Here is a 115,343-nt window from a genome sequence, read left to right as displayed (position 1 = left end):
GCATTGCTTTCCATTCTCCACTGAGTGTTTGCGGCATAATATGTTCAATAGTGGCATCCTTCTTTTTCATGTCAATAGCTACGTCATTGTATTCACCATGCACAGAATTCTCCAACCTTTCAAAGAGGAAAATTTGGAACGGCTTAAGCATGTGATAGGCATCTCGGGTCTTTATTGATTCCACAAACTGTACATCTCTTGGCAACTGATAGTTGCCATCACGACGCATAATGTGAAAAGTCAATATATCTGAATAAGAATAATCAAGTTCAATATTAGCAGAGGCATATTCTTCAAGACTTTTCAGTACATCCTTATGCAAAGCACAGAACACCTGTGTAAGTGCATTGCCAGGCATATTGCATACAATACGTCTTGCCAAATAGTTTTCCACCAAGTCAATCACTTTGTACATTTCTGCTTCTGAAAGTTCATTAGTAGAGGCATACTTCAAAAATTGAATGAAGAATACATTGGCCACGTCTGTTTCGATATTGCAGATATGACGCATTTTCTCAGAAAGTTTGGCGGTGAAGAGTTTTGCCTCCACCACTTGCTGATAGTAATGTGCATAGTCCAACATTTCAATCAATTCTTCTTTACGGTCATGCCCTTCCATGTACTTCTTCCATTCGTAATAAATATTAGACAAACGAACAGGGCGTTGCAGCTGTTGCTTGATGGTGAGATAATCGCGCAAAAATCTTGTTGGTTGGCTTTCTGTTGCAAGTTCTATCTTTTGCCAATAGTTCTTGAAACACTCCAGTTGCTCTTCTGGTGTCAAGGACATCAGAAGATAATTGCGTATCTTGTCTGCCTCTGTAAGAGCCAATCCAGTAGAGTTAAGACTTTCAAAAATGAGCTGTGCATCATCATCTTTGTCCAATTCTATTGAAATGATTTGCAAGCGTTCGATGGCATCAAGCAATTGGTCAAATGACAATAATTGTGGTCTTCTCGTCAACTTCTCATAGAAATGGTGATAATTGCGAGTAATCTTAGACTCTTCATTAAAGGAACCCTCACCATTAAAAATCTTGTCGTAGGCAATTCGGTCATTCTCAATAGGTACTAATTTAATTTTACGTTCGGCGTTACAGAACTTAGCATTCAAGAAAACCTCATAAGCTTCTTCAACTCTCTTCTTATCACTTATTTCTATAGCATCATCTTTCACTGCCTTTATTCCAGCCAAAAGAAGAAGTGAAATGGTGGTCAAACGTTGCTGTCCATCTATTACCAACCTATTGTAGCTATTATTATCGGCAGACGATGTGACGATAGAACCAAAGAAATGAGAATATCTGTTTAAGCGACTTAGTTTTACCAAGTCGCTAAGCAGCTGATCGCAATTGTCTATCAACCAATCGTAATTACGCTGATAGACAGGAATTACAAATTGGATTTTATTGCCTTCTATAAATTCATATAATGGTTTTGCATAACCTTTCATACTTAGTTCCTTTCGTTTTTATTCAACCAATCCCAATTCTTTCAAATAACCTTCAATTTCTTTGTCAAGGTCGGCACGCTTGGCTTCCAGATCCTTGATTTCCTTCATCACGGCATGGATGTCAATAGGTTCTTCCTCCTCGAAAGTATCAACATAACGAGGAATATTGAGGTTGTAGTCGTTTTCGGCAATCTCCTCCAAGGTGGCAAGGTGGCTGTATTTCTCAATCTCCTTGCGATCACGGTAGGTGTCAACAATCTTCTGAATATGCTGTGGGCGGAGCTTGTTCTGTGTCTTTATCTTCTCAAAATCCTTGCTGGCATCAATGAAGAGAATACTGTCGTCTTCCTTACGGCATTTCTTAAACACCAGAATACAGGTAGGGATGCTTGTTCCATAGAAGATGTTGGCAGGCAGACCGATGATAGCATCCACATAGTTTTTCTTCTCAATGAGGAAGCGACGGATTACCCCCTCAGCATTTCCACGGAAGAGAACACCATGAGGAGCAACGCAAGCCATAGTTCCACCCTCGTTTAAGTGATAAAGCATGTGGAGGATGAACGCATAATCAGCTGTCTTGCGTGGAGCAAGCCGTCCTGCCTTGCTGAAACGGTCATCATTGTTGAACTTATCAGCAGCACTCCACTCAGCAGAGAACGGAGGGTTGGCAACAACGGCATCAAACTGAGTGTCACCAAAGGCATCGGCTTCGAGTGTGTCGCCATTCTCAATACGGAAGTTGCTGAATTTGATGCCATGAAGGAGCATATTCATGCGGGCAAGATTGTAGGTAGTGGGATTCTTCTCCTGTCCGAATATCTCATTAGCATGTCCTATACTTGCTGCACGGAGCAGCAAAGAGCCGCTACCGCAGGTTGGATCATAAACATTGCGAAGGCGTGCATGGCCGAGGGTTACAATTTCAGCCAAGATACGGCTAACTTCCTGCGGAGTGTAAAACTCACCGGCTTTCTTTCCTGCACCGGCAGCAAACTGGCTAATCATATACTCATAAGCATCGCCAAGAATATCAATCTCTTGTGAAGCCTCTACGCCAAAATCTATGTCATCGAGGGCAAGAAGTACATTACTGACCAATGTATTTTTATCATCGGCTGTCTTTCCCAATTTAGGTGAGGCGAGGTCTATGTCTGAGAACAAACCGCCAAAGTCCTCCTCACTGTCTTGTCCCAGAGTACTATCTTCAATACGCTTCAAAGAACGCTCAAGTATCGGCAGGATATTTTCTTTCTTTTTAATACTCTCAATAACGGATGAGAACAAGAAGTTAGGTTCTATGAAATAGCCAATATTTTCGATACATTCGGTCTTTACGCTCTCTTGTAGCTCTTCTATATCGGTATCTTTTTCCATTGACCATAGTTCTTTGAAGGAGATTTCATCGTCCACTAATGCGTTATTGGCATATTTTTCGATTTTCTCCGATAAATACTTGTAGAAGATAAACCCAAGGGTGAAATACATAAAGTCGCTTGCCGACATATTGCCACGCAGTTTGTTAGCAACTTCCCAAAGTTGGTCACGGAGTTTCTGTTGTAATTCTTCGCTCATATTATTGTTATTTCTTATTTTCTATTATTAAAATATCTCTCAATGCCACTTTGTATGATTGGGATTTTGTTATGTTATCAAATGGAAATTCTGACTTGCTGTGTATATGTGAAACATCAATTATACAATTCCATGAAGAAAATGTAGGTGCTTCTTCACTGGGGTCTAAGCATAAGATTTTCATAATTGCACCATTCTTATCACAAAATTCGTAGCCAACAGCAAGCATGGCGTGAGCTCCATCAGTAAACACAGTTGATATTATAACCGGTTTGTCCTCATCAAGCGTATCTGCAATGAGACCAATAAGTTTCTCCTTGTCTCGTGGGTTTCTCCTTCTGACTCTTATCCCGAAACTTTGCTCGTTAATTTCTTTTCTAAGAGTTGAATAGGAATAGCCAGACCTTACCATTCCTTGCTCATCAAGAAAATGGCTTAAAAATTTTCCTTTGGGTGTTCTTCTGTCAGGCTTGTTGAATATCTCCAAGTCTTCCTCGGTGACAGCACCAATGCACAATAGCGCCATAGACAAGGAATAAACAGCGCAAGCCCCATCCATATGTCCTTGACGTCTATGTAATATAACATATTTACCATTTGCATCCTTGACAAGTACACCTTTAGGACTTATCCGTATTGAATCTATTACTTTTATTGAACTCATATATGTTTTTAATTATTCCCAGCTGAATGTTCGTATGATAGACTTCAAGCGGTCAAGTATCCTTGTCAATGTTTTGCGTTTTTTTATTAATCCTAAATGCTTTTCTTTCAACGCCTCTTGTATAATTTCTGGTTGTTCCTTTTGCAAGTAGTCATATTCAGACAAGTAATGATTGAGAACAGATACATCCAAACCCTCTTCTTTTGCAAGTTTATCTACTGCGTTGTTCCGCTCAGTCGTGATGTAATTGTTCAATCGTTCTTCAAGGTCGCTTGTTCCGTCAAACTTCTGTTTGCGTGCCATAAAGTTATCTCGGTCATCATCTACGTTCTGCTGTATAAAGCCATCAATCAGTTTTGCCTTGTTACGTAACTCAGCATCTTTAATCATCGTATCAATAATATACGTACGTTTTTCCTTATAATCTGCGCTGTAAGGATTAAGATCAGCGATCAGTTCAAGTATGTAAGTTACATTGATAATATCACTATGCAACAATTCTAAACAGAAATCAATATCATCAATACCTGACTCTGTTGGAGTTTCCGTAGACTCTGTATCTTCTTCAGGCGTTTGATTTTCTTCTGAAGGCTTACAGCCACCGGCAAATGTATCGTAAATATCAAGGTATTTGCTTCGGAAGTCCATAAATTGCTGCTCTGTCATACCAAGATCTGCAGCATCTTCTTCAAATTCATCGTAAACCTGAATCTCTGCATGTTTCTTAATGACATCACGGAATGCGAGGATAAACTGCTTTTTATCTTTCTCACTCTGCAACAAATCTATGCTGCTGGGAGTTGGGTATTGTTCTAAGAAGTTTGTCGTAAGTTCCTGATAATTCTTCTTGACTTCATTAAAAGGCGGACGGACAATATCTTCAAGATTATTGCTGTTACTGAAAAGCTTGATAGAAGCATCCACATTGCTTTTCAAATCACGGAAGCAAACAATCTTGCCAAAACGTTTCTTTTCATTCAAAACACGGTTTGTACGACTGAATGCTTGTAATAATCCATGATAGTCCATATTCTTATCCACATAGAGTGTATTGAGTTTCTTGCTGTCAAAGCCCGTTAGGAACATGCCGACTACCAGACAGAGGTCAAGTGGCTTCATGTCTGTTTTCTTTTTCTTCATACGAAGATTGATGTCGTCATAATATGCACGGAAGTTTTCTGTAGTGAAACTTGTACCGAACATATCATTATAATCATCCATAATAGCCTGTAACTCATCTGCCTCGCCCGTACTTTCACTCACATAGCTACCAGTATTCATACCTGTAAGGGCGTCGTCCTGACTGCTGTTAGATGCGTATGTAAACACGGCTCCTATTCTTATTTTGGGATTAAGACTCTTGAATATTTTATAATATCGAATGAGTGTTGACACAGACTGTACGGCAAACAAAGCATCAAACTCGCCATCAAATGTTGATTTATTGAAATTATTAAGGATAAATTTGGCAATTTCCGTCATACGGTTTTGGTTAGCATTGTCTACATCGGCATTGCCATGATAATATTCTACGAGGAAACCAAGTACATTTTCATCAGCAATAGCATCCTTTATCAGATACTTGTGGAGGCAATTGCCGAAGATTTCCTTTGTTGTATGACCATCCACAGCATTCTCAACGAAGATAGGTGTACCTGTAAATCCGAATATCTGTGTATTATCGAAAAACCTGACGATATTCTTATGGCAATCTCCGAAATGACTGCGATGACACTCATCAAAAATCATCACGATACGAGTATGACGGATTTCTTCAATCCGCCTGCTATACCACTGCTTACTTACAGCAGCATTGAGCTTCTGGATGGTGGTGATGATAATTTTGGAATTACCATGAAGGCGCTTCACAAGTTCATCTGTGTTATCGGTACTGTCAACAGCACCTGGCTCAAATGCCTCATATTCGGACTGCGTCTGTGTGTCAAGGTCGTGCCTGTCAACAACAAACATAACCTTGTCCACATCGTCTAATTCGGCTACAAGCTGGGCAGCCTTAAATGAAGTCAGCGTTTTTCCCGCACCAGTTGTATGCCATATATAGCCATTGTTATTGGAATTTTTCACACGGTCAAGTATCTTCTCGACGGCATAGAACTGGTAAGGACGCAATACCATTAGGCATTTATCTCCTTCGTGCAGTACGATATACTTGCCTATTATCTTGCCTAACGTGCATTTATCAAAGAAGCTGGTGGCGAACTTTTCCAATTCATTGAAAGGTACATTAGCAGCATCTGTCCAATTGAATGTGAATTTGTAGCCGCTGTTGGGATTATTGGCAAAATAGCGTGTGTTCACTCCATTGGAAATCACAAACAATTGAATATAGTCGAACAGTCCGTGGAAGGAAGTTTTATGATAACGTTGTATCTGGTTGTAAGCCTGTTTCAGCTCTACCCCTCTGCGCTTTAGCTCTATCTGAACCAAAGGTAAACCATTTATTAGTATCGTCACGTCATAACGACACTTCTTTCTTCCTTCAGCAGTAATCTGATGGGAAACCTGAAACTCGTTCTGACACCAGTGGGTGCGGTTCAGGAATTCCACCCACAGGCGTTCTCCATTATCCAGTTCAAGTGGAAAGAGGTCACGGAGTTTCTTTGCCTTTTCAAAACGTGTGCCACCCTCAAGATAAATCAAGATTTTCTCAAATTCGGCTTCAGTAAACTCCGTACGCCCAATCTCTTCCAGTCTCTTCCTGTTATGTTTCTCAAGTTGACTTTTGAAATTTGTCCGTAGATTTTTCTCTTCTTCAATCTGTACATATTCATAGTTCATTTGCTGAAGAGTAGCAATAAGTCCGTTCTCAAGGGCCGCTTCACTTTGTACTGGCATATTTATTATTCTTTAGTTATTATTTGTTTAGCATATAAGGTTATTCTTCGGTTGACCTAAGTAAATCTCTCACATCAACCTTTAGCGCCTTGGCGATTTCAAGAAGATTCTCAAGGAACGGCTGCACTTTATTGGAACACCACCGTGAAACGGTATTCTCTGTACGACCTATTTCATTCGCCAGCCATTTGCCAGCCAATTGTTTTTCTGCCAAAACAGCTTTAATCCTATATATCGCCTTTTTCTGTTGATTTATCATTGTATATTGCAGAATGCGTAAGTACAAAGATACACTCTTAAGGTTGTTTCTCCAAACATATTTAAAAGTAATTGTTTTTTCCGTATAAAATTCTTGTTTTAGAATTGTATTTCATCGGAAAATGATAGTCTTTGAATTATAAGATTAAGTGTTCTTTGAGACAATGCAGAATCAAGAATGGGAAAGAAACTTGCTCGTTTCCATTTTGTGCCCCATTTATTCTTTATCCATTCTTATTTTGTTGATTATCTGAGAGATACAATATTCTTGAATCTTTTGCGGGCAAAGACTGCGTCTTTACGCATAAATAACTACGATAACTCAAACAGATTAAACTTAAATTGGTCATTAGACCACAATATGTAGATTCTTACGATAGTATTGTGTGGTATTGTTTCTTAACATCTTTTCTTTTTGAAAAAGATTATAACTTGTTTTGGTAGTATGATTTTTTTAAATAACTTTGCAATACTATTTTTAATTATCTAAACATATGTGGTAAACCTTTTCACTTGAAAGTTCTGAAGAACTGTAAATTTTATTATGAAGAATTTATCGAAAATGATATTTAGCTGTCGGCGCATCAAATGGCTTGGGCTTTGTATTTTCTTCTTGTTATCTCTTCAATCTTGTGATATTGGATTTACTCTTCCGTTAGATAACAATAAGTTTAGCCACGATATTCATTTATCAGAGAATCGTATGGTGAAGGTCAGCAGTATGTACTTCGGTGGCTGGTATTACCTTCTCTTTACTTTAAAAGGAGAATATGTAATGAATCCCGACTCCTTACGCTTGGACTTTTATGATAAGAATATAAAGGTAGGTAAATCTTTTCCGTTCTCTGGCACCAATACATATAAAACTAATCATACGCATGTAAAGAATAAAATCATTTCAGTTCAATTACGTTATGAACGCCAAGACAAAGGCAACGAAGATTCATTAGCCTTATTTGTTCTGCCCTCAGATTTCATTATGTGTAATGACAAAAGGGTGCTCACTGATTCGTTGAGAATAGTATTAAGGAAGGTAAAGAGAAAATAGCTGTTTTGGTAACTCAGTCTGGCTTATTGTGTAATAGATTCAGATTATCACTCCCTATTGCTGAAGAGCCCAACTTATGGGAATGATATTGCGTATTGCCTCAAGTCACATTGTGGGGTAAGGGGATATTGTAGGCAAAAGTGGGTGCTTCAAGTTCAAATTATCTGCAAATTCAGTAATGAGAGGATGTGTACACGCAAGAAGGACGTTGAAAGGCTTAGTTGCGGATTTGAGGCTATACTATATTAAAGTTTCATCTTCACCCCTATCTCTGCCACCTTCGCAGCATCATAATCGGCCTTGATGCGAGCATAATCTCTGCCGCCATACGAGCTTGGAACAAGATAATAGAGCTCTCCATACTTGTCCGGCACCACATCGATATATAATATCTCTCCTGTCAGCAGGCGCATCATGGGCAGATGGTCGTATCTGAAGCGTACCTCCATCACTCGACAGTTATACTGACGTGCCTCCTCCCAAAGGTCAAACATGCTCAGATCCGTCGTAAAGTAGGCCTCGTCAATACCGCAAAACAAGTGGAATTTGCCCGCAATCAGGGTGAAGACTACGCCTTTGAACTTATTGTTTTTATACGCCTCGTAAGAATCATTATACGCAAAAGGCAGGTGAGCGTAAGAGGAAAGTGCCTCTAAATACTCCGCCTCGCTGATGCGTTGGCAGTCTTGAAAAGTATCGTACAGTCGTTCCACAGCCATCGCCTCATCTTCATGGTACACACTTTTTGCCACACCCTCTTCTTCTCTGAAATCGTGCACCACCTGTCCACCTCTAAGATAGGCATATTCTGGCCAATCATAGCCATGAATGAGCAAATACGAGTCCAACAGATGCAGATCCCGACGTATGATAATCTCGTGAAGTATATCTTGCATTGGCTTCAACGCTTTCACGGCGTGGGCTACCGGCCCGCAAGCCTCTATCTTGAGCATCAGGCTGCTCTCTGACAACGCATGCGCCGTCTCAAAACCATAGTCTTGCCACAGACACCTCCATACCTCTGCGAGCCTTCTCTCTATCTCTTCCTGCTCCGTCTGCCAGTTGCTGCGACACAGCGGAATCACCACCGAGAAGCGCATCTGCTCTCCGCTTCCCGTGAGCAATCCTACCTCCGTCAGCTCATAGGCGTACACCATCGAGTCTTCAAAAGCAAGCACTCTATTCTGCCCTGCGGCAATCTCCTGATGCGTCAGTGCCTCTATGGCTGTGGAAAAATTGTCTTCCCGTTCGATGCGATAGCTCTCGGTCGGTGCTTCCTCGCTCGCTGGCAATGCATCCGTGCCGTCCTCCGCCTTATCTGCCGACGTCTCCATCTCCAGCACGTCACGCTTCTCGGCCCGCTTCTTGGTGTAATGCTCTGCCCAGATGAGCGCCCCGCCGATGAGCAGACCTATTACTGTCGGCCCCTTACCACCATCGGCAACGACCCCTAAGACCAATGCTCCGATTGCTGTCAAGACAATAGCAATGAGCAGCCATTGAAGTATAGAGTTGATAAAATGATGGTTCATATATGGTTTACCTTACCTTAATTCCGCAGCATAAACTCTTGTGAGAACTCCAAGTGCCTGAGAAACAAAGTTCTCAAAACACTTGGATATGTCAGAAATTTCACCTATCTTGATGCTGCAAACATAACAAGTAAGCAAAAATCTGACATGGCAAAGGTAGCAAATAAAAACATGAATATCACTTCTTTCGGTGGAATTTATCACATTATGGACGTTTTTTCAAAGTTGGGCTTTGAAAAACTTACCGAATCTGTATTGGGTAAACGTGGAAGTAGCGGCAAAGCATTCAGCCATGGAAGTAATTTCGGCTCTCTCTTCTTCAGTTACCTTTGTGGTGGAGAATGCCTTGAGGACATCAATGTGCTTATAGGACAGTTCAAGCAGAGACCTGATACGCTATTACTCGGTGCCGACACTGTGGGGCGCGGACTAAAGGGACTTGCCGAGAAAAGTATTGTCTATAAGAGCGAAACCTCCGACAAGTCGTATAGTTTCAACACGGCACAGAAGTTGAATACCTTACTTTTACGAATGATACGGAGGATGAGGCTTATAAAGGTGGGTAGTCATGTTGACTTGGACTTTGATCATCAGTTTATTCCTGCCCACAAGTTCGATGCAAAGTATTCTTACAAACAGGATTTTGGCTACTTCCCTGGTTGGGCTTCCATTGGGGGCATTATCGTTGGAGGTGAGAATCGTGATGGAAACACCAATGTGAAATTTCATCAGGAAGACACGCTTCGTCGCATTAAGGACCGGGTAATCTCAGAACTTGGTGTGACAATAGAGCGTTTCCGTGCCGACTGTGGGTCGTTCTCAAAGGAAATTATCCAAACCGTAGAGCAACGCTGTAACACATTCTATATACGTGCTGCCAACTGTGGCACTCGTTATGAAGAGTTCCGCCAACTGAAAGAATGGAAGAGCGTTGAGGTTGGTTATGAAAAATGCGATGTCACATCCGTCAACATGGACAACCTCATTGAAGGAAAGTCATACAGGGTTGTCGTACAGCGAAGTCCTTTAAGAGACAAGGATGGTAAGAAACAGACGGATATGTTCGGAGTGATATACACATATCGCTGTATCCTTACCAATGACTGGGTGTCAACCGAGAAAGACATCATTACATTTTACAATAAACGTGGAGAGAGTGAAAAGAACTTCGACATACAGAACAATGACTTCGGCTGGGCACATCTGCCCTTTTCCTTTATGGCTGAGAACATGGTGTTCATGATGGTTACCGCCATGCTGAAGAACTTCTATCTCCTCCGTCGTATCAGCGAAAAGGTTAAGCCATTGAAAAAGACAAGCAGATTGAAAGCCTTTATCCTGCATTTTGTCAGTGTGCCAGCAAAATGGGTGCGAACTGGAAGGCAGAACGTTCTGAACCTATATACAAATAAAACATACTACTCCGAAGTCTTCCTTGAATAAACAGCATTTCTTTGTGGTTTTTCATACCTCCCCATTGGTTTGGGTGGGGATTTTATGCCTATGCAAGAACCAAGAACTCCGGAAAATTCCAAAATCAATGGATAAATCCCAAAATGTCACTTCAATATATAAAAGTACCTCACAAGGAATAATGCTGCGGAATTGAGGTGGCATAAAAAGGTAGGGCTTAGGACAAACAAGGTTTTATGGCGAGATTACTACCTGCAATGAAATGGAAGTGTGAAGATTGTCGTCTAAACGGTTTGCCCCCTCGACCTTTTTTATCCGTAGAAACCCAGAACTATCTTTACCACTGACAACGAACAACCATTCCCGACATGATACACAGGCATAAGTGGAGGATGTGCAGGGAGAGAAGCTGGGCGAAAACAAAAAACAATAGAATACACAGAAAACAAAAGAGCCGCCCCAACGGACGGTTCATATGATCAAATTGAATATGGTATGAGATGTTTGTGAAAAAGAAGAAATGTACAAAAAAGGTTATACATTTGCCTAGCATTCAAAGGCAATAGCCTTATCGTCCATACCTTGAATGTGTTCGACACCTTGGATACTATGATATTTATCCATAGTATAGTTTAATAAAATTCTTTTTCTTCTTATCATCATACCCTTGTTCAATAAAGGCAGACGCATCTAACACCTTAAGTTCAAAATCTGCTCCTATCTTTATAATGTTTGCCTTTGTTATCGCTTTTCTTTTCGTCGCATTTTGTGTGCATTTAAATATTTCTGGTATTTTTCCTGTTCTATCTTCATATTCCTTTCGACACACTGGTAATAAGGATGCTACTTCGTCATCTATTGCTAATGATGAAATCAATTCATTTGTATTAATTTCGGAACCATCATCTTGCAACATTTGTGTAATTTTTCGAGACACCTTCGCTAATTTCAAGGATTTTTCAGGCTGTTCTTTACTTACCTTTTGTACTATAAAAGAGCAAAAGTTCGCTATGTTTTCTGTATATTGAAAATCGGTGATAATATCCTTAACATATAGGAAGTTATTCGACCAATATCTACCATCCTGACGAATAGTTGATGTTTCCACAATTGAAATCAAATAACCTTCATCTGACTTGGTGTTAAAAATCAAACAACCCTTATCCAAATGTTTTGTACTCAAGCCTAACTGCGGCTTTATTGAATATTCGCCATTCTCATAGGATACAGTTAGGAAACTATCTTTAGCTTCTGTTTTGAGAAGCATGAGCGCATCAACAGTTTCATTATTAAGAATGCAACCGTCAATGTAGATTACATAAAACTCACCATTAGCTATATTAGGGTGTATGCTTTGGTTATAAAGGTGTATAGCAAGATTGTTAGATTGCTTAACTATATCATCTTTATTTTCAAATATCTTGTGTACAAATCTATAAGACAGATTCATGTCTAAAGACTCTATTGAATCGAATTGTCTAAAAACATCAAACTTGAATGTGTTTTTTACCAATGTTGAAATAAAATCAGAAGCAAATGACATATCATCTGCTTTAGAAGCAAATGCTACACCTTCTTCCTTTAACTTATTGCCTACTTTTTGTACTGTGGCTATTGTAGGGACTCCTAATTTTAAGTTTACCATTATTCGTAGATATATTTAGGAATTAAGCCTCCTTGATCAATTTTAGAGAACTTTGCTGTAGTATGGAAATACTCTAAATCCTTCCAATATGATTCATCCGCATGCTCAATTAATATCATCTGAAAACTCCTTTTTTGGTTTCCAATAATCTCTTCCATAAATTCGTTGAGCAGACGAAAAGCTTTCATAAGTTGTTTCTTATCGTCATTATTTAGCATACTCTTATCTGCATAATAAGGCATACTTGGCTGATCAATAAAAAGAAACGAACCAACCTGTTTGGACTTATGGTAGATTATAGACTCATGCAACCCCAAAAAGAAACACAAATGCAGGAACATATAGTTTGATTTACTGCCGATATTTCTAACAGGATATTCTTCTCCATTTTTTAATAAAGAGACTCTTCTTTCATCATTATCATAACGCATAGTAGAATCTGGATAAGAATCTACTATGCCATTGCTTGAGTGAAAATATTTATTTATATAACTATTCAATTCCTCTTTTACATCATGGGGCAATAAAGACATATTCTTCAGCTCTATCTTCAAAGACTCAATTAAAGAAATCATATTTTGCTCTGTACTTACCTGATAAGTATCCTCTTTTGGTCTTTTCAAATTTTCTAATCGGTATTTAAGACCTATTGCCCGTTCTAGCCATGTGGGATTTGCTATGGTTTTACGAAGATTCGTTAATTGCTTCAGTTCACGCTCACATGCCTTGAGTTTTTCCTTTAATTCTTCGTGCCTTTTAGCAAAATCATGAGGTAATTGGGGCTTCTCCTTTCTGGACTCCTTGATTTGTACTAGTTGCTTCTCTAACAAATTAAGAAGTTCGAGAGTTTCAGGAGAAATTATAACTTCATCTATGTGCTCCTTTATAAAGGTAATAGGACGCAAACTATCTTGAATCTTTTTTCCTGAGGACTTTTGCTTCTGCATTTCAGCTAGTAAAGAATTATAGATACTTAATTTATTATTTAATTCATACCTCTCTTTTTTAAGCAATTCCAATTTCTTTGTATCCTCATCATTTTTTATAAGCTTATTATAGGCAGCTAAAGCTTCTTTGATATAATGTAACATTTCATGTGTATTCTCACGAACAAAAAAATTATCTGCAGGAATAAGGTTGAGACTTACGGCGTCATCATAAATAGAAGTGAGACTATCTTTATATTTTGTCGCATTTTCTTGAGCTATTTGATGTTTTTTCTGATATTGCTCTAAATCCTTTATAGCTTTTTCAATTTTTGCTGTTATCGCCTTTGCATCATGATATTGAATACCATTAACAAGCTCTAATGCATAATCAAGGAAAACATCATAACTACGATTAATAAAAAATGCCGTATCAAAATAAGTGTTTGCTGATGAAATAATATCCTCTGTTAGATAATTAAATGGCAAAAAATGCCTGAAAGTCATATTGCACTTCCGATTACCAACTTTAGTTTCATGCTGAGGAACATAAAACATCCTTGTTAGAATTGTTCTCATCTCACCCACAGAGTGAGTTTGTATGTATGGCATAGGATATTCCTCTTGCTCCTTCCAATACACAGCTTGCGTACCTTGTCCTGAATGAGGTGCCTTCCTCATAAGGATGTAGCTTCTTTCTTCAAGAAATATATTCATTCCATAGTATTCAACATTTTCATTGATAATATTCTCAACTATGGTGGGATTATCTGACAATAGGAGGTAATCAATAATATCAAGTATAGAAGACTTACCTGTGGAAGAATCTCCTGTAATAACATTAATTTTATTTGGTTCGAACGAGTAGGTTATCGATCTTTCTGTATTCTCTCTAAACCCCTTGAACCACAACTTTATGCTAGCAATATATAGATTCATAAGTGTACATTCAATTTGTTATAAATTACTTTGGAAGATAAGTTACTACACATATCCAATAAAGCATGAGAATCTTTAATGATTCTGTCTAATCGCTTAGAACGTAAATTCTCATCAGGAAAGGAATAATCAATTAATTGCACAACACCGTCTGAGATATCGATAACCTTACTTTGCTTGAGAATTACCATAGCATTTATGAAATATGGTCCAAAAGAAGCTAATTTACGAGAAATTAATCCTTGGTTACTAATCAAATCAGAAAGTTCTTCAAAATTCTGGGACTTACGGATAATCGCCCCCAACTGATTATCTATTAGCAAAGTAACCATGATATAAGATATTGGCATATCCATATTCCTTCTTCTGAGAAGATGAACAATACATGCCATAATTAATGCTTCATTATTGTAAACTCTGTTCATTACTTCTTGAATTTATTTTTCCAATCACGATGCCAACCTATCAATGGTAAATCTGGAATTATTTCTGTTGCAGAATTGGAATAATAATAAATACATCCTTCACTTAAAAAATTTCCTAAAGGTGTATCTGCCAATAAAAATTCACACTGTCTCATTGAATCGACTGTATTGCATCCAGCCTCGCACAATTCATTACATGTTGCTTCTGATTTTATTCGACGATGATTAGAATGGTAATAAGTACGCCATTTTGCATATACATCTTCTGTTAACCTTTTTACATCTTCATGTATTATATCATTATTATTCCAATGTTCTTGAAGATTATTGTTAAAAAATAACCAGTTTTTTGTCAGATCAGCTATTCTGTCTAAATCATCATCTTTTGTGTCGTCAATAGAAATCAGCTGCTTTATAAATAGAAAATCACGAAAGTCTCCACTTAAACTATCAAGACTATAGTCGAACCTAAAATTAAGCTTCTTACGACCAATATCAAGTATGCTTTGATATCGTTCTGTGAAAATAGAACCGTTATATGATACTGGGGTTCTATTAATAATATTATCTATAGAATCATCTTTTAATGATGTCATAAGCTGATTATATACCCAATCAATACGATTGCGATTTAAACCAAAGCGATTAATCATGATTCTTTTTATATATTCTTTCAAGACATCAGAAGTTTTCGAAATAGAGATTCGAGAACAAAACTCCTTCAGATAATCCTTTTTGAGTAGATCACGGATTATTTGTGAAACATTTAAGTGATTATTTACCGATTTATTAGATTCTATTTTGCTCTTTTCTGTTCTTTCAGATTCTTTTATAGTAACAAAGGCTGATTTTAAATCCTCGACCGAATGAGTATTATGAAAAGCTTCAATTGCTTCAACAAATTTATTTTTGGAGATTGCTTTATTTGTTATCAATTGAAACTTTGTATTCTTTAAAATATCTGGTTGTTCTTCAATAAACTTCATCCAAATGGAAATAGTTTTCCACAAATCAGTATCTCGATTGCTTAAATTAATCGTTTCTCCTTTTGAACTTTTACGGACACTATGTTTTATTTGATATAGGGTTATACCCTCTTCCGTTTGTGTATCAACATCATCATGCAACTCAAAGCTAACAGTTGCAGCATCATCGTTTTCTTTTAATAGCCTTAATACAAAGTAATTCCACTGATATTCAAAGGCTGCAAAAATATCAGCAGCCGAACGTTTGCTTTGCTCTTTAGATGGTGTTATTACGCTCATATGAATTCAATTACAATAATATCAATTACTATCAGTTTTTATTCTTTGTTGCCACCGTTAATAAGTTGGCGAGGGTCTACGTTCAAAAGTTCTGCAATTCTAACAAGCATATCAAGCGAGGGTTGCATCTTGTTGGAGCACCATCGCGAAACGGTTGCTTCATTTTTACCAACTTGTTCCGCTAGCCATTTTCCTGTTTTACCATTCTCAACTAACACAACTTTTAGCCTATTGATTTTTTAAGATTCTATACGTTTTGATTTGTCCTTCAATTACAATAACTTAACTTATCTTGCAAAGTTAGTGATAATATATGGAAAAAACCGCATTGATTCTCAGAAAAATACAGTATAGCATTTGTTGTCCCAATGATTTTCGCTCATCCAGCTCCGAAACTATCTTTTCTGAAGCAAACAACACATAATTTCTATCTAATGAAGGATATGCAGGGAGAGAAACAGGGCGAGAACAAAAACGCAGTCTTCGGAGACTGCATTTCATCTAAAGAATAGAATACACGGAAAACAAAAAGCCACCCCAATGTATGTTACGAAAATAATTTGGAGAAGATTCTTTTTTTCTCACGATATACCCTTATCTTTGCAATAAACAAAGTGGTTCTTTGAATTGGCAAAACAAGGTAAAGTATAGAAGCTCACTGGTTTCCTTATCGTTACCATCCCTTATTGATAATCAAACTAATCTATTGGTTATTTGATATTTACGAATTTATCTATACCTTGCCATGTAGAAAGTTAGATTCTTTTTTATGCCACAAAGGTCGGCAATTTCTTTCAAATATGAGTTGATACGCTGGTTGCTCAACATAGGAAAGACTTCCCCCCTTTTCTATTGATGTCGTAGTACTTTCTTATAATGGCAAGTGGAATGTCCAGTAACATGACGTTTTCATCTACGCTTGTCTTGTATCTCTTGGTGATAAGCCATTGTCTGTCTTCTACAGTAACAATTTTATCGTATGTAAGATTATATACGTCAATGTAGGCTAATCCCGTGAAGCAGGAAAAAATAAAAATATTCTTTACTAACTCCAGCCGTTCTATGTCAAAGTGCTTCTTCATAATACGGAGTACCTCTTCTTCTGTGAGGTAGCCACGATCTACTAATTCATAGCGCAGCTTGTGATTCGCAAATGGATCATGCATGATAAGTCCTCTGTTCCTCGCATAGTTCACGACCTTTTTCAGGTTTCTCAATTTCTTGGTGGTTGTGTTATGCACACCACCTACAACAGATGTAAGGTATAATTCGAAGTCCTGAACAACGGCACTTGTCAGTTCTGTCAGTCCAATATCCTTGCGATGATACTTTGCTTGTAGGAAATCCTGAAAGTTCTGCCTCACCACCTTATACTTATAAAAAGTACCCTTTGTTAATGTCTTACCAACTTGTTGTGTGATGGAGTCTATATACTTGTCAAAGACTGGCAGAAAAGTGGTATATTCTTTGTTTGTACCAAGGAATACTGACCTGATAAGGTCTATGGAAAGTTCCTCTGATGTTTCATATTTCCTGTAAATCTGCATCAGTGTTGTTGTCAGTGCATCTATAGAAGCATTAATGGAGAGTGCTTCTGCTGTTCTGCCAATCATTCTGCTGGTTTTGTTACTCCACTTGGATTTATCCACAAAAATTTTAGTGGATCCAAGATTCGCCTTTTCGCCACCGAGATATATTCGGAGCATTACAGGTGATTTTCCTTCTTTGTTCTCATAGTTGGAACGTAGGTAGTAGGATACCTTGAAAGTTGTTTTCATAACGCATCATTTTAGTGTAGCTTTTTGGCTACAAAGTTCGACATAAGTTCTTGAAAACGAAAGTTTTGCATGCCGTCAATTTAATAGTCATTTTCCATTCATTGCTACATTTTTTTGAGAGCCTGCTTTTGTGTAGCAATTTCTGTAGCAGAAAATGACCGAATGATGACTATCAAAAGGTATAGTTTGGCAGTCAAACGGATATGGATAAAAAACAAAAAATCGCTGTAAAACCTTGATTTTACAGCGATTATCCTTGTTTTGAAGGCTAAAATGACGTGTTGTTTGACATCCTTTTGAAACCTATTTGTGGACCAGCCTGGGCTTGAACCAGGGACCTCCAGATTATGAGTCTGTTAAAGTGAGATTTTGTGATTTTTTATGATTTTACTTAAGCCGCTCTATTTGCTTTATATTCAGCAAATTACTAACTTTGCTCCAAAATCGTGATAGCCCATGATCTGGCATTTAAACACCAATAGTGTTCGCATGGTGTTCGCAAAGTGTTCGCAGAATTAGGGCTTTCGTCTAACAGATTCGAGTTATGAAGGTCTTGAAAACATCTATTAATTGCAACCGTGTAGGGTACTGCTCCATCAAGTTGGTACAGGATAAGCGCACCAACAAAAAGACGGATGAGTATCCTGTGTCAGTGTGCTTCACAATAGAACGGAAACGGTACTATTACAATGTGCCGGAGATACCATATCAAACAGAGAAATACTTTAACGAGGTGTGTAGCGTAGCAAGTGCTCGTAGCCAGCTAATGTCCGTCAAGAAAGCTTGGGAAAAGATACTAGATGGCTACCGGGAAAAGATAGTGCGAATTAGCAAGACGCAGACACTAACGCTTGACCTCATCAAGCTCAGTATATCAGGAGCCGGTACAACAGCTTATCACGATCTATCGTTTGTTGGCATTTGGGAAGGGCTGATTGCTTCACTCAAAAAGCAGGATCGTGTGGGAACGGCTGAGAACTACCAGTGGGCTCTCAACTCGTTCAACAAGATTGTGGGGCAGATAAAAGGTTTCATGGTGGATAGAAGTGTGATTGAAAAATGGAATCAAGGCATGAAAGAGGGTGTGATGCAAGACGGAAAACTCATTGGCAAGATAGCTGATGCTACACGAGGTATGTATCTTCGCACATGCCGTGTGGTATGGAATGAGTGCATCCGGCAAGGCTACCTGCCCGAGGATCGCTATCCTTTCTCGAATAAGGATAAGTCGCTTATCTCCATTCCGAGAGGGAAGAGACGACAGCAGTCTTATCTCAATGTTGATGAAATGACCGAATTGTATCAGGTGTTCATAGAGAAGCGTTATCCTGACAACTGGGATAAGGCATACAAGCAGCGTGCCCATGATTCACTTGGGCTATTCTTAGCACAATACTTGTGCAATGGATTCAACCTGGCTGACGCTGGACGACTGCAATACAACAATGTCTATTTTGCCGAGGGTGGAAAGGCTTTTGAATTCCTTCGCAAGAAAACATCGGCCCGGAGTAACAGCATGTCTCAGGTGATTGTACCTATCATTCAGCCATTACAGGTTATCCTTGAAGAGATAGCCGCTAAGCCCAAGAAAGATTCCTATGTCTTTCCGCAGCTATTTCATGGCATTGAGGATGAAACCATCCGCAGAAAGCTCACCGTGCAGGAGAACTCGAACATCAAAGACCGATTGAATAGGATCTGTCAGGAAGTGCTACATTGGGATAAACTTCCCTCTGGTACATGGGCACGCCATTCCTTTGCTACCAATCTGAAGCTGGCAGGAGTGGAAGAGCAATATATTTCTGAGAGTATGGGGCATTCCATTGGTAATGACATCACAGCGGGCTACCAAGACCAATACCCATTGGAGATACGTTTTCGCAACAATGCCAAGTTGCTCAAAGTGGAGGAACCGAAGGAGAATCCCATCGATATTGATAGTCTTTCGCCCGAACAGATGAAAGAGCTATTGAAGAAGATGATGGGACAATAACCTTTAGTCGCTTTTGAATGTTAATCCTATTGGTGGGTATATACTGTGGAACTATTCCTTAAAAATCACATGGTGAAACAAGATTTGGGTAATTTTGGTGCAATACTAATAACATTTTTATTATATTTGCACCAAAACTACCCGACATGACATTGCAAAAGTGGATAGAAGATAGAGCCATTCATGGATTCCCCACGTTCTCGATAGACGATGTGAGGGCGGCAGGTATATATTCTTCTGAACAGATTCTTTACAACGAACTCTCCAGACTTTGTGCAAACAATACGATAGCCAATGTATATCAAGGCTTTTATGTCATTGTACCCACTCAATATATTTTGCGAGGATCCATTCCCGCTACTTATTATATAGACCAGTTGATGACAGGCCTTGGCAAGCCCTACTATGTTTGTATGCTTAGTGCTGCTGAGCTGCTTGGCGCCGCCCATCAACGCCCCCAGCAGTTCTCAATAATGACTACGTTCCCAAAACGCAGGATTGTTTCTGCTCGTAACGTGACCATTGACTGGTTCTATAGAGATAAACTGCCAGAAGATAGTCTAATTACAAAGAACACAGAGACGGGAACCATCCAAATCTCCAACGCCCTCTTGACGGCTGCTGACCTCGTACAATACCAACAACATGTCGGAGGATTGTCTCGCGTCGCAACGATACTTGAAGAACTATCGGAACAGATTGACATCAGAAGACAATTCGCCCCACTTGTTCCCTATGTTAAGAAGGTCGTGTGGCAGCGACTTGGTTATTTACTTGAAAATATTATAGAAGAGAAGGCTTTGGCTGACGACCTGTACGAACAACTGCGCTCGACAACAGGTTATCTGAATTATCTCCCATTAAGTACATCGGCAGCAGATAATCCGTCAAACAGGGACAGTCGATGGAAGATAAACATTAACGTACAAATAGAAACTGACGATATATGATTAACAGAACAGCTATACAACAGTGGAGCGAACATGCTCCGTGGATAGACAATGCCCAGATAGAGCAAGACCTTATTATTTGTCGTGCTTTAGTTTCCATCTTTAGCGATGAGTTCTTGGCATCGCAGCTGGCATTTCGAGGTGGTACGGCATTGCATAAGCTATATTTGTCACCCCAGCCACGATATAGCGAGGACATAGACTTGGTTCAGATCAATCCCGGACCTATCAAGTCCATCATGTATCGTCTTGGAGAAGTTCTGGACTGGCTACCAGACAGAGTTACCAAACAGAAACGGTATAACAACACGATGTTATTCCGTATAGAATCGGAAATACCGCCGACGATACAGATACGCTTAAAGGTAGAAATCAACTGCTTCGAGCATTTCAATGTTCTTGGTTTGACAAAGTTCCCATTCAGAGTGGAAAACTCATGGTTCACTGGGGAAGCCAATATTACGACCTATCATTTTGAGGAACTGTTGGGCACAAAGCTCCGTGCACTATATCAACGCAAGAAAGGCCGTGACCTCTTTGACCTTTATATTGCCCTGCAACGTAGGGAAGTAGATGTTGAAAAAGTCATGCAATGCTACAAGAAATACATGGAATTTGTGGTTGGAAAGGCTCCTTCATACAAGCAGTTTGTCAACAATATGCAGGAGAAAATGCATGACGCTGAGTTTACTGGTGATATGCAATCGCTTTTGCGTCCAGGCATAACCTTCAATGCAAATGATGCCTACCCACTTGTCTATGAGACTTTCATAGATAAGATGGAAGGGAAAAGAGAATGAGTAGTGAATTACAATAAATCTATAGACTGTGAAGACTATGGGCAAAAAGCGACTAAGTGAGTTTAAGAAGAAATTGCGTGAAGCATATTTGCAGGACCCTCAAGGGTACGACCAATGGAAAGCTTGCCTATACCAAGAGCCTGATGGGTTCTTGCAGAACTGTACACGCAATTTTGAATTGTTGAAGAGTTGTATTCCTAAGGAACTTTCGCATTGCATTGAAAAAGGAAATTTCTTGAAATTTATCTGGTACGTCATAAAATGGTTTCGTTCGAACACTTATCGACAAGAATTTCAAAATCAAATCCTTGAAAACATAAAACAAAGCATGACCTTGGGACAAGGGCAGACGTTCTATATGTATCATTGGATGCTCAATGAAAATGGAGACACGGAACTCTCTCGACTGCTCAGCGAAAAGCTAAACAAACAGGTATTTGGCGAATATGCGATTCCTGTTACCCAAATCATGTTCTCTAATGTAGTCCGTGTAAGCATAGAACAGAATATCACCCCTAAGACAAACTGGAAAAAGGAACTTCCGAACTATCATGACACAGATATACGCAATGCCATCAAAGGAACTCTTGCTAGAATACCCAGCGCGAACCATGGACGGAATATTGAAAACTATGATTTGGGAGAACTCTTGATTGGCAATAAGCAAGCCTTGTTGGAACTGATTGAGGATTGGGTCTCTCATCGCAAAAGCGATACCGAATTGGGCTGTGTACTTTATGCGTTAATGAAAGCTGATTGTATATCGAAGTCGTGCAAATATACCCCATTTCATCGTGCTTTGCAGGGAGAATTCCCTGATGCAAATATTGGTGAAGCAGATTGCCCAAGAGATTTGTTTGGAATCCTCCTGCGCTTTGGCTTTAAGGAAATCAATAAGCGTCAAAGAAACAAGTTAGAAGCTGCTTATAATCATTATTACAACTTGTTCAAGCAGGTCAACTCCTAGCAAATAGTTAAGAAAACACCCCGAAAGTGTCGGATTAAATTGGACTTCGATTTAATCCGACACTTTATTTTTTGCTCTCCACTCCTTTTTCCCCAATTTTGCAGCGGTCATCACGACGATGAACCGAGCATCAATGACACTCATTGTTCATCAAGTGTCGTGACGCAAAATGAAGTATTCACAATCTAAAAAGTACAATTATGGATAGTAAAAATCGTATGGCAGACCAGTTGCTTAGCAAGCCCGTCTGCATGATGGACGGAGGAGAACTTGCCACGCTCATTAAAGAGATTATTGACAACAAGCGCAGCTCATTTGACAGTCAGCCCCAGCCGCGCTATGTGTATGGTGTAGCTGGCATCGCTCAAATCTTTGGGTGTAGCATTCCAACTGCAAGTCGTATCAAACGTAGTGGTAAGATTGACGCTGCCATCACGCAGGTGGGACGGAAGATTGTAGTTGATTCCGACCTTGCTCTACAACTGATCCAAGACGGCGACTTTCACGAGTAGTAAGAAAGGAGGTAAACATGGCTGAATCTCTATCCGTCAATTTTAGTGCTTTGATGGAATTGCTTACTTCGTCAGCCCCGTCCAAGGCATGTCCTACAGCCAAGGAGGACACGCCTTCGGTAGAAAATGCGATGGAGCGAGAAAAGCAGAGGGTTTTACAGGCTCCTTTGAACAAATCACCAACAGCGCCAGATGCTACCTTCCCTGTAGATGCCTTTCCCAAGAAGATAGCAGAGATAGCCGAATCCTTTGTAGAGAACGAAGGCTTCAACATGGATTTCCTTTGTGCCAGTATGCTCACGGTGTTTGCCACAGCTATGGGCAATCTGTGGGAAGTGCGATTTTCCGCTACGTTCCATCTATCACCTATTATATATATGGTGATCATCGGTCCACCCAGTTGTGGTAAGACACCACCACTTCGACAGGTCGAGAAGCCCTTGCAGGAGCTAGACATGGAATCGGATGAAGCCTATCGCAGAGCCAGGGATGAGTATGACCGCATTTCCAACATGACCACACAGAAACGGGAACAGCAACATTTGGAATTGCCTAAACCACCTCACCATCAAGAACTGCTGGTCATCAACACCACCATTGAGCAGCTCTTTGGCATCCTCTCGCACAATCCGCATGGTGTTCTGATGTTCGTCAATGAACTCAATGCACTAGTGAGCAACATGAACCGCTATGGCAAAGGTTCCGATGAAGCCTACTGGTTGGAGTTCTTCGATGGTAACCAAGTGAAGTATGAGCGCAAGAGCAATGATGAGTACATCAGCATCCTGCATCCCTATGTATCCATCATCGGTGGTACACAGCCTGGACTATTGCCTAAGATGTTTGGAGGAGAGCGTGCTAACAGCGGCTTTACCAGTCGATTTCTCAAAGTATTTCCCAAAATCACCTCAATGCCCCGATGGAAACATGGCGACATGCCACAAGTGTATATTGACGAGTGGGATCGTATCATACGACAGGTAGCCACCATGGATCACGCGCTTGACATCAATGGTGAAATCATACCTCGCTCACTGGAGTTTTCAAAGAAGGCCAAGAATATCCTCTATGATTGGGAAGAACATATCGCTCAGAAATGGAATGAGGCAGACGACTATATGCAGGGCGTGTGCGGCAAACTCAAAACTTACGTCATTCGCTTCTGCCTGATCCTTCATGTCATGCGGATGGTATGCAGAGAAACTTCTTCTGAAGAGATAGACGAACTAAGCGCCCATGCAGCGTGTAGATTGGCTGATTATTTCCTCATGATGGACCAGCGTGTAAACAACCTTATCAGTAAGAGACCCGTGGACGAAGTACACCAACTGTTTTTTGACAAGTTGCCGAAGAGCTTCACGACTGCCGAGGCAATCTCACTTGGCCAGCTGCTCGACCTCTCAGACAGGACGGTGAAGCGTTTCCTTAAAGATGGTGTAGGTATCTATCTCGTGAAGAACAGACGGGGCATTTACACGAAGAAGGATGAGTAAAACAACGTGGCACTAATGACACTTGGCACTTTCTTGCACGAAAAAGCAGTGATTTGACCCATCCGAAGTGCCAAAGGACAAAAGTGCCACACATAAATGAAGGAGAAGCGATATGGAACAACAACGATTTATCTTACATAAATATAAGGGCCCGGCTACCCGACATGAGTGTCCGCAGTGTCATGACAGGCGCAGCTTCACCCGATACATTGATACGGAAGGGAAGATAACCTTTCCTGATAATGTGGGGCGTTGCGACCATGAGAGCCGATGTGGGTACCACTATACGCCCAAGCAGTATTTTCATAACAATCCTGAGACAAAGAAGAAACTGAAGGAAGGGAGTGATTGGACGGGAGTGCAAGACTATTATCAACCCATGATGCAGCCCAAACCTGAACAACCAGTCAATCCACCTTGCTATTTCCCTTTGGATCTCATGCGCAAGTCGGAGAAATGCTATGAGCAGAACAATCTATTCCTCTATCTCGCTAAGACCTTCGGAAAGGAGAATGCCCTTGCGTTGGCACATCGTTATCATCTGGGTACTTCCAAACATTGGAACGGTGCATGCGTGTATTGGCAGGTGGATAGCAACGGGAATGTTCACGAAGGAAAGATCATGTACTATGATAAGGAAACGGGGCATCGCTCTCATGAGTTCTGTCATCATCCCACATGGTTGCATACCCTGATGAAGATAGACAAGGAACATATCCGGCAATGTTTCATTGGTGAGCATCTTCTGGCAGAAAATCCAGATAAGCTTATCGCTATCGTGGAGAGTGAGAAGACCGCCATCATCGCCTCGTTCTATCTCCCACAATATGTATGGCTTGCCTCAGGTGGTAAGGATGGCATGTTCTCACAGGCTGATTTGAGTATCTTCCGAGGTAGACAGGTAATACTTTTCCCTGACCTGGGCATGCTAGACAACTGGCGACTAAAGGCGGCAAAGTGGATGGCACAAGGCATTGACGTGAGTGTGTACAGCTTTCTGGAGCAGCAGGCCTCCGTGGAGGACAAAGCAAGAGGATTGGATCTGGCCGATTACCTCTTGCAACAGGAGCCAAGGCAATTCCTGCTTGATCTTCTCATCAAAAGGAACCTGAACATTAAGAATTTGGTAGATAAACTGCATTTGGAGTTGGTAATGGATTAGGGGAATAACGGCAAGTTTATGTTTTTGCCCCACAAAAACCACTTGCCGTTCATCCCGTTGGTCTACTTTCCAGAAATGAATAACCTCTTAAAACAGAATAAGAATGAAGAACATAAAACAAGGCGGTCGCCCGAAGAAGGAGTTGGCCGAAGTATTGAAGTACAAAGTACATGCACGATTGGCGACACCAGAGTATTACCGATTGAAGAGCCTTGCCGCACAGAGTGGACTCTCGCAGAGTGACCTCATGCGCCAGCTCATCAGTCAAGGAAAAGTCGTGCCACGCTTTACCATCGAGCAGGTGGATTACATCCGTAAGCTCATCGGCATGGCAAACAACCTCAACCAGTTGGCACACGAAGCGCATATCCACGGCACCGATCCACTGGCTACGCATTGTGAGATAACAGCAACAGAAGTAATGAACCTTATCAAATACATCAAGAAATGATAGTGAAGATTACAAAACGGGACAATGCCAAACGCATTGTCGATTACGATCTCAACGACGAGAAGCAAGCCAAGCTCATTGCAGCCAAAGGCATCTGTACCATCAATCACGATACGATGGCACAAAGTCTGAATGTGAATCATCTATTACACCCGGAATTAACGAAGTATGTTGGTCATATCTCCCTCTCGTTTGCCGTACAGGACAACGACCGCATGACCGACCAATATATGGCGGACATTGCCAAGGAGTATCTGGAGAAGATGGGGATTACCAACACACCTTTCATGATAACCCGCCACTTCGACCACGACTATTCTCACTGTCACATCGCCTTTAGCCGGATTGATAACGATGGCGAAGTGATCTCCGACAAGTTCGACTTCAAGCGAAGTGTGGACGTTTGTAGGGAACTCACCCTCGCCCATGGGCTTTACATGGCAAAGGGTAAGGAACAGGTAAAGGAGGAACGGCTGCGGGAGTCAGCCAAGACCAAATACCAGTTGTATCATATACTCATGCGTGAGCTGGAGCGGTGCCGACATTGGGAGCAGCTGATTGAAGCACTCAACAAGGAGGGAATAACGGTGGAGTTCAAGACCAAGGGCAACACCGACGAGGTGCAGGGTGTCATCTTCACCAAAGGCAAATACCGATTCAATGGATCGAAGATTGACCGCAGCCTAAGTTTCTCCAAGATTACTGCCCGACTGAGAGCCAACCTGTACGCTTACAATCGGCACCGATTTAATTATCAGCAGGAATCCCACCGGGCAACCATCCGACTTCCAACAGGCAACGTACTCCGTATCCCTAATGCGGCAATGCACGCTTCCGTCAACCACAACCCAGCCGACAACCGAAACGGCAAGCGGTGGGAGGATATGACCGAAATGGAGAAACAAGCAGTTTCAAAGGGATATAGTATCTAATCATTCAAGTTTAATCAACTAAAATCATTTTATCATGTCAGAAAAGACATTAACAGAAGGGTCGTTTTTTCAAGCCCATGAAGAGACCAAGAAAACTTTGGCACTGCTGAGCCAAAAGTTGGAAAAGCTGGAGCAGTTGGCTGCGCAAGTTCAGAATCGACAACCCGACAAAAGTAATGAACCGGGTAACCATGCGGTAGCTTCTGACAAGGAAGCCGCGGCAAAAGAAGCAAAGAAGCGCAAACAGCAGGAAGAATACATGCACCAATTTTGGGAGAAAATGGCTCAAACCATGAACAATGCCCTCCAGCCTATTACCAAACAGCTTACAGATCTACAAACCAAGTTTGTCGAGGCAGCCAAGCCCCGTGAGATAATCAAGCACTACCGGGTGCAATGGGTGGAATCACGTGGCGTACTCACCATCATCGCCCTTGTCTTGTTTCTCTTCTCTGCTATCTGTTGGGGATTTACAGTCCAGTATCAAGCGCAGGAGAACATTGCCTATCGCAACATCTTCCGTGTCGCTCGCGCCTATCATGGAGCCAGTGCCAACGATCTGCAATTCCTCCGCACCGTCTTCTTGGAACAGGGACATGACAAGGAACGCACCCAGCTCCTCGACCATGCCGACCGTTACGAAGCACAGTGGAATGCCTTGCAGGACAGTTTGATACGGGTGCGGGAAAATAGCAAGATAAAATAAGTTTTTCTTTAATTCTTTATTCTAAAAGCCATACCGCCCCATAATGGAGGGTTGGGTGTGGCTTTTGTTGGGATTTAAGATTATCTTACCTTCATAACTCCTAAGTAATTTGCTTAGGAAGCAAAAATATGGATATTTACGAAGTTTTTATCGCATTAAGGAAAATAACTATTTGCACTTTTTCAAAATATCTTCTATCAAAAAATCAAGATGGACACCAGAAGTGAAAGCAGTTTTTGATATATTAGCTCTGTAGTCACTAAGTCTAATTCGTTTGCCGGTCACATCTTTTTCGGCATTGAGAACTGGTTCTATTATTTCTCGCAACTCTTCACCGATATTTAAATGCACCTTTGTTTGCTCAATGATTTCTTTTTCATGCTCTTCAACGTATTCAATTGAAGAATCTGCAGGGATATTGACCTTTTCTGAATCCGACAAATCAACACAGCAAAGAGCATAGCAATAAGGATTGCTTGCTGCCATTCTTATCTGGTTTGTGCTCATATGCGCATAATTATCATAGTCAAAATTCCATTTAGCCTTCACTTCAACATAATACACATTCTTGCCATTATAACTGATAATCATGTCCTGACCATTTTGTATGTCATCGACACTCAATTCATCATCAACATGTTTACGCGTTTGTACCTCCAACAATTCATTTCCTAATCTCTTGCGTATACTGTCCTCTATAGTTTTTCCTATCCGATAGCAGAAGTTGAACGTACTCTTACGCTCGTCGTCAAGCTCTTTCTGACGCTCCATATGGCTGATAAGCGAAGGTAAAGCACCATTAATATTAAAGTTAGCAAGTCGGAGAATGTCCTTGTCTTCCAAATCCATAAGTGAGAATATGCCTTTCTGGACATCGCCACTCGCCATCTCAAAAGTGTATTTAGCCTTATTATCATCAATGCTACCAAACCAATCATCCCAGCCCTCTCCGTTGTCTAAGTTCAGAATAATTTTACGGATAATTACTTCCTTGGTTTTATCCTTATCACAGTCGCCATTGTTTACACCCTTCATGTAATTTACCAACTCTGTTTGGATGCTTGGTGCTATGTCTTTTGGCGTTTGGGTAGCATAATCGTCATACAGGTTTTCAAAATCAGTATCAATCCACTTCTCGTGAAGATCTTGTCCTATAATGATATTATAAAAATAAGCTAGTTCTGGAATAATGCCGTCGTTTTTTAAAAGTTCTTTTTTTACACACAAGTAGCCCTTCTGACAAGGTATAACACCATAAGAATCGAGTTTTTCCTTTCTATTGTTATCATTGCTCTTTGCATATTCCGTTAAGAGTTTCAGAAGAAAAGACTTATTAACTTTTACCCAATCCTCATTTTCCTTGCTTATCTGATACAAAGTATAATCAAGGAGCAGAAAGAATGCAGTGTTATAAAAATCTTCCTCTTTCTCCTCTAGTTTTTGCATGTGGCTCTTGCGGAATGTTTTATTATAGTAAGCGGGTAGTACTGCCATTATCCTGCCTCTGAAATTAGCGAACTCCTCTTGAGAAGAAGCTGAGCAGAAATTAATCAAAGCAGTTACTTGTTCATCCGTTAAAGGATTTTTTCGCACTAGTGTATTTGTTCTCCACTTATTCATCGTTACAAGAATATCATCATGCAATGCACTCGGTGTATATTCCGTATACTCCGCAAGCGAGAGATAAGCCTGATCAAGAATCTTTGCAGCAGCGTCACCCATAAGTGGAGATATCAGCTGATACATATCATCAGTCATAAAGTCAGCATGCACTAGACTATTTCGTAGGCATAAATTACCGGCGCGGTTTGGTATAAGTGCATATTTATCATATAAACACTCATTACCGCTATCTTTCAAGAACTGTAGGAACTCCAGCAAATCATCCGATTTGTCTTTAATTGCCCTACAAACATCATCCAGTGTCACATAGAAACCACCTACTTCTTTACAATTCCAAGTATCAACCAATTCTGACCATTTGATGAGATCCGTTGTTGGCAATAGATATTCTTCGCCATTGCTGTCCTTAATGTATGAAGCGAATTTAGCCAACGTACTTTCATAGAGTTTTCTTTTTTCTTCATTAAGATTGGCATAGAAATCATGATGCAAGAGACGCACCCTCCTATCAGTTATACTTTTCCTACCCTCTGCTGTGGGAATTACTTTCCAGTTTTTGACTTGCTCGTTCCATGTCGTTTGCATATCGTGGTAGAATCTCTTTTGCTCTTCATCCTCGGTTTCTTTAATGAAATTTACTTTGCACAAATCACGACTTATAGTACTATCCTTTCCTTCTATCTGATAGTAGGCAAACAGTGCTTGCATCATGGATTTCAGTACACTTTCGTTTTTTTCTCCTGCTTCCTTTTTGGCGGGAACATCCTCAGGAAGTTGAATGTTATTTCGCTTTTCCACAGGATAGAATTTTTTGGAGTGGAAGATAAAGTTCACTCCAAAATCCTCTGTTCCCAGCAATGGGAACCAGAGAAATAATGAAGGAACCTTCTCAACATCGCCACAGATTGTTGGGAAAGGAGGTATGATCACTACATCTTCTTTGTCCCTCGATACAAGATAGTAGCAGTGATAAGGGGCAGGTGTTTGCTTTGGAGAAAGCATATCCATACGATTCACTACAACCTCAACCTCATGCCATCCTGCCTCTCCAAAAGGTTCATCTTTAACAGGGGTATCCAACTTGCAAAATACATAATGTTCCTTCCTGTGATTATCGCAAACTTCAAACTTTTTTATTCGTTCATTGATAACTAGAACAAACGGCATCAGCTCTGCCACGTTTTTGATTTGATCCGAGACGGATTCAACCAATTCTGGTGTTAGTTTATATCTGAATGTAGATGGAATATGACCTTCGCATTCCTCTGTCGATTTCCACATGTCTTTCACTTGAATCAGCTCTCGGTTCATCTCCTTATAGGCTTCAAGAGAGTCCGTGTTGCTTCTATCTAAGACTATGTGCATTCTGATATATTTATCTACTTTCGCCCTGCTCGTGTGCACTTCGTAAGGACCACAGACATCCACCACACGATTAAAAGCGTGAGTCGTCATGAAGCCAGTGCCGTACTGGCCTGCCAAATCTTGAGCAGGATTATCCTTCGAACTATTCTGTTTTACCAAAGCTGACAGTGAAGAATGAGAAAAGGGCTTGCCATAGTGCAGGAATACAAGACTATCTTCATTAAGTTCTACCCTAATTCGACAGTCTTCGCTCATATCACGCGCATTCTGTACAAGTTCCCAAAGTGCTCTTTCACCACTGCTTATTGTAAGATTCTCAATACCATGTCTTACCTTCTTGCAGTAACCTACAATGTTATAATACTCGTCTTCTATGGTCTGATACTGTCCAGCATCTGAGCATCCTAGGTCTCTTTTATAAAAATAGTCCTCTAATTGTTGTTCCGTCATAGCTGTCGATGTTTTGCTTATGACACAGTTGAAATGACATCCTCATCTTCTGCATCAAGTTTGTCGTCAGTTGCAAATAACGGAGTAAGCCAATCGCTGTCGGGACGGCAAACTAATCGTGCGCATCTATATGCCCAACTTAATCTATATATGGTTTCTCCTTGAAAGCGACCACTTTCTCCTTTAGTAACTACTAGTGCAGCAAATGGTTTGAGGACTGCCCTTTCCTTTCCATGGAATTTTTGGGCTGCTCTTGTGCACAATGGCAAAAACCATCCAACTCTCTTGTTATTTGGATCATAATATGGAATAGCTGTTTTGTAATTCCATTGGCACCTTTTCACAGATTCACCTATTGTCTGTTTTAAAAGTGTTTGAAGAAAGAGGTTATTTGTGGAGTCCTTTGGAAGTAAATCACATATTCTTTTATCGTATTGATCTGGTGTCTCATCAGTTTTCCATTCGGCATCATCTCTTAAAACTTGTCTCAACCATTCGATAGGCAAGCGAGATGGATGTTCTCTGATAATATGATCTCTATCTATAGATAAATTATTCTCATTTGGTTGGCATAGCAAATTACCTTCTTTGAAATACGTAGCTGGTTTAGGCATGTCAGATATATTACGCCCCATCTCTTTGCCTAAATCCTCCCCATTTATACAGAATGACCTAAACATCCATCTGTTATTAACATCTTTACGTGTCATATAGCAAAAAATGGGCTCATAGCGATAGTCAACAAGACCTGTATTCCAGCAAGCATATAAATTATCTTTTGATTTTGATATTTTATTTTCGTATTTTACACGGGTATAAGTATAGCACAAATAATTATCAAGAAGTTTATTTGTTCTATTGTTTTCATCCCAATTTTCGTCTAGAGCCATCGTTCGCAACTTATTAACATTAGACGGGAAACTATTTTTATCTGGATCAAAATATATGTCGTCAATCATCTCGTATCTGGAAATATTGTGTATTCTTACGCAATGATTGGTAGGATTAAATTGTAATTTATACTTGAAGGTAAACTCTGCTGGTTTACCTTTCCATCCTACTTCTTTCATTAACCTAACAATACTTACCCAACCTTCCGTACTATTAGCTAATTTTTTATATGCTTTACGCACCTCGTGTGGCTTTAGATCGCCATTAAGAGAAGTCCCAGATATGTGGCTCGTATTTGAGACAGCTGAAGCTGAAGTAGAAGCGGGTGATTTCTCTGAATCTATGCTATTGCTTTCTCTATACATATACGGCACACCCTTAAAATAAATAGAAATGCCATCAAGTGATTTAATTAAATCAGTCAATTTATCGTGACCATAATCTTGTCGCCAATCTATATTTTTAGATTCTAGGAATTTTGGAATTTGAGCTAAAGAAACACATGGGTAATTACATTCTTCAAATTCCTTGAATTTGCCACATGCAACTTTATCATCGTAGAAATTAATCACGATTGCTGCTAAATCCTTTAAGTCTTTCATATACTTTCGCTGTTTTTTAAGAATTGATTTTTGCTCAACTAATAGTGCTATAGAATTAACTCTTAGTAGTTCTGAGATTCTTGCAAGCGCATTCAGTGTGAACGTGTCTTGATCTAATGGCAAAGTTACTAAAATTATTTGAGCTAAGAGACATTACACTATAATTTTGCATGTATATTTCTGAAAGTTTATCTTTGCACCAATTCATATTCGCGCTGTTTTATAGTGTCAAGTGTCAAAAGTGCCACAAATTTATCCTAGCGTAATTCTTGTTTGTGAACACCCCAACCCCATTTTGCGAACACAGAAGCCATAATCCAATAAAATAATCAATAAAGATAGTTGCTTTGCGAAAGTCTCCGTGTTCGCATGGTGTTCGCAGATAAAGAAAAAGGAGTTGCAAATTTCTTCGTAACTCCTTGATTTTTAATGTGGACCAGCCTGGGCTTGAACCAGGGACCTCCAGATTATGAGTCTGTTGCTCTAACCAACTGAGCTACAAGTCCGAGATGTGGTTGATACGGGTGCAAAGGTAATGAAATAAATGGAAATAGGAGAATGGAGAAGAAAGAAAATGACAGTTTTAACACATTTTGAGAAGTAGTGAAGTGCGTTTGTGGTGGTTTCTAAGTAACTTTGCAAGGGGCTTTGTTAAGGAGAGTGAGGAGTGAGAGGAGCGAAAGAGAGGTAAGACAATAGTGCTGTTGAGGAGGATTGTTTGAAGAGATGGAAGAGGGGAGAAGGAGGACAGATAACTGTTGGAAGGATGGTAAATAGTGTATAAGGAAATTGGAAACGATATATATAAAACAAGGAGAGAAGGTTGAGATAGGAGAGCTGGTAGCTACTATCGGCTTCTTTGATGGTGTGCATCGTGGGCATCAGTATTTGATAAGGAATGTGGTTGATGAGGCGCATCGGGTAGGGATGGTGTCGGCTGTGATAACGTTTGATGAGCATCCTCGGCAAGTGTTGAAAGCATCATTAGGGAAAGAAGACGATGTGAATAGCCGACCAGAATTGCTATCATCGCTTGATGAGAAACTGCTGTTATTATCAAAGACAGGCATTGATAAAGTCATCGTGTTACACTTTGATGTCGCATTGGCAGACTTATCTGCATGCGAGTTTATGGAGGACGTCTTACGCAATCAACTGAATGTACGGAAGCTGCTCATAGGTTACGACAATCGTTTCGGGCATAATCGTTCGGAGGGATTCGATGATTATAAGCGATACGGCGAGCAGTTAGGAATAGAGGTCATACACAATAATGCCTACCTTCCCGATGGTGATAAGATTAGTTCCTCACAGATAAGGACGTATATAAAAGAAGGTGATATCGTGCGTGCCAATCACTGTTTAGGTTACGATTACACCATCTCTAGCAAGATTGTGAGCGGCTTTCAGAATGGTCACAAGCTAGGTTTTCCCACTGCCAACCTCGATATCAACGCTTGCCAACAGCTCCTACCTATGCGTGGCGTATATGCTGTCATGGTTCAATTAGACCATTCCCTCGTGTGGAAGCGTGGGATGATGAATATCGGCAAACGCCCCACATTCGATGGAACAAAAGAAACTTTAGAAGTAAACATCTTCAATTTCGAGGGCAATCTCTATGGGCAAGATGTCTCTATCCGATTCATCAGTAAGATACGAGATGAGCGTAAGTTCGATTCTCTTGAAGCCCTATCCCAACAGCTCGAACAAGACAAACATACCATCAACGCACTCTTTGATAGGCGTCATCCGATGGTTGATAACATTGTAGAACAATAATAAACAAGGAAGAATATGAAGTCAAGAGAATTATGGACAGCCGTTCTTTATATCATATTATTCGTAGCACTCTTCATTGTGTTGCAAGTTATTGCATTAGTAATTACCAATCTTATAGTCTCATTCATTCATGGAACTCCCTTCTTAACCACAATGAATGGTGTCAAAGATGGTACTTCGATAGCTCTCTCAGCAGTGATTAGTAGTTTGTTAACCCTCCTCCTCTTCACTCGTACAAAGTGGGCACCAGTATCTAACCTCTATCTCAAGTCACGTCCGTGGGGCGTTCTCCTTTGGGCAGCTTTGCTCGCTTTAGGTTCTATTCTCCCGATGGAGTTTATAGCAGAGAAGATTAATCTCTCCATGCCCGAGCAAACGGAAGCAATGTTCCAAAGCATTATGAAGACATCATGGGGATATATCGCCTTAGGTATCATGGCACCATTGGCAGAGGAGGTAGTCTTTCGCGGTGGTGTACTCCGTGTACTCCTGAATGCAACGGGCAGTAAGAGTCACTGGATAGCTATCATCCTCTCGGCTCTCGTCTTTGGTTTCATCCACTTCAACCTGGCGCAGGGCGTCCACGCCTTCTTGCTCGGTTTGGTACTTGGATGGATGTATTATCGCACAAAGAGTATTCTGCCAGGGCTTATGTTGCATTGGATGAACAACACAGTAGCCTATGTGATGTTCCATTTAATGCCACAGATGAGCGACGGAAAGCTCATCGACTTCTTCCATGGAAGTGAGCGAATGATGTATGGCGGACTGTTTTTTTCGCTTTGCATACTCATCCCGTCCATCTTCCAATTAGCCCTTCGGATGAAGAAGGCATAACGACGAACCTTCTTATTCCGCAATGATAAGGGTGCATCAAATGTCCGTTAGGATTATTGATGCACCCCTTTTTTAGTCCTGTTACCTATGACCTCTTTCAGTCTCAGCCCATGAAACTCATTGTATCATACGTCTGAAACACAGCGTCTCACGTACGTGATACACACAGTCTCACGCCTTTGAGACACACAGTTTCAGTACATGAAACCCACAGTTTCAATACATGGAACGCAGGGTTTCAGTATATGGAACGCACAGTCTCAGTCTTGGGTAATGCTGCTGAGACTTACATGTTGTCACACTCTTCGCCCTCATGTACAGGAATCTTAGCGTCCTTTGTAGTCTTCACAGCCTTATAACCGAACTTCTCGAAAGCCTTTTGCAACTTCGCTTCATCCGTTTTCTTGGCATCATAAGTGATATAAACTTTCTGCTCTTCGGTGCTTGTCTTGATCTCTTTCACGCCTTTTTCAAAGCGGAGATTCCCCTTTACTTTGTTCTCGCAGTTGGCGCAGTGCATTTGAGGAGTCGTAGTGAAAATAACAGTCTTGAGCTCTTTTGCTGATGCAATCATGGCTACCATGAGAAGCACCAAAGTGATGATTGACTTTTTCATAATCTTATATTTTATATTTAGTAATTGATATGTTTGACACTTATTGTAGTCGCTTTCCTAAGTTAAGACGTAAGCCCACGTATGCCATCGCACCTTGGATAGGACCATAGACCATCGTTGGTTCGAAGGTGTTCGACCATGGATTGTCATATCCGATGATAGGGTTCTTCTGCTTGAAGTTGGTTAGGTTCTCGCCACCAACATAGACTGAGAAGTGGCGGAAGTGGCGTGTTATCTGTGCATTCACTTGCCCGTAAGCCTTGTAGGTGCGCTCCCATGATAGGTTGCCTGTCACTGGTGAGGTGTAAGGTTCGGGCATTCGTCCACCGCCATTGAGTGCTAATGTAGCATCGAACTGCCACAAACCTAGAGGCGTCTTATAGCTTGCGGTGAGCAAAGCCTTGTATCTGCTTTGCAGCGGTTTCCACATCAGTCGATTGTTGTAAGTCGCTTTGACGAGGTTATAACGATAAGCGGCTGTGAGGTCGAGCCCTTTGAATAACTCATAAGAGGCATCCACCTGGAAGGTGTGTGAGAAACTTTTGCCATTGAGATTGGTGATGTGCAGCTCCTGTGGGTTGGTATCGTAATCAACAAGCGTTTGTGAGATGAAGTGCGTGTAATAATATTCCGTATTCAACTTGAGTAACTTGTTGTTGATAGGGAAGGTGAAGCTTAGGCTTGCCCCATAGTTCCATGCAGCCTCCTGCTTGAGGTTGTCTATGATAAGGCGGCGTCCTGATGCCATGAGGAAATTGTTTTCAGCCAAAGCGTGAGGGCTTCGATAGCCCTTACCAGCCGATAGACGCATTGTAAGGAAGCTCGCTGGAACCCACTTCAGATGGAATCTTGGCGTGAAGAAGGTGCCATATATATTACTATGGTCAATGCGTAAGCCCGCCATAGCGATGAGTTTACCATTCAAGTTATAGGTGTATTGCGCATAAGCACCAGGTGTTGTCTCACTCTCAATGCCCCTCGTCATCGGATAGAGGTTACCATAGTCAGATGGGTTATAGCCTGTTGGGAGCGTCAGTCGCTGGTGCAGATAGTCGTGATTGAGGCTCAATCCAGCCGATAGATTATGCTCTGGTGTGAAGTTCGTCTCGAATATCAATGAGGCATAAGCATTCTTTTCGTTGACGAAGTATTGCTTAATACCATATTGCGCATCCTGCTTGTGCATGGAAACGTTACCCATTAAGGCGATGTTCGTGCCGTGCTCCGGATTGAGAATAAGAGCGTGCTTCATGTAAGCCTCATAGCGGTCAGTTGCGATGTTGATGCGATAAGGTGTAGTCATAGCTGGCATTAAGGATGCGTGATGACTAACCTGTCCGCTCATTCTATCCTCTTTTAATAGTGACAAACCAGCGTGGAGCATGTAGTTGCCCGTCTTCCAGTACCATCGGTTCTGTAGGTTATATTGTCTCACTTGAGGGTCGTCTTGGAATCCATCCCCATTACCATCATGCCTACTCCAATTATTCTCGAAGTGTGCAAGAAGTTCCGTACTAAGGTTCTTGTTACCATTGATATGAATGTTACCATCCGCATTGGCTTCGAACTTCCCCATAGTACTTCCGTATAGATTAACGCTCATGCCCGTTTCATCCTCTGGTTTGATGTATTCGACGTTAATCTGTCCAGTCATGGCCTCATAGCCGTTCTTCACTGAAGAGTTACCCTTGCTCACCTGCATACTCTTCATCCAGTTGCCTGGGACATAGCCCAATCCGTAAGGTAGGGCAGCACCGCGAAAGTTAGGGAGGTTCTCTGTTAGCATTTGAACATAGGTGCCACTCAATCCGAGTAACTTCACTTGTTTTGCTCCAGTAGTGGCATCCGAGTAGTTGACATCTACTGAAGGGTTATTGACGAAACTCTCCCCAAGGTTGCAGCATGCAGCTTTGAAGAGTTCATCACGTAGAATATCCTTTCCGTTGATAGCGCCCGCCAACGTGCGCACAGTCGCTGCCCTTGCTGTTACCGTCACGTTTGAAAGCGTTTGTTCTTTCAGTGTTGCAGTTGTGTCAATTGGGGTTGTTGTGGTGGAATCAATGGCCGTCTGTTGTGCGAAAGCCGTTGGAGTAAAGAGCAGCGCAAGCCCTGCAAGTTGTATTTTCTTATTCATATAAAGTCTTTAAAATGATAGTTTGAAATGAATCGTATGGCATTCTGTGTTGTCTGATGAGCCATACAATAATCCTTCGAGCCAACGAGAGAAACGTAGATGCATGATGGATAAGCCCATCAAGACATCCTCTTGGTGCCTAATAGTGCCTCGTTAAAGCTCTGATACGCCGAGTGTATCCCTTATTGAAAGGGATTCAGAGAGACTTTATATCAAATAAGAAGTGTGGTAAGAAAGCGTAGATATTGCCTAGGCGGACTATGCCAAAGCAATGACAGCACTTTCTCTGGAGCCTTTGTCAATGTGGGCAAAGGCAATAACGAGCAACTTGTAACTAGTTGCGGGAGTAGAGATATTTGGATAGGATGCATCTTCTGTATAGAAGATTGTGCAGTATTTGTGGCAGACAAGCTCTTTACTTGCAGTTTCATGCAGTGCTTATTAGCCTCTTTCTTGCAATGTCCATCCCTCATGTTATCGGCTACAGACACATTACCAGTATGCTCACAAACCATTGTCAGCACACCAGAACCAATCCAAACAATCATCAGTGATAGTAGGAGGGAAAGTGTTATATTTACCGATTTTCTCATCTTTTGCGGGGCAAAGTTAGGTATTTATTAGTAACTTTGCAACGTTTTTAAAGGTTATTTAGATGTTTCGTTCGTTTTTTAACAGGCGTTTTTACAAGAGTGCAAGTTTTATTCTCGTAGTCTTCTTATTGTCATCTATTTCCGAGCGTAACCTCTCGTTGACAAGAAGACATATACAAAGATGTGCCGTAGATGTTACTGAAAAGTCTTATTATCAGTTGGACGTTGATGGTAAACCTGCAGCTTATTTCTCCAATTATACCGACTCCACCTTTGTAGAGGGTAGTCTGCCAGGTGACTCTATACGCTCACGTATGTCCGTAACAGAGGGCTATTGGGTGAATAAACTACCCATTTTGCCTTCTAGCTTTGGGCGTATAGCTGTGATAAGGCGTCATTATCCTTCCACAATTATCAATCTGAAGGATCAGAAGTTGCGTCAGGTATTGATGTACGCATTGATGAAGATGGATATAAAGTTAGTGGGTTTACAGTCCAAACGCAATGAAACTGCCTATTATTTGCGTGTTCATAGTGTGCAAGACTATGGTTATAACAAGATTGCCGATTATCATACAGCGGTGGTTCATCAGATAGATTCATTGCAAAGGATTATACACGTTTTGCAAGATATAAAACCTACTGCACGTCTTCGAATCCGTCAAGTGAATCAATACACAGCACGTGTATGGTATAAGCCAGGCGAGATAATGGTTTGTAATCGCTTGAATGATGAGTCAAACCGATGGGCTCTTTGCTTGCAGACATCCGATTGTATGACTCCTTGGATGATCTCTTCACGCTTCGGCAGAGAGCGAGGAATGCAAGAGAGTTTGCGTAACTTCAAGGCTTATTCGCATCCTGTTCTTGGCTTTCCAGCAGGAGCTTTGATTGATTCTGCAGGTTATTACGTTGGCGAGCAACGAGGAGGAAAGGCTGAGGGGTATGGTCAGTATTATGGTAATGATGGTAGTTTTTATGATGGGCATTGGCAGGATGGCAAGCGAAATGGCTTTGGTATCAATGTTGCACCACATGACTTTCTGAAGGTGGGGGAGTGGAAGAACAATGTATTTAAGGGCGAGCGTCTCACTTACAACGCTGACCGTATCTATGGCATAGACCTTTCTAAACATCAACATGAGAAGGGGGAGCAGCGTTACAGCATAGCTTGGAGCAAGTTAAGAATCACCCATCTCGGTACATTAAGTAGTAAGAAGGTGGAAGGGATAGTTGACTATCCTGTCTCATTCGCCTATGTTAAGGCAACTGAAGGGCGAACTTTACTCAACAACTATTACTATTCTGATTACTTGGCAGCCCGTCAGCAGGGGATCAGAGTGGGCTCTTATCATTTCTTCTCAACCTTGTCTTCGGGCTATATGCAGGCTAACTTCTTCTTAAAGAAAGCTCGATTCCGGAAAGGCGACCTACCCCCTGTGCTCGACGTAGAGCCTACTGATGCGCAAATTCATGCTATGGGAGGTGCAGAAGTGCTGTTCAAACAAGTGAGGATATGGATGTCTATGGTATTTAAACATACGGGGCATCGCCCTATACTCTATATCAGTCAGTCGTTTGCCAATCGTTATATGCCCTTAGCCCCCGACCTTGGTGATAACTATCTCGTGTGGATTGCGCGTTATGGAGAGTATAAACCTAACTTCAAGTTAGCTTACTGGCAGCTTAGTCCTGATGGTAAGGTGCGTGGTATTCATGGTGATGTTGATATCAACGTGTTCAATGGGTATAGCAATCAATACGAAGACTTCTTAAAGAGACATTGCTTTTGAATGTCGCTTTAAGAAGTTATAAATAATTGTGTGATACGATTCTAATGCGCCTTAGAGAGTAATCTCTCCAGAGCCAAAGCAGCGGTGGTGCTGCTCATCATATATGACACAGAACTGTCCGGGGGCAACTCCATGAATACTCTCTGTAGAATGGATGAGGCACTTCCCCTCGCTTAGTTGCTCCACAGTAGCCGTATGATACTCTGGTGTATGGCGTATCTTGAAAGTCACCTTAGCGGGTAGTTCTGTGATACCTTCGGTTAGGAAGTGGAAATCATGCAGTGGGAAGTCCTTCTTATAAGCTGTTGCTGGATCATAACCATGGCTTACATAGAGAATATTCTGCGCCACATCCTTCTTAACAACGAACCAAGGACCACCGCCAAGACCTAATCCTTTGCGTTGTCCGATGGTGTGGAACCATAGTCCACGGTGCTCACCAATCTTCTTACCAGTCTCTAATTCGATGATGTCACCCATCTGCTCTCCCAGATAACGACGTACATACTCATTGTAATCAATGTTGCCAAGGAAGCAGATACCCTGTGAGTCTTTCCTACGAGCATTGATTAAGTGCTCCTGTTCGGCAATTTCTCTCACCTCATTCTTCGCATAATGCCCTATAGGGAATATCGCTTTCTTTAGTTGCCAATCGTATATTTGTGCTAAGAAGTCGGTCTGATCTTTTACAGGGTCAGGACTTGTTGTAAGCCATTTACGCCCATCAATCCATTCAGTCTGCGCATAATGCCCCGTTGCAATTAGGTCATAATCATGTCCCATCTTCGCATCGAAGGCACCAAACTTTATGAGTCTGTTGCACATCACATCAGGGTTTGGAGTGAAACCAGCCTTTACCTTTTCCATAGTATAGCTCGTTACCTGATCCCAATACTCCTTATGACAATCGATGACCTGCAACTTGCAGCCATAACGATGCGCCACGGCAGTAGCCATCTCCAAGTCTTCTTCTGAGTTGCAATCCCATTCCTCCTTCTCTTCTGGTCCTATCTTAATATAGAAACAATCGGGGTGTAAGCCCAGTCGAGCAAACTCATACACGACGACCGAGCTATCTACACCGCCAGAGAGAAGCACTGCGATGCGTTTGTCTTTTATCTCCTGAATATCCATTCTATAATCCTTTCCTATCTAAAATACCATCAGGCTTGTACCTGTTCTTCGGTTATCTTCTTACGATGCGATACCTTCATGCGATCAAAACCAACGCCATACACACCATTAACAGCCCCTTGCGAAACGAATGCGTTAGGGTCTATTTCATCAATGAGTTGGTAGATGGCACGTGCTTCCGAACGCCTTGCTATGATGAAGAGCATCTTCAACTCCTTACCCGTATAGAACCCTTGTGCATTGATGATGGTACATCCACGTGGCACATCGTTATTGACTGCTGTTCCTATCTCTGCCCAGTGCTCTGATATAACAAAGAACTGAACGGAACCTCGCATACCATTAATCATGTAATCAACAACGTATGTCATGACAAAGAGAACGATGTATCCATAGATTACTTTCTCCCAGTTGTTCAATACGAGATAACTTGAGCTAATGATGCAAAGGTCGCATGCCAAGATGACACGACCTAGTGAGATGTCACGGTACTTATGTATCATTGCAGCCACAACATCCGATCCGCCAGAGCTTGCATTGTACTGTAATGCGATGGCAACACCAGCTCCTAATAGTACACCTCCTACTACACAGGCAAGGAAAGGTTGGTCGGCAAAGAGTGCATGACCTGCGAACACCTGTCTAAAGAACGATGTAAAGATGGCAAAGGTGACCACTGCAAAGATAGTTCTAATGCAGAACTTCCATCCAAGAATCCTCAAAGCAATAAAGAGTAAGATACCATTAATTGCCAAGTAGGTATATTGAACGGGAATGTCCAAACCCCATTGGATAACAGAGGCAATACCCGCAATGCCACCAATTGTAATCTTGTGAGGTAAGAGGAAGGCGCACCATCCAAAACTACCAAGCAACATTGCAAAAGCAATCACTAAGAACTCCCATACGTCTCTTAGCTTGTTTTTTCTTTTTCTGACCATGTGTTTATCGATAAATAGTATTTTGCAAAGATAGTGAAAATATAATGAAAATCAAGTTGCAGGATGTTTTTTTCATCTCTATGAGATGTTCTTTCTCTTGCAAGAGAGTTTTTTCTCCAATCAAAGTAACGCCCTTTTCATTGTGACGAAAGCCTTTCCTCATAGCAAGAAGAGCCTCTCTTTGCGTGAAAGAAAGGCTCTTCTGTTTATTAGTTGGTATTCTCTTTGATTTGTGATTATTGCTTGTTTCGTTTGTTGAAGAGGCGGAATAACTCTCCAATCCATAGAACGATAGAGGTTGAAGTGACGATGATCAACCAATCAGAAAGGCTAAGGGGAGTAACGTTGAACATCCTTCCACCGCATTGCACAATGATGATCTGACCCACAAATATCAACAAGGCTATAACCCCAAAACCCTTACAACCTTTCAAGTGGAAGGCACTGCGTCCTGTTGCAAAGGCTCGCGCATTAAACATGTTCCAGAACTGTATCATCACAAAGAGTGTGAAGAAGATGCTCAACTCATGGTCAGTTAGTCCTTGATTTCCCATATTCTTCCATGTAAGGAAGTCGGTCATTGATTGAATAGGAGCATGTTCCAGCATATAAAGCAATGTGAGTAGGATTACAAAAAACAAACATCCAACACTGATAATGAGCCTTGTCATTGCTGGATTAATAATGAATGACTTGCGGTTGCGAGGCTTGTCACGCATGACATCTTTCGATGGTGGGAGGGATGCGAGAGCCATTGCTGCGAAGGTATCCATAATGAGGTTGACCCATAACATTTGAGTTACTGTCAGTGGACTCTGCGTCCCCATCAATGCACCTGCTAGAACGATAAGGCAGGCAGCAACGTTTACTGTCATCTGAAAAAGGATAAATCTCTGAATGTTCTGATAGAGTGATCGCCCCCACATTACCGCACGACCGATAGAACGGAAGGAGTTATCAATGATGGTGATGTCGGATGCTTCTTTCGCTACATTCGTTCCATCTCCCATTGATAAGCCCACGTGTGCCGCTTTGAGAGCTGGTGCATCGTTTGTACCATCACCCGTAACAGCTACGACTTGGTGCTGGGCTTGCAAGGCTTCAACCAATCGCTTCTTATCCATTGGGCGTGCGCGGGCTATGATCTTTAGACTGTTTACACGTTTAGAAAGTTCTTCGTCGCTTAGAGCTTCAAACTCCGAACCTGTTATCACACAGTTGTCACAATCCTTCTCAGTCCATAGTCCCACCTGTCGACCTATCTCTTTTGCTGTTCCAGGAGTATCGCCTGTGACAATCTTAACATCTATTCCAGCATCAAGACATTCCCGAACAGCAGCAGGAACCTCCTTACGAACAGGGTCAGAGATGGCTACGATACCTTGGAAAGTTAACCCTTTCCCTGTTTGTTTAATGGTATCGAGGAGGGTTGGAATTACCCCCTCGTGTAAGTTGTCATCGTCGATGAGCATACAAGCAAAGCCTAATGTGCGCATAGCTTGGTTCTGCCAAGTTAACAACTGGTTGCTAATTTCATCCCACGAACGATTCCCCATGATAGAAGAACAATAGTTACGGATGATGTCAGTTGCACCTTTTATATATAAGATGGTCTTCCCTGGAAGTTGAGCAGAGCGCACCAAAGTTCCCATGCACTTGCGTTCTGTTGAGAAAGGAAGTTCGTCTATAACCTCAGCCTCTGTGCGCAACTGACGATAATCATAGCCCTGATCATTTAACCAAAGTAGGAGTGCACCTTCTGTTGGGTTGCCTAAGGCGGTTGGGTGATGGGCATCAGTGAAATCGAGAGACGCTGTTGAGTTCACAGCAATAGCCTCTCTTGCTAGCGCCCTGTGCTCTTCAGTCTCCCTGTCAATAGCCATTTCACTCACACGCATTTGATTCTGCGTTAGCGTTCCGGTCTTATCTGTACAAATGACAGTCGTTGCTCCCATTGTTTCGCAAGCGTGCATCTTGCGCACAAGATTATTTGTTTTTAGCATACGACGCATTGAATAAGCCAAAGAAAGCGTTACTGCCATAGGTAATCCTTCGGGAACAGCAACGACGATAAGCGTCACGCAAATCATAATTGAGTCTAGGAGATATTGCAGGAAGTGTACCCAATCGAAGGAGAAGTTCGAAAAGAACATGATAATGCGGGCAATGAGAATGAGGGCGGCAATGGTGTAGCTAGCCCAAGTAATAAGTTTGCCCAATCGTTCTAATTGCTCGGTAAGAGGTGTCTTAACGCTGTTGTCAATCTGAGAAGCTACGAAAACCTTACCATTTTCGGTGTTATCTCCAATCTTCTCAACACGGAATAAACCATGACCTTCCATCACCTTCGTTCCACGAAGGACATAGTTTGTTGGGAATGTTGCGTCTTTATAGAAATCAGCTTCGTGTGTACTCTTATGACAGATAGGCTCTCCTGTGAGAGAAGACTCGTCTATATTGAGTGAGATAGCTTGTAGTAACGTTCCATCTGCAGGCACTTCAGAGCCCGTGTTGAGCCTAACAATATCGCCAACAACCACTTCTCGCTTTGTTATTTGGGTGGTGTTGCCATTGCGAATGACCTCCACTGGCTCTTCGTCATTGACTTGGTTGAGAACAGAAAAGGCTTTGTTCGCTTTCTCTTCGAAGAAGAATGCCATGCCAGTAGCCAATAGTATGGCGATAAAAATGCCTACTGGCTCGAAAAACACCTCTGTTCCTTCATGCAAACCATAGTATTCATAGAAAGAGATAGCGATAGAGAGAACGCCAGCAACAAGTAGGATGATAATCAGAGGATCCTCAAATTTCGTTATAAAACGCTTCCACATAGGCTCTTTCGCAGGTGGTGTGAGGAGGTTTTCACCGTACTTCTGCCTACTTGCTAACACCTCTTGATCATTAAGCCCGTTAATTATCTTCTTCTCTTTCATAATGTCTTTGTGTATGAGACAACGGCGACAAAAGGGAACATGTTTGCCTTTTAGCTGTTGTACTTGGGCTGCAAAGATACAAAGAAAAAATGATATTCGGCGACAGAAGGGAACATGTTTACAATCAAGTGGAAGTTCCCTTGATTGTAAATAATCAGATAGTAGTATTCTTGTTTATAGTATTTTAGATGTGAGGAATTAGTGGGGGAGGGGCTTGGTATTATCTTTTATGGAGGAACTTGTTCAAATCCTTTAGTATAAATTATGGTCAAAAAAAGAAAGAGAAAGGTTACATATATGGAAACTAATGCTTATCTTTGTAGCAGACAATCAATAACATGGAACGAGAAGCAAGATTTAAGATAGCCTATATGCAGGATGCAATAGACTTCTTAACCCTCTTACCACAGAAAGCAAGGGTCAAAGTGGTATACAATATAGGTAAGAGTATGTTCGTACTCGACAATAGTTTGTTTAAAAAACTGGGTAATACAGATATATGGGAGTTCCGAACTCTATATGATGGGATGGCTTATCGCCTGTTTGCTTTTTGGGATACAGATGCAGAGACATTGGTTGTTGCTACGCATGGCATTACAAAGAAAACGCAAAAGACACCTTTAAAAGAAATAAAGAAGGCTGAGGAAAAGCGAAAAGAATATTTTAATAATAAGCGAAGAAAATAATGGGACAGGAGAAGTTATATACACATGAGGATATGCTTGACACTGTTTTGGGCAAGCAAGGGACTGTTTTGCGTGATGAATACGAGTCTGATATGAACTCGTTCCTTATGGGAGAAGCCATAAAGAAAGCTCGTAAGTCACGGCATTTAACACAAGAGCAGTTAGGAGAACTTATGGGTGTTAAGAAAGCGCAAGTATCACGTATTGAAGGAGGACGTAATCTTACATTCACTACTATCGCTCGTGCCTTTAAAGCAATGGGAATTAGTGCATCCTTTGAAGCGCAGGGAATCGGTCGTATAGCATTGTGGTAAAGATGGTATTATACTATTGTTAAAATTGAAGGAAATTATTTTTGCTGTCATTCCTGTCATCTTTTCACAGTATATAAGGTGTTAGTAATCAATGATATAGTGTAGATGTTAAAACTGACAGCAAATGATTTTAAAACTTAATTAGGGGTTTTATGTAATATAAATGAACAGATTTTGTATTACTAAGATGGTTAAGAATACCTTTCATAAGCTGGACTTACGAACATAAGTCTACCCTTCACGGAAAAAGTCGAGTGCTTCCTTAATGTCTTCCTCCGTGATGGTCTGATCGATGCGGATGTCTCCAATACCACCAAGGAGCGTCACATTGATTTCATTACCATGATTCTTTTTATCGTGGTGCATGAGTTCTATAAGCTCAGGATAGTCGTTACAGGTGATAGGAAGACTTCCATAATACGCTCGAATGAAGTTTACTGTTTGGCGCATGCGCTCTGTAGGGAAGTCTGTTTGTGTCGTTGCAAGATACAGTTCAGCAATCAGTCCGAAGGCGACAGCGTATCCATGCAAGACAGGTTGGCGCTTCATTGCCCATGACTCGAACGCATGTCCAAAGGTGTGACCGAGGTTTAAGGCTTTACGAATACCCTTTTCGTGTGGATCTTCTGTAACTATACGTTCCTTAATGCGTACACTCTTATCCAGCATAGAGGCTAGTTGACGAAGATTAGGTTGTGCTAGATTGAAGTTGATGAGCTCTGCCCACATCGTATCATCAGCTATCAAACCATGTTTGAGCATCTCAGCATAACCGCTGCGGATATTTTCTTCATCAAGTGTTCGGAGCCAATTGGTATCAAGCAATACAAATTCAGCATCATTAAAGACTCCTATCTCGTTCTTTAACCCACCAAAGTTGATACCCGTTTTACCTCCAACGCTGGCATCCACCATGGCAAGTAAGGTTGTTGGAACATTGATGAAGTTAATTCCCCGTTTGTAGGTTGAAGCTGCAAAACCACCTAAGTCGGTCACCATACCACCTCCAAGGTTGATGAGCAGACTGTGGCGTGTGGCTTTCCCTTGCTGTAATGATTCCCATACATGGACGAGTGTGTCAAGATTCTTACGTCTGTCAGTTGCACCAATAATAATTGTTTGGGCATCTTTCAGACATAAATAATCCTTGACAAGAGACCAACAGAGTTTGTTAGTAGTCTCGTCTACGAGAACAAAGATTCTATCATGTTCACATTCAGCAATGGCTTTTGCCAAGTCTGTCTGTAATTGTTTTGATATGATGATACGCTGTTTCATAAACTATCTCTTTACTTCCAATCCGTATAAAAGCTTGTCCTATCTGTGCAAGTCATTGCATATTAATAGATTGCTTGAAGTCGTTTGTAAGATAATTTGCTATTCGGAAGTAAGGTACGAACACTTCTATTTCGTCTCCTTGATAAGTAAATTGTATACAATCTGGGCATACGAAAGTTAGTCCCTTATCTCCAACAATGATTTTATCAGGCATCTTGGAGAGTAGGTTGTATTCCTCATTTTGAACCTTCATAATCCTCTTTATTTCTTTATTTAGAACTTGTACGAGCTGGAGACTATGTGGGTTTTTAAGGATGTCTTTCTTTCGAAGTATCTTTTGTACACGCTTGTCATAGGTGATACCTTGGGTTGTGAACGACACAGACGCACCTGTCCCTCCACCCAAGCTAAGCATGCGCTTCAATATGAATTGGACGAAATTAGGATTATTACTCTTCACTCTTTTTAATGTAATCTCTTCTCCTGGATCGTATGGACCGCACTCATCTGATATTCCCAGCCCCCAATACTCTGCCATAGCTGATTGTATATCAGGACATGATTTACCAAATATGAGAATCATTAGATGGTCTTGTAAGATAGGTAATTGTGTGACGCCATTGAGGTAGACTGGCCATTGCAGGTCAAGACTCTTGTGCCCTACATTATAAGTGGGGTCATCCTGTCCTTCGTCAGTTCCGCATTCTGTATTTAGATGGTAACGTTCCGTCTTCTTGTAAGTAACAAATCGGTCAGGTTGTGCTACCACTTTTTCGGGAGTACTTTTATCAACCAAAACGATAGAAGCCGCACTATCATTTGTAGGGTTGTTATCCACTTTCTTCGTTGTATTATTGCATGAAGATAAGACAAAGGAAATTAATATACCTGTGAAGAATACTTTATGCCTCATACTCCTTTATGTTTAATTGTATTGTATTTAATTGTTATTAGTTAAATTTACTATCAACTGCAATGTTACAAAAAATAATTGTAAATGTCTTATATAAGCTGTTAAAAGTGAAGATTAAGGCTAAACTTCTTATATGTTAAACCATCATATAAATCAGTTAATGAGATAGTTTTATGGTAAAAAGATTATTCTTGTTTGTATTCTTGTTGTTTAGTAGCATCACACTACTTGCACAGAATAGAACGATAACAGGCTCTCTTTTTGATGGAGAAGTGAAGGAGAAAGTTCCTTTTGCAGTTGTCCAGCTGTTGAAGATGGATAGCACCTATGTTGTTGGAGCTACCTCCGATGAAGGTGGTAATTTCAAAGTGACAGCTCCAACGAATGGCAGGTTTATTCTGAAAGCATCCTATGTTGGTTATAAAACGATCTTTCAGAATGTTACGATTGCTAATGATCAAGATGTTGCTATAGGGCAACTCGATTTTCAAGTGGATACGCACACGTTGAAAGAAGTTAAGGTTGTTGCAAGTGCACCAAAGGTAGTTGTGAAGGCTGATACCTTTCAATACAATGCGTCGGCATTCCGTGTTACAGAGGGATCGACTATTGAAGCCTTAGTAAAAAAGCTACCAGGAGCAGAAGTGTCGGACGATGGTACAATAAAGATTAATGGTAAAGAGGTAAAGAAAATACTCATTAATGGTAAGGAGTTCATGACTGGTGATACTAAAACAGCACTCAAGAACCTCCCTACCTCTATAATAGATAAGATTAAAGCATACGACCAGAAGAGTGATTTGAGTCGTGTGACGGGGATTGATGATGGCAACGAGTCGACAGTATTGGACTTTGGTGTTAAGGCTGGAATGAACAAAGGTTTCTTCTCAAATATTGACCTTGGAATAGGAACCAAGCATCGTTATTCAGAGAAAGCAATGGCAGCTTATTTCAATGATAAGTTTCGAATGATGGGCTTCTTGTCTGCTAATAATGTCAACGATATGGGCTTTGGTGGTGGTCCTCGTGGCGGATGGGGTGGCATACGTCAAGGATTGAATGCTACAAAGATGGTTGGTTTGAATATGAACTATGATAATGGTAAGACCTTACAATGGGATGGTAGTGTACGTTGGAATCATTCTGATGGTGACTTGAACACCCGTGTATCAATAGAGAACTTCGTTGCGTCACAAGGTTCATACGCCAATCGTCGCTCGCAGGAATATACTCGTGAGAACTCTTGGGATGGTCGTTTCCGTTTGGAGTGGAAACCTGACTCTATGTGGAATATCATGTTCCGACCTAATATCCGACTATCAAAGAGTGATGGGCAGGTTGTTAGTAAGTCGGCAGCTTACAATACCGACCCATACGAGAGTGTGGATGATCCATTGTCGGCAACAGCTATTGCACAGTTAGAAGCACAAGGTGTAATGGTGAACAATCAGCATAATACAACCATTTCTTATGGTGATAACAATGCTTTGGGAGCTATGATCCAAGTGAATCGTCGCTTGAGTCAGAACGGACGAAACGTTACCCTGCGTGTGGATGGCGATTATAGTGATTCAGATTCGAAGACTTTCTCTACACAAGACTTACAATACTTTCAGTTGAGAGATGCGCTGGGAAATTATAAAACCTATCGTGCTTATCGTTATAACCTTATGCCAACAAAGAGCTGGGATTACGCTTTGCAGGCTACTTATAGCGAACCACTTGCACGGAAGACATACTTACAATTCAGTTACCAGTTCAAATATGGCTTCTCAAAGAGCGATCGTGATACTTATGATTTCTCCTCATTACCATCTGGAACATTCGGTAGTTTGAAGCCAGCTTATCGATCATGGGATAATTATCTATGTTTATTGACGAATCCTTTGGCAAGTTATTTAGACTCTAATTTAAGCCGTTATTCAGAGTATCGAACCTATACTCACGATATGCAAGTGATGTTGCGAATGTTACATACAAAGTGGAAAATGAATGTCGGAATGAAGTTACAACCACAACATTCCACCTATATGCAGGATTATTTAGGTGTGCATGTTGATAATAAACGATCAGTGGTGAACTGGAGTCCAACGTTCGATTTCCGCTATAAATTCAATGCACAAAGCAATCTGCGTATCAATTATAATGGCGCGGTCTCGCAACCATCTATGACGCAGTTACTTGATATTGTCGATAATACTGATCCACAGAATATATCGAAAGGTAACCCTAATTTGAAGCCAGCCTTTACTAATAAGTTCCGCTTGTTCTACAATGCCTTTAGGCAAAAACATGCGCAATCAGTGATGACTTTTGCGGACTTCTCTACTACACGTAACGCCATTGGAAACAGTGTTACGTATGATGGAACGACTGGAGCTCGTACAGTACAACCAGTCAATGTGAATGGTAATTGGGATGCAAATGCAGCTGTGATGTTTAATACAAGTATTGATTCTGCAGGTGTATGGAATGTTAATACGTTCACACGAGGCAGTTTCAATCGTTACGCTAGTTATTTACAACAGAATGTAACAAGTGCTGTTGAGAAGAATATCACTAAGTCTCTGACACTTGGCGAACGCTTATCAGCTAGTTATCGCACTTCTTGGCTAGAACTAGCATTGGATGGTTCGGTTGATTACACACACTCTAAGAATAATCTCCAAAGCCTCAATAACTTGAGTACATGGCAATTCTCTTATGGTGGAAGTCTTATCTTCTCCTTGCCTTGGAACATGAGTTTATCTACTGATTTGCATCAGAATAGCCGTCGAGGATATAATGATGCGGCACTAAATACGAATGAGTTGTTGTGGAATGCACAGCTTTCTCAGAGTTTGTTAGCGGGTAATGCTTTGACATTGAGCTTACAGTTCTATGACATTTTACATCAACAAAGCAATCTCTCACGCACTATCAGTGCTGTAAACAGAACCGACACGGAATATAATAGTATAAATAGTTACATCATGTTCCGTGCTACTTATCGATTGAATCTATTTGGTGGCAAGAATGCTCCAAAGCCCAAGGATCGTGGTTTCGGACGCCCTAATTCCAATATGCCACCACCTCCTCCAGGTGGTGGAGCAATGGGTGGTGGTCGCCCACCAATGGGTGGTCCTGGTGGTTTCTAAGTAGATAAAAGGAACAAGAGACTCTTTCACTACTATATTACTTTAGACATAATGACAGAGAGACATATTCTTTTAATGACATATCCTTTGAATCACCTTTATTATATTGTAAACACCTGATAGGCACTCTATCCAACCACCAATAAATCCTCCCCATAACTCCTTAGCAAACAGTACTATTTACTCCCCTCTCCATTCGGAGAGGGGTTGGGGGTGAGGCTGGTTGGGTCGATTGTTGAGGCTTTTTTCCCTATTTCATTTGCCTAGTTAATTATTTCTTCTTACCTTTGCGCCCAGTTAAACGAAAATTAACTTGCTATAACGCATAATGAGAGTTACAAACCAGTTTATTTCAACCCTTAATGTTTGCACCCTATATAATAAAGGTGTAAGTCGTGTTGTTATGCCTGTTGCTTGCAATGCGAACAATGCTAGAGAGGTGCTGAAGAAAGAAAATAAAGAAAAGATGTTAAATTATTTGGATATTCCAAATAATTGTGTACTCTCTCTCTCTCTCTCTCTCTCTCTCTCATAGTACTATAACTCTCTATTTCTTAACGGTTTACGTGCTTACGCAATGCGTGGCACGTTATAGCGTATCGACAAAGGACTTACTGATAGTTTCCTTTGTCGTTTGTTGTTTTTGTCTTATCAATAGTTTTTTCTCATATACTCTGGTTGGAACCATGTTGACAAGCGTGGGCAACGTGCCGTTTGTGTCCTTGCCCCTGCAAGTCAATGTGGTTTCCTAATTCCCCATTACGTAATTTGAGTGAACTAACGTAATTAATAAATTAACTAGTTATTAAGCTTATGAAAAAAATTAGAAAGACCGTGCGACAACTTTATGTTTGTCCTACAATCGATGTCGTCAGTGTGGCATCCGAGGGCAGCCTCCTTGCTGGTAGTCCTCTTGTTCGTCCCGGTGGCGGTGGTACTCCTCCTGGTGGCATCAAAGTCATTGATCCAACCGAAGAAGATGGTGGCGATGATGATGAGCTAGAGGGTTAACAAGTGAATAAGTGGACGAGTAAACGAGTTGCGAGTAAACAAGTTGCTTGTCCAAGAATCAAAACAAACAGTATTAATTCCTCATTCTCCTTAGTATGGTTTTATAACCAGCAACCTTTTAAAGGTTATCACACTATCTACTCCCCTCTCCACTCGGAGAGGGGGTGGGGGTGAGGCCGGTCGGAGATGAGGCTTTTTTTCTTTTATTAATTAATGAACAAACTATTCTTTTACGCCTGCTCGGCACTCTTAGCCAGCGGCGCAGCGTTGACGGCCGTATCGTGTGCCGACGACGATTTGGATAATAACGGCGGTACGAACGGCAATGGTGCCGTTGTCCGTTTTAGTGTAAACGATGTGCAGGAGGGAGCTATCTCTCGTGGAGTTGTGACACGCGGTGCCATCACTCCCGGCTTGGGTAGCAGCGACCTCGCCGGCGGTAAGCTCACAGCCCATAGCAATCGCAACATTGATGTGTGCTTGATCGAAACCACTGTCGAGGGTGTCAATCCCGTTAAGGCAGATGCCCACACACGTGCAGAAATCATCAAGACCTCTACCCTTGGTGACTTCTCCGCCTCTGGTATTCGTGGCACCTCGGCTTCAACCATCCTCACTACTCCAGAGTGGTTCCATGCCAAGAAGACCAAGAGCAATGGTGAACTCTATTCACCCATCTATTGGGCATTCTCACAACCCTTTGCTCGCTTCTTTGCTGTCTCTCCTAACACAGAGAGCTACTCAAAGATGACTATCAACAACACTGCTGCCAGCGGTAGCCCCAGCGTTGAGTTTGAGGTCGATACTGATGTAAAGAAAGAGGTCGACCTAATGACCGCCTGCTCTGGCGATGTACAGTATGCCACAAAGAACGTGCAACCAGTCACCAGCCTCGACTTCCGCCACACCCTTACGGGTATTCGCTTTGCCGTTGGTCAAAACCTCTCTTGGAACAAGACCATCGATAAGGTAGAGTTACGAAACGTATTGCTCAAGAGCAAGTATGTGCTCTCAAAGCAATTCAATGGCACAGGAGCAGCATGGGATCACACAGGATATAGCATGCGTGGCAATGCCGTACTCTCTGGTGTCAGCGTTAGCACCAGTGCGAGCCCTAACACCACTATCATGGGTAATGCAGGCGATAACTACACGTTCTATATGATTCCGCAGCAGCTCACAGGTCTTGTCACTGCTTACGTGCATTGCACCGATGGAACCACTATCACCGTACCTTTAAAGGGTGAATGGAAAGCAGGTACAACCCGTACTTATAAGCTAAGCCAGACCAACTCTACTTGGACTTACACGCTTGAGGGCACTGACCCTACACGTGCTGCCAACTATGATGAGACCACCTCACAAGCTTACAGCATTAAGAGTTTCCGTGAAGATCCTGCCACACATGTTCAGCAGGCAGTGGCTTGGAAGGTTGTTGGTTACGATGCCAATGGCGATGGAACCTTCTCTATGACAGAGAAGCCGGCTTGGTTGACCAGCCTTAGCAAGACAGAGGGCGCTGGTGGTACTGCTGCCGACCAGGGTACAGCTACATTGACAAAAGACGTTACCGATTTGCTCGCTCTGCGTAATAAGACTCTCAAGGAGGCAACAATCACAAGTTCTGCAAGTGCTCCTTACGACCTTTCTTTGCATGACCACAATGGTAATACGACATTACGCAACACTGCCAACTCTTACCTTATCTCTGCTCCCGGTCATTACCGTATCCCGCTCGTTTATGGTAATGCCATTGAGAATGGGGCAACCAATGCGAACTCTTACACCAGCCATGCCGCTGCAGGTAATTCATACGTATTGTATAACTTTAAAGACCACAATAACCAAAACATCACTGATCCTTGGATAGAGAAGACCAACGGTGGTGCTAATGCGAGTGTCGATGGTGCAGAAGTAGTCTGGGCAGATGCTGCCAACCTCGTTCATTCTCCTTCTATCACACATGTTGGTGGTGAGGGCTTCCTCGACTTCGAGGTTACAGCAGCCGACATCCAAAGTGGCAATGCCGTTGTTGCAGTTACCAAAGGTAGTGGTGCTTCAAAAACAGTTCTTTGGTCATGGCATTTGTGGTTTGCTCCTAAGGATGCGCTCGATAAGATTCCTGTTACTAACCATCAAGGTAAGGTCTATAACTTTACCAAGGAGACCTTGGGTTGGAAGCCAACCAATTGGAGTGGTTCTACGTACGACAAGCCTCGTACTGTCAAAGTCAAGGTCGAACAGACCGTTGCAAACAACGGCACAAAACAGGACGCCGTTATTAATATTACCCAGAATCCTGGTAGCGTAAAGCAGGGTGCTACCACCCTTTACCAGTTCGGTCGTAAGGACGCCTTCCCTGGTGTTGCTACAAGTGATCTAAAGGCTGGTAGTATCACCGAGAATGCAGGTGATAATATGACTATTTCGAATAATATTCAGAATCCAGATAAGTTCTATATCTACGGTTCATCGGTATATACCAACTATGGCTATTATAACCTTTGGTCAGCTGATAACACAGTTACAGGTGGTTATAATGTTGGTAATGACAATCCTGTCGTTAAGACGGTTTACGATCCTAGTCCTGTTGGTTTCAAGATGCCAGCCAACAATGCGTTTACAGGGTTTACCACAACGGGTCTGAATTCAACGTCTCAATCAGAGATGAATGTTGACGGTACAAGTGATTGGCAGCAGTGGACAAATAATTTTGGTCATAACTTCTGGACCAATAGTAGTAAGACAGCTACTATCAACTTCCCTGCTTCGGGCTTACGCTACAGCAATGTTGGTTCGCTCGGCAGCGTCGGCTACTACGGTTATTATTGGTCGGCGGTTCCGTACAACACGTACAATGGTTGCAACCTGTTCTTCTACTCGGGCAGCGTGTACCCGCTGTTCGGCTACACTCGTACCTATGGGTTCGCGGTTCGGGCTGTCTCAGAATAATTCGATTGATTTGATTCATTTGATTTATTGCCGGCGGGCTCGCCCCGCCCGCCGGCAAAAGAAACCGGCGAAGCCGGTCGATGAAAATTTCTGTTTTTTATCCTTGCCTCCCTCGTGAGGAGGCGAGGATAAACATAAAAAAAGATTTTAAAATAAAAAGATGGTAACGACAATGAGTATAAAAGAGATTGTTGAAGCAGAGAAAAGCAATACGAGCAAGATTTATCTTTATCGTGAGGGTTTGTTTTTTCGTGCTTATGAGGTTTCGGCATTTGCCCTGTGCAGTTTTGTGCATCCTTTTAAGGTTATTAAGCGTCAGCTGAAGGTGCTTAATGGTGAGGAGGTAGCCTATGTTGGTTTCCCTGCTTCGTCAGAAGAAAAATATTTGAGTGGTCGGAATATCATAGAGTCGGATGACGCTCACAAAGTGATAGGTTTAGCAGATCCCATTGATTTGAATGCTTTTGCAGAGTGGAAGCAGGGGGTGGAGTTAAAGGAGTCGGCACCAGCGAGCTGTTCGGTGCCAGAAGTTATGGGGCATTGCGAAGGAAATGGTGTTTTGGAGAAGCTGCGAGCGTTTAATCTTGCTAATAGTACGCCTATGCAGTGCATGATGTTTATAGCGCAGCTGCAAGAGATTTTAAAAGGATTGAAGTAAGGACCGATTTTTGAAGAAAAGGAGAAGCCCATGGCACAGTACGATAATTTGCCAGTGTTTAAGGCTATCTATGACTTACTGTTGGAGGTTTATCAGCGTACGCGCAATGTCCCTCGTGATTTGCGTTATACACTGGTTCAGGACTTGAAGAATGAACTTCTGGACTTGATGGTTCTTGTTTATCAAGCGAATGGTCAACGTGAGAAAGAGCCTCTTTTACGGAAGAGCCTTGAGGTGTTTATGTATGTACGGCTACGCATACGCCTGTTGAAAGACATGCATCACTTGAGCATACCGCAGTTTGCACAACTCTGCCTAAAGACGGAGAGCATCTCAAAGCAACTGACGGCATGGCATAAGTACAGTCAAAAGGTTGCAAACGAAGAGGGAAAAGACACTGAAACGAAGGTGTGAACAGAGAGGAAGGAGAACGAACTACGAATATCGCTAATTATACGAATAAGCAAGATGAAAGCAATGAAACAAACTATAATCACAACCTACGAAAAGATATACTCAGGGCACACTGACTTGTTCATGTGCTTTGTGCTGATAATACTTGTCTTATTCTCGTCTGCTCTCCCTGCTCAGGCTACGCCAGAATGTCAGCGATTACGGTCGCAGGCAGCGTGCATTAGTAAATTCAGTAACCCACCAGTACACGTAAATGGTGCGCAAAAGCCCCGTGGCAATGCGTCGTGGCTGGTTATGGTATTCCAATCTGTTGGGTGGTTATCAGTCTTTGCTTCGCATTTCCTTTATGGGCTTGCAAACAGGGGCTGTTCCCATGCTTCATTTAATGAGTGGTTACTACACTTCCCTGCTTCGGGCTTACGCAACAACAATGATGGTTCGCTCAACAACGTCGGCAACAACGGTTATTATTGGTCGGCGGTTCCGAACAACACGAACAATGGTTGCAACCTGAACTTCAACTCGGGCAACGTGAACCCGCTGAACAACAACACTCGTACCTATGGGTTCGCGGTTCGGGCTGTCTCAGAATTTACCGCCTGGCATGTGGACGAGTTGACGAGAAAGTCAGCTATCATCATTTATTATCATCCATTACTCCTCAATCAATGAATCTATTGAACGATATATTTGCAGCCTACTATGATGCTCGGCGGAATAAGCGGAACACAGAGAGCCAAATGAAGTTTGAGATGAATCTTGAACATAACCTCATGCAACTCTACGACGAACTGCGTTTACGTTCTTATCGTCCCTCACCTTGCATCTGCTTTATCACGTTTGATCCTGTACAACGAGAGATATTTGCCTCGTCGTTTAAGGATCGTGTGGTGCATCATTTATTGTTCAACTACATTGCACCACTGTTTGAAACAACGTTTATACACGATAGTTACTCGTGCCGTGTGGGGAAAGGGACTTTGATGGGTGTGGAACGGTTTGAACACCACCTGCGTAGCTGCACGCAGAACTATACTCGATCAGCTTACGTGCTGAAACTTGACATACAAGGGTATTTTATGAGTATTCCGAAACGTGAACTGCGGGAGTTGTTGCGCAAAGAGATGGATAAGAAGCCGCAATGGAACAAGATGATTGACCGTGGGCTGGTTGATTTCCTAATTGACTGCATTCTGCTGCGCGACCCTACGAGTGATGTGCGCATTGTTGGGGGCGAGGAGGATTGGGAGGGATTGCCACCCTCAAAGAGTCTCTTCCGTTCGACAAAAGGTACAGGGCTACCCATTGGCGACCTCACGTCACAGCTATTTAGTAACATTTATCTGAATCAGCTTGACCAGTTTGCTAAACGTCAGCTACACTTAAAGCATTATGGACGATATGTTGACGATTTTTATGTTATAGATACTGACCATCGTAAGCTGGCGAGATTGATAGGGCTGTTTCGTGATTATCTGCATGATGAGTTACACCTTACGTTGCACCCAAAGAAGATTAGCTTGCAGCACTGCTCAAAGGGGATGACGTTTCTTGGTGCTTACGTTATGCCTTACAGACGTTATCCGCGGTGGCGCACGATACGAAAGTTTCGTTTTCGGATGCGCCAGATAGAACAGTTTTGCAGCCGTGAGAAGGCTCTGAATCGTCGGCAGGTGTTGTTCTTACGGAGCGTGATAAACTCTTATTGTGGTTATCTAGGGCACTTTAAATCATTTCTGCTTCGGAAAGTAGCTGTTGACCGCCACCCGTTTTATCGGTACTTCCTTTTCTTTGGAGGGTTTTATGTGGCAGGGTTGAAATCTGTAGGAGTTGTAATGGATGAAGTTGTCTCCATTCTTTGAGGTTACCGAGTTTATCCCTATGGATAGTACTTAAAAGGAGGAAAATGTAAAGAAAAATCCGCAAGTTATGCGGAAGTAATAAATCTAATTATTAACAGGCTGCAAGCTGTGAAAATCGGCAGTTTGACGAAAGTACATATTGTGGGGCACAAAAGTACATTTCGTGGGGCACGAAAGTATATATTGTCAGCCACGAAAGTATATGGCGTAAGACACGGGTGTGCGACTCGTAATGATGGCTGGTAGAAACAGTGTTGCAGTGTAAAAATCTTTTATTATGGCGTTTTATAAAAAAGCTCAAATGAAGGTGAACGGCAAATGGTATCCTAAGTCCGTTCTAGTGGTAAGTCCGGCAACAACCGAACAAGTAGCGAAACGAATCGCAGCCGAATCAACGGTAAGCCCTGCCGATGTGCAGGCGGTGTTGATAGCCTTGGGTGGCGTGATGGGCGACTTTATGGCACAGGGTCGCTCGGTAAAGCTGGATGGTATCGGTTCGTTTTATTTCACAGCTGTGACAACGAAAAACGGTGTCGATAAGCCAGAAGATGTAAATGCCACGTTGATTCGTGGTATTCGTGTCCGCTTCTTGCCCGAAACCCGTTATCGTGGTGCTGGCAAGGGTCGCGTTTCCACCCGTGGCTTGTCAGATGTTGACATTGAGTGGGAAGAGTGGAAAGGGGAGGATAAAAAAAGCCTCACCCCCGCCCCCTCTCCGAATGGAGAGGGGAGTGAAGAGAACCCTGGACCACAGGCTGGGTAGGAAGCCTCCCCAAGCCCCTCCGGAGGAGGGGATGTGCCTACGGGGGCTAGTTATGGAAAAGTAAAGAAAGGCAAGAAAATGGGGACAGACGATGGCGTCTGTCCCTATTGTTTAATATATTGATAAGGGGTAATTCTCTATACAGGTTAGAAGGATTAAGGTTCTATTGGTGCTTGTATATATCTCCGTGTTTTGTCTCAATGAAGAGAACATGGAAAATCTTATCTATTTGTAGACCAACAAGTGCTGTGTTGTTTCCATTTGATCGGAATACATGGAGCTCTTCTACGTCTGGTGTTATGAAATTAGGAATTTGAGGTATGATACTTTCTCTCGGTATTTTCTCCATGCCAAAGGAATGGCGTGCAGAAGTTCTTATTTGGTTCCATCCTAATTCGGATAGTTTCCTCAATCGTATAAGGAAATCGAAAAAGAACTTATGGTCTTTACAATCTCTGATGGAATGTTCCTGTAGGTACTTAAAAGAGAATAAGGGGTAATCGATACTCTCGTAGACCCCTATATGTTCCTCTGTGATGTTCTTGTTGGTAGAGATTCCTTTAATAAAGGAGTTCCTTTTTGTGTCTTTCCTTTTCTTAGCTTTTGCCATTATTTCAATCGCTTTTTAAAGAAAGATTGCATAAGTTCTTTGTTGATGATATTGCCTTGTCCCGTTGGTGTTGCTTTCCAAGGAGTTTCGGAATGTGTCATATCCATAAGTCCGATGGCATCATAGGCACCATAAACTCTATAAACTTCAGAGAAAAGAGCTTCTTCTTTTTTATCAAGAGGAAGTTCTTCTTCGGTTTCGGGCATAATTCCTTGTCTACCACAATTCTTATAATGAGAGTACACAGATGGTACAACAGGTCCGTACATCCAAGCCTCGATATCCTCATCAAAGAGAGGAGTGCCGAAATAAGCAAGATGGAAACCTTGTTGATAGTAAAGCATCTTTTGTAATTTCATGTTAGACATGAGATCCCCACTTTCATTATTCTTTGCCCGTAGTAATAACTTGTTAGCTATGTCTAATACTTTATAAGCCATGATCATGTAGTTTGTTTTAGACTGCAAAGATAGTTATTCTTTTCTTGAAAACAAAGTAAATACCTGTTGAAGTGTTACTCGTCCTCCTCATCGTCATCAAAGCCAAACATTGCTGGATCGATGAAGGCATCTATCTGGCGACGATCTTTCTTAGTGGGGCGACCAGTACCTCGTGCTCTGTCAACGAAACCACTGATACGACTCATCTCAAGTAGTTCGTATTGCTTTGCTTCGGTGACATTCTCATATATTTCGGGGATTAGTTTTGCTCCAACGCGCTGTTCGATGGTTTTAAGCACCTTAAACGAATAGGTTATAGGAGGCTTCTTTACGCTTACTACTTCACCCACTTTGATAGTGTGAGAAGGCTTTACGTTTACGCCCTTAATCGTCACACGACCATTCTTACAGGCGTCTGCTGCAATAGAGCGAGTTTTAAAGATGCGTGCAGCCCATAGCCATTTATCTATTCTTGCAACGTCGTTCATGTCTTTTTTAGTAGTTGTGTTACTTTTTCCCAAGCTTGTTAAATTGATTCATGGTGATATCTAAGCCTGCTAAAACAAAACTCTTGATGATATCTACACCTAAATCAATTGCAGGTTGAAGGACTTTCATATCATCTTCTGAATAATGACCAAGTACCCAGTCTATTTGACCTCCACGTGGGTAATCGTTGCCAACACCCATGCGTAATCGTGCATAATTTTGTCCGATGAGTTGTTGAATATGACCCAAGCCATTGTGCCCACCATTTGATCCATTCCCTTTTAAGCGAAAAGCACCTAGTGGTAATGCGACATCGTCAGAAATAACGAGTAGTCGATTTTGGTCAATATTCTCCTTATTCAACCAATAACGAACAGCATTCCCTGATAGATTCATGAATGTTGTAGGCTTGAGAAGAATGATTTTCCGCCCTTTAATAGTCGTTTCTGCTATGAAACCATAGCGTTTATCTTCAAAAACAATATTGGACGCTTTAGCGAAAGCGTCCAATACCATAAATCCTGTGTTGTGCCTAGTTCCCTCGTATTCATGACCTGGGTTGCCTAGTCCACATATCAAATACTTATCCAATTGTAATATATCGTTAAGATTATTCAGCCTCAGCTTCTGCAGCTGCTGCAGCCTGAATAGAGTTACGTGTAGCCTTGATAGAGCAAACGACAACCTCTTTAGGAGTTACCAACTCGAGACCCTCAAAACTTAGCTCACCAACCTTGATACTCTTACCAAGGTGAAGATTGGTAACATCGATGTCTAGGTGCTCTGGAATCTGCTGATAAGGAGCCTTAACATTGATCTTACGAATAGACATGTTCATACGTCCACCATCACGTACACCCTGTGCTAAACCAACGAGCTTAACTGGTACGCCCATAACGATAGGCTTCTGGTCGTTTACTTCATAGAAGTCTACGTGAAGCAAAGCATCTGTTACTGGGTGGAACTGGAGTTCCTTAAGAACTGCTGTGTGTCTCTCGCCGTCAATAACCAACTCTACAACGTAGATGTGTGGAGTGTAAACCAACTTGCGAAGTTCTGCCATAGAAGCAGTGAATGACAATGCCAATGGCTTGCCGTCTTTCTGTGCCTCACCATAAAGGTTACAAGGAACTAAACCTTCCTTACGAAGTTGCTTTGAAGCTTTCTTTCCAAGGTCTGTACGCTTCTGACCTGCTACTTTAATTTCTTTCATAACTTTGTGTTACTCTAAATTAATATGAACGTTAATTCGCCATCACACACTGAGAAATAACAACGCTAAGTCTTTATAGAACTTTTAATATCTCTTTCTCAATTTGCCGAAAGCGGTGCAAAGTTACCTCTTTTCACTGGACTACACAAGTATTGTCTTAAAAAACATAGAAAAAGAATGTTTTGTTTGCATGTGCGAAGGAATTTTCCTACATTTGCAAAGTTAAAGAATTCAATAGAAACACAATCTTTTAGAACAGACAATGATCAATAGGGAATTAATTAGAATTAAGATTGTCCAGTTAACCTATGCATACTATCAGAACGGTAACAGGAATATGGACAATGCGGAGAAGGAATTGCTTTTCAGTTTGGCAAAAGCGTATGATCTCTACAATTACCTCTTGGCTTTAATTGTATCTATCACGCAAGAGGAGCGCCATCGCGTTGAGATAAATGCTAATCGTGCTACACGTGAAGGAACAGAGGCTCCTTCTCAACGTTTTGCTTATAATAAGTTTGCAGTACAACTAGAGGAGAATAAGCAGCTCAACAGGTTCATGGAGACGCAGAAACATCGTTGGGAAGATGATATGGAGGTTGTTCGTAAACTTTGTGACCAGATAGAACAGAGTACAATCTACCAAGAGTATATGGTGAACGAAGAGGATTCGTATGATGTAGATCGTGAGGTTTGGCGTAAAATCTATCGTACTTTGATACAAGAGAACGCAGACTTAGATGCAATTCTAGAGGAGAAGAGTCTTTATTGGAATGATGATAAAGAGATTGTTGATACCTTTGTTCTTAAAACGATTAAGCGTTTTGACCCAGAAAATAAGGCAGATCAAGAACTCTTGAAGGAATATAGAGAAGAGGATGATCGTGAGTTCGCTATTAAGCTATTCCGTTCTACTATTCTTAATGCTGATGAATATCAACGTTATATGAGTGAGTCTAGTCGTAACTGGGACTTCTCTCGTCTGGCTTATATGGATGTTGTTATCATGCAAATAGCCATTGCGGAGATGTTGACATTCCCTAATATTCCAGTGACTGTAACCATCAATGAGTATGTTGACTTAGCTAAGTTGTATAGCACTCCACGAAGTGGCGGATACATTAATGGAATGCTTGATGCTATTGCACGCCATCTTATTCAGACGGGTAAGATGATGAAGGTAATGCCAGAACCTCGTCCTCGTCGTGCCTATGTAGATAATCAGCGGAACAATGCTCCCCGTCGAGAGGGACGTCGCCCAACGATTGCGCAGACATCGGCTCAGCGCATTGCTAGTCGCACGCAGCCTGATGTTCCACAAGAGAATATTGAATAATCAATTTGTTTTATGTATGGAGTTCTTCTTTGGAAAAGTAGGCTTCATGTAGATAAACTTTTTTTAATAGTACAATAAAAGTAATAAATAGATAAAATGAATACAGCTATGTTTTTAGCCGCACAACCTACCCAAGGTGGTGGTGGTTGGCAGATGATAGTCATGATGGTAGTAATCTTTGCCATCATGTGGTTCTTAATGATTCGTCCACAACAGAAGAAACAGAAAGAAATTCGTGCTTTTCAGAATGCATTGAAAGCAGGTGACACTGTTGTTACTGGTGGTGGTATCTATGGTACAGTCAAGAAGATTGATTTGGCAACTAATAAGGTTGACATAGAGATTGCACACAATGTTGTAATCACCGTAGATAAAGGTTACGTCTTTGCTAGCGTACAGGCTTCACAACAGGGGCAGTCAAAGTAAAAACGATCTCATAAAGGAGTAATTTATTTGATGAAGATAGGCAAATCGCTGCATACACTCAATCTCTTCAGAAGCTTCTTGTCGATAATCATCAACAAGGAGTTTCTGATTTTTTTGTTCTTCCTTGTATTAAGTGGTGGATTTTGGCTTATTATGACGCTAAATGAAACCTATGAGCGGGAGTTTAGCATACCACTTCGTATGGCAGACGTTCCTCGTAATGTTGTTATTACGAGTGATCCTGATTCTGTTGTTCGTTTTACGGTTCGCGATAAAGGCTATATGATAGCAGCTTATGGTGCAGAGGATGCTTTCCGCCCCATTTATGCAGACTATAGACTCTATACTGATGGGCACAGCCGGGGCGATATTTCTGTCGCAGATCTTCAAAAACAAATTTATCTTCAGTTGGCTAAAAGCTCGAAGATAACCTCGGTCAAAGGTGGAAAACTCTCGTTTTCATTCAATTTCGGACAACATAAGAAGGTTCCTGTGCATTTGTTAGGAACGGTAGTGCCAGGTAAGAATTATTATCTAGCACACGTTGACTTTGTTCCCGATAGTGTACAGGTTTATGCCGCTAGGAATGTATTGGACAGTATTCAAACGGTCTATACAAAACGTCAGTATATTACCAATTTCACCGACGTGAAGGAGATGACGATTGATCTTCGGAAGTTCACGAATGCGAAGTGCATACCATCGAAAGTGAAGATGAAACTCTACCCTGATGTCCTTACGGAAGAAAGCGTAGAAGTACCAATAGAGGCTATCAACATGCCAGAAGACAAGGTAATGCGCACATTCCCAAGTAAGGTAAAGGTTCGCTTTGTCGTTGGTGCTTATCGTATGCGTAGTATGCCGAAGAATGCAGAGACAAAGGAATTACTGCCCGTAGACTTCCGAATTGTCGTTAATTATAAGGATATAGAGTCTACCCATTCGGACAAATGCCGCCTATATATCCTCAATACTCCTAATGGGGTTCGAAATGTTCGTCCGTCGGTCAATACTGTTGATTATTTAATTGAGCAGCGATGATTATTGCAATAACAGGTGGTATTGGTAGTGGTAAGTCCTATGTGTGCCAAATATTAGCTATGCGTGGTATAAAGGTATACGATTGTGATGCCCATGCTAAGCTACTCATGCGCACTTCGATTCAGTTGCAAAAGAATCTAAAGCTGTTAGTTGGCGATCATGTTTATAAAAAAGGTGTATTGCAGAAAGCTGTTCTTGCCGATTATCTCCTTCGTGATGATGCCCATGTGCAGGCTGTTAATAATATTATTCATCCTGCTGTTGCACGTGATTTCGAACAATCAGGAATGTCGTGGATAGAGAGTGCCATTCTCTTTGATAGTCATTTCTACGAACGCACACATATAGATAAGGTGGTATGTGTCACTGCTCCGATAGAAGTGCGTATACAACGTGTTATGCAAAGGGATGCTATCAGCAGAGAGAAAACTCTCGATTGGATAAACCGACAATTACCGCAAGAAGAAGTCTTGAAGCGTAGTGATTATGAAATTATCAATGATGGAATACAATCATTAGACCAGCAGATAGACTCCCTGCTCACACAACTATCTTCCACAGAGAACCATTCCTAAGAATAAAGAGAGTTATTAATTCAGAATAATTTAACAATAAACAATTTATAAGAAAATGTTACAGACAATTCTTTCAATTGCAGGCAAACCAGGACTCTATAAGTTGGTTAGCCGTGGTAAATCGAATCTTATCGTTGAATCACTCGATGAGACGCACAAGCGTCAACCAGCTTTTGCTACCGACAGAGTAACCAGTCTTGCTGATATTGCAATGTTCACTGATAGCGAGGATGTGCCATTGGGCGAAATATTGACTAAGTTGCGTGATAAAGAGAATGGCAAAGTTGCTTCCCTTAATTGGCGTAAGGCATCTGCAAAGGAGCTACAGGCTTACTTTGGAGAGGTGCTTCCTAACTTCGATCGTGACCGTGTTCACAACAGCGATATCAAGAAACTTCTTCAGTGGTACGAGATCCTTGTAAAGGCAGGAGAAACCAACTTTGAAGAGGATATGAAGCCTACCGAGGGTGATAACATCGATGACAGAAAGTAATTGAAATCATATAAAACGCTTAGAGCTGCTAAGTGTTAGAATACGAAAAAGCCCCGAGTACAAGCGTACTTGGGGCTTTTAACATCACAATTTATTCAATTCAGTATAATCCTTCTTTCATCAATAACTAGACAACTAGACTTTATCCCAAAGTCTTTCAAATCTTTAGTCTACAGCAATCTGCCTTGCAACCTTCTGTTCTTGTATCTGAATCTTAGGCAAAACAACCGTCAATACGCCATTATTAACACGTGCTGCGATATGCTCTTTTTGTACATCATCAGGCAAAATCAGTGTCTGCTCATACTTGCTGTAAGCAAACTCACGACGCAAGTAATGACCTTTCTTCTCTTGCTCCTCGGCTTTCTTCTCCATCTTAATGGTTAAGTCACCATCACTATTGATGTTTACATCGAAATCCTCCTTGCTTAGTCCAGGTGCTGCAAGCTCCACAGTGTATTCTTTTTCAGACTCCAGTACGTTGATAGCTGGTGCTGTTGCATTTGTCTTAGGCATATTTGCTGTATTCAAAAAGTCATTGAAAACTTCTGGTAACCATGAATTTCTATACATATCTTTTATCTCCTTTACTTTATGTTATTATTATCGTTTTTGTACTGACCATAATGCAAGGAGCATACCAAGGGATTATGTGTGACAAAATGACTGCATATACTGACATTATGGCTTGCAAGTATATATTCTTTTCTATTTTGTAATGTGAATCTCTTTTAATGGAGGTCTTTTAACATTGAGATACAACTAAATATGAGTGAAGCTAATCTATTTTTATAATATATGGGTGTTCTATTCCTATGTGAGAAAGGTATTCTCTTTTCTTGCAACTTTTACTTCAGTTTCGTATAAATGTTGGTAAACCAAGTTAGTTTGTAATTTATTCTGTAGCCTTACAAACTATGTTTTTGTAGTGGAATAAATGCTATCTTCATAAGAAATCATAATCTAGAAACATGAAGTAAACAGGGAGCTATGTGCTTTCCTTTAATACGTTAAATGTTAAGATACTGCTTTATTCACTATTAGGATCGTGTATAAAGCAACGCAGGAGCAGACAATAATATCTGTTCCTGTGTTTATTTATTTCGTTTCGAGTAGTTCCTGCAGGACGACAGCATTGTTATGTTGCTCGTCATGTGCAGCATAAAGTAGTGTTACATCAGGATGTTCTTGGATGGCTTGACGTAACTCCTCCAATGCGCCAGATGCTTGTAACTCTGCTTTGTAACGCTCGGTAAACTCGTTGAAACGCTCTGGGTCATGCCCGAACCACTTACGTAATTCATTGCTCGGAGCAACCTCTTTCAGCCAAAGGTCAATCTTCGCTTTCTCTTTACTAATGCCTCTTGGCCACAATCGGTCTACGAGTATTCGATAACCATCGGTTTCTTCTGCCGGCAAGTAAACACGTTTTAGTTTCATAATCTACTCTTTTTAAGAACCTTATTCTATAGCTAATGCTCTCGGGAATATCACTTCGTTTTCCACATAGATATGTTCCAAGAGATAATTGCGGAACTGTTTTAAGTCTGCTAAAGCCTTTACATATTCAGGTTCTGCACCTTCTGGGGCTGTGTAGTTATTAGTCAGTTCTGCAATGCGATCGTGTCGTTCAATCTCATCACTATGGTCAGCCATCATTGCATTGATAGGGAATTGGATGGAACCACAGTGGAATGGAGCGTGCTCCTGACCCAATTCTGCTGCATTGAAAAGCTCTATGATGAAAGGATAGAGTACGTTCTCTTCTTTCTGGCAATGCAAGTCTAAGTCTGCAATACTATTACGGAAATGATCTACAACACGATCTAATTCTGGGTGATTAGCTGCTAATTGGTTCAATCTCTCTAATAGTTCATTACCATATTTGCGTGTGTTACGATGATGAAACTTCAATACGTAATCAACAAGTAAGTCTAGATCCCATGTTTCGAAAGGGATATTTGTTTTGAATTGTGCCTGTGACATATCTTTAAATTGTTATCTTGTTCTTGCTTGCAAAAGTATTAAAAATAACGGAAGGAGGGGAGTAACAAATGTGACCATATCGGGTTAAAGCACGTTAAAAGTATAAGATTACGAGTATTCTTTGTATCTTTGCAGGCATGGAAAGTAATGTTATGAAAGCCCTTCGTGCCTGTCCGCTTTTTGCAGGGATGAGTGATATTGAGATAGAAATAACGCTGGGGAACGTTCCACATCAGTTGGTTTCTCTACCTCCGCATGATGTTTATGCATTGGCAGGAATGCCTTGTCGATCAGTAGATATTATTGTGAGTGGTGTGTTGATATGTCGTATGGCAGCCCTGTCGGGTAAGCAAGTAGAGGTGAGCCGACTGAGAAGTGGTAATCTTGTTGCGCCTGCATTTATCTTCTCTAAAGACCGAAGTCTACCCGTTAGTGTCGAGACTGATGGGCGTGTGGAATTGTTTCGTATGAAGCCCGATAGCCTGAAGTCACTTATTGATAACGATGATGCAATCCGCATGAATTTCATTCGTATCCTTTCTAATATAGATGTTTTCCTTACGCAAAAGATGAAGATTCTTAGTCTATTTACCGTCCGTGAGAAGGTTGCCTACCTACTTTTAGAGCGTGCAGGAGAGCAGGGTAGTAATGAGATACACCTTGAACGCTCACGTCAAGAGATTGCTGATTCATTCGGAATACAGAAGTTCTCTCTTCTGCGTGTGCTTTCCGATTTGGAGAAAGAGGGTGCTATCGAGATTAAGGGTAAGATTATTAAGATACTTAATCGACGTGGGCTTGCTGGCTAAAGAGTATATCTAGCACTTCCTCCAGCTCCTCTCAAGGAGGGGGAGTACCTGACGGGAGATAGTAAGGAGACGCTTTTCTCTAATTGAGAAGGGCGTTTCCTTGTTGTAAGGAAAGGCTCTCTTCATGTCAAGAAGAGCGTCTCTTCATTTGTGCTACCTTTGTTCTTGGCTAACAAGGCATAGCCTTGTTACACATAGACCTTAGTCTCTTTCATATTGTGAAGAGGGGCAACTTGGAAGCAAATAATGGATGAAATGAGGGCTATTTATCAAATAACTGCATTGTAAGTAGCCCATAATTGATGCAGAACTAACATTTTGGCATATAGCTTTTTATTTGTATCTTTGCCTGCCAAAAGAGTAAGAAGTATATGATACTAAATGTTTTATTTATCCTCGTGGGCATTGTGCTCGTTTTATGGGGAGCCGACCGGCTGACTGACGGGGCTGTAGCAGTGGCTGAAAAGATGAAGATGCCACAGATTGTGATAGGGTTAACAATAGTTGCGATGGGCACAAGTATGCCTGAATTTTGTGTGAGTCTTGTGTCTGCACTCAAAGGTACTACCGACTTGGCTGTAGGTAACATCGTTGGTTCGAACATCTTTAATACGCTGTTGATAGTTGGTGTCTCTGCATGGGTAGCACCTATGACTATCTTGAAGTCAACCGTTCGGAAGGATATACCTTTTGCGTTATTTGCCTCACTTGTATTACTAATAATGTGTCTTGATGGTAATATTAGTAGGTTGGATGCAGGCATCCTCTTTGTGCTATTCCTTGTCTTTATGTATGTCACCTTGAAGGGTGCTAAGACGAAAGACGATGATACCACTGCTAAGACAGAGTCCATTGAAGATAAGAAAAAACCTATGGCAGCATGGCTTTCTATCGTATGGATAATCGTTGGATTAGCTTGTCTGATAGGCGGTAGTAACCTTTTTGTGGAAGGTGCAACGAAGGTGGCAGAGCATATCGGTGTGTCGGAAGCAGTCATCGGACTAACCATTGTGGCTGGAGGAACTTCCCTACCAGAGTTAGCAACAAGTGTTGTTTCTGCGCGCAAAGGCAATAGTGGCATTGCTATTGGCAATGTCTTAGGCTCGAATGTGTTTAATATTCTTGCTATCTTGGGCGTTACAGGTGTAATTACTCCTATGCACTTGCAAGGTATAACGATGTTAGACCTCTCAATGATGGTGGTCTCAACGCTGTTAGTATGGCTTTTCTCCTTCACGAAGTATAAGATTGCAAGGTGGGAAGGAGTCGTCCTTACAATAGTGTTTATCGGCTATATGGTCGTGTTGTGTTATTAAATAATGTGTGTCAAATAGCGCGGCTATCTGACACACATTATATATATTACTTCAATAACTTTGCTAATTCTGTCTGCAAAGCTTCACCTCTTAGATCCATTGCAATGATTTTGCCGTCCTTATCGAGGAGTATGTTTGAAGGAATAGAACGAATGCCATAAACCTTACCAGCAGCAGACTGCCAGCCTTTAAGGTCAGACATCTGAGGCCAAGTCATACCGAGCTTCTCAACAGCTGATGACCATTTGAGTTTGTTGTCATCGAAACTAACACCAATAATCTCTAGTCCCTTGTCCTTATATCTCTTATAAGCCTCCACAACGTTAGGCATCTCCTTGCGGCAAGGTGCACACCAGCTAGCCCAGAAGTCGACGAACACATATTTACCCTTACCTGCCCAATCGCTTAGCTTCATTTGCTTACCATTGAGGTCGGTCATTACCAACTCCTTATACATAGAGCCTGGTTCGCGTAGCTTATACATCTCATATAAATCTTTGGCTTTCTTCATCTCTGGCGCATTGTAATAACCCGTTGATGGGTCACATAGCCTCTTCAAGTCTGCATATTCTAGTCCGTCAGCCACCTCCGCAATATATTTTGCAGGGAAAGTAGTAGTCTTGAACTTCTCTGCAATCTCTAGTACAGTAGCCAACTGAACACTATCTAGTGAGTCAGCCTTTGCCATGATTTCTCCAATCTTAGCCTTGTCTGCATCAGTAAATGTAGATGGATCTTTCTGTTTGAGGACTTCAAATTCAGCTTTCAACTTATTATATTCAGTCTCAATCTGAGACATCTTACTCTCGTATGGCTTTGTATCTTGCGCATTAGCAGCAAGTGTTGTAGCAGCCAACATGGTCATTAAAATGATTTTCTTCATATCTTTCATTTGGTTTATATTATGGTTACAAAAGTAATGAAAATATGCTTATCTCCACGTGTATTTAGCTTTTTTTTAGGGCTTATTATGGTAGTTCAGATAAAAAGCGTACCTTTGCAGCCGCTTAATTGAATAGGGGTACTTGCTCAACCCCCTTTAACAAAACAAGACAATGATAAAAAGTAAACAACAAGTGAGTGTGCTGTTTATGCTTTTCAGCATCCTCTTTTGCGTTTGCCTTATTGCGGCAAACACGCTCGAGACAAAGCAAATTTCTGTATTAGGTATCTCATTGACGGGTGGATTGATTGTGTTTCCAATCTCTTACATCATCAACGACTGTGTTTGTGAGGTGTGGGGGTTCCAAAAAGCACGTCTGTTGATATGGACGGGCTTTGCAATGAACTTCTTCTTTGTATCTATGGGGGCTTTATGTGATTGGATACCGGGTGCACCGTATTGGACTAACGAAGCTGGGTTTCATGCTATCTTTGGTCTTGCTCCACGTGTGGCAGCGGCTTCTTTCATAGCTTTCATTGTGGGTTCATTCGCTAATGCCTACGTAATGAGTAAGATGAAACTACGTGATGGAGGTCGTCATTTCTCATGGCGTGCCATCTTGAGTACCATTGCAGGCGAGAGCCTTGACTCTCTCATCTTCTTCCCATTGGCATTGGGTGGCGTTGTTCCAACTCCAGAATTGCCAAAACTAATGCTCTGGCAGGTAGTCTTAAAGACGCTTTACGAGGTAATAGCTTTGCCAATCACTATCCGTGTAGTAAAGAAGTTAAAGCAACATGAAGGGGAAGATGTCTATGACAATGGTGTGAATTACAGCATTTGGAAGATATTTTCTTTGCAGTAGCGCACAAGGTAATAAACAATTAAAAGGGGATGTGCCAATCGGTTGGCATATCCCCTTTCTCGATGTAAGTAAGGCTTGAGTAGTAGTATCTCATGGATGCAAATCTTCTGTAAGTTCTGATAGTGTGCCTAATATTGTCTCAAAGCAAGAATAGTGTTGTGAGGCAAAATAAGAAGACAACCATCGGTAAATATCTAATCTAATGCAGAGCAACTTTATGCGAGTGAGCTTACTATGAGTAAGGTTGCACAACAAACCAGAACCCCGCTTGCTATTCGGATTGGTCAATATCGGTTCCTATTAGTTGTGCGTTTGCGCTCCTTGTCTAATACAGTTTCACTCAGTTTCTTCCTTGTATCTTCTTCTTTTCTCATGTGTTTTACGTCTTTATCTTCCGTACTTTTTGTTTGTCTCATCACGATGAAACTTGTGTCTCATCATGATGAAACTTATGTCTCATCACGATGAGACAAACTTTTTATACGTTTGTAAAAGATGCAGAGCACGTGAGAAATGATTCGCAGACGTGGAGTAAATGATAATGGAACAGGTGGGAGAGGACCTCGAAGCCTATAAGATGTTGGTTAGAGAGGTAATATATGGGGATGGTGTTTGCAATTTACTAACAATGTATTACCTTTGCAAGTAAAACAATATAAACGATTATGGAAAGAAACGAAGAGGGCTTGCAGTCGTTAGGTTCTGCAACCCAATACAGAATGGATTATGCGCCAGAGGTGTTGGAGACGTTTATGAACAAGCATCCAGAGAATGACTATTGGGTGCGTTTCAACTGTCCTGAGTTCACGAGTCTGTGCCCTATTACGGGACAACCCGACTTTGCAGAGATACGTATCTCATACGTCCCTGACGAGCGAATGGTTGAGAGTAAGAGTCTTAAACTCTATCTTTTTAGCTTCCGTAATCATGGTGATTTCCATGAAGACTGTGTGAATATTATCATGAAGGACCTCATCAAGTTGATGGATCCAAAGTATATTGAGGTGACAGGAATCTTCACTCCTCGTGGGGGAATCAGTATCTATCCATACGCTAACTATGGTCGTAAGGGTACGAAGTATGAGCAGTTAGCCGAGCAACGATTTATCACGCACGAATAAAGCAAATACACTCTTTGTTGGTAATACACGTTGATTGTTATGACAACTAAGCGGATTGTATATTCCATCTTTTGGGTTCACATCCTACTAAGTTTCTGTTGGTGGGCATTACATATATGTCTACCAGCAGATTTGCGGATGGAACCCTTGTTCGATACCTTATTATACTATGGCATGCTTGGTACCCTTCCTATATGGTTTTATCCTATGGGGAAAGTAATCCGAAAGAGCTTTAACTATAATGAGATATTGGGTGTATTGGTCATCATCCTTATGAGTGTTATCGTTCTCGTCTGTGGTGTTGTTGGTTTGTTTGTGTTCTCTATTGATGGACCGAAGGCGGTATGGTATAAGGATAAGACTCATATCATTACAGATGGTTATGCGTCACAGGTGTGTTCGTTCTTCGTGTGCGATAGGGGAATGATAGTAGATAAGGTGAAGTCTCAAGGGTTCACTGGTGATTCACCGATAATCCCTGATTCAGCACAATGGAAGTTCTATGATCAATGGGGAGTACTGATTGCATGGTCGGATAATAAGCTTGATGAAGGTCGAGGTATGAAGGCTTATAGCCTTTTTGTTACTGACTCCTTATTATATAAGCGGCATCAGAAGGAAGTCCTAAACCTGCGTAAGTCTTATCTAATGAAGGAACGAAACTATGTTCTCAATGGTCATTTATCGTGTTACGGAAGGTCTCTTCCAAACTATGAGTTCGAATATAACACACGGACACGGATGATGAGTGTAGACGGGGGTGGGTTTGATTCTAAGACTGATGTTAGTTTTAAGTTGTCCCAAGAGGCGAATGATAGTATTGTTGCTTTCATTCACCAGCATCCAGAGGAATATATAGATCATGACGAAGACGTTGAACATTATGGTCAAGGAGATGTATGTGTATGGCTTAATGTAAATAGGCGTACAGTCTTTGACTGTGATAATAGCGACTTTGCACACATGCCAGCTCCTTTCCAGAATATCATTCGTCTATTTGCAAATAAGCATGTACGGGGTCGTGACTTGTTGCAAGTTGTGGATAATATTCATCATTAATCTCCCAACGGCAAGACGCCCTTCTCATATCGAGAAGGGCGTCTTCTCACTTCAATGAAAGGCTCTTCTCACCATCAAGAAACGCCCTCTTTAAATCGAGAAGAGTAGTCATTCACTCAATCCATACGTATTTCAAGCCTTACTATCTGTACTTTTTTGTAACTTTGCAGGCACAACGCACAAGCGATGAAGATACAAGACATACAAAAGATATATGCTACCTTGCCACAGGCGGGAGCGATAATGAAGGTGCAAGAAGACCAACAAGTGAGAGCCATCTTCTTGCAAGGACTAGTGGCATCAGCCGCTCCAATGCTCTTTGCTGCTATAGCCGAACGATGGCAGAAAACGGTCGTCATCGTGCTTAATGATAGCGAAGAAGCTGGCTATTTCTATAATGATTTGAAGACAATCGTCATGCCTGAAGATAGCAAAGATAGTACGGCTGAAGTGCTCTTCTTCCCCTCGTCCTATCGTCGTGCAGTCAAGTATGGGCAGAGGGATGCTGGGAATGAAATCCTGCGCACGGAGGTGCTCACACGCTTATCGGCATTGGCTACGGAGAAAGGGACGGCTAACAGGCTCCCACTCTACATTGTCACAGATCCTTCAGCACTATCAGAACTGGTTGTATCGAAGCGGCAGTTAGATGAACGACACCTATCGCTCTCTGTCAATCAGCATATTGATATCGTTGAGGTAGAGAAGACCTTGCGCTCATTTGGCTTCACGGAAACCGATTATGTGTATGAGCCCGGACAATTCGCTGTGCGTGGTAGTATCATTGATGTTTATTCCTACTCTGGCGAACTGCCCTATCGTATCGACTTCTTTGGCGATGACATAGAGACGATTCGCACTTTTGAAGTAGAGAGCCAGTTATCAAGTAAGAAGTTAGAACACATAGAGGTTGTACCCGAACTGGCTACTTTATCAGAAGAGAAAGTGCCGTTCCTTCACTTCTTACCAGCTGATAGTTTCCTTGCGTTCAAAGACTTCCTTTATGTGCGTGATGCTATCGAAAACATTTATAAAGAGGGCTTCACTGCACAGGCATTAACGGCACAGAGGGAGGGAAAGACTGAGGTGGAACAGCACGAACTGGAGCAGGCGTTCCGTAAAGAAGGGCAACTCATCACGGCATCGCACTTTATGAATGAGGCTCTAAACTATCGTCGCATAGAGTTCGGTGTGACCCATTCTATCAGTGAGACTGCCAAGAAAGCAGATGGTCAGCATGTAACGATTCAATTCAATACGACCGCTCAACCGCTATTTCATAAGAACTTCGATCTGCTGTCGAAGACGCTCCGTGACTATCTTCTGCAGGGCTACAAGTTATACATCTTTGCGGATAGTGAGAAGCAAACAATACGTCTCAAAGATATATTCGAATCGTTATCTAACTCGGATATGGCACCCGATTCGGAGAATCTGTCAGTCGTTGAAGCTACTACCAATAGCCAAGGTGAAAGCAAAGTTAGGGCTTTACCATTCACTCCCGTTAACCGAACAATACACGAGGGATTCGTTGACAATACCTTAAAAGTATGTTTCTTCACAGATCATCAGATATTCGATAGATTCCATAAGTATAACCTCAAGTCTGATAAAGCACGTCAAGGCAAGATGGCACTGACGATGAAAGAACTGCAAGAGATGGAACCTGGCGACTTTCTTGTGCATGTTGACTTTGGTATCGGTAAGTTTGCTGGACTTGTCCGAGTGCCTACAGGTGATTCATATCAGGAAGTGATCCGACTCGTTTATCAGCATAATGACATCGTGGATGTGTCCATTCATTCCCTTTATAAGATTAGTAAGTATCGCAGAGGCAATTCTGGTGAACCTCCATTGCTATCTGTCTTGGGCTCTGGAGCATGGGACAGACTGAAGGAGAGAGCGAAGAAACGAATCAAAGATCTTGCCCGTGACCTTATCAAACTATATGCTAAACGTCGCAGAGAAAAGGGTTTCGCTTTCTCGCCCGACTCGTTTATGCAACATGAATTGGAGGCTTCGTTCTTATATGAAGATACGCCCGACCAGCTAAAGGCAACGCAGGAACTGAAGCAGGATATGGAGAGTGCACGCCCTATGGATCGACTGGTTTGTGGCGATGTGGGCTTTGGTAAGACCGAAGTAGCTATACGTGCAGCCTTCAAAGCTGCCGTAGATAACAAGCAAGTGGCGGTATTAGTACCTACCACAGTATTGGCATTTCAGCATTATCAAACATTCAAGAAGCGACTGAAGAATATGCCTGTTCGGGTGGATTACCTATCCCGTGCCCGCAGTGCAAAGCAAACGAAGCAGGTGATAGAAGACCTTGCCGAAGGGAAGATAAACATCCTTGTGGGTACGCATAAACTGATTGGTAAGACTGTAAAGTGGCACGACTTAGGATTGCTTATCATTGATGAGGAACAGAAGTTCGGAGTAACTACAAAGGAGAAGTTACGCCAGTTGAAGACGAATGTAGATACGCTCACGATGTCGGCAACACCTATTCCACGAACGTTGCAGTTCTCTTTGATGGGCGCACGTGACATGAGTATCATGCGCACACCACCCCCCAATAGATATCCAATTCAGACCGAGATCGCCTCGTTCTCACATGAGGTAATTGCCGATGCGATTAACTTCGAGATGAGTCGCAATGGTCAGGTCTACTTCGTGAACGACCGCGTTGGTAATCTTCCAGAGATAGCCAATCTTATTAAGAAGTATGTCCCAGACTGTCGTGTGGCAATAGGACATGGGCAGATGAAGCCTGAGGAACTAGAAAAAATCATCATGGGATTCATGAACTACGACTATGATGTGTTGCTCTCGACCACTATTGTGGAGAATGGAATTGATATTTCTAATGCGAACACCATAATCATTAATGAGGCTCATCGGTTCGGATTGTCTGACTTGCATCAGATGCGTGGTCGTGTGGGGCGCTCTAATAAGAAGGCATTCTGCTATCTTCTTGCTCCACCATTGGCTGCGCTTAACTCTGAAGCACGCCGTCGTTTGGAGGCATTGGAGACTTTCTCCGACTTAGGGAGCGGTTTTAATCTGGCTATGCAGGACCTTGATATTCGTGGTGCGGGTAATCTGCTGGGCTCGGAACAGAGTGGATTTATGGAGGATTTGGGCTATGAAACCTATCAAAAGATACTTAGTCAGGCTGTCACCGAACTAAAGAATGATGAGTTCCAAGACCTTTATGCGGAGGAAATGAACGAAGGAAAGCAGATAACGGGAGATGACTTTATAGATGATTGTGCCGTTGAAAGCGACTTAGAGATGTACTTCCCAGACAACTATGTACCTGGTAGTTCAGAGCGAATGTTGCTTTATCGCGAATTAGATAACATTGAGAAAGATGAGGACTTAGAGGCTTATCGCCAACGTCTGATAGACCGTTTCGGTCCTGTTCCACGTCAAGGTGAGGAGTTGATGCAGGTTGTTGCGCTACGACGCATAGGCAAGCGATTGGGGTGCGAGAAGATTATTCTCAAGCAAGAACGTATGCAGATGCAGTTTGTCTCCAATACCAACAGCATGTACTATCAAAGTGCTGCCTTTGGTAAGGTACTTAACTACATCGGTTATCACGCCCGCCAGTGTAACTTGAAAGAGAAGAATGGCAAGCGATCTATGGTAGTTAGCGATGTGAAGAGTGTTGAGCAGGCAGTGAAAGTATTGAGAGAGATTGACAAAGAGCAATAGATTCATTCAAAAATAAAGCCGCATACCATCTAATTAGTACACTTATTTCATGACAAACCAATATATTATGGAAATAAAAAAAGCAGATGTACCATACAATTACACATATTGTATAGCCACAAACGAGCAGTGTAAACTGGCAAAACAATGTCTACGGGCGTTGGCAATGAAGATAGAACATAGAGAAAACGATCGTGATTTTATAGAAATAGTAGCCCCGTACTATATAGAAACTCGTACAGAAACGAAGCCTTGTCGGTGGTTTGCAGAAGCAAAGCTGAAACATTTTGCTAAAGGAATGCGCCATTTTTACGATGAAGTCCCTGCTGGCAAGCTGAAACTAATGCGACAGGAGGTACAATATTGCTTTACAACAAGGTATCACTATTACAAAGTTAGGAAAGGAGATGAATTGATTTCAGAAAGTTTACAAGCTGAAATTGCAGAAGTTTTCAAAGCTATTTGTCCGAATTTAGAGCCGAAATTCGATGAATTTGTTGATGCTTACGAGTGGAATCCATAAGGATTTCACTTTTTTTATGCCCTCGTTATATCCTAAACGTATTGTGTTTTTATCCCAAAAGTATATGCTTTATAGGTAAGAATTACTAATAAATTCAACGTATGAATAGTATCAAACTAATTATTTGGCTATACGAACTAACAGTTTGAATGGTATCAAACTGATTATTCGATTATACAAAATAGTAATTCGATAGGTATCAAACTGATTATTCGTAATATCCAATTTATAAAAAACACACTACTTACACCTTATATTATATATGGTAAAAAAGAAAATTGTTCATAACAGATAGTTATCCTTGATAGACATTTGCTCCTGCACTAACCATCTTTCCCCACTGACTTAACCCCCAATATCCATAGAATATTTGAGATAAAACATCTTTTCTACTTGCATTCTGAAAAAAAGTTGTATATTTGCGATACTTTCGCTTTTGTGGCGTTACAACTATGGAAAAATAAATCTCTAAATATCAATGACTATGATTAAGAAATATGTAGAAGAGAATAAAGACAGAATGCTCGAGGAGTTATTCAGTCTGATACGCATACCGAGCGTGAGTGCACAAACAGCTCATAAGGAAGACATGGTGCGCTGTGCAGAACGTTGGAAGGAACTTTTGTTACAAGCAGGAGTTGACAAGGCAGAGGTGATGCCATCGAAGGGCAATCCTATGGTATATGCAGAGAGAATGATTGATCCAAAGGCTAAAACCGTATTAGTTTATGGACATTATGATGTAATGCCTGCCGAACCTTTCGAGCTTTGGAAGACGGAGCCTTTCGAGCCAGTAATCAAAGATGGACACATTTGGGCACGTGGTGCTGATGATGATAAAGGGCAATCGTTCATGCAAGCAAAGGCTTTTGAGTATCTGAACAAGCACGATTTACTGAAGCATAATATGAAGTTTATCTTCGAAGGTGAGGAGGAAATCGGCTCAGGAAGTCTTACTCCTTTCATCGAAGAGCATAAGGATTTGCTAGCTTGTGACGTGATTCTTGTTTCTGATACAGGTATTATCAGTCCTGATGTACCATCTATCACAACTGGTTTGCGTGGCTTGTCTTATTGGCAGATAGAGGTTACTGGTCCTGATCACGATTTACATTCTGGTACGTTCGGAGGTGCTGTGGCTAATCCAATCAATGTATTATGTAAGTTAATAGCTGACGTTACCGGTCCTGATGGTAAGATACGTATTCCAGGCTTCTATGATGACGTTGAGGAGGCTTCGGATGAGGAGCGTAAACTCGTTGCATCTATTCCTTTCAACGAAGAAGAATATAAGAAATCTATCGGAGTAAAGGCTCTATTCGGTGAAAAAGGCTATAGTACGATTGAGCGCACAGGCTATCGTCCATCGTTCGATGTATGTGGAATTTGGGGTGGATATACTGGCGATGGTGCCAAGACGGTTATTCCTTCAAAGGCATACGCAAAGATTTCTTCTCGTTTAGTACCTCATCAAGACCATAATAAGATTAGCCAATTAGTGGTAGATTACTTCAATCGCGTTGCTCCAGATACCGTTACGGTGAAGGTTGAGAAGCATCATGGTGGCTATGGGTACGTTTGTCCTATTGATTTCCCAGCTTATAAGGCAGCAGAACGTGGCTTTGAGGCGGTATTCGGAAAGCGTCCATTGCCTGTTCGCATTGGTGGTTCTATTCCTATTATCTCAACATTCGAGAAGTTACTCGGTGCTAAGAGCGTCCTGATGGGCTTCGGTTTGGAGTCAAATGCTATTCACTCTCCAAACGAGAATATGCCTGTCGACCTCTGGTTGAAGGGTATTGAGACCATTATCAACTTCCATCTCGAATACGATAAGGAAGCATAAGTAAGAAACATACAGAATACATCCAAAGAAGGGATATATGGTTCGTACCATTAAAGCGACAGCTATTGCCGACTAACAAATCATATATCCCTACTTGTTAAGCAGTAATGATAAAAGGATAACAAAAAGTTTGGTACTATCATAAACTATCATTACCTTTGCACGACTATCATATGGGCTTGTTTGGATTTGACGGCAAGACGGAATGGTACGTAAGCACGCGGAGCGTCGTTAGTTTGCTCCTTAATATCAGCTATCAAACAATTAATTGGCGAAAACAATTACGCTCTCGCTGCCTAACCGAAGTACAGTAGGTTACTGGCTTTATCCGACTATTAGATAGTTGGACGAGACATCGCTCCGAGGATGTTGTTCCGAATCTAGAGAGTAAGCGATGCAGGTTCAATCGGAAATAGTCAGTGTATGCCTCGATGCACTGATGAAGATTTAGAGGATAAGATGTTGGTTGGTGGTTCAGGTCTTGCCAACATACGAAAACCGAAGGCTGGAATAAACGTGTAGAAAGCGTATGGTTTCCTTGTGCGGACGTGGGTTCGACTCCCACCAGGTCCACATTTTCTTCTCAGAAGAGAAGTTTCTTATAGGAAAGTAATACAGAGTAGGGGATTCATATACAATGAATCCCCTACTTTTTTATTATCCCTTGATAGGTATTCTAAAAATATCGTCAATTAGGAGTGTCCTACCTTCTACGTGTATAGGTTCTCAGAACAAGCCTAAACATATTATTTTGAAGCTTTGGAGAGTCTCATTGAAATAAATATACCTACTTATTTCTTAATCGTATCTTGCTTTGCCACCTTCGCTTCAGCCTCTTGTGCCTCTTTGTTAGCCTCTAAAGCACTCTTCTTTCGGTGATATTGCATGACTTTCTTACCAAAGAGAGCAGCCATAGAATCAGCTGATAAATAACGCATAGAGCCAGAATCAAAGCCAACAGAGTCTTGTGGGATTCGATGTCCTTGCTCATCCAATGTATCTTTATAGATATACAGTTTACCATTAAAAATATGCCAACTTGTATAAACCGTTACTTTTGGGTATTCTACAGGACTCTCATCTTCCAAAGAGTTGGACTTCATGATATATCCCACGGGGGAGGCTTGATTATAACTCTTGAGTGTGAATCCATATTCTCGAGGAATGAAGAGTGCTTTCTTCAAAGAATCGCTCATCCCTGCAAGAATTTCGTCTTCTGTCTTTGTCGGATTTGGTTTCAACTTAGGAAGAACCTGAAAAGTCCAAGTTCCCTTCATCTGTTCTAGATCGATAACCATTGCAGCCTCGTATGGATCAATCGGATTAGGGAGAATCGCCAGTTTGTCTCCTATCTGGATATCCCCATATACCATATTATTTCGCTTAGCCGTGACAATATCAAACTTTATAGGGTCTCCACCCTCATCAGGTAGGAATACGATAACCGAATCAGAGCATCCATCACATGCCAATCCATACCGAGTACTATCACCTTTCAGGCTAGTTTCAATGTCTATAGCCCCATGATCACCTGTTGAAGCTTGGTTATAACATGCCGTAAGCAACAGTAGAGAGAGGCTTAAAAGAGGGAAAAAGAAATTCTTCATGTACGTTGTTTTTATGCTGCAAAGATAGTCAATTATTGCAAAAAATATTGTCTGTCAGTTGATTTTTGGAATTTTTTATCTAATTTTGCAAGTCGAGATTGCAGTTTGCAATCACCTTCATTTAGATAGCAATAAAATAAGATATGGGAAAGAAAATACAGTTCAGTCTCATTTATCGAGACATGTGGCAGAGTTCTGGTAAGTTCCAGCCACGTAAAGATCAGTTAGTGCGCATTGCACCTGTCTTCATTGAGATGGGTTGTTTCGCACGTGTAGAAACCAACGGTGGTGCTTTTGAACAAGTAAATTTACTGGCTGGTGAGAATCCAAACGAGTCGGTACGTGCCTATACGAAGATTCTGCATGAAGCTGGTATCAAGACACACATGCTTGATCGTGGCTTGAATGCTTTACGTATGTATCCTGTTCCTGATGATGTTCGTGCGATGATGTATCGTGTAAAGCATGCTCAGGGTGTAGATATTACTCGTCTTTTCGATGGTTTAAATGATATTCGTAACATTGCTCCAGCATTGAAATGGGCAAAGGAAGCTGGTATGACTCCACAGGGAACACTCTGTATCACCACCTCTCCTGTTCATACTATTGAGTACTACAGCAAATTAGCTGATGAAGAAATTGCAGCTGGTGCTGAGGAACTATGCTTGAAGGATATGGCTGGTATTGGTCAGCCTGCTTTCTTAGGAGAACTTACTCGCCGTATTAAGGAGAAACATCCAGATGTATTACTAGAGTATCATGGTCACTCAGGTCCTGGTCTCTCAATGGCATCTATGTTGGAGGTTGCAAAGAATGGTATTGACATCCTCGATGTTGCTATAGAGCCATTGTCATGGGGTAAAGTTCACCCAGATGTTATCTCTGTACAAAGTATGTTGAAGAATGCAGGCTTTGATGTTCCAGAGATTAATATGGATGCTTATATGAAGGCGCGTGCCATGACTCAAGAGTTTATTGATGAGTGGTTAGGTTACTTCATTAATCCACAGAATAAGATTATGAGCTCTTTACTCCTCAGCTGTGGTTTACCTGGTGGTATGATGGGTTCAATGATGGCAGATCTCGGTGGTATTCGCTCTACTATTAATAACCTTCGTAAGAAGAAGGGCGAGGAAGAACTCTCTGTTGACGACATGCTTATCAAGTTGTTCGATGAGGTTGCTTATGTTTGGCCTCGTGTAGGATATCCTCCATTGGTAACTCCATTCTCACAATATACTAAGAACATCGCATTGATGAACCTCCTCACTCTTGAGCAGGGTAAGGGACGCTTCGTTATGATGGATGATTCTATGTGGGGTATGATCCTCGGAAAGAGCGGTCGTGTACCAGGTGAGATTTGTCAAGAGTTGAAAGACCTAGCTAAGCAGAAGGGACTTGAGTTCACAGATGCAGACCCACATACATTGTTGAAGAACAATCTAGAGGATTTCCGCAAGGAAATGGACGAGAATGGTTGGGATTATGGTCAGGATGAAGAGGAACTCTTCGAATTGGCTATGCACCCAGAGCAGTATCGCAACTACAAGAGCGGACAGGCTAAGAAGAACTTCTTGGCTGATCTTCAAGCTGCTAAGGATGCTAAGCTCGGCGCAAAGGTTAGCCCAGAAGAGGCTGCAGCCTTTAAGCATGCAAAGGCAGATGCACTTGTTGCTCCTGTCAAAGGTCAGTTGTTCTGGGAGTTCCAGGGCGATGGTGAGGCTGCTCCAGCTGTAGAGCCATTCATTGGCAAGGAGTATAAAGAGGGCGATGCTTTCTGCTATATCCAAGCACCTTGGGGCGAATTCGTCACTGTTCCAGCTGCACTCGGTGGTAAGTTGGTAGAGATCAACGCTAAGCAAGGTGCTAAGGTGAACAAGGGCGATGTTATTGCTTACATTGAGCGTGAGCATGCTGAATAAGTAAAACGCATTAAAAAAATATTAAGTCACGGTCTATTGCTATTGAGTAAGACCGTGACTTTTTCGTTTATGACTATGGATTATCTTTCAATCATCAATAAGTATTACCCAACCGACAATGAGCTTCGTCACATCCTCCTAGTTCATAGTCGCAGTGTGGCTGATAAGTCATTAGCAATAGCGGCTCACCATCCAGAATTAAAGCTTGATTGTGCGTTCTTGGAGGAGGCTGCTATGCTGCATGATATCGGTATTTTCAAGTGCGATGCGGCTGGCATTCAGTGTTTCGGGACCGAACCTTACATCTGTCACGGGCGTATCGGAGCAGAGTTATTAAGGTCAGAAGGCTTCCCACGTCATGCTCGTGTTTGCGAACGACATACGGGTGCTGGGATTACAAAAGCGCAGATTATAGCGCAAAACCTCCCTCTTCCGCAGCAAGATTTCCTACCCGAAACGATGGAAGAAAAGGTGATTTGTTATGCCGATAAGTTCTTTTCTAAGACGCACCTTGATCGAGAGAAGACGATTGAACAGGCGGAAAAGAGCCTATCGAAGTTCGGTGATGAGGGTGTTCTCCGCTTCCGTGAGTGGGAAAAATGCTTCGATTAGATAGTTTTTTCGGCTGTTTCCTAATATTTCCTAATATCTTTTTAGATGATTCTCATAGACGAATCAACTAGAAAGATATTTTACATTCTAAATTTCCTAATTAGCTCTTTCTAGAAACGAATATTGGTTTTTGTAGTCACTAAATACCAATAAACTCAAAACGATAGTACCTTTTCATGAAAAAGTACTATCGTTTTGAGTGAAAAGTAGTATCGTTTTTGCTAAAAAGTAGTATCGTTTTTGCTAAAAAGTAGTATCGTTTTTGCTAAAAAGTACTATCGTTTTTGCTAAAAAGTACTATCGTTTTTTACGGAAATAACCATCATTTTGGGCTAAAATATGCTCCAATTTCATTAAAATCTATCTGTTTTCTTCTAATAATATGATAGCGTTATTTGTAATAGGTTGGTTATTAGTCTGTTAGAACAACAAGACTTATTGCTCTCAAAAATCGAATATTTCGAGCAAAGTAAGTAGGCTTTCCAGAATATTGCAATAATAACCTATCAAATTGGCAATATTCTTTTACAAAACAAGTGGGCGTCTTTTGCTTCTATTCGTTGTATATTCTATAGAAAAACAACTATCGTATTTCAGTGAAATAAGCTATTATTTAGTTTATTCTTATGTGCCTTTATGGAAAATGCTTACCTTTGTATTGCTATTAGAACAAATCAAAACGATATGAAAAAACATCTTTTTTGGCTTTGCGTGCTGGCATTTTCGGCATCTCTACACGTCACAGCACAATCGTTCAAACAGCAGATTAGTGTTCATCCAGAACTTTCTGCCAACAATTACCTAGCTTATCCGACTCCTTCTGGTAAGCTGACACCTGCTCCGTCAGGCTATTTCCCTGTGTATCTCTCGCATTACGGGCGACATGGTTCGCGCTATCTCATTCATGCGCAGCAATATCTTCGACCGATTGAAGTGCTTGAGCGGGCTGATTCTGCTGGGGTTTTGACGAATGAGGGGGAAGATGTCTTGAAGAAACTACGCCTCATGTATGCAGAATCTTATAAGCGATGGGGCGAATTGACCCCTCTGGGAGCACAGCAACATCAGCAGATTGCGAGAAGAATGTACGAACGTTTCCCATCTGTTTTCCGTGATTCTGTGTGGATAGATGCTAAGTCTACGGATGTTATCCGCTGTATTCTGTCCATGGAAAACGAATTGCAAGAGCTAATCCGACATAATCCTCGCTTGCGTATTAGGCATGATGCGAGTGCACATGATATGTATTTTATGAATCAATCAGACAAAACACTATCTCACCAAAGGGATAGTAGTGCTGTAAAGAATACGATTGACGAGTGGGGCAAACGCAATATTGACACAAAACCTTTGATGGCTCGCCTCTTTAAGGATAAGGAATACGTGGCAAAGAAGGTGGATGCAGGGCAACTCTCATTCGATCTTTTCAGTCTGGCTAGTATTGTTCAGAACTCGGAAATACGCCATTCGCTTTCATTGTACAATCTCTTTACCCCAGAAGAATTATATCGTCTTTGGGAACGTAGTAATGCTTGGTGGTATTTGCGATATGCTAGTGCACCACAGAGCGGAGGTAATCAACCTTTTTCACAGCGCAATCTCTTGCGTAAGATTATCACTGATGCCGATTCTTGTTTGGCACTTCCTCATCCCGGTGCGACACTTCGTTTCGGACATGATACGATGGTGATGCCGTTGACCTGTCTGCTTAATCTGAATAATAGTGACATCAGAGTATCGGATATAGATAGTCTTGACCTGAAAGGTTGGAGTTCTACACGCATTGTACCTATGGCTGCTAACATTCAATTCGTGTTCTATAAGAATCCGAGGAAGCCTAAGGCTGAAACGCTTGTGAAAGTTTTATTGAATGAAGAGGAAGCTACACTACCATTGCCGAAGACTTCTGCACCTTATTACTATAAATGGAGCGACTTTAAGAAGTTTTATCTTTCAAAACTAAGTAGCTATCATGAATAAGCGACTATGCCCCTGGTTGTTATCATAGCAATGCTCTCTTCCTTTTAGCAAGACGCCCTTCTCAAATGGAGAAAGGCGTCTTGTTGTTTGTATGCTTTGCTGTCGTTTCTGTACCAATCAAATGACAATAAAATTAGCACGTATGGAGCATAAGACTTGGAGAGGTTCTCAATTCAGCGTGAGAATCTTCGCCAAATTGCTCTCTTCGCCAACAATCCATAGTACATCGTCAGCCTGTAAACAGCGGGAAGGAGTGATGAGCGTTAGGTTATCTTGCCCTTCATCGACGCCTACTACCATGCAGTTATACTTGTCTCTAATACCACTCTCTTTGAGGGTTTTGCCAATGAAAGGGCTAGATTCGGATAAGGTGACACGGCGAAGCTTCATTTCTCGCTTCTCTATCTCGGTGTCTTCGGGCTGCTGTTCAGACTTGATGGCTCTTGATAGTGCCGTTAACTGTTCATCATTTCCAATGGCTTGAAGCGTGTCGCCAGGGAAGAGGATCGTTTCTCCATTAGGGATGTTGAGGCGTAGCGAGCCACGAAGGATACTACTGATATGCACGCCAAAGCGATTGCGGAGGCGCAAACTTCGTAATGTCTTACCAGCCCATAGCGAGTCTTCTGGTAGGTTGAAGTTACTGATATGAATATCACGATCAATGAGATGGTCGGCAAAGAGCGGTTTTTTCTTACCCTTCACCTGTGCTTCTATGTCCCTACTTCGTAGGTTCTGTATGAAGAGTCGCTCTAATTTGATACTCCTTTCCTTCAGTCGCCTTGATAGCAACATGAGGATGAGCGCACCGATAGCGATGGCAATAATGAACGCATGCTGGAATCGTGTGAGATAGTTGCAGACGTAGAAGATGAAACTGATTGCGATTACGACACGTGCAAGGATGGTTGCTATGAGTGGCAATCGGTTGATTCGCCTATCCATCCATAGTGTCTTGAAAGCTTCAGAATGGTTTTGCTTCATCACGATGGAACGCAAGAAAGGAGAGATGAAAGCAATGGTTAATAGTCCGCAAACAGCATTACCAGCCCAATGCGTGCCTGTCCATTCAACAGAGAACTTCCTACAGATTGGTAGTACAAGAGAGAACATAATAGCTATAACGGCGGCCGAGAGAATACCATAGATAACCGTGTTCGTCAGCATCTTCTTAATGAGTTCATGCCATTGATTATGCCCAGTTGTATTCTCATCAGGAGTTTCTGTTTGGATGTGATTGATACGACGCACCCACTTCTTCGGCAGGTGTTTTATGATGAAGTTGTAGCTTGGCTCGGCTGCACGTATCATATAAGGTGTGAGGAAGGTGGTAATAACCGATACAGCAACAACTACTGGGTAGAGGTGGTCACTGATAACACGCAGGGAGAGTCCTAAGGAAGCAATGATAAAGGCAAACTCGCCAATTTGTGCCATGGAGAAACCGCAACGCATTGCATTCTTCAGCGATTGACCACCGAGCAGGAAGCCTATTGTGCCGAAGATTGCTTGCCCCAAGAGGATTGTCAGAACGAGTAAGAGGATGGGGACGGCATAGCTGATGAGGATATGTGGGTCGACCAACATTCCAACCGATACGAAGAAGATAGCACCAAAGAGGTTCTTGACAGGGTCGACGAGTCGAATGATTTTATCTGCTTCGATAGTCTCTGCCAAGATACTTCCCATAACGAATGCACCAAAAGCGGCACTGAATCCAACCTGTGTGGATATAACAGCCATGAGGCAACATAAGCCCAATGATACAACAAGGAGGGTCTCGCTATTAAGGAGTTTGCGTGTGGAACGAAGGAAGAGAGGTATTGCGAAGAGTCCGATAACGAACCATAATACAAGGAAGAACCCTATCTTGGCTATGCTACCGAAGAGTTGTGCACCATTAAGGTTGGTACCACTGGCTATCGTACTAAGCATTACCATCATCACAATAGCAAGGATGTCTTCAAGGATGAGAACACTCATCACTGTGGGTACGAAACCTTGTTGTGTGAGTCCCATATCGTTGAGTGCTTTATAGATAATGGTGGTTGAGCTGATAGCAAGCATTCCGCCAAGGAAGATGCAGTCCATCTCTTTCCATCCAAAACTATATCCCACAACGATACCTAAGGTTGTCATACAAAGGATAATGGTACTGGCTGCTATGATGGGGGATGCTCCCATCTTGAGTATCTTCTTTATGGAGAAGTCTAAACCCAATGCAAATAATAGGAAGATAACACCTATGTCTGCCCATGTGTGTATGTTTGCCTTATCGACAACGCTCATCAGGTAAGGCATGTGAGGTGATACCAAGAATCCAGCAACAATGTATCCCAATACTAAGGGTTGCTTTAGTTTCTTGAATAATAGTGTTACAAACCCTGCTACAACAAGTATCAGCGCAAGGTCTTTGACGAGTGATGGTAGTTCTGCCATATATGTTTTACCCACCTCCAGCTCCTCCCCAAGGGAGGAGGGCTTGATATGTGGTGTTGATAGTTGTTAATACTTTTACCCACCTCCAGCTCCTCCCTAAGGGAGGAGAGCTTGATATGTGAGGTTGGTTGGCGTTAATATTTATATTACGATGGTATAGGCGGTTGCTTATCTGTTGCTATCCTTCAATCTCCTATTAGTGGAGGGAATGTGAGAAACGGGAGTGTATTTGCTCTCGTTATTGAGTATATTTACTTTTAACGTTGAGCATATTTGCTCACATCATAGGGTATATTTGCAGAGTTCCTTTATGCTTTTTTGTTCTCTTCTTTAAGCTTATTTACTATCTCCTTTAAACTCATTTGCTAGCATTTTCTAGCTCTTCTGCAATTTTATCCAGCACCTCATCCAGTCGATTGAATACATCTTCATTAGTGAAGCGGATAACCCGATAACCTTCTTTACTTAGCCATTCAGTGCGTTCCTTATCCATTTGTGGTTGCTCCCCAACCAAGTGGTATCCTCCATCTAACTCTATAATGAGTTTCTGCTTGAGGCATACAAAGTCGGGAATGTAGCCATATATTGGATGTTGTTGTCAGAAGTGAACTCCCATCCTATTACTTGCAAGATACTTCCAAAGAATCTTCTCTGCTTCAGTGGGGTTATTCCTCATCCTCCTTGCATGCTCAAGTAAAAGATAGTAAGTCGACGCATCCGTTGTTTCGTAGCGATTCATAGAATTTAGAAAGGTCTTTGTTCTAACCTTATCATCATAAGCAAGCTGATGATAGTGGTTTTATCTATTGTAGAAATACGTTCTTATTCTAATTGATATCTTACTCATGTCCCTTAGAACATCTCAATCCCCCCCTCCCTTGGGGAGGGGAAGGGGGTGGGTATCTCAATCATTAAACTCCGCAGTTAACCTACAGATATTAATGATAACCTGCATGGCTTTCTCCATAACCTGTACCGATACAAACTCGTAAGGACCATGGAAGTTAACGCCACCTGCGAAGATATTAGGGCAAGGTAAGCCTTTGAAAGAAAGCTGTGCACCATCCGTACCGCCACGAATAGGTTGTACCTTTGGAGCAATGTTAGCCTGTTGCATGGCACGAAGAACTAGCTCTATGACGTGCATATTAGGGTCAATCTTCTCCTTCATGTTGTAGTATTGGTCGTTCATCTTTAGTTCGATAGTACCAGCACCATACTTCTCATTCATCTTCTTAACGCAGTTCTCTATGAAACGCTTGCGGTCTTCGAAGTGCTCGCGGTCATGGTCACGGATGATATAGCTTAGCTTTGCCTCTTCACAACGGCTCTCTATGCCAATAAGGTGATAGAAGCCTTGATAACCTTCAGTAGTCTCTGGGATTTCATCTGATGGGATCATCGCATTAAACTCACATGCTAGGCGACTCGCATTGACCATCTTTCCCTTGGCATAACCAGTGTGAACACTAACGCCATGAATCAATATCTTCACGCCTGCAGCATTGAAGTTCTCATATTCGAGTTCGCCTAGGTCACCACCATCAATCGTGTATCCCCATTCACACCCGAACTTCTCTACATCAAAGTGATGGGCACCCTTGCCAATTTCCTCATCTGGATTGAAGCCTATGCGGATGTCTCCATGCTCAATCTCATTGTGATCTCGCAGGAAACACATAGCCTGTACGATTTCTGCGATACCAGCCTTGTCGTCTGCACCCAGCAGTGTTGTACCATCAGTAATAATAAGATCTTCGCCCTTATGTTCCAATAGCTCTGGGAATTGACGTGGCGAACTAACCATGTTGGGGTTGAGTTGTATATCGCCACCATCGTAGTTCTTGATGACACGAGCCTTGATGTTTGCACCGCTAGCATCGAGTGCTGTATCGTAATGAGAAATGAATCCAATTGTTGGAACTTTCTTCTTCGTGTTGGAAGGGAGCGTTGCATAGATATACCCCATATCATCTATTTCAACATCCTTTAGTCCTTCACGCTCAAGCTCATCCTTGAGGTAGTTCGCAAAAATCAGTTGTTTGGGAGTACTTGGCACGGTCTCGGAGTCTTCTGCCGATTGTGTGTCAAACTTCGTGTAGTTGATAAATCGTTCTACTATTTCCATGTTCTTACAGATATTTAATTGTCTTTCTTGCAAAGGTACAACATCTTTTTAAGATAGTCTAATGTGGTAATCTTTGCTATATATTTTTATAGTTTATTCTTTTTAAAGAGTTTATTAATGGCAATGGCAATTGCGCCATCACCCGTTACGTTGCAGGCAGTACCGAAGCTATCCATTGCAATGTAAAGGGCAATCATCAATGCTTGTGCCTCATCATTAAAACCTAAGATGCTTGCTAATGGGGCTAATGCTGCCATGATTGCACCGCCTGGTACGCCTGGGGCAGCCACCATGATAATGGATAACATAAGTATGAAGTAAATGAATAAGCCCATATCATGTGGTAAACCTGTCAATAAACAGATAGTGAGCGCACATGCGGTAATCTTCATCGCACTGCCACTGAGGTGGATGGTAGCACAAAGGGGAATGACGAAGCCTGCCACCTCTTTCCTTACACCGGCTTTCTCTGTCTGTGCCAGAGTGACGGGTATCGTTGCTGCTGAAGAGCTTGTTCCCAATGCTGTGAGGTAAGCTGGTAGCATATTCCATAGTAATCGGAACGGGTTCTGCTTAGTAAGGGCTCCAGCAATACAGAACTCATAAATGAGGATAAGAACATGCAGAACAAGGATGACAATGATAATCTGTGAGAACACTAATAACACTTGTCTTGCCTGTCCGTTATGGGTCATATTGAGGAAAACACCGAATATATAATAAGGTAGGAGAGGGATGATAGCCTTTTCAATCACCTTTTCTATAATGTGTTTAAACTCATTAAAGACATTCTCCAACGTGCGAAGTCCGCCATAAGCAATACCTAAACCTACGATGAAAGAGAATACCAACCCACTCATTACATCAACCATTGCTGGGATGCTGATAGTAAAGTAAGGGGCTAACTCTGTCGCCTTATCTATATGGGGCATACTTCCTCCTGTTGAGGCAATCATTGATGGGAATAGCCATGAGCCTGTCCCGTAGGATAAGCTACCAGCGACGACAGTATCAACGTATGCTATCACAACTGTTGCTAATAGCATCTTACCTGCTCCCTTACCAATTCCTGCAATCGCAGGAGTCACGAGCCCGATAATGATCAATGGAATCATGAAGCCAAGGAATTGGCTAAAAATACTGTTAAACGTGAGGAATACTCTTACTGCAGGGGCTGGAAGGAAATAGCCCAAAGCAATACCTAATAGGATTGCGATAATCACTCTTGGCAAGAGCCCGATTCTTCTTTTCTTCTCCATATCGTACTTGTATGTTAGTAATAGTTTATAATTAAGGAATAAAAGCTAGTTGCAAAGATAGACATTTATATTTTATTTTTCATGTTTCAGTCCTTTATTTTCTTTAGACATAATGACATATTCTTTAAGACTAAAGTAACGTGAAGCGTTAGTAACATATTCTTTAGACATAATGACAGAGAGACATATTCTTTTAATGACATATTCCTTGAACCACCTTTATTATATAGTAAACACATGAAAAACACCCTATCCATTTAGTCAGCAAATCCCCTGCAAACAGTACTATTCACTCCCCTCTCCATTCGGAGAGGGGGCGGGGGTGAGGCTTCTTTTTCCCTATTTTATTTGGCTAGTTAATTTATTCTTCTTACCTTTGCCGCCGTGAAAGAATTAGCAATGACATATCAAGTGAATGAAGTACTGCAAAGAATTATCCGATTCTTTGCATCTTTTTGCACTTTATCTTTGGTCAATCCAAATAATTTGCTAACACACACACACACACACACACACAATATGCGCACCTAGCGTCTAATAACACATTTTTTCTTCTCGCATACGCGCGCGCGAAGCGTGCCGTAACCCCTGTAAACAAAGGACTTCTAGGAGTTTCCTTTGTTCGCTTTTTTATGCCCTTTTGTGAACTCGATTTAGAGCAAAATAAGAACGAAATAACAGCTATTTTAATCAATAAAGTTATGAGAAAAGAACAAACTAAAAGGGATTATTCTACACCTAATTGCATGATAGTCCAAGTAAACGAAACCACTAATTTGATGGAAACTTCATTCCCAAGTCAGCACAATCCTGCACAGCCCGGTGGGACAATCTCTAGTGCTAAGTCAGTAGCTACATGGGAGGATGTAGAGGACGAAAACGGTGTGGAAGTATCCTCTTCATGGGAGGATTAAGAGAGTTATCAATAAGAAAGAAAACAAAACTTTAAAATGGAAATGAAAAAAAAGTTATTAAAGCCCCGTCTGCTATCACTGACGGTACTTTGCGGCATAGCACTGGCGTTTGCTTCTTGTGCTAATGAAGATGTTGCTCAGGCTGGTAATGGTACGGACACAGAGAACGACAAGAACCTAACGATGTTCGTGGCTGGTGAGCCTGTAACGCGTACATCAATGGAGCAGACAGGTAAATTCTTTTGGGAATCAGGCGATTATATCTATGTAAAGGATGATGACAACGTATGGAGGAAAAGTAGCAATGCCCCAACAGCTAAGACTGCATCTTTTAAGTTTAAGGTGCCTGGAAAATTTGGTGGTAAAGCAACCTATAAAGTTTATTATCCAGGCAAGAACAGCAGCAACGACCAAGTAGTCATTTCTTCTTCGCAGACCCAGGTAAAACCGAATACAACCGATCACTTTGGAGTATCAGGCGATTGTGGAATGGCAGATGCAACTGGTGTAGTAGGCGGGAAGTCTTTTAGTTTCAAGCTTGATCACCAAGCTACTTACTTGATTTTCCAACCTTACACAAGTAACACGGTATTGCAGAACTGTTATCTGACCAAGATAGAGGTAAACTCTGATGATGATATCACCGACACTTATACTCTTGATCCTGTCACAGGGACTTTGTCTGGTACGGGTAGTGGCAAGCAAATTGTCCTTACAACACAAGGCAGCGGAGCCTATGCTAACGGATTCCCATTGACCAACGCCGCAGCTAGCGTAGAGACAAACGGGGCTTACATGGTTATTAAGCCAGGAACACATACGCTCAAGATACGCTATTGGGTGAAGGATATTGTAACAAACGTTGAGGGTACTATCACAAAGGTTATTCCTTCACGTGGTTATGCAGCCAATACTTATTATAATCTTGCTGCTAACCTAAATACTCGTGTTTATTCTGGTCATGATTACTATACATGGGATGCTCAGCAGAATTACTGGTCTGGATATGAATGGGATTCTGCTAATCCTACGCAGCCTACCACAAACGGCACAACTGGCAGTAATGCCCCTATTATAGGTAGTGATGTTTCTCGTCATCCCAGACCAAGTGGCCCATATCAATACCATGATGCTGCTACTTCTCTTTTCAAGACTCTGCCTAATTCCAACGAGATAAGCTGGTATGTTATGAAAGGTAGCCCTCGCTGGGATGCAGATGAGCTTTGGGTGACAATGGGGCATCTTTATAAAGGTGGAATCTGGCTAAAGAAGATAGACCAGATAGCCACGGATGAACATGTTACTCTGGCACACATGAAAGCTGTAGCTGCTGATAATACGACGGATCTACGCAATACCGCTGTTTTGTTCGATAATCCTCCAAGCACTACTTTGCCCACAGCAACAGAATTACCTAATTATTTTTATCTGCCAGCATTAGGTGGACATCCCGAAGCTATTATATACGGGCAACATGGAGGATCAGGTACACTCAAGGACGTTGGAGTTGCTGGACATTTTTGGTCTTCATCCTCATATACTGGATATGTTGGAGGAGGACTTTCGTATGCTTCTGCACAAGGAATGACTTTTAATAGTAGTAAAGTAAGTTTTGAAAATTTTTTCGAAATCTGGTACGGTGCAGTAGCAATGCCATTTGAGTAACTATAAACAATAATTATTAATATGCTGAGGAGCGAAATTGGAGGCAAAGCTTAGCAAAGTCCATGCCAAAGTAGGCGTAATTTTGATGGCTACGGAAGTAGGACTTGTAGGGCACGGGTGTCGGAACCGTGGGGCACGGATTGTACTTCCGTGCCCCACGAAAGTACATTTCGTCGATGTTAACAATTACGTTCCTCAGCTTAACAATCTTTTACTTATGGGATTTTACAAGAAAACCAAAATGAATGTGAACGGAAAATGGTATGCAAAGTCCGTTCTAGTGATGAGCCCAGTTTCAACCGAGCAGGTTGCAAAACGTATTGCCGCCGAGTCGACGGTTAGCCCTGCCGATGTGCGCGCTGTGTTAACAGCTCTGGGCGGTGTAATGGGCGATTACATGTCGCAGGGTCGCTCGGTAAAACTTGATGGTGTAGGCTCGTTCTATTTTACAGCGGTGACAAGTAAGAACGGGGTTGATAAACCAGAAGATGTAAATGCAACCCTGATTCGTGGTGTGCGTGTCCGTTTCATTCCTGAAACCCGCTATCGTGGTGCTGGTAAGGGTCGTGTTTCCACGCGTGGACTGTCAGACGTGGATATTGAGTGGGAAGAATGGAAGGGAGAAGAGAAAGGAAAGAAGAAAAACCTTACTCCCGAACCGAAAGAAAAGGAGAATAAAGAAGAGAATGGACCAGTAGCAGGTTAGGAAAGAAAGCCTCCCCAAGCCCCTCCAAAGGAGGGGATGTCCTTATTGGTATAGTTTGAATAGTCCGAAAGTATGTAAGTAGGGTTAGGGACATCCCCTCCTTTGGAGGGGCTTGGGGAGGCTTTTTCTTTTTTATACCACGGGAGCATTTAAGGTTGATTCAGGGTATTAATCGTTCTGTAATAAGACAACTCGATTATATTAATTGTGAAATTAATGTCTTTCAAAACTAGTGTATTAATTTGGTTCTCTCGCTTCCGTGGTACAGCCTCACCCCAAGCTAACGGGGTGGGGCTTTTGTGTGAGACAGAAGAACATGGGATTTAGAGACATAATGCCAGAAGAACATATTATTTAATGACATAGGCTTTGAAGACAGAGTAACATACGAACACAAGGGGGTAGTAACATAGGGTTTAGACATAAGGACAGAAGAACATATTATTTAATGACATAAGTTTTGGAGACTTAGTAACATACGAACATAGGGGGATAGTAACATAGGGTTTAGACATAATGCCAGAAGAACATATTATTTAATGACATAGGGTTTGAAGGCATAGTAACAAATGAACGCAAGGTTGTAGTAACATAGGGTTTAGATATGACGCCATAGATACATATTTTTTAATGACATATTTTGTTGCTACAACAATTTGTTGTTATATGTTACTATGTCTTTAAAATATGTTTGTTGTGTCTTCAAAATATTATCCGGATAGGACGGAATAAGGGAAACATCCCTCTTTGAGAAGGGGCTTCCCTATAGTCCTCTTACAGCATCAGCCAACTGGTTCAACGCTTGACGTAGTATGGAGCGAGGGGTTCCGATGTTTAAACGCATGAAACCTTTGCCTCCAGGACCGAACATCTCACCATCATTCAATGCCAGATGAGCCTTGTCAATGAAGAGATCGAGGAGTTGTTCATGGTTGAGACCTAGTTCATTGCAGTCTAACCACATCAAGAAACTTGCTTGAGGGCGTAATGGATGTATGCCTGGAATGTACTCTCTGCAATATTCCTCCACGAATTTCACATTCTCTTCCACGTATGCTAACATCTGCTTACGCCACTCTTCACCCTTACGGAAAGCGGCAATCGTGGCAATAGGAGCAAAAAGCGTAGGTTCGTCAAGTTCGTTTGCTTTTAGCCAACCAAAGAACTTCTCACGTAATTCTGCATTAGGAACAATGGCGTAAGAACTAACGATTCCAGCCATGTTAAACGTCTTGGTTGGTGCGCCGAAAGTAATACTAATGTCTGCAGCATGCTGGGAAACACTAGCGAAGGGGACGTGTTGATTACCGAAAAGTGCCATGTCACTATGTATCTCATCACTGATGACAAGGATGTGATGTTGATAACAGAAATCAGCCAAACGAGCCAATGTGTCCTTCGACCAACATAGTCCAGCTGGGTTATGAGGATTGCATAGGATGAGCACACGACACTTCTCATCACAAACCTGCTCAAGGTTTTCAAAGTCCATATCGTAGTATCCATCTTCACGACGAAGTAGTGGATTAAATACCACCTCCCTATGATTCCCCTCTGGAGTTAGGCGGAAAGGATGATAGACAGGAGGCTGAATAATCACCTTCTCATCAGACTTTGTGAATACGTTTACGACAAGACCTATCCCCTTAACAATACCAGGAATGAAACTTAACCATTCTGATTTAACTTCCCAATGATGGTGTGTACGAATCCAATCGATGATAGCAGGACGATAATCGGATGGGTCAACAGTATAGCCAAAGATAGGATGATTCAATCGCTCTTTGAGTGCATCTACCACGAAATCGGGCGTGGCAAAATCCATATCAGCCACCCATAAAGGTAAGAGGTCATTACGTCCCCAACGTGGGAGGAGGGCTTCATGCTTTAAATCACCACTCCCCGAACGATCTATCAAAGTATCGAAATCATACGTCTTCATCATACATGCAATGCTTGTTTAATATCATCAAACAGATCATCAACGCTCTCCAATCCAATACTGAGGCGGATGGTCGTATCAAATATGTCCATAGCTGTGCGTTCCTCGGGTGTAAATAGGCCGAAAATAGTACTTGAAGGGTGTATTGCAAGTGTGCGATTATCGAAGAGGTTTGTGGCTCTATGAATGAGTTTTAGGTTGTTGAGGAACCTGAAACAAGCCTCTTGATTCTCTAAATCAATGGTTACCATTGCACCAGCAGTTTCTCCATATTGGCGAACTGATAGCTCGTGATAAGGATGATCAGCCAATCCAACATAGTTTACTTTGCGAATAGGTGCAAGTGTGCGCAGTCTCTTTGCTAATTCTAAGGCGTTACTTGACTGTATGCGGTAACGTGCCTCAAGCGTCTCCAAGCCCAATGTCTGCATGTAAGCAACCTGTGGTGTCATGTATGCACCGAGGTTAAATAGCATCTCATTCATCAATCGGTCGGTGATAGCTGGGTATGCTCCATAGTCGATGATAAGTCCGCCCAATGATGTAGCCCCTCCACTGATATACTTCGTACTAGACACCACCTCAATATCAATTCCCAACTCCTTGCCAGAGAACTGAGTGAAAGGAATAATCGTCGTATCGGCAACAACAGGAATACCATGTCTATGTGCTATATCAGCCAAAGCCTTTACGTCGGCTACTTCCAACTGCGGGTTTGTCATAATCTCAAGGAACAAACAGCATGTATTCTCATCTATTTGAGCCTCTACAGATGCAACATCTGTAAGGTCACAAAGCTTTGCCTCTACTCCAAGTCGTTTGAGAGTTGATGTCAAAAGAGAGTAGGAATTGCCAAAGAGATGGCGTGATGTAATTACATTTTTACCTTGTTCAACGATGGCAAACATTGTATTACTGATGGCAGCCATACCCGAGTTAAGAGCCGTTACACGCTCTGCACCTGTCAAAGCTTTGATTCGCAACTCCAGATTCGTTACTGTTGGATTCTCAACCCGAGAGTAGTCTGGGGCATCAATACGTCCACAGAAAGCATCAGCCATTACTTGGGCATTGTCGAACTCGTAGGCAACTGCATTATATACAGGCATACTTAAAGCATCATAAGCATCCCGACGCTTGTAAGACAGGTGGATAGCCTGTGTTTGTTTCTTCATATTTCTTTATTGTTTGAGTTGTGTATTTGAATAAGAAGGAGCTTGTCTCTTCATTATTTATATTCTATGATAACTTAGTACCATTGTATTGTCCTGGTGATACCACTACGCTTATCATACTTCAAGGCATCCGTTAGTGTTGATGCGTTACAACGGAAAGTAAAGTTGTAAGAGGTGTAAGGTGCCAATACAACTGACGCACTCATATTGAAGCAGTGAAGGTCGCGAGACAGACTAGCAGTCGTCATACTCATGGCATGATTCTCGAAATCATAGCCACTAGAGAAGTTGATGTTCCATCCGTCACTGATACGAATATTCCCTGAGACATTCAATGTCTGTGTGAACTTATAAGGGTAACGCATGGTCTTAGTATTGAACTTTCCACCCGTATTCTCACGCATTGTGATACCATAACCAATGGTTAATGACCATGGCATATTAAATCTCATGTAACCGTTCTCATCGGTTTCTGCGATGTTACCACGCTTCTTTTTGGCTGCATATTTACCTTTTTCGAGGTCGTCATCCATGTTCGATTCGATGTTGGTATCTGGTCCATCGCTTCCTTCTGAAACCTTGTTGTCGTCCTTATCATCCTTATGTCCGAACCACTTACGCAACTTCTCTGGGTTAAGAGTGAATGAGAAGTTCTGCGACATACCCTGGAATCGAGGCAAGCGACCATATCCCCATTCTGTGTGGTTACCAACGTATGGTTTGCCACTAGCATCTAACTCGTATGCATAAGTAGCGAATTGGGCATTCATAGAGAATGTGTAATTCTTCCACCACTTTAATCGGAGACGTACACCTAGGTCACTCCAACGATGGAAGTTGGTTGCTGCATTGTAAGACATCGTCGCTCCCAACTCGTCAATGAGACTAATCTTCTTGAATCCAGTAGAGTCCTTGTCACTCTTGATCTTCATCTCCAGATTATTGCTAACATCCCATGAAATCATCTCCGTTTTGGTCTTTCCGGGTACGCTATAAAGCTCCTCTTGGTAAGGAGAATACTCAACGAGTTTCACGTTACCACTAGCGTCTGTGTACTGGTAACTATCGTAGTAACCATAATGACGAGAGCCGAAGTTAGGCGAATAAGAGAATGAGATTTGAGGGGTGATGACGTGTCGGATTGCTTGAATCTTATCGCCAAAGAGCTTACGACTAGGCTTCCAGAAACCATATAACTTCGTACTTGCTCCAACGCTCATACTCCAATTATAAATATTGTGGAAACCGTATGTTGTATCCTTCACCTCCGTCTGATGAGTAGCATCCCACGAGCGATTCACCTTCTTTGAATACATTCGGTCAACGAAATTGAACGATGGTGTAACGTTGATATAATTAAATAAGGTGAAGTTAGCCTGTACTGGTATCGTGTGTTGGAAGCCGTTCCGCCAGTCCTTAAAGAGGTTTGAGTGTAATAGTTTATCCTCGTTAGTTGTGATCGAGTTAGATAACTGTCCAGTATAGCTCATAGATACCTTCTCATACCAACGCTCCTTACCCACAGCATGCTTCCGTTTGAATGGATAGAAGCGACTTAGGCTGATATTCAAGTCAGGGAGGGTCATTTGTATGGTGTTATCACGCATGTTCTGCGATAGGTTTGTGGTAGCACTTAGTGACAAGCCTATGCTTGAGAAAGTTGTACTCCAGCTAACAGAAGACGTACGAGTAGACTGTGTTAAGGTCTGTGGGTTGTATAAGCTATTGAGGTTGTTACGTTCATAACTTGACGTAGCAAAGTTCACGCTGGCAGCAAGAGAGCTGTATGGATTCGCTTTCGGATCCTGTCTATGGTTCCATTGAATCTTAAAGCTCTCCTGTTCGGAGTAGTCTGGTAAGCCCTTATCACCCGTCTTTGAATCTTGATAACTAAACAGGAACGAACCCGAATAACGATAACGTTTGCGGTAGTTGCTGGCTGCTGATAGTCCCCAAGAGCCTTTGGTATAGATTTCCCCCAATAGTTTTAAGTCCCACTTATCGCTTATTGCGAAGTAATAACCACCATCACGAAGATAGAAACCGCGGTTACTTTCATCACCATAATTAGGCATGATGAATCCACTGGAGTATTTCTTTGAGAAGGGGAAGAATCCATAAGGAATGGCTAAAGGCAATGGAATGTCAGCTACCACAAGATAGGCAGGACCAAAGACAACGTCTTTTCCTGGTCGAACCTTGGCTCTTGAGAGTGCAATATAGAAGTCCGGATGAGGGTCGTCACACGTTGTATAGCGTCCATGTTGTAAGTATATCACCCCAGTAGAGTCTCTTTTGCCCACCTCACCACTAAGGAAACCATCCTGTTGTGCGGTGTAGACGCCCTTAATCAAGCCTTTCTTTGATTTGAAGTTGAATGCCATTGTGTCACTCTTGTACTCATCTTTGCCCATAGTAAAGAGTGGTTTTCCTTTGATTCCACCCTCTTCCGTTGAGTCGGGAGTACCCGTTGCACGCACCAAACTGCTGTCTAGATTCATAAACACCTTATCACTCGCCAGCTTCATATTCTCATAATCAACCTTAGAACCGCCGTATAAGTAGGCAGTTCCCGTGCTGGCATCATAGACCAAAGAGTCCTGTGCAGAATAAGTAACTGGAGAGTTGATTCCATTTGAGCGTGATTTCATAATGCTATCAGCCCTAATCGAATCATCAATAGCCTTGTTATGGTGATAGATAGCCAACTGAAGAGAGTCCATCTTCGTGGTATCTTGTGCGTTTCCTTCAACCTTTTTCTCATCGTTCCCAGCGTTGCCTCTTAGCAAGCTGTCCACTGCAATGACATTACCCTTAACCTTCTTTGCTTTCTTAGGTTGCGGTACTGGCATACGAACACTTGCCATCGCACACACGATGACGAACGATAGTAGGAGTATAATGCTCTTATTTCTCATTGCCTAAAACCATGCAAAAGTACAGAAATAATGGTGAATTCAAATATCATTACGCTATTTTAACGTTTCTATTTAGCAGTCTTGTGAGATGTTACCCATGCTGACTAATTATGCTACTTTTGTCAGTCTCTAAACCTGTTGATAGTTAGTCATAATCGAAGAAGTACTTTCCTTTATTTAAGGAAGGCGTTTCTTTGCTATGAAGAAAGCCTCTCTTTAATGATAAGAAAGGCTCTTCTTCTTTTCAGTCTTTTATTATCTCTTGCCCTAGTAAGAGTGTTGCCCTATTGAGAGGAATGCCAACTAAACTGTTCTAAGCCAAATCCAACGATAGAGCCTCAATGAGTCTCAATACGGGTTGATTCTCTTTTTTGAGTTTCTCGAGTTCTTGATGAGGTGTAAGCATTGGCTTTATCTCCTCTTGTTTGGCAAGTCTAATGTCCACTTCAAGCTGTCCATTATGCAGATACTTAGCCAATGTAGCTCGGATACGAGCCTTGATAGGTAGCAACTCACTGAGTTGGATATTGTTTTCAGCAAGTATCTGAATATTCGGGAAAGCTGTTATTGTAGGGGTGATATTGCCCATGCGCTGTGCAAGAGCTTGCATTCCGTTAGGCATACGTTTGCACATTGCACGCCATTGTACGATGAGTTCTTGTTGAGAAAACTCCTCTTTCTCCTCTTTGTTGGTTACTTCTGGCTCGTTGGTATTGGTGTTTTTACGTTCTTCTCCTTTGAGTAAGTTGCTGACCGAAAGCCCCATTCCTCCTAAGTTAATCGATGTAGGTAAACCATGGGTGACGACGGCTGTACCACTATGATTGCTTGTTAACGCTTCGGTAGAGTTGTTAGAAGGGGGCGCAATGGTTACAGGAGTCTCGTTGTCAGTTGACTTGTGAGACGCCTCATGATGATGTTTAAGGCTCCCAACCACCTGCTGAGTCGGTTTCTGTTGAGCCTTTACAATAAGATTCTTAAACAGGGATTTTAATCGTTTAGGGCTACGCCCCGAGGCTGGGACATCATCGTCCTTCTGTGTGATTTGTGCTACTTGAATGAGCGTGAGCTCAACGAGTAACCGCTTATTAGAGCTTTGTCGATATTCAACATCACATTGGTTCATAATCTTCAAAGCGTTGTATAGGAAGAGAGTAGGGCACTTCTGCGCCTGCTCTTGGTATCGTTTGCGTTGTTGTTCGCTAACCTCTAATAATGGTAGAGTTTGTACATCTTTTGCCATCAATACGTTGCGAACGTGCGAAGCAAGTCCGTTGATGAGGTGACCACCATCAAAACCTTTGTTGATAACATTGTTCAGAAGAACCATAATGTCGCTTACCTTATTCTCAAGGGCAAGATTGATGATGTTGAAATAATTGTCTTCATCAAGCACATTGAGGTCTTCTATCACTTTTTGGTAGGTGATATTGCCTTGTGAGAAACTTGCTGCTTGATCGAAGATAGAGAGAGCATCACGCATACCGCCATCTGCTTTCTCTGCGATGATATTGAGAGCTTGCTCATCATATTGTATGTTCTCTTTCTCAGCAACGGCCTTTAAGTGGTTGATGATATTAGGAACTGTCATGCGTTCGAAGTCATATATCTGGCAACGAGACAATATGGTTGGTAAGATCTTATGCTTTTCAGTGGTTGCAAGGATGAAGATTACGTGTGCAGGAGGTTCCTCCAATGTCTTGAGAAATGCGTTAAAGGCAGCTGTTGATAACATATGAACCTCATCGATGATAAACACTTTGTAGCGTCCAACCTGCGGTGGTATGCGGGTCTGTTCCATAAGCGTCTTGATGTTCTCAACCGAGTTGTTACTTGCTGCATCAAGCTCAAATATGTTGTAACTGCGCCCTTCGGCAAAGGCTTTACAGCTCTCACATTCATTGCAAGCCTCACCCTCATTGGTGGGATTCTCGCAGTTGATAGCCTTAGCGAAGATACGTGCACAAGTTGTCTTACCCACTCCTCGCGGTCCACAAAAGAGATAGGCATGAGCCAATTTGCCACTTTTTACAGCATTCTTCAGCGTGGTGGTCAAAGCCTGTTGACCCACGACAGAGTCGAAGGACATCGGTCGATACTTACGCGCTGAGACGATATATTCATCCATAAATCATACTTTTCTAATTCGTGATGCAAAGGTAATAAAAGTTGAGAAAAGACGCTCTTAGAGCATAGATATTAAATTGTTAATTTGCTAAAAATCTGTTTGCTATATGCCAACATGTGCAATCTTTTCCTTACTTTTGCACAAAATTGAGTAATAAGTGAGCAAGATTACTGGACATATACTTGGCTTTCTAAGTCGGTTCAAGTTTCATATTGTTATCCTCTTGGGCGTTCTCATTGTAGGAGTCTTGGATGAGAATAGCTTTATGAAGCGTATTGAATATGCCTACCAGATTAAAGACTTGAAGGCAGAAATCCAAAAGTATGATAGGCAATATCGTCATGATACCCAACAACTAAAGGACTTAAAGCGTGACCCGAAAGCGATTGCTCGCATCGCAAGGGAGCGTTATTTCATGAAGACTGAAGATGAGGATATCTTCGTGCTAAGCGATGATGAACAGCCATATAATACCCAAAAGTATGAGACAACTGAGTAAACTTGAATCAATAATCTATCTTCTTGGTGGAATAACGATGGTTGCAGGTGCAGGGCTCTACGCCTTTTTCATTATTCAACACGTTGCATGTTGGATAATGCTTATCGGTGCTCTTGCTTTCGTCTTAATGCAGTCACGTCAACGATATGACGGCTCTTCACTGACTATTCGTCGCTTACGTAAGATTATGACTATTGCTGGCTTTGGCTTTATCATTGCTGGCTTCTTCATGGTGGAGGACTCTTATATGTTCCTTCGCCCTGTGTTCTCTAATACAGCTGAGGGTTATACCACTTACGTGAATGTCTTTCATCATAATTGGGTGATACTTCTTTTAATCTCAGCAATCCTAGAGATGTACACCTCACATCGTATTAGTTATGAGCTTAAAAAGGAACTCCAATAGGGTTAGTAACTAAAAAAGTCTAAAAGAGGAATAGATAGTTTTAATTTGAATAAAAATGTTTCTTGGCATCAATTATACGTTGTACTTTTGTCAAAACAGAACCAGTTTAATGACCTATGAATAAAGTTCTTTACGCACTTTTAACGCTTATCGCTTGCACTTCTTGTGGAAGTTCTTTCAATATACAAGGTACTTCCAACGTCTCAAGTTTAGATGGTCGGAAGCTCTATCTCAAGGTAGATAAGGCGGACTCATTGGTTAATTTAGATTCATGTGACGTCGTTCATGGACAGTTCTCATTCCATGGTACGATCGATTCTGTTAGGGTGGCGCAAGTCTTTATGGATGATGTTAACCTTCAATTCCCCGTTGTTATTGAAGGTGGAGATATAGTCGTTAAACTGGATAATACCCAACAACGCGTTAGCGGAACACCATTGAATGATAAGTTAAACGACTTCTGGACGAAGTTTACTCAACTACGAAATCAGTATGGAGAGATCGATCATGAGGAGAGTGCCGCAATACTAAATGGACACGACGAGGAGACTATCAATGCCCGACTTATTAAGAAGGCACTAGGCGTGTACGCAAAGAGTGATAAGTTATTCACCAAGTTTGTGACTGAAAACTTTGATAACGTGTTAGGTCCGTGGTGCTTTATGACACGTATATCATACGATACTACGCCTAATGCTTACCCTGTTTGGATGAATGATTATATGTATGCTAATGCTGTTAATCAACTACCTTCTTGGGTCGAGTTCATCATGACAAAGGCAACAGATAACTTTAAGAATAACCCCGAGATAAAGACTTTCTACGCTGATTTCTTGCAGGCTCAAAAGGAGATGAATGGTATGGCTGAACCCGCAAATGCACCGATGAACGATGCGCCAGGTACTACGCCAAATGCTTCAACGGCTCCTCCTACACCAGCAGAGATGGCAGGCGACTCTATTCCAAAGTAATTATCACAATAGTTATAACGGCGTGTCACAATAGTAATACTGATGTATCATACGGGTGATAACGGATTGTTACAAGGGTGATAACGAATGATTGCAGTAGTGGAGAGTGCTTTAAGTATTAGAGATAGATGGTTTGGAAGACTCGATAGAGGCTCACTTTATTCTCAACGAAACCCCTTAAAACATTTATAATTATATGCGGAGACTTATTCAAGGCGGTACTATCGTCAACGAAGGTCGAAGTTTTCTCGGCTCAATAATCATAGAGGATGATTGTATCAAAGATATTATTAAAGGTAATCTAACAGCCCGTGGCACATTTGACGAGGTAGTCGATGCCACGGGATGTTTCGTCTTGCCAGGTGTTATTGATAGTCATGTACACTTCCGTGAACCAGGGCTTACAGAGAAGGCAGACCTCGAGAGCGAGAGTAGGGCAGCTGCTTTCGGTGGTGTGACATCCTATTTTGATATGCCAAATACCAATCCCCAGACCACAACTATAGTGGCTTTGGAAGATAAGTGGGCGCGTGCTGCGAAGTCAAGTCACGTTAACTATAGTTTCTTCTTTGGTGCTACGAATGCGAATAGCAAGTTATTTGAGCAGTTAGATGTCCACTCTATTCCAGGAATAAAGCTCTTCATGGGAGCTTCAACGGGGAATATGCTGGTAGACCAACGTGATTCCTTAGAGGCAACCTTCCGTGTTGCAGCCTCTTTGGGGCTTCCTGTTATGACGCATTGTGAGGACTCTGGTATCATAAACCAGAATATGAAGGCAGCTAAAGAACGCTTTGGAGAAGACCCAGACATTACCCATCATTGGGAAATCCGCAGTGAGGAAGCTTGCTGGCAGTCGTCTTCCTTAGCTGTTGAACTTGCTAGGAAATACAAGACACAACTTCATATTGCACACGTTTCTACGGCTAAAGAACTTTCATTTGCAGGTCATCCAGAAGATGAGGGGCGCATAACTCTTGAGGCAGTGATAGCCCACATCATCTTTTCCAACGAGGATTATCTTACGAAAGGCGCACTAATTAAATGCAATCCATCTGTTAAGACACCAGCTGATCGTACTGCTATTCAACAAGCACTCATGTCTGGTCGTATTACAACAATCGGTACTGATCATGCTCCTCACCTTCTTTCTCAAAAGCAAGGAGGCTGTGCCAAGGCTGCTTCGGGTATGCCCATGATCCAGTTCTCACTGGTTTCTATGTTGGAACTGGTGGATAATGGCGTTCTAACCATCGAACGACTGGTTGAGTTAATGGCGCATGCTCCTGCGCAGTTATTCGAGATAGACAAGCGTGGATATCTACGAGAAGGCTACAAAGCAGATGTTACGATTGTTCAACCGCATCAATCATGGATAGTAGACGAAGCGTGCATACAGAGTAAATGTAAGTGGAGTCCGATGATGGGACACACGTTTCAATGGAAGGTAATACACACCTTCTGCAATGGACACCACCTATTGGATAATGGCAAATTAGACACAACAACGAGAGGGGAGAGGCTCTCTTTCCGCAACACAAAATAATTCCGAATATGAAAGAAAGCCCAGCTGATAATAAGAGTAAGATACTCACTTACAACATAAGTGACATTACACCTTATATTAATTGGCCTTACTTCTATTATGCCTGGTCGATGAATGGCAAGGCAAAAGATGCGCAGCAGGAATTGAAGCAAGATGCTGAAGCCATGTTGGCAAGTATGGAAGGGCAATATCACACACGTGCAGTCTTTGCGCTTTGTGAGGCTAATAGCGATGGAGATGACCTCCTTATCAATGGGATCCGAATCCCTATGTTGCGTCAGCAAAGGGTGAAGAAGGGTAAACCTAACTTATGCCTTGCAGACTTTGTGCGCCCACTTTCTTCAGGAATAACTGATACTGTTGGTATCTTTGCTACCTCTGTTGATCAAGCAATAACCACTGATAACGAAGCTGATACTTATCTTCACATGTTGTCTCAAACCCTATCTGATAGATTGGCAGAGGCTACGGCAGAGAGAATGCATGAAGAGGTGAGGCGGAAGTATTGGGGGTATGCACCTGATGAGCAGCTTACGATAGCGGAACTCTATGCCGAGAAGTATCAAGGAATACGCCCTGCAATAGGTTATCCATCACTTCCTGACACAAGTGTGAACTTCCTTCTTGAACGTAATCTAGATATGAAAGGGATTGGGATAAGGCTTACCGAAACAGGAATGATGATACCTCATGCAAGTGTTTCAGGCTTTATGTTCGCTCATCCGAAGGCTTGTTACTTTGATTTAGGTAAGATTGATGAGGAACAACTACAAGACTATGCACATCGGCGAGGGCTCCCCATAGAGAAAGTAAGGACTTTTTTAAGTGCCAATCTACTAAAGAGATGATAGCAAGAATTGTGATATACCTCCTCTTAATGATAGTTCTTTCGGATTTGTACATTGATATGCACTATTTCCGAAAGCGTTATCACGTGACTTGGTGGCAGCGTCTTCTATGGTGGATACCCTGCATTGGTATGGTTGTCTATACTTGTTTGTTGGCTTCCATACGCAACTTTGCCCCAGTAGACCTCACTTGGTTGAACACTTATCTATTCCTCCTTGGAATGTTCGTCGTGCCAAAGACAATCTTTGCTATTAGTTCTTTCTTGGGTTGGATAATGCGTAAGTATATCACACACACGCCTCGTAACTGGGGGCATTACATAGGAGTTCTATTGGGCGTGGGTGCTTTTGGTGTGTATGTCTATGGGATTACAGCTGGTGTATCAGCAATTAAAGTGAACCACATCGACCTATCTTTTAAGAATCTACCTGCCTCCTTCAATGGCTATCGCATTGTACATGTATCTGATTTGCATCTCGGAACCTTTGATGGATGGCGTGAGAAGATATTGAAAGCGGAGATGGATAGCATAGAAAAGCAGCACGCTAACCTTATTTGTTTTACTGGTGACATACAGAATATGCGCCCACAAGAGGTGGAGGCAATGCAAGCGGTTATTCGTAAACCGATGTCGCGTACCATCTCTGTGTTGGGTAATCATGACTATACAGAGTATATCGTAGGCAGTAAGAAAGAGAAGATTGCACAAGAGATGAGGCTTGTCAAGGAGGAAGAGAAGGGCTTGGGATGGACACTCTTGCGTAATCAGAATGTGATAATATGCTCACCAAAGGGTGAGGATATATATATCTGTGGTACGGAGAATGATGGGAAACCACCATTCCCGAACTATTCTAATTATAAGAAAGCGACCATGGGGATTCCTAAAGGAGCATTTGTCATTATGTTGCAACACGACCCTTCTGCCTGGAAACGTTCTATCTTGCCTCAAACGACAGCCCAATTAACGCTCTCAGGGCACACTCATGGCGGACAGATGCAACTCTTTGGATGGCGACCAACAAGCCTCCGACAGCATGAAGATCATGGACTCTACGAGCAAGACGGGCGTTATCTCTATGTCACAGCGGGGCTTGGTGGGCTCGTCCCTTTCCGTCTTAATATGCCAAATGAAGTAACAGTAATAACGTTACATACGAAGTAATAATGAGTAACAAACAATAAAAGAAAGCAATAAAGAATTATCTTATGAGCAATTCGACATTACAACGACACACAAAACACACTATTCATCACCCATCCTTCTTTGCGTTGATGGGAACACTTCTGTACGACCTCTATACATTATGTATCGTACTTCCTCTTTTCATACTTGCCTCTATTCTCACAGCCTTGATAACGACGATTGGCTGTCGATTAGGCAATGGTCACTTCTGGGGATACTATCCTGGAAAGTGGTGGTCATGGTTTACTATTCGCTTATTGTTCCTCCCTGTAAAGGTAGAAGGGCGTGAACACTTAGACCCCAAACAGAGTTATGTCTTTGTTAGTAACCATCAAGGAGCATTCGACATCTTCCTTATTTATGGTTTCTTAGGGCGTAACTTCAAATGGATGATGAAGAAGGCTATCCGCAAGATACCGCTCATTGGACTTGCATGTGAGCAGGCTCACCACATCTTTGTAGATAAGAGTGGGGCGAGCAAGATAAAGAAGACATACGATGAAGCACGTCAGACGCTACGCGAGGGGATGTCAGTAGTGGTGTTTCCAGAGGGTGCGCGCAGCTTTACTGGTCATATGGCTCACTTCCGCCGAGGTGCTTTTATGCTTGCTGATGAGCTGCAATTACCAGTATGCCCAATTACTATTAATGGTTCATTTGACGTTATGCCACGAACAAAAGACTGGAACTTCCCCGTATGGAATAGACTTCGTTTAACGATTCATGAACCTATTCAGCCTAAGGGAAAGGGTTCGGAGTTTGAGAAGCAAACTATGGTTGAGGCGTATAAAGCAGTCATGTCAGGACTAGAAGAGAAGTACCAAGGATTTATAGATAACCCAGATCAGTAATAACTGACTACTGGTTTTTATTCGATTATTTGCTTCATTCAGATAAATATACTACTTTTGCACAAAAACAAAACCTATGACAAGCGATAGTATAGTAATCATACCGACCTATAACGAGAAGGAGAATATAGAGAAGATTATCCATGCTGTATTCAATTTGGATAAGTTCTTTCATGTCTTGGTAATTGATGATGGAAGTCCAGATGGCACTGCGCAGATTGTTCATCGATTGATAAACAATGGTTGTTCTGACCGATTGTTTATTATCGAGCGTACTGGTAAGTTAGGACTAGGAACAGCTTATATTACAGGTTTTAAGTGGGCATTGGAGCATGGTTATGATTATATCTTTGAGATGGATGCCGACTTTAGTCACGATCCAAACGACCTCCCTCGTCTTTATGCTGCGACGCATGATGAAGGCTATGATGTCGCTGTTGGCTCACGTTATGTTAGTGGGGTGAATGTTGTTAATTGGCCTATTGGACGCGTGCTAATGAGTTATTTCGCTAGTAAATACGTACAGACAGTGACGGGATTCCATGTTCATGACACCACTGCAGGCTTTGTTTGCTATCGTAGGAAGGTGTTGGAAACTATCCCATTAGATGATATTAGGTTTAAAGGATATGCTTTCCAGATAGAGATGAAGTACACTTCTTACAAGATAGGCTTTAAGATTAAAGAGGTACCAGTCATCTTTGTTAATCGTCGTGAAGGCGTTAGTAAGATGAGTGGTGGTATATTCTCTGAAGCCTTCTTCGGCGTTATGCGCCTCCGTCTTGATGGATGGTTTAAGAAGTACCCGAAGGCTTAATAGTAATAAGACAAGCCTCACCTATCCTCCCCAAAAGGAGGAGGAGTATTTCTCGAAATAGATGTTTGCAGGATAGGAGGGGGCAGGTTTGTGTGTTGCGGGGTATGGTCTCATTAGCAACAAACAAGATACTGCACACGAGGAAACGCTCTCTTGCATGGGAAGAGGGCGTTTCCTTGATATGAGAAGAGCCTCTCCTTAATGCAAGGAGAGGCTCTCTTCGGTTCAAGAGGGGGGCATCTACTTATTCTTGCCAACTATTCGTATCAAGCGTTTTACCACTTAATTAATCATCGTATGATAACAGTTATAATCTTTTTGCTCGCTTTTCTTCTCCTTGGTATAGGCTTTCTACTAAGTTATCATAAGGAGGTCTCTAATCCGGAAGATGCTTATAGGCGGAATTGGAAAGGCTTCTTCTGGTCATCTCTACGCATGATGTCGTTAGCAGTTGTTACGTTGTTTCTATTCTTCGTCATGCTGTGCTTTGTTGGTGAAGACGACCCTGAGGATAATCTGAGTTGGATAGTTTGGTTTATTGTCGTCACATGGTTTGTAGCAATCCCTGTGCTTGTTATTTATGTTATATCCGTTGTTCAGGTTATAGTTCATCGTGAGTTATATATAAATAAGGTGTTTCTTGGATTACACATCATCAATATCTTGCAAGTAATATGTGTCTTGGTCTTGGCTATTCTGCCACAGAAAAGTTGTACACCCGAGGCGATGGAAACTGATTATAAGGCGCATCAAACAGAGATAAGACGTTTGATTGCAGTTACAAAAGGTTGGTTGCCGGATAGTACAGGGTTCTCCGTGGAGTATTCGAATAATGGAGAGATTACGGACTGGGGCGTTAACTCAAAGGTAGATGTGAACTTTGAGCCAGACAACGGGGTCACTGATAAAGTAAAGAATAGGGAGTTAAAGAAGATAGGACTTAGTGTTGAGCGCCTGGATTCTATCCGTTTTGCACTGCGGGAGATGGATTATCGAGGTTTAAACATTGGTAATAATAATGGGTATGGGGACTGTACAGAGATAGAATATGGGCGCAAAGGGCAAGATGTCTTTTATTATCAATTATATGATAAGCCCCTCACTGACTCGTTAATCAGCGAACTTAATAATCTACCTAGCTTCGTTGTCTTCAATCGTCGAGTGGTATTTTACTGTATGGAAAACTCTCTCGATACCCCTCACTTTCCTGGGAAAGAAACCTATCTAGCGCATAGACGTAAGCAGAAATAAGGTCGGTAAGATTCGTAATAGATACCTTGTCTTTGGGAAATCTCTGCTGGTCATCCTGTTGACGCAACGCTTTATTCTATTCGCCGTGAGCGTTGCCGTGAGTTCGCAGGAGAGGGTATGTGTAATGACGATTTGATACGTTGAGCATCATTGGATTAGGTGAAGAACTATCAAATTGAGGGTGTGAACTTCTGAACATATCTATATCAAAGTCCTAAGTTTATCGGCACAGACGGGAACAGCCTCATACTTGCTGATGGTAGTGCTAAGGCTAATATCTCAGCGAAGACACTATCTACTTCGTTCCAGATTCGTATATGTGATGCTTGAAATGACACATACGTGTCGCTCGACTGACACGTATGTGCTAACCCTTGTAACACATACGTGTTAATGACGTGATACGTATGTGTCATTTCCATCAATCCTATGTGTTACTTTTCGTGCCTGATAATAGTCGCCTAAACAACAGAAAGCGGAAGTCCCGATAGGTAAGGGGACTTCCGCTTGATATGTTGTGACTCCGTTGGGATTCAAACCCAAGACCTTCAGAACCGGAATCTGACGCTCTATTCAGCTAAGCTACGGAGCCTAATAGCGCTGCAAAGGTACTGTAAAGTTTGGATAACTCCAAATGAAGCCGAAACCGACATGGGTGCATTTAGATTTTTTATAGGTTTCTGAAAGGGCTTTCTCCTGTAAATCCTTTCTCCTAAAACTATTCTAAAACGGCTCTTCATCTTATCCTTTAGCAGCCACTAATCCTATTAATCGATAAATCGCTTCGTAAGATCTTTGTATTCGTCTATCCTGCGATCGCGCAGGAATGGCCACCAACGACGCACTTGCTCGCTATGGTCTAGGTCGATGTTAAGGATGATACTCTCCTCCTCATTGTCGCTTGCACGATAGAGTAGTTCGCCCTGTGGACCAGCCACGAAGCTACTTCCCCAGAACTGAATTCCCCCTGTTTGTTCGCTTGGATCGCTCTCATGACCTACACGATTAACGGCGATGACAGGCAATCCGTTAGCCACTGCGTGCCCACGCATTACCGTTGTCCATGCCTCACGCTGGCGTTGTTGCTCTGCTTCCGTGTCACTACTTTCATAGCCGATAGCAGTGGGGTAGATGAGCATTTCTGCGCCTTGTAATGCCATTAAGCGGGCTGCCTCAGGGTACCATTGATCCCAACAAACCAATACTCCCAAACGTCCCACGCTTGTGTCGATAGGATGGAAACCGATGTCACCTGGTGTGAAATAGAACTTTTCGTAGTAGGCAGGGTCGTCGGGAATGTGCATCTTACGATACTTACCAGCTATTGTTCCGTCTTTCTCTATGACGACAGCCGTGTTGTGATATAACCCAGCAGCCCGTTTCTCAAAGAGGGAGGTAACAAGCACGATACCTAATTTGCGTGCCAACTCACCATAGAAGTCTGTTGATGGTCCAGGTATGGGTTCTGCTAAGTCGAAGTTATTTACGTCCTCCGTCTGACAGAAGTATAATGAGTTGTGTAACTCTTGTAATACGACTAGTTCGGCACCCCTTTGTGCGAGGTCAGTGATGTTCTCTGCCAATCTTTCTATATTCTTCTTCGTATCCGCAATGTTATGTTGTTGCAAGATACCAATCTTTAGTTCTCTCATCTATTTAATATGTTTTCCAACTTGTCCGAAGCGTGAAATAGCTTGCTTCGGAGCGGTTGGGGTTGTTTTTAAACTTACTATTATGCAGTGTGACAAATACTTTCTCCATGTTTTTTCTCTTCTTTTAAAGAGCAGGAGAAAGCGGTAGTTGCATGGTTAAACAATGTATGGAACCATGTTGTCGGATGATAGTTCTACTGTCAATACCTATTATCTCTCTGTCAGGGAACGCCAGTTGAATTTGCTCCATCGCCCTTTTGTCCTTTTCGGGTTGGTCATAAGTAGGAACGAGTACAGCGTCGTTGAGAATAAGGAAGTTGGCGTGTGTTGCTGGCAGCCGCTCGCCATCATCGTAGATAGCATTTGGCATGGGGAGCGGCAGTAGTCGATAAGGTTGCCCCTCAGGGGTTCTTAATCCCTGCAACTGCTCCTCTAAATGATGGAAGTCATCGTAGTGCTCGTCTTGAGGGGCATCACACCTTATATATAATAACGTATCATTAGGCGCAATGCGAACGATAGTATCAATGTGACCATCGGTATCATCGCCAGCTAATTGACCGTAGTCTAACCATACAATATGGTTGATGTTGGGGAAGAACGAACGCAACTTCTGGTCAATATCCTCCTTACTCAAAGGTTGGTTGCGATGAGGTGCCATTAGACAGCCAGTTGTTGTGAAGAGCGTGTGCTTGCCATCACACTCTATCGAACCACCCTCTAGAATGAAGTCCTTATGGCTTACAAGTGTTCCTTCGAAAAGCCCCGCCTTGTAAACCGCTTGGTTAATCTTATTATCCTTGTCGGCAGCAAACTTCTCTCCCCATCCATTGAAACAGAAGTCGAGAAGGACGCTCGCTTGTTCAGTTCCGCTCGCTGTCGTGTCTGGGAGTAGGGTGATGGGTGCAACATCGCGCGCCCATGTATCATTGTTATCGCAGGCAAATATTGTTACCTGTTTCATCTGCCCTTCTGTGAGATGCTTGGTCAATAAGTCCTGCACCCGTTCCGTGTCTCGTGCTGTTATGAGCAATTTCTCGTGTCGAGTGATAGCCTTTGCCATCTGAAGATAAACCTCAGTTATCTCCTCCAAATAGGGACACCAGTCAGTGTCCTCATGTGGCCATATCAGCATGATAGCCCTTTGCTGTTCCCATTCAGCGGGTAATCTTAAACCTTGAAGTCTGTTAGTATTCATGTTGCAAAGGTAAGAAAAGAAAATGTGATAGGCGTTCTTGCGTTTGTATTTTTTATGGGGTATATATGTCTTGTTCTGTTGGCTATAGGCTATCCGTTTGTTTCATTTATAGTAGCTTGGGCGTTGATATATGTCAAGCTGGTGCTTGATGTATGTCAATTGACGACTTGACATACGTCAATTAGGTCGTTTGATATGTATCAAGGAGTTTGATGAAAGTCAAATAAATCCGTTTTTTCATGTTTAAATGCGCTTATTCTTCGTATGAAATTGCTAACAGTACTAACTTTGCAAACGCAAACAAGACATAAGAGATGTCAGTTCAGGGTAGATGATTTACCATTAATAAGGCATCAATCTCATTAGGTAGACACAAGGAAAAAGATTGTTTAACAGGTAAAAAGAAAGGAACAACGTTATGAAACAAAGAATTAAGAAATCATCCATGGCGCGCAAGTTCTTCCATTACATGATTAATGTTATCAGTGAGTATAACATGGGTAGAGCAACTTGCTTAGCGTAATGCTAGCTCTAATTAAAAAG

94 protein-coding genes, 2 tRNA genes, 1 other RNA gene and 2 pseudogenes (1 of these 99 only partly in view) are annotated in these 115,343 nt (G+C 41.9%); 55 read left to right on the top strand and 44 right to left on the bottom strand.

The window, feature by feature from the left end; genetic code table 11:
- The 5 genes in view from HMPREF9969_RS05905 to HMPREF9969_RS05885 are tightly spaced (at most 40 nt apart) and all read right to left on the bottom strand, a layout consistent with a single transcriptional unit that may run on beyond the window.
- On the bottom strand, window positions 1-1,453 hold the 5' portion of the coding sequence (locus tag HMPREF9969_RS05905) for a DUF262 domain-containing protein (RefSeq protein WP_009434914.1). It extends 566 nt beyond the left edge of the window; 1,453 of the gene's 2,019 nt are visible here — the first part of the coding sequence; its start codon is at window positions 1,451-1,453; its stop codon lies beyond the left edge, outside the window.
- A gap of 18 nt (window positions 1,454-1,471) precedes the next feature.
- A complete protein-coding gene (locus HMPREF9969_RS05900) occupies window positions 1,472-3,028 on the bottom strand; it encodes a type I restriction-modification system subunit M (protein ID WP_009434808.1) in 1,557 nt (518 codons plus the stop codon).
- A 7-nt stretch (window positions 3,029-3,035) separates the two neighbouring features.
- Window positions 3,036-3,692: a hypothetical protein gene (locus tag HMPREF9969_RS05895; protein ID WP_009434813.1), complete on the bottom strand. Its 657-nt coding sequence runs from the start codon at window positions 3,690-3,692 to the stop codon at window positions 3,036-3,038.
- Between the two features lie 12 nt (window positions 3,693-3,704).
- Window positions 3,705-6,548 (bottom strand): type I restriction endonuclease subunit R, encoded by a 2,844-nt coding sequence (locus HMPREF9969_RS05890; RefSeq protein WP_009434910.1) that lies wholly within the window; start codon window positions 6,546-6,548, stop codon window positions 3,705-3,707.
- 40 nt (window positions 6,549-6,588) lie between these two features.
- Window positions 6,589-6,807: a helix-turn-helix domain-containing protein gene (locus HMPREF9969_RS05885; protein ID WP_036895185.1), complete on the bottom strand. Its 219-nt coding sequence runs from the start codon at window positions 6,805-6,807 to the stop codon at window positions 6,589-6,591.
- A gap of 543 nt (window positions 6,808-7,350) precedes the next feature.
- Here HMPREF9969_RS05885 and HMPREF9969_RS05880 point away from each other — a divergent pair.
- Together HMPREF9969_RS05880 and HMPREF9969_RS13190 are read left to right on the top strand one after the other, a co-directional pair.
- Complete coding sequence (locus HMPREF9969_RS05880; protein WP_232212655.1) at window positions 7,351-7,854, top strand: hypothetical protein; 504 nt, start codon at window positions 7,351-7,353, stop codon at window positions 7,852-7,854.
- A gap of 76 nt (window positions 7,855-7,930) precedes the next feature.
- Window positions 7,931-8,158, top strand: a pseudogene (locus tag HMPREF9969_RS13190) (hypothetical protein).
- Here HMPREF9969_RS13190 and HMPREF9969_RS05875 read toward each other — a convergent pair.
- Window positions 8,100-9,386, bottom strand: a complete 1,287-nt coding sequence (locus tag HMPREF9969_RS05875; RefSeq protein WP_009434842.1) for a hypothetical protein — start codon at window positions 9,384-9,386, stop codon at window positions 8,100-8,102. The pseudogene HMPREF9969_RS13190 and the gene HMPREF9969_RS05875 sit on opposite strands and share 59 nt — an antisense overlap.
- Window positions 9,387-9,533: 147 nt before the next feature.
- On the opposite strand from HMPREF9969_RS05875, the gene HMPREF9969_RS05870 reads away from it, so the two are divergent.
- Entirely contained in the window at window positions 9,534-10,829 is a 1,296-nt protein-coding gene (locus HMPREF9969_RS05870; RefSeq protein ID WP_009434802.1) for an IS1380 family transposase, read from the top strand.
- 586 nt (window positions 10,830-11,415) lie between these two features.
- Here HMPREF9969_RS05870 and HMPREF9969_RS05865 read toward each other — a convergent pair.
- The 6 genes and pseudogenes from HMPREF9969_RS05865 to HMPREF9969_RS05840 form a co-directional block, all read right to left on the bottom strand.
- Complete coding sequence (locus HMPREF9969_RS05865) at window positions 11,416-12,444, bottom strand: nucleoid-associated protein (protein ID WP_009434874.1); 1,029 nt, start codon at window positions 12,442-12,444, stop codon at window positions 11,416-11,418.
- Window positions 12,444-14,309 (bottom strand): DUF3732 domain-containing protein, encoded by a 1,866-nt coding sequence (locus HMPREF9969_RS05860; RefSeq protein WP_009434887.1) that lies wholly within the window; start codon window positions 14,307-14,309, stop codon window positions 12,444-12,446. Before HMPREF9969_RS05860 ends, HMPREF9969_RS05865 begins: the two co-directional genes overlap by 1 nt.
- The gene (locus HMPREF9969_RS05855; protein ID WP_036895184.1) at window positions 14,306-14,734 is read right to left on the bottom strand and encodes a hypothetical protein; all 429 of its coding nucleotides are present in this window, start codon (window positions 14,732-14,734) and stop codon (window positions 14,306-14,308) included. The genes HMPREF9969_RS05860 and HMPREF9969_RS05855 overlap by 4 nt, the downstream gene beginning before the upstream one ends.
- Window positions 14,734-15,999 carry a hypothetical protein gene (locus HMPREF9969_RS05850; protein WP_009434866.1) on the bottom strand — a complete coding sequence of 422 codons (1,266 nt, stop codon included), beginning with the start codon at window positions 15,997-15,999 and terminating at the stop codon, window positions 14,734-14,736. The genes HMPREF9969_RS05855 and HMPREF9969_RS05850 overlap by 1 nt, the downstream gene beginning before the upstream one ends.
- 38 nt (window positions 16,000-16,037) lie before the next feature.
- Window positions 16,038-16,235 carry a helix-turn-helix transcriptional regulator gene (locus HMPREF9969_RS05845; RefSeq protein WP_036895182.1) on the bottom strand — a complete coding sequence of 66 codons (198 nt, stop codon included), beginning with the start codon at window positions 16,233-16,235 and terminating at the stop codon, window positions 16,038-16,040.
- Window positions 16,236-16,593: 358 nt separating this feature from the next.
- Window positions 16,594-17,777: pseudogene (locus tag HMPREF9969_RS05840) on the bottom strand (site-specific integrase).
- A gap of 544 nt (window positions 17,778-18,321) precedes the next feature.
- Between HMPREF9969_RS05840 and HMPREF9969_RS05835 the strand changes: the two are divergent.
- From HMPREF9969_RS05835 to HMPREF9969_RS05790, 10 genes are all read left to right on the top strand, one after another.
- The gene (locus HMPREF9969_RS05835) at window positions 18,322-19,770 is read left to right on the top strand and encodes a tyrosine-type recombinase/integrase (RefSeq protein WP_036895179.1); all 1,449 of its coding nucleotides are present in this window, start codon (window positions 18,322-18,324) and stop codon (window positions 19,768-19,770) included.
- 146 nt (window positions 19,771-19,916) lie between these two features.
- Window positions 19,917-20,720 carry a type IV toxin-antitoxin system AbiEi family antitoxin gene (locus HMPREF9969_RS05830; protein ID WP_009434855.1) on the top strand — a complete coding sequence of 268 codons (804 nt, stop codon included), beginning with the start codon at window positions 19,917-19,919 and terminating at the stop codon, window positions 20,718-20,720.
- Window positions 20,717-21,520, top strand: a complete 804-nt coding sequence (locus tag HMPREF9969_RS05825; protein ID WP_009434932.1) for a nucleotidyl transferase AbiEii/AbiGii toxin family protein — start codon at window positions 20,717-20,719, stop codon at window positions 21,518-21,520. The genes HMPREF9969_RS05830 and HMPREF9969_RS05825 overlap by 4 nt, the downstream gene beginning before the upstream one ends.
- Window positions 21,521-21,557: 37 nt before the next feature.
- Complete coding sequence (locus HMPREF9969_RS05820) at window positions 21,558-22,487, top strand: DUF6043 family protein (protein WP_156787951.1); 930 nt, start codon at window positions 21,558-21,560, stop codon at window positions 22,485-22,487.
- A 200-nt stretch (window positions 22,488-22,687) separates the two neighbouring features.
- Entirely contained in the window at window positions 22,688-22,999 is a 312-nt protein-coding gene (locus HMPREF9969_RS05815) for a DUF3853 family protein (RefSeq protein WP_009434815.1), read from the top strand.
- A 17-nt stretch (window positions 23,000-23,016) separates the two neighbouring features.
- Entirely contained in the window at window positions 23,017-24,492 is a 1,476-nt protein-coding gene (locus tag HMPREF9969_RS05810; protein ID WP_009434907.1) for a DUF3987 domain-containing protein, read from the top strand.
- A gap of 112 nt (window positions 24,493-24,604) precedes the next feature.
- The gene (locus HMPREF9969_RS05805) at window positions 24,605-25,654 is read left to right on the top strand and encodes a DUF6371 domain-containing protein (protein WP_009434795.1); all 1,050 of its coding nucleotides are present in this window, start codon (window positions 24,605-24,607) and stop codon (window positions 25,652-25,654) included.
- Window positions 25,655-25,757: 103 nt separating this feature from the next.
- The gene (locus HMPREF9969_RS05800) at window positions 25,758-26,105 is read left to right on the top strand and encodes a plasmid mobilization protein (RefSeq protein WP_009434889.1); all 348 of its coding nucleotides are present in this window, start codon (window positions 25,758-25,760) and stop codon (window positions 26,103-26,105) included.
- A complete protein-coding gene (locus HMPREF9969_RS05795; RefSeq protein WP_050899970.1) occupies window positions 26,102-27,037 on the top strand; it encodes a relaxase/mobilization nuclease domain-containing protein in 936 nt (311 codons plus the stop codon). Before HMPREF9969_RS05800 ends, HMPREF9969_RS05795 begins: the two co-directional genes overlap by 4 nt.
- 34 nt (window positions 27,038-27,071) lie before the next feature.
- Window positions 27,072-27,743, top strand: a complete 672-nt coding sequence (locus tag HMPREF9969_RS05790) for a hypothetical protein (RefSeq protein WP_009434803.1) — start codon at window positions 27,072-27,074, stop codon at window positions 27,741-27,743.
- 168 nt (window positions 27,744-27,911) lie between these two features.
- Here HMPREF9969_RS05790 and HMPREF9969_RS05785 read toward each other — a convergent pair whose 3' ends face one another.
- The 3 genes from HMPREF9969_RS05785 to HMPREF9969_RS05775 all read right to left on the bottom strand — a co-directional run bounded on the left by HMPREF9969_RS05785 (window position 27,912) and on the right by HMPREF9969_RS05775 (window position 33,180).
- Complete coding sequence (locus tag HMPREF9969_RS05785) at window positions 27,912-31,181, bottom strand: sacsin N-terminal ATP-binding-like domain-containing protein (protein ID WP_009434882.1); 3,270 nt, start codon at window positions 31,179-31,181, stop codon at window positions 27,912-27,914.
- A 17-nt stretch (window positions 31,182-31,198) separates the two neighbouring features.
- On the bottom strand, window positions 31,199-32,674 hold the full coding sequence (locus tag HMPREF9969_RS05780) for a DUF3825 domain-containing protein (protein WP_009434784.1): 1,476 nt from the start codon (window positions 32,672-32,674) through the stop codon (window positions 31,199-31,201).
- Window positions 32,675-33,106: 432 nt separating this feature from the next.
- A tRNA-Ile gene (locus tag HMPREF9969_RS05775) sits at window positions 33,107-33,180 on the bottom strand.
- Window positions 33,181-33,463: 283 nt separating this feature from the next.
- Here HMPREF9969_RS05775 and ribF point away from each other — a divergent pair.
- Complete coding sequence (gene ribF / locus HMPREF9969_RS05770) at window positions 33,464-34,456, top strand: riboflavin biosynthesis protein RibF (RefSeq protein ID WP_009434888.1); 993 nt, start codon at window positions 33,464-33,466, stop codon at window positions 34,454-34,456.
- A 15-nt stretch (window positions 34,457-34,471) separates the two neighbouring features.
- A complete protein-coding gene (locus HMPREF9969_RS05765; RefSeq protein WP_009434809.1) occupies window positions 34,472-35,293 on the top strand; it encodes a CPBP family intramembrane glutamic endopeptidase in 822 nt (273 codons plus the stop codon).
- A gap of 286 nt (window positions 35,294-35,579) precedes the next feature.
- Here HMPREF9969_RS05765 and HMPREF9969_RS05760 read toward each other — a convergent pair whose 3' ends face one another.
- The 3 genes from HMPREF9969_RS05760 to HMPREF9969_RS05750 all read right to left on the bottom strand — a co-directional run bounded on the left by HMPREF9969_RS05760 (window position 35,580) and on the right by HMPREF9969_RS05750 (window position 38,636).
- On the bottom strand, window positions 35,580-35,909 hold the full coding sequence (locus HMPREF9969_RS05760) for a heavy-metal-associated domain-containing protein (protein ID WP_009434844.1): 330 nt from the start codon (window positions 35,907-35,909) through the stop codon (window positions 35,580-35,582).
- Window positions 35,910-35,949: 40 nt separating this feature from the next.
- The gene (locus HMPREF9969_RS05755; protein ID WP_009434860.1) at window positions 35,950-38,043 is read right to left on the bottom strand and encodes a TonB-dependent receptor plug domain-containing protein; all 2,094 of its coding nucleotides are present in this window, start codon (window positions 38,041-38,043) and stop codon (window positions 35,950-35,952) included.
- Between the two features lie 212 nt (window positions 38,044-38,255).
- Window positions 38,256-38,636, bottom strand: a complete 381-nt coding sequence (locus tag HMPREF9969_RS05750) for a hypothetical protein (RefSeq protein ID WP_036895176.1) — start codon at window positions 38,634-38,636, stop codon at window positions 38,256-38,258.
- 62 nt (window positions 38,637-38,698) lie between these two features.
- Between HMPREF9969_RS05750 and HMPREF9969_RS05745 the strand changes: the two genes are divergently transcribed.
- A complete protein-coding gene (locus HMPREF9969_RS05745) occupies window positions 38,699-40,429 on the top strand; it encodes a GH25 family lysozyme (RefSeq protein WP_009434881.1) in 1,731 nt (576 codons plus the stop codon).
- A 51-nt stretch (window positions 40,430-40,480) separates the two neighbouring features.
- Here the strand turns inward: HMPREF9969_RS05745 and mnmA are convergent, their stop codons facing one another.
- The 3 genes from mnmA to HMPREF9969_RS05730 all read right to left on the bottom strand — a co-directional run bounded on the left by mnmA (window position 40,481) and on the right by HMPREF9969_RS05730 (window position 45,437).
- Window positions 40,481-41,563: a tRNA 2-thiouridine(34) synthase MnmA gene (mnmA, locus tag HMPREF9969_RS05740; RefSeq protein ID WP_009434863.1), complete on the bottom strand. Its 1,083-nt coding sequence runs from the start codon at window positions 41,561-41,563 to the stop codon at window positions 40,481-40,483.
- A 29-nt stretch (window positions 41,564-41,592) separates the two neighbouring features.
- The gene (locus HMPREF9969_RS05735; protein WP_009434884.1) at window positions 41,593-42,504 is read right to left on the bottom strand and encodes a YitT family protein; all 912 of its coding nucleotides are present in this window, start codon (window positions 42,502-42,504) and stop codon (window positions 41,593-41,595) included.
- A 236-nt stretch (window positions 42,505-42,740) separates the two neighbouring features.
- Window positions 42,741-45,437, bottom strand: a complete 2,697-nt coding sequence (locus HMPREF9969_RS05730; protein WP_009434793.1) for a calcium-translocating P-type ATPase, PMCA-type — start codon at window positions 45,435-45,437, stop codon at window positions 42,741-42,743.
- A 338-nt stretch (window positions 45,438-45,775) separates the two neighbouring features.
- Here HMPREF9969_RS05730 and HMPREF9969_RS05725 point away from each other — a divergent pair, with 338 nt between their 5' ends.
- A complete protein-coding gene (locus tag HMPREF9969_RS05725; RefSeq protein WP_009434830.1) occupies window positions 45,776-46,123 on the top strand; it encodes a type II toxin-antitoxin system RelE/ParE family toxin in 348 nt (115 codons plus the stop codon).
- Entirely contained in the window at window positions 46,123-46,437 is a 315-nt protein-coding gene (locus HMPREF9969_RS05720) for a helix-turn-helix domain-containing protein (protein ID WP_009434926.1), read from the top strand. The genes HMPREF9969_RS05725 and HMPREF9969_RS05720 overlap by 1 nt, the downstream gene beginning before the upstream one ends.
- A 231-nt stretch (window positions 46,438-46,668) precedes the next feature.
- Here the strand turns inward: HMPREF9969_RS05720 and aroB are convergent, their stop codons facing one another.
- Window positions 46,669-47,715, bottom strand: a complete 1,047-nt coding sequence (gene aroB, locus HMPREF9969_RS05715) for a 3-dehydroquinate synthase (RefSeq protein ID WP_009434891.1) — start codon at window positions 47,713-47,715, stop codon at window positions 46,669-46,671.
- Window positions 47,716-47,767: 52 nt separating this feature from the next.
- Complete coding sequence (locus tag HMPREF9969_RS05710; RefSeq protein ID WP_009434906.1) at window positions 47,768-48,628, bottom strand: hypothetical protein; 861 nt, start codon at window positions 48,626-48,628, stop codon at window positions 47,768-47,770.
- Window positions 48,629-48,801: 173 nt separating this feature from the next.
- Between HMPREF9969_RS05710 and HMPREF9969_RS05705 the strand changes: the two genes are divergently transcribed.
- The 8 genes from HMPREF9969_RS05705 (at window position 48,802) to HMPREF9969_RS05670 (ending at window position 59,425) form a co-directional block, all read left to right on the top strand.
- Window positions 48,802-51,765, top strand: coding sequence for an outer membrane beta-barrel protein (locus HMPREF9969_RS05705; protein ID WP_009434831.1), 2,964 nt, complete (start codon window positions 48,802-48,804; stop codon window positions 51,763-51,765).
- Window positions 51,766-52,578: 813 nt separating this feature from the next.
- Window positions 52,579-52,776 (top strand): hypothetical protein, encoded by a 198-nt coding sequence (locus HMPREF9969_RS05695; RefSeq protein ID WP_036895174.1) that lies wholly within the window; start codon window positions 52,579-52,581, stop codon window positions 52,774-52,776.
- A 213-nt stretch (window positions 52,777-52,989) separates the two neighbouring features.
- Complete coding sequence (locus HMPREF9969_RS05690) at window positions 52,990-55,728, top strand: hypothetical protein (protein ID WP_036895171.1); 2,739 nt, start codon at window positions 52,990-52,992, stop codon at window positions 55,726-55,728.
- A gap of 172 nt (window positions 55,729-55,900) precedes the next feature.
- Window positions 55,901-56,386, top strand: coding sequence for a hypothetical protein (locus HMPREF9969_RS05685; RefSeq protein WP_009434870.1), 486 nt, complete (start codon window positions 55,901-55,903; stop codon window positions 56,384-56,386).
- Window positions 56,387-56,416: 30 nt separating this feature from the next.
- The gene (locus HMPREF9969_RS05680; protein WP_009434792.1) at window positions 56,417-56,800 is read left to right on the top strand and encodes a four helix bundle protein; all 384 of its coding nucleotides are present in this window, start codon (window positions 56,417-56,419) and stop codon (window positions 56,798-56,800) included.
- Window positions 56,801-56,863: 63 nt separating this feature from the next.
- Window positions 56,864-57,472 (top strand): hypothetical protein, encoded by a 609-nt coding sequence (locus HMPREF9969_RS12835; protein WP_156787950.1) that lies wholly within the window; start codon window positions 56,864-56,866, stop codon window positions 57,470-57,472.
- Window positions 57,469-58,662 carry a reverse transcriptase domain-containing protein gene (locus HMPREF9969_RS05675; RefSeq protein WP_156787949.1) on the top strand — a complete coding sequence of 398 codons (1,194 nt, stop codon included), beginning with the start codon at window positions 57,469-57,471 and terminating at the stop codon, window positions 58,660-58,662. The genes HMPREF9969_RS12835 and HMPREF9969_RS05675 overlap by 4 nt, the downstream gene beginning before the upstream one ends.
- 277 nt (window positions 58,663-58,939) lie before the next feature.
- Window positions 58,940-59,425, top strand: coding sequence for an HU family DNA-binding protein (locus HMPREF9969_RS05670; RefSeq protein WP_036895168.1), 486 nt, complete (start codon window positions 58,940-58,942; stop codon window positions 59,423-59,425).
- A gap of 163 nt (window positions 59,426-59,588) precedes the next feature.
- Here HMPREF9969_RS05670 and HMPREF9969_RS05665 read toward each other — a convergent pair whose 3' ends face one another.
- The 5 genes from HMPREF9969_RS05665 to HMPREF9969_RS05645 all read right to left on the bottom strand — a co-directional run bounded on the left by HMPREF9969_RS05665 (window position 59,589) and on the right by HMPREF9969_RS05645 (window position 62,177).
- Window positions 59,589-60,035: a hypothetical protein gene (locus tag HMPREF9969_RS05665; protein ID WP_009434865.1), complete on the bottom strand. Its 447-nt coding sequence runs from the start codon at window positions 60,033-60,035 to the stop codon at window positions 59,589-59,591.
- Window positions 60,035-60,475 (bottom strand): Panacea domain-containing protein, encoded by a 441-nt coding sequence (locus tag HMPREF9969_RS05660; protein ID WP_036895230.1) that lies wholly within the window; start codon window positions 60,473-60,475, stop codon window positions 60,035-60,037. The genes HMPREF9969_RS05665 and HMPREF9969_RS05660 overlap by 1 nt, the downstream gene beginning before the upstream one ends.
- 74 nt (window positions 60,476-60,549) lie before the next feature.
- Complete coding sequence (locus HMPREF9969_RS05655; RefSeq protein ID WP_009434895.1) at window positions 60,550-60,963, bottom strand: RNA-binding S4 domain-containing protein; 414 nt, start codon at window positions 60,961-60,963, stop codon at window positions 60,550-60,552.
- Between the two features lie 19 nt (window positions 60,964-60,982).
- A complete protein-coding gene (pth, locus tag HMPREF9969_RS05650; RefSeq protein WP_009434838.1) occupies window positions 60,983-61,555 on the bottom strand; it encodes an aminoacyl-tRNA hydrolase in 573 nt (190 codons plus the stop codon).
- Between the two features lie 19 nt (window positions 61,556-61,574).
- Window positions 61,575-62,177 (bottom strand): 50S ribosomal protein L25/general stress protein Ctc, encoded by a 603-nt coding sequence (locus tag HMPREF9969_RS05645; protein WP_009434908.1) that lies wholly within the window; start codon window positions 62,175-62,177, stop codon window positions 61,575-61,577.
- A gap of 262 nt (window positions 62,178-62,439) precedes the next feature.
- Between HMPREF9969_RS05645 and nusB the strand changes: the two genes are divergently transcribed.
- The 5 genes from nusB (at window position 62,440) to HMPREF9969_RS05620 (ending at window position 66,048) form a co-directional block, all read left to right on the top strand.
- The gene (nusB, locus tag HMPREF9969_RS05640) at window positions 62,440-63,513 is read left to right on the top strand and encodes a transcription antitermination factor NusB (protein WP_036895165.1); all 1,074 of its coding nucleotides are present in this window, start codon (window positions 62,440-62,442) and stop codon (window positions 63,511-63,513) included.
- Window positions 63,514-63,609: 96 nt separating this feature from the next.
- Entirely contained in the window at window positions 63,610-63,939 is a 330-nt protein-coding gene (gene yajC, locus HMPREF9969_RS05635) for a preprotein translocase subunit YajC (RefSeq protein ID WP_004382476.1), read from the top strand.
- 30 nt (window positions 63,940-63,969) lie between these two features.
- Window positions 63,970-64,980: a CdaR family protein gene (locus tag HMPREF9969_RS05630; protein WP_009434883.1), complete on the top strand. Its 1,011-nt coding sequence runs from the start codon at window positions 63,970-63,972 to the stop codon at window positions 64,978-64,980.
- Entirely contained in the window at window positions 64,977-65,555 is a 579-nt protein-coding gene (coaE, locus tag HMPREF9969_RS05625; RefSeq protein ID WP_009434810.1) for a dephospho-CoA kinase, read from the top strand. The genes HMPREF9969_RS05630 and coaE overlap by 4 nt, the downstream gene beginning before the upstream one ends.
- Window positions 65,556-65,610: 55 nt before the next feature.
- Window positions 65,611-66,048 (top strand): DUF5606 domain-containing protein, encoded by a 438-nt coding sequence (locus HMPREF9969_RS05620; RefSeq protein WP_004382481.1) that lies wholly within the window; start codon window positions 65,611-65,613, stop codon window positions 66,046-66,048.
- Window positions 66,049-66,213: 165 nt separating this feature from the next.
- Here the strand turns inward: HMPREF9969_RS05620 and HMPREF9969_RS05615 are convergent, their stop codons facing one another.
- From HMPREF9969_RS05615 to HMPREF9969_RS05605, 3 genes are all read right to left on the bottom strand, one after another.
- Window positions 66,214-66,621 carry an Hsp20/alpha crystallin family protein gene (locus HMPREF9969_RS05615; RefSeq protein ID WP_009434902.1) on the bottom strand — a complete coding sequence of 136 codons (408 nt, stop codon included), beginning with the start codon at window positions 66,619-66,621 and terminating at the stop codon, window positions 66,214-66,216.
- 525 nt (window positions 66,622-67,146) lie between these two features.
- Entirely contained in the window at window positions 67,147-67,488 is a 342-nt protein-coding gene (locus HMPREF9969_RS05610; protein WP_009434909.1) for a DUF488 domain-containing protein, read from the bottom strand.
- Window positions 67,489-67,509: 21 nt separating this feature from the next.
- Window positions 67,510-68,034 (bottom strand): hemerythrin domain-containing protein, encoded by a 525-nt coding sequence (locus tag HMPREF9969_RS05605; RefSeq protein ID WP_009434807.1) that lies wholly within the window; start codon window positions 68,032-68,034, stop codon window positions 67,510-67,512.
- Between the two features lie 137 nt (window positions 68,035-68,171).
- Here HMPREF9969_RS05605 and HMPREF9969_RS05600 point away from each other — a divergent pair, with 137 nt between their 5' ends.
- The gene (locus HMPREF9969_RS05600) at window positions 68,172-68,843 is read left to right on the top strand and encodes a Crp/Fnr family transcriptional regulator (RefSeq protein ID WP_036895161.1); all 672 of its coding nucleotides are present in this window, start codon (window positions 68,172-68,174) and stop codon (window positions 68,841-68,843) included.
- A 371-nt stretch (window positions 68,844-69,214) separates the two neighbouring features.
- Entirely contained in the window at window positions 69,215-70,159 is a 945-nt protein-coding gene (locus HMPREF9969_RS05595; protein ID WP_009434877.1) for a calcium/sodium antiporter, read from the top strand.
- Window positions 70,160-70,205: 46 nt separating this feature from the next.
- On the opposite strand, the gene HMPREF9969_RS05590 is transcribed toward HMPREF9969_RS05595, so the two are convergent.
- Entirely contained in the window at window positions 70,206-71,051 is an 846-nt protein-coding gene (locus HMPREF9969_RS05590) for a TlpA family protein disulfide reductase (RefSeq protein ID WP_009434805.1), read from the bottom strand.
- Between the two features lie 163 nt (window positions 71,052-71,214).
- Between HMPREF9969_RS05590 and HMPREF9969_RS05585 the strand changes: the two genes are divergently transcribed.
- The 7 genes from HMPREF9969_RS05585 to ssrA all read left to right on the top strand — a co-directional run bounded on the left by HMPREF9969_RS05585 (window position 71,215) and on the right by ssrA (window position 80,755).
- Window positions 71,215-71,907, top strand: coding sequence for a queuosine precursor transporter (locus tag HMPREF9969_RS05585; protein WP_009434923.1), 693 nt, complete (start codon window positions 71,215-71,217; stop codon window positions 71,905-71,907).
- 665 nt (window positions 71,908-72,572) lie between these two features.
- Window positions 72,573-73,028, top strand: a complete 456-nt coding sequence (queF, locus tag HMPREF9969_RS05580) for a preQ(1) synthase (protein ID WP_009434927.1) — start codon at window positions 72,573-72,575, stop codon at window positions 73,026-73,028.
- Between the two features lie 39 nt (window positions 73,029-73,067).
- Window positions 73,068-74,087: an endopeptidase gene (locus HMPREF9969_RS05575; RefSeq protein ID WP_232212653.1), complete on the top strand. Its 1,020-nt coding sequence runs from the start codon at window positions 73,068-73,070 to the stop codon at window positions 74,085-74,087.
- 186 nt (window positions 74,088-74,273) lie between these two features.
- Complete coding sequence (gene mfd, locus HMPREF9969_RS05570) at window positions 74,274-77,810, top strand: transcription-repair coupling factor (protein ID WP_009434847.1); 3,537 nt, start codon at window positions 74,274-74,276, stop codon at window positions 77,808-77,810.
- Window positions 77,811-77,877: 67 nt separating this feature from the next.
- Window positions 77,878-78,333 (top strand): DUF6078 family protein, encoded by a 456-nt coding sequence (locus HMPREF9969_RS05565; protein ID WP_009434918.1) that lies wholly within the window; start codon window positions 77,878-77,880, stop codon window positions 78,331-78,333.
- A 484-nt stretch (window positions 78,334-78,817) separates the two neighbouring features.
- Entirely contained in the window at window positions 78,818-80,179 is a 1,362-nt protein-coding gene (locus HMPREF9969_RS05560) for a dipeptidase (protein ID WP_009434790.1), read from the top strand.
- Between the two features lie 175 nt (window positions 80,180-80,354).
- Window positions 80,355-80,755: a transfer-messenger RNA gene (gene ssrA / locus HMPREF9969_RS12535) on the top strand.
- Window positions 80,756-80,970: 215 nt separating this feature from the next.
- On the opposite strand, the gene HMPREF9969_RS05555 is transcribed toward ssrA, so the two are convergent.
- Window positions 80,971-81,786, bottom strand: a complete 816-nt coding sequence (locus HMPREF9969_RS05555; protein ID WP_009434878.1) for a hypothetical protein — start codon at window positions 81,784-81,786, stop codon at window positions 80,971-80,973.
- A gap of 143 nt (window positions 81,787-81,929) precedes the next feature.
- Between HMPREF9969_RS05555 and HMPREF9969_RS05550 the strand changes: the two genes are divergently transcribed.
- From HMPREF9969_RS05550 to HMPREF9969_RS05540, 3 genes are all read left to right on the top strand, one after another.
- The gene (locus HMPREF9969_RS05550) at window positions 81,930-83,708 is read left to right on the top strand and encodes a biotin/lipoyl-binding protein (RefSeq protein WP_009434858.1); all 1,779 of its coding nucleotides are present in this window, start codon (window positions 81,930-81,932) and stop codon (window positions 83,706-83,708) included.
- Between the two features lie 75 nt (window positions 83,709-83,783).
- On the top strand, window positions 83,784-84,320 hold the full coding sequence (locus HMPREF9969_RS05545; protein ID WP_036895218.1) for an HDIG domain-containing metalloprotein: 537 nt from the start codon (window positions 83,784-83,786) through the stop codon (window positions 84,318-84,320).
- 684 nt (window positions 84,321-85,004) lie between these two features.
- On the top strand, window positions 85,005-86,300 hold the full coding sequence (locus HMPREF9969_RS05540) for a histidine-type phosphatase (RefSeq protein WP_036895216.1): 1,296 nt from the start codon (window positions 85,005-85,007) through the stop codon (window positions 86,298-86,300).
- A gap of 168 nt (window positions 86,301-86,468) precedes the next feature.
- Here HMPREF9969_RS05540 and HMPREF9969_RS05535 read toward each other — a convergent pair whose 3' ends face one another.
- The 4 genes from HMPREF9969_RS05535 to HMPREF9969_RS05520 all read right to left on the bottom strand — a co-directional run bounded on the left by HMPREF9969_RS05535 (window position 86,469) and on the right by HMPREF9969_RS05520 (window position 92,126).
- Window positions 86,469-88,739, bottom strand: a complete 2,271-nt coding sequence (locus HMPREF9969_RS05535; RefSeq protein ID WP_009434849.1) for a cation:proton antiporter — start codon at window positions 88,737-88,739, stop codon at window positions 86,469-86,471.
- Window positions 88,740-89,097: 358 nt separating this feature from the next.
- Window positions 89,098-89,325, bottom strand: a complete 228-nt coding sequence (locus tag HMPREF9969_RS13185; RefSeq protein WP_255346218.1) for an endonuclease domain-containing protein — start codon at window positions 89,323-89,325, stop codon at window positions 89,098-89,100.
- 318 nt (window positions 89,326-89,643) lie between these two features.
- On the bottom strand, window positions 89,644-90,867 hold the full coding sequence (gene pepT, locus HMPREF9969_RS05525) for a peptidase T (RefSeq protein WP_036895158.1): 1,224 nt from the start codon (window positions 90,865-90,867) through the stop codon (window positions 89,644-89,646).
- 86 nt (window positions 90,868-90,953) lie between these two features.
- Window positions 90,954-92,126: a dicarboxylate/amino acid:cation symporter gene (locus tag HMPREF9969_RS05520; protein ID WP_009434922.1), complete on the bottom strand. Its 1,173-nt coding sequence runs from the start codon at window positions 92,124-92,126 to the stop codon at window positions 90,954-90,956.
- Window positions 92,127-92,827: 701 nt separating this feature from the next.
- Here HMPREF9969_RS05520 and HMPREF9969_RS05515 point away from each other — a divergent pair.
- From HMPREF9969_RS05515 to HMPREF9969_RS05505, 3 genes are all read left to right on the top strand, one after another.
- On the top strand, window positions 92,828-93,040 hold the full coding sequence (locus tag HMPREF9969_RS05515; RefSeq protein WP_036895214.1) for a hypothetical protein: 213 nt from the start codon (window positions 92,828-92,830) through the stop codon (window positions 93,038-93,040).
- A 36-nt stretch (window positions 93,041-93,076) separates the two neighbouring features.
- The gene (locus tag HMPREF9969_RS05510) at window positions 93,077-94,705 is read left to right on the top strand and encodes a hypothetical protein (RefSeq protein WP_009434797.1); all 1,629 of its coding nucleotides are present in this window, start codon (window positions 93,077-93,079) and stop codon (window positions 94,703-94,705) included.
- A gap of 217 nt (window positions 94,706-94,922) precedes the next feature.
- Complete coding sequence (locus HMPREF9969_RS05505; RefSeq protein ID WP_036895157.1) at window positions 94,923-95,411, top strand: HU family DNA-binding protein; 489 nt, start codon at window positions 94,923-94,925, stop codon at window positions 95,409-95,411.
- Window positions 95,412-96,174: 763 nt separating this feature from the next.
- Here HMPREF9969_RS05505 and HMPREF9969_RS05500 read toward each other — a convergent pair.
- The 4 genes from HMPREF9969_RS05500 to HMPREF9969_RS05485 form a co-directional block, all read right to left on the bottom strand.
- Window positions 96,175-97,356, bottom strand: a complete 1,182-nt coding sequence (locus HMPREF9969_RS05500) for a MalY/PatB family protein (RefSeq protein WP_009434880.1) — start codon at window positions 97,354-97,356, stop codon at window positions 96,175-96,177.
- Window positions 97,353-98,528: a trans-sulfuration enzyme family protein gene (locus tag HMPREF9969_RS05495; RefSeq protein ID WP_009434827.1), complete on the bottom strand. Its 1,176-nt coding sequence runs from the start codon at window positions 98,526-98,528 to the stop codon at window positions 97,353-97,355. Before HMPREF9969_RS05495 ends, HMPREF9969_RS05500 begins: the two co-directional genes overlap by 4 nt.
- Before the next feature lie 74 nt (window positions 98,529-98,602).
- The gene (locus HMPREF9969_RS05490) at window positions 98,603-101,446 is read right to left on the bottom strand and encodes a putative LPS assembly protein LptD (RefSeq protein WP_009434862.1); all 2,844 of its coding nucleotides are present in this window, start codon (window positions 101,444-101,446) and stop codon (window positions 98,603-98,605) included.
- A gap of 313 nt (window positions 101,447-101,759) precedes the next feature.
- Window positions 101,760-103,574: a DNA polymerase III subunit gamma/tau gene (locus HMPREF9969_RS05485; protein WP_009434885.1), complete on the bottom strand. Its 1,815-nt coding sequence runs from the start codon at window positions 103,572-103,574 to the stop codon at window positions 101,760-101,762.
- Between the two features lie 157 nt (window positions 103,575-103,731).
- On the opposite strand from HMPREF9969_RS05485, the gene HMPREF9969_RS05480 reads away from it, so the two are divergent.
- The 9 genes from HMPREF9969_RS05480 (at window position 103,732) to HMPREF9969_RS05440 (ending at window position 111,950) form a co-directional block, all read left to right on the top strand.
- The gene (locus HMPREF9969_RS05480) at window positions 103,732-104,073 is read left to right on the top strand and encodes an FtsB family cell division protein (protein WP_009434853.1); all 342 of its coding nucleotides are present in this window, start codon (window positions 103,732-103,734) and stop codon (window positions 104,071-104,073) included.
- Entirely contained in the window at window positions 104,057-104,479 is a 423-nt protein-coding gene (locus tag HMPREF9969_RS05475) for a hypothetical protein (protein ID WP_083835291.1), read from the top strand. The genes HMPREF9969_RS05480 and HMPREF9969_RS05475 overlap by 17 nt, the downstream gene beginning before the upstream one ends.
- Before the next feature lie 116 nt (window positions 104,480-104,595).
- Window positions 104,596-105,450, top strand: a complete 855-nt coding sequence (locus HMPREF9969_RS05470; protein WP_009434933.1) for a DUF4369 domain-containing protein — start codon at window positions 104,596-104,598, stop codon at window positions 105,448-105,450.
- Between the two features lie 196 nt (window positions 105,451-105,646).
- Window positions 105,647-106,996, top strand: coding sequence for a dihydroorotase (locus HMPREF9969_RS05465; protein WP_009434833.1), 1,350 nt, complete (start codon window positions 105,647-105,649; stop codon window positions 106,994-106,996).
- An 8-nt stretch (window positions 106,997-107,004) separates the two neighbouring features.
- A complete protein-coding gene (locus HMPREF9969_RS05460) occupies window positions 107,005-107,844 on the top strand; it encodes a vitamin B12 dependent-methionine synthase activation domain-containing protein (RefSeq protein ID WP_009434905.1) in 840 nt (279 codons plus the stop codon).
- Window positions 107,841-109,010 carry a metallophosphoesterase gene (locus HMPREF9969_RS05455; RefSeq protein WP_009434839.1) on the top strand — a complete coding sequence of 390 codons (1,170 nt, stop codon included), beginning with the start codon at window positions 107,841-107,843 and terminating at the stop codon, window positions 109,008-109,010. Before HMPREF9969_RS05460 ends, HMPREF9969_RS05455 begins: the two co-directional genes overlap by 4 nt.
- 44 nt (window positions 109,011-109,054) lie before the next feature.
- A complete protein-coding gene (locus HMPREF9969_RS05450; RefSeq protein WP_009434787.1) occupies window positions 109,055-109,882 on the top strand; it encodes a lysophospholipid acyltransferase family protein in 828 nt (275 codons plus the stop codon).
- 76 nt (window positions 109,883-109,958) lie between these two features.
- Entirely contained in the window at window positions 109,959-110,699 is a 741-nt protein-coding gene (locus tag HMPREF9969_RS05445; RefSeq protein WP_009434859.1) for a polyprenol monophosphomannose synthase, read from the top strand.
- Between the two features lie 297 nt (window positions 110,700-110,996).
- Window positions 110,997-111,950 (top strand): hypothetical protein, encoded by a 954-nt coding sequence (locus HMPREF9969_RS05440; protein WP_036895209.1) that lies wholly within the window; start codon window positions 110,997-110,999, stop codon window positions 111,948-111,950.
- A gap of 518 nt (window positions 111,951-112,468) precedes the next feature.
- Here the strand turns inward: HMPREF9969_RS05440 and HMPREF9969_RS05435 are convergent.
- The 3 genes from HMPREF9969_RS05435 to HMPREF9969_RS05425 form a co-directional block, all read right to left on the bottom strand.
- Window positions 112,469-112,542, bottom strand: a tRNA-Arg gene (locus HMPREF9969_RS05435).
- A 175-nt stretch (window positions 112,543-112,717) separates the two neighbouring features.
- Window positions 112,718-113,602 carry a carbon-nitrogen hydrolase gene (locus HMPREF9969_RS05430; RefSeq protein ID WP_009434924.1) on the bottom strand — a complete coding sequence of 295 codons (885 nt, stop codon included), beginning with the start codon at window positions 113,600-113,602 and terminating at the stop codon, window positions 112,718-112,720.
- Window positions 113,603-113,726: 124 nt separating this feature from the next.
- Window positions 113,727-114,800, bottom strand: coding sequence for an agmatine deiminase family protein (locus tag HMPREF9969_RS05425; RefSeq protein WP_009434872.1), 1,074 nt, complete (start codon window positions 114,798-114,800; stop codon window positions 113,727-113,729).
- Window positions 114,801-115,343: the final 543 nt, after the last annotated feature.

The organism is Prevotella sp. oral taxon 306 str. F0472 (assembly GCF_000257925.1).
Lineage (GTDB): Bacteria > Bacteroidota > Bacteroidia > Bacteroidales > Bacteroidaceae > Prevotella > Prevotella vespertina.
Note: the sequence above shows the minus strand (reverse complement) of the source record. Positions and strands in the feature narration are given on the sequence as shown.

Bases quoted from the DNA above. Each gene is read 5' to 3' on its own strand.
- HMPREF9969_RS05860 (WP_009434887.1), bottom strand. From the start codon at position 14,309: ATGAATCTATATATTGCTAGCATAAAGTTGTGGTTCAAGGGGTTTAGA.
- HMPREF9969_RS05790 (WP_009434803.1), top strand. From the start codon at position 27,072: ATGTCAGAAAAGACATTAACAGAAGGGTCGTTTTTTCAAGCCCATGAA.
- HMPREF9969_RS05680 (WP_009434792.1), top strand. From the start codon at position 56,417: ATGGCACAGTACGATAATTTGCCAGTGTTTAAGGCTATCTATGACTTA.
- HMPREF9969_RS05690 (WP_036895171.1), top strand. From the start codon at position 52,990: ATGAACAAACTATTCTTTTACGCCTGCTCGGCACTCTTAGCCAGCGGC.
- mfd (WP_009434847.1), top strand. From the start codon at position 74,274: ATGAAGATACAAGACATACAAAAGATATATGCTACCTTGCCACAGGCG.
- HMPREF9969_RS05735 (WP_009434884.1), bottom strand. From the start codon at position 42,504: ATGGTCAGAAAAAGAAAAAACAAGCTAAGAGACGTATGGGAGTTCTTA.
- pepT (WP_036895158.1), bottom strand. From the start codon at position 90,867: ATGGAAATAGTAGAACGATTTATCAACTACACGAAGTTTGACACACAA.
- HMPREF9969_RS05835 (WP_036895179.1), top strand. From the start codon at position 18,322: ATGAAGGTCTTGAAAACATCTATTAATTGCAACCGTGTAGGGTACTGC.
- HMPREF9969_RS05590 (WP_009434805.1), bottom strand. From the start codon at position 71,051: ATGAAAGATATGAAGAAAATCATTTTAATGACCATGTTGGCTGCTACA.
- HMPREF9969_RS05755 (WP_009434860.1), bottom strand. From the start codon at position 38,043: ATGAATAAGAAAATACAACTTGCAGGGCTTGCGCTGCTCTTTACTCCA.
- HMPREF9969_RS05540 (WP_036895216.1), top strand. From the start codon at position 85,005: ATGAAAAAACATCTTTTTTGGCTTTGCGTGCTGGCATTTTCGGCATCT.
- HMPREF9969_RS05710 (WP_009434906.1), bottom strand. From the start codon at position 48,628: ATGAGGCATAAAGTATTCTTCACAGGTATATTAATTTCCTTTGTCTTA.
- HMPREF9969_RS05520 (WP_009434922.1), bottom strand. From the start codon at position 92,126: ATGGAGAAGAAAAGAAGAATCGGGCTCTTGCCAAGAGTGATTATCGCA.
- HMPREF9969_RS05785 (WP_009434882.1), bottom strand. From the start codon at position 31,181: ATGACGGAACAACAATTAGAGGACTATTTTTATAAAAGAGACCTAGGA.
- HMPREF9969_RS05475 (WP_083835291.1), top strand. From the start codon at position 104,057: ATGAGACAACTGAGTAAACTTGAATCAATAATCTATCTTCTTGGTGGA.
- HMPREF9969_RS05880 (WP_232212655.1), top strand. From the start codon at position 7,351: ATGAAGAATTTATCGAAAATGATATTTAGCTGTCGGCGCATCAAATGG.
- HMPREF9969_RS05730 (WP_009434793.1), bottom strand. From the start codon at position 45,437: ATGAAAGAGAAGAAGATAATTAACGGGCTTAATGATCAAGAGGTGTTA.
- HMPREF9969_RS05550 (WP_009434858.1), top strand. From the start codon at position 81,930: ATGGGAAAGAAAATACAGTTCAGTCTCATTTATCGAGACATGTGGCAG.
- HMPREF9969_RS05535 (WP_009434849.1), bottom strand. From the start codon at position 88,739: ATGGCAGAACTACCATCACTCGTCAAAGACCTTGCGCTGATACTTGTT.
- HMPREF9969_RS05660 (WP_036895230.1), bottom strand. From the start codon at position 60,475: ATGGCTTATAAAGTATTAGACATAGCTAACAAGTTATTACTACGGGCA.
- HMPREF9969_RS05620 (WP_004382481.1), top strand. From the start codon at position 65,611: ATGTTACAGACAATTCTTTCAATTGCAGGCAAACCAGGACTCTATAAG.
- HMPREF9969_RS05695 (WP_036895174.1), top strand. From the start codon at position 52,579: ATGAAAAAAATTAGAAAGACCGTGCGACAACTTTATGTTTGTCCTACA.
- HMPREF9969_RS05575 (WP_232212653.1), top strand. From the start codon at position 73,068: ATGACAACTAAGCGGATTGTATATTCCATCTTTTGGGTTCACATCCTA.
- HMPREF9969_RS05490 (WP_009434862.1), bottom strand. From the start codon at position 101,446: ATGAGAAATAAGAGCATTATACTCCTACTATCGTTCGTCATCGTGTGT.
- HMPREF9969_RS05665 (WP_009434865.1), bottom strand. From the start codon at position 60,035: ATGGCAAAAGCTAAGAAAAGGAAAGACACAAAAAGGAACTCCTTTATT.
- HMPREF9969_RS05430 (WP_009434924.1), bottom strand. From the start codon at position 113,602: ATGAGAGAACTAAAGATTGGTATCTTGCAACAACATAACATTGCGGAT.
- HMPREF9969_RS05685 (WP_009434870.1), top strand. From the start codon at position 55,901: ATGAGTATAAAAGAGATTGTTGAAGCAGAGAAAAGCAATACGAGCAAG.
- HMPREF9969_RS05855 (WP_036895184.1), bottom strand. From the start codon at position 14,734: ATGAACAGAGTTTACAATAATGAAGCATTAATTATGGCATGTATTGTT.
- mnmA (WP_009434863.1), bottom strand. From the start codon at position 41,563: ATGGATATTCAGGAGATAAAAGACAAACGCATCGCAGTGCTTCTCTCT.
- HMPREF9969_RS05600 (WP_036895161.1), top strand. From the start codon at position 68,172: ATGGAAAGTAATGTTATGAAAGCCCTTCGTGCCTGTCCGCTTTTTGCA.
- HMPREF9969_RS05630 (WP_009434883.1), top strand. From the start codon at position 63,970: ATGAAGATAGGCAAATCGCTGCATACACTCAATCTCTTCAGAAGCTTC.
- coaE (WP_009434810.1), top strand. From the start codon at position 64,977: ATGATTATTGCAATAACAGGTGGTATTGGTAGTGGTAAGTCCTATGTG.
- HMPREF9969_RS05670 (WP_036895168.1), top strand. From the start codon at position 58,940: ATGGCGTTTTATAAAAAAGCTCAAATGAAGGTGAACGGCAAATGGTAT.
- HMPREF9969_RS05470 (WP_009434933.1), top strand. From the start codon at position 104,596: ATGAATAAAGTTCTTTACGCACTTTTAACGCTTATCGCTTGCACTTCT.
- HMPREF9969_RS05505 (WP_036895157.1), top strand. From the start codon at position 94,923: ATGGGATTTTACAAGAAAACCAAAATGAATGTGAACGGAAAATGGTAT.
- HMPREF9969_RS05610 (WP_009434909.1), bottom strand. From the start codon at position 67,488: ATGAAACTAAAACGTGTTTACTTGCCGGCAGAAGAAACCGATGGTTAT.
- HMPREF9969_RS05900 (WP_009434808.1), bottom strand. From the start codon at position 3,028: ATGAGCGAAGAATTACAACAGAAACTCCGTGACCAACTTTGGGAAGTT.
- HMPREF9969_RS05890 (WP_009434910.1), bottom strand. From the start codon at position 6,548: ATGCCAGTACAAAGTGAAGCGGCCCTTGAGAACGGACTTATTGCTACT.
- HMPREF9969_RS05760 (WP_009434844.1), bottom strand. From the start codon at position 35,909: ATGAAAAAGTCAATCATCACTTTGGTGCTTCTCATGGTAGCCATGATT.
- HMPREF9969_RS05425 (WP_009434872.1), bottom strand. From the start codon at position 114,800: ATGAATACTAACAGACTTCAAGGTTTAAGATTACCCGCTGAATGGGAA.
- HMPREF9969_RS05825 (WP_009434932.1), top strand. From the start codon at position 20,717: ATGATTAACAGAACAGCTATACAACAGTGGAGCGAACATGCTCCGTGG.
- HMPREF9969_RS05465 (WP_009434833.1), top strand. From the start codon at position 105,647: ATGCGGAGACTTATTCAAGGCGGTACTATCGTCAACGAAGGTCGAAGT.
- HMPREF9969_RS05675 (WP_156787949.1), top strand. From the start codon at position 57,469: ATGAATCTATTGAACGATATATTTGCAGCCTACTATGATGCTCGGCGG.
- HMPREF9969_RS05895 (WP_009434813.1), bottom strand. From the start codon at position 3,692: ATGAGTTCAATAAAAGTAATAGATTCAATACGGATAAGTCCTAAAGGT.
- HMPREF9969_RS05440 (WP_036895209.1), top strand. From the start codon at position 110,997: ATGATAACAGTTATAATCTTTTTGCTCGCTTTTCTTCTCCTTGGTATA.
- HMPREF9969_RS05720 (WP_009434926.1), top strand. From the start codon at position 46,123: ATGGGACAGGAGAAGTTATATACACATGAGGATATGCTTGACACTGTT.
- HMPREF9969_RS05510 (WP_009434797.1), top strand. From the start codon at position 93,077: ATGGAAATGAAAAAAAAGTTATTAAAGCCCCGTCTGCTATCACTGACG.
- HMPREF9969_RS05765 (WP_009434809.1), top strand. From the start codon at position 34,472: ATGAAGTCAAGAGAATTATGGACAGCCGTTCTTTATATCATATTATTC.
- HMPREF9969_RS05805 (WP_009434795.1), top strand. From the start codon at position 24,605: ATGGAACAACAACGATTTATCTTACATAAATATAAGGGCCCGGCTACC.
- HMPREF9969_RS05800 (WP_009434889.1), top strand. From the start codon at position 25,758: ATGAAGAACATAAAACAAGGCGGTCGCCCGAAGAAGGAGTTGGCCGAA.
- HMPREF9969_RS05445 (WP_009434859.1), top strand. From the start codon at position 109,959: ATGACAAGCGATAGTATAGTAATCATACCGACCTATAACGAGAAGGAG.
- HMPREF9969_RS05495 (WP_009434827.1), bottom strand. From the start codon at position 98,528: ATGAAGAAACAAACACAGGCTATCCACCTGTCTTACAAGCGTCGGGAT.
- HMPREF9969_RS05875 (WP_009434842.1), bottom strand. From the start codon at position 9,386: ATGAACCATCATTTTATCAACTCTATACTTCAATGGCTGCTCATTGCT.
- HMPREF9969_RS05515 (WP_036895214.1), top strand. From the start codon at position 92,828: ATGAGAAAAGAACAAACTAAAAGGGATTATTCTACACCTAATTGCATG.
- HMPREF9969_RS05815 (WP_009434815.1), top strand. From the start codon at position 22,688: ATGGATAGTAAAAATCGTATGGCAGACCAGTTGCTTAGCAAGCCCGTC.
- HMPREF9969_RS05645 (WP_009434908.1), bottom strand. From the start codon at position 62,177: ATGAAAGAAATTAAAGTAGCAGGTCAGAAGCGTACAGACCTTGGAAAG.
- aroB (WP_009434891.1), bottom strand. From the start codon at position 47,715: ATGAAACAGCGTATCATCATATCAAAACAATTACAGACAGACTTGGCA.
- HMPREF9969_RS05750 (WP_036895176.1), bottom strand. From the start codon at position 38,636: ATGAGAAAATCGGTAAATATAACACTTTCCCTCCTACTATCACTGATG.
- HMPREF9969_RS05870 (WP_009434802.1), top strand. From the start codon at position 9,534: ATGGCAAAGGTAGCAAATAAAAACATGAATATCACTTCTTTCGGTGGA.
- HMPREF9969_RS05545 (WP_036895218.1), top strand. From the start codon at position 83,784: ATGGATTATCTTTCAATCATCAATAAGTATTACCCAACCGACAATGAG.
- HMPREF9969_RS05565 (WP_009434918.1), top strand. From the start codon at position 77,878: ATGGAAATAAAAAAAGCAGATGTACCATACAATTACACATATTGTATA.
- HMPREF9969_RS05655 (WP_009434895.1), bottom strand. From the start codon at position 60,963: ATGAACGACGTTGCAAGAATAGATAAATGGCTATGGGCTGCACGCATC.
- HMPREF9969_RS05725 (WP_009434830.1), top strand. From the start codon at position 45,776: ATGGAACGAGAAGCAAGATTTAAGATAGCCTATATGCAGGATGCAATA.
- HMPREF9969_RS05455 (WP_009434839.1), top strand. From the start codon at position 107,841: ATGATAGCAAGAATTGTGATATACCTCCTCTTAATGATAGTTCTTTCG.
- HMPREF9969_RS05595 (WP_009434877.1), top strand. From the start codon at position 69,215: ATGATACTAAATGTTTTATTTATCCTCGTGGGCATTGTGCTCGTTTTA.
- HMPREF9969_RS05500 (WP_009434880.1), bottom strand. From the start codon at position 97,356: ATGATGAAGACGTATGATTTCGATACTTTGATAGATCGTTCGGGGAGT.
- HMPREF9969_RS05615 (WP_009434902.1), bottom strand. From the start codon at position 66,621: ATGTATAGAAATTCATGGTTACCAGAAGTTTTCAATGACTTTTTGAAT.
- nusB (WP_036895165.1), top strand. From the start codon at position 62,440: ATGATCAATAGGGAATTAATTAGAATTAAGATTGTCCAGTTAACCTAT.
- HMPREF9969_RS05585 (WP_009434923.1), top strand. From the start codon at position 71,215: ATGATAAAAAGTAAACAACAAGTGAGTGTGCTGTTTATGCTTTTCAGC.
- HMPREF9969_RS05820 (WP_156787951.1), top strand. From the start codon at position 21,558: ATGGGCAAAAAGCGACTAAGTGAGTTTAAGAAGAAATTGCGTGAAGCA.
- HMPREF9969_RS05485 (WP_009434885.1), bottom strand. From the start codon at position 103,574: ATGGATGAATATATCGTCTCAGCGCGTAAGTATCGACCGATGTCCTTC.
- HMPREF9969_RS05745 (WP_009434881.1), top strand. From the start codon at position 38,699: ATGTTTCGTTCGTTTTTTAACAGGCGTTTTTACAAGAGTGCAAGTTTT.
- HMPREF9969_RS05830 (WP_009434855.1), top strand. From the start codon at position 19,917: ATGACATTGCAAAAGTGGATAGAAGATAGAGCCATTCATGGATTCCCC.
- HMPREF9969_RS12835 (WP_156787950.1), top strand. From the start codon at position 56,864: ATGAAACAAACTATAATCACAACCTACGAAAAGATATACTCAGGGCAC.
- yajC (WP_004382476.1), top strand. From the start codon at position 63,610: ATGAATACAGCTATGTTTTTAGCCGCACAACCTACCCAAGGTGGTGGT.
- HMPREF9969_RS05555 (WP_009434878.1), bottom strand. From the start codon at position 81,786: ATGAAGAATTTCTTTTTCCCTCTTTTAAGCCTCTCTCTACTGTTGCTT.
- HMPREF9969_RS05560 (WP_009434790.1), top strand. From the start codon at position 78,818: ATGATTAAGAAATATGTAGAAGAGAATAAAGACAGAATGCTCGAGGAG.
- HMPREF9969_RS05460 (WP_009434905.1), top strand. From the start codon at position 107,005: ATGAAAGAAAGCCCAGCTGATAATAAGAGTAAGATACTCACTTACAAC.
- HMPREF9969_RS05795 (WP_050899970.1), top strand. From the start codon at position 26,102: ATGATAGTGAAGATTACAAAACGGGACAATGCCAAACGCATTGTCGAT.
- queF (WP_009434927.1), top strand. From the start codon at position 72,573: ATGGAAAGAAACGAAGAGGGCTTGCAGTCGTTAGGTTCTGCAACCCAA.
- HMPREF9969_RS05865 (WP_009434874.1), bottom strand. From the start codon at position 12,444: ATGGTAAACTTAAAATTAGGAGTCCCTACAATAGCCACAGTACAAAAA.
- HMPREF9969_RS05780 (WP_009434784.1), bottom strand. From the start codon at position 32,674: ATGAAAGACTTAAAGGATTTAGCAGCAATCGTGATTAATTTCTACGAT.
- HMPREF9969_RS05810 (WP_009434907.1), top strand. From the start codon at position 23,017: ATGGCTGAATCTCTATCCGTCAATTTTAGTGCTTTGATGGAATTGCTT.
- HMPREF9969_RS05705 (WP_009434831.1), top strand. From the start codon at position 48,802: ATGGTAAAAAGATTATTCTTGTTTGTATTCTTGTTGTTTAGTAGCATC.
- HMPREF9969_RS05450 (WP_009434787.1), top strand. From the start codon at position 109,055: ATGAGCAATTCGACATTACAACGACACACAAAACACACTATTCATCAC.
- HMPREF9969_RS05885 (WP_036895185.1), bottom strand. From the start codon at position 6,807: ATGATAAATCAACAGAAAAAGGCGATATATAGGATTAAAGCTGTTTTG.
- HMPREF9969_RS05850 (WP_009434866.1), bottom strand. From the start codon at position 15,999: ATGAGCGTAATAACACCATCTAAAGAGCAAAGCAAACGTTCGGCTGCT.
- HMPREF9969_RS05605 (WP_009434807.1), bottom strand. From the start codon at position 68,034: ATGTCACAGGCACAATTCAAAACAAATATCCCTTTCGAAACATGGGAT.